At 74.0% G+C, this 94,918-nt stretch carries 78 protein-coding genes and 2 pseudogenes; 34 read left to right on the forward strand and 46 right to left on the reverse strand.

The genetic code is table 11. The features are described from left to right. Window positions 1-129: 129 nt before the first annotated feature. Entirely contained in the window at window positions 130-792 is a 663-nt protein-coding gene (locus ACIO5E_RS27765; protein WP_400672801.1) for an NADPH-dependent F420 reductase, read from the forward strand. Between the two features lie 36 nt (window positions 793-828). Here ACIO5E_RS27765 and galK read toward each other — a convergent pair whose 3' ends face one another. Both galK and galT read right to left on the reverse strand, forming a co-directional pair. After that, window positions 829-1,959 carry a galactokinase gene (gene galK, locus ACIO5E_RS27770; RefSeq protein WP_400672804.1) on the reverse strand — a complete coding sequence of 377 codons (1,131 nt, stop codon included), beginning with the start codon at window positions 1,957-1,959 and terminating at the stop codon, window positions 829-831. Then, the gene (gene galT, locus ACIO5E_RS27775; RefSeq protein WP_400672806.1) at window positions 1,956-3,098 is read right to left on the reverse strand and encodes a galactose-1-phosphate uridylyltransferase; all 1,143 of its coding nucleotides are present in this window, start codon (window positions 3,096-3,098) and stop codon (window positions 1,956-1,958) included. The genes galK and galT overlap by 4 nt, the downstream gene beginning before the upstream one ends. Window positions 3,099-3,252: 154 nt before the next feature. On the opposite strand from galT, the gene ACIO5E_RS27780 reads away from it, so the two are divergent. Next, window positions 3,253-4,083: a DeoR/GlpR family DNA-binding transcription regulator gene (locus tag ACIO5E_RS27780; protein WP_400672809.1), complete on the forward strand. Its 831-nt coding sequence runs from the start codon at window positions 3,253-3,255 to the stop codon at window positions 4,081-4,083. 13 nt (window positions 4,084-4,096) lie between these two features. Here the strand turns inward: ACIO5E_RS27780 and ACIO5E_RS27785 are convergent, their stop codons facing one another. From ACIO5E_RS27785 to ACIO5E_RS27805, 5 genes are all read right to left on the reverse strand, one after another. After that, window positions 4,097-5,140 (reverse strand): LacI family DNA-binding transcriptional regulator, encoded by a 1,044-nt coding sequence (locus ACIO5E_RS27785; RefSeq protein ID WP_400672810.1) that lies wholly within the window; start codon window positions 5,138-5,140, stop codon window positions 4,097-4,099. Window positions 5,141-5,255: 115 nt separating this feature from the next. After that, window positions 5,256-6,974, reverse strand: coding sequence for a glycoside hydrolase family 36 protein (locus ACIO5E_RS27790; RefSeq protein WP_400672813.1), 1,719 nt, complete (start codon window positions 6,972-6,974; stop codon window positions 5,256-5,258). A 2-nt stretch (window positions 6,975-6,976) separates the two neighbouring features. Next, window positions 6,977-7,804 (reverse strand): carbohydrate ABC transporter permease, encoded by an 828-nt coding sequence (locus ACIO5E_RS27795; RefSeq protein ID WP_400672816.1) that lies wholly within the window; start codon window positions 7,802-7,804, stop codon window positions 6,977-6,979. Further along, the gene (locus tag ACIO5E_RS27800) at window positions 7,801-8,736 is read right to left on the reverse strand and encodes a carbohydrate ABC transporter permease (protein ID WP_400672818.1); all 936 of its coding nucleotides are present in this window, start codon (window positions 8,734-8,736) and stop codon (window positions 7,801-7,803) included. The genes ACIO5E_RS27795 and ACIO5E_RS27800 overlap by 4 nt, the downstream gene beginning before the upstream one ends. Further along, complete coding sequence (locus tag ACIO5E_RS27805; protein ID WP_400672820.1) at window positions 8,733-10,076, reverse strand: ABC transporter substrate-binding protein; 1,344 nt, start codon at window positions 10,074-10,076, stop codon at window positions 8,733-8,735. Before ACIO5E_RS27805 ends, ACIO5E_RS27800 begins: the two co-directional genes overlap by 4 nt. A 395-nt stretch (window positions 10,077-10,471) precedes the next feature. On the opposite strand from ACIO5E_RS27805, the gene ACIO5E_RS27810 reads away from it, so the two are divergent. Beyond that, entirely contained in the window at window positions 10,472-11,734 is a 1,263-nt protein-coding gene (locus ACIO5E_RS27810) for a hypothetical protein (protein WP_400672821.1), read from the forward strand. 66 nt (window positions 11,735-11,800) lie between these two features. Here ACIO5E_RS27810 and ACIO5E_RS27815 read toward each other — a convergent pair whose 3' ends face one another. The 3 genes from ACIO5E_RS27815 to ACIO5E_RS27825 all read right to left on the reverse strand — a co-directional run bounded on the left by ACIO5E_RS27815 (window position 11,801) and on the right by ACIO5E_RS27825 (window position 15,711). Next, window positions 11,801-13,801: a transglycosylase domain-containing protein gene (locus tag ACIO5E_RS27815; protein ID WP_400672824.1), complete on the reverse strand. Its 2,001-nt coding sequence runs from the start codon at window positions 13,799-13,801 to the stop codon at window positions 11,801-11,803. A gap of 300 nt (window positions 13,802-14,101) precedes the next feature. Then, on the reverse strand, window positions 14,102-15,466 hold the full coding sequence (gene lysA / locus ACIO5E_RS27820) for a diaminopimelate decarboxylase (RefSeq protein WP_400672826.1): 1,365 nt from the start codon (window positions 15,464-15,466) through the stop codon (window positions 14,102-14,104). Between the two features lie 41 nt (window positions 15,467-15,507). Further along, on the reverse strand, window positions 15,508-15,711 hold the full coding sequence (locus tag ACIO5E_RS27825; RefSeq protein ID WP_400672828.1) for a hypothetical protein: 204 nt from the start codon (window positions 15,709-15,711) through the stop codon (window positions 15,508-15,510). Window positions 15,712-16,085: 374 nt separating this feature from the next. On the opposite strand from ACIO5E_RS27825, the gene kdpB reads away from it, so the two are divergent. Next, window positions 16,086-18,323, forward strand: coding sequence for a potassium-transporting ATPase subunit KdpB (kdpB, locus tag ACIO5E_RS27830; protein ID WP_400672830.1), 2,238 nt, complete (start codon window positions 16,086-16,088; stop codon window positions 18,321-18,323). Window positions 18,324-18,468: 145 nt separating this feature from the next. Beyond that, window positions 18,469-18,957, forward strand: a complete 489-nt coding sequence (locus ACIO5E_RS27835) for a universal stress protein (protein WP_400672832.1) — start codon at window positions 18,469-18,471, stop codon at window positions 18,955-18,957. Window positions 18,958-19,000: 43 nt separating this feature from the next. Here the strand turns inward: ACIO5E_RS27835 and ACIO5E_RS27840 are convergent, their stop codons facing one another. Genes ACIO5E_RS27840 through ACIO5E_RS27855 form a run of 4 tightly spaced genes read right to left on the reverse strand, consistent with a single transcriptional unit; the run spans window position 19,001 to window position 23,848 of the window. Then, window positions 19,001-20,467, reverse strand: coding sequence for an ABC transporter ATP-binding protein (locus tag ACIO5E_RS27840; protein ID WP_400672834.1), 1,467 nt, complete (start codon window positions 20,465-20,467; stop codon window positions 19,001-19,003). Beyond that, window positions 20,464-21,285, reverse strand: a complete 822-nt coding sequence (locus tag ACIO5E_RS27845) for an ABC transporter permease (protein ID WP_400672836.1) — start codon at window positions 21,283-21,285, stop codon at window positions 20,464-20,466. Before ACIO5E_RS27845 ends, ACIO5E_RS27840 begins: the two co-directional genes overlap by 4 nt. Further along, window positions 21,282-22,301 (reverse strand): ABC transporter permease, encoded by a 1,020-nt coding sequence (locus ACIO5E_RS27850; protein ID WP_400672993.1) that lies wholly within the window; start codon window positions 22,299-22,301, stop codon window positions 21,282-21,284. The genes ACIO5E_RS27845 and ACIO5E_RS27850 overlap by 4 nt, the downstream gene beginning before the upstream one ends. Next, the gene (locus ACIO5E_RS27855; protein WP_400672839.1) at window positions 22,286-23,848 is read right to left on the reverse strand and encodes an ABC transporter substrate-binding protein; all 1,563 of its coding nucleotides are present in this window, start codon (window positions 23,846-23,848) and stop codon (window positions 22,286-22,288) included. The genes ACIO5E_RS27850 and ACIO5E_RS27855 overlap by 16 nt, the downstream gene beginning before the upstream one ends. A 367-nt stretch (window positions 23,849-24,215) precedes the next feature. On the opposite strand from ACIO5E_RS27855, the gene ACIO5E_RS27860 reads away from it, so the two are divergent. From ACIO5E_RS27860 to ACIO5E_RS27885, 6 genes are all read left to right on the forward strand, one after another. Continuing rightward, complete coding sequence (locus ACIO5E_RS27860) at window positions 24,216-25,205, forward strand: TauD/TfdA family dioxygenase (RefSeq protein WP_400672840.1); 990 nt, start codon at window positions 24,216-24,218, stop codon at window positions 25,203-25,205. A gap of 56 nt (window positions 25,206-25,261) precedes the next feature. Beyond that, window positions 25,262-26,251 carry an ornithine cyclodeaminase family protein gene (locus ACIO5E_RS27865; RefSeq protein ID WP_400672842.1) on the forward strand — a complete coding sequence of 330 codons (990 nt, stop codon included), beginning with the start codon at window positions 25,262-25,264 and terminating at the stop codon, window positions 26,249-26,251. Continuing rightward, complete coding sequence (locus ACIO5E_RS27870) at window positions 26,242-27,579, forward strand: Y4yA family PLP-dependent enzyme (protein ID WP_400672845.1); 1,338 nt, start codon at window positions 26,242-26,244, stop codon at window positions 27,577-27,579. Before ACIO5E_RS27865 ends, ACIO5E_RS27870 begins: the two co-directional genes overlap by 10 nt. Window positions 27,580-27,659: 80 nt before the next feature. Then, complete coding sequence (locus tag ACIO5E_RS27875; protein WP_400672847.1) at window positions 27,660-28,688, forward strand: cysteine synthase family protein; 1,029 nt, start codon at window positions 27,660-27,662, stop codon at window positions 28,686-28,688. A gap of 8 nt (window positions 28,689-28,696) precedes the next feature. After that, the gene (locus ACIO5E_RS27880; RefSeq protein ID WP_400672849.1) at window positions 28,697-30,139 is read left to right on the forward strand and encodes an MATE family efflux transporter; all 1,443 of its coding nucleotides are present in this window, start codon (window positions 28,697-28,699) and stop codon (window positions 30,137-30,139) included. A 292-nt stretch (window positions 30,140-30,431) separates the two neighbouring features. Beyond that, window positions 30,432-31,529: a S1 family peptidase gene (locus ACIO5E_RS27885; RefSeq protein WP_400672851.1), complete on the forward strand. Its 1,098-nt coding sequence runs from the start codon at window positions 30,432-30,434 to the stop codon at window positions 31,527-31,529. 55 nt (window positions 31,530-31,584) lie between these two features. Here the strand turns inward: ACIO5E_RS27885 and ACIO5E_RS27890 are convergent, their stop codons facing one another. Together ACIO5E_RS27890 and ACIO5E_RS27895 are read right to left on the reverse strand one after the other, a co-directional pair. Continuing rightward, the gene (locus ACIO5E_RS27890; RefSeq protein ID WP_400672853.1) at window positions 31,585-32,760 is read right to left on the reverse strand and encodes an alpha/beta hydrolase; all 1,176 of its coding nucleotides are present in this window, start codon (window positions 32,758-32,760) and stop codon (window positions 31,585-31,587) included. Between the two features lie 69 nt (window positions 32,761-32,829). Further along, window positions 32,830-35,307, reverse strand: coding sequence for a xanthine dehydrogenase family protein molybdopterin-binding subunit (locus ACIO5E_RS27895; RefSeq protein WP_400672856.1), 2,478 nt, complete (start codon window positions 35,305-35,307; stop codon window positions 32,830-32,832). A 368-nt stretch (window positions 35,308-35,675) separates the two neighbouring features. Here ACIO5E_RS27895 and ACIO5E_RS27900 point away from each other — a divergent pair, with 368 nt between their 5' ends. Continuing rightward, window positions 35,676-36,155 carry a hypothetical protein gene (locus tag ACIO5E_RS27900; protein ID WP_400672858.1) on the forward strand — a complete coding sequence of 160 codons (480 nt, stop codon included), beginning with the start codon at window positions 35,676-35,678 and terminating at the stop codon, window positions 36,153-36,155. 59 nt (window positions 36,156-36,214) lie between these two features. Here the strand turns inward: ACIO5E_RS27900 and ACIO5E_RS27905 are convergent, their stop codons facing one another. From ACIO5E_RS27905 to ACIO5E_RS27920, 4 genes are all read right to left on the reverse strand, one after another. Further along, on the reverse strand, window positions 36,215-38,197 hold the full coding sequence (locus tag ACIO5E_RS27905) for an Ig domain-containing protein (RefSeq protein WP_400672860.1): 1,983 nt from the start codon (window positions 38,195-38,197) through the stop codon (window positions 36,215-36,217). A gap of 379 nt (window positions 38,198-38,576) precedes the next feature. Then, a complete protein-coding gene (locus tag ACIO5E_RS27910) occupies window positions 38,577-39,194 on the reverse strand; it encodes a hypothetical protein (RefSeq protein ID WP_400672863.1) in 618 nt (205 codons plus the stop codon). 137 nt (window positions 39,195-39,331) lie between these two features. Beyond that, the gene (locus ACIO5E_RS27915; protein ID WP_400672865.1) at window positions 39,332-39,802 is read right to left on the reverse strand and encodes a hypothetical protein; all 471 of its coding nucleotides are present in this window, start codon (window positions 39,800-39,802) and stop codon (window positions 39,332-39,334) included. A gap of 293 nt (window positions 39,803-40,095) precedes the next feature. Next, window positions 40,096-41,610 (reverse strand): purple acid phosphatase family protein, encoded by a 1,515-nt coding sequence (locus tag ACIO5E_RS27920; RefSeq protein ID WP_400672867.1) that lies wholly within the window; start codon window positions 41,608-41,610, stop codon window positions 40,096-40,098. A 301-nt stretch (window positions 41,611-41,911) separates the two neighbouring features. Here ACIO5E_RS27920 and ACIO5E_RS27925 point away from each other — a divergent pair, with 301 nt between their 5' ends. Further along, on the forward strand, window positions 41,912-42,979 hold the full coding sequence (locus tag ACIO5E_RS27925; RefSeq protein WP_400672870.1) for an NAD-dependent epimerase/dehydratase family protein: 1,068 nt from the start codon (window positions 41,912-41,914) through the stop codon (window positions 42,977-42,979). A gap of 63 nt (window positions 42,980-43,042) precedes the next feature. Beyond that, complete coding sequence (locus ACIO5E_RS27930) at window positions 43,043-44,614, forward strand: AMP-binding protein (protein ID WP_400672872.1); 1,572 nt, start codon at window positions 43,043-43,045, stop codon at window positions 44,612-44,614. Window positions 44,615-44,661: 47 nt separating this feature from the next. Here ACIO5E_RS27930 and ACIO5E_RS27935 read toward each other — a convergent pair whose 3' ends face one another. Together ACIO5E_RS27935 and ACIO5E_RS27940 are read right to left on the reverse strand one after the other, a co-directional pair. After that, window positions 44,662-45,819 (reverse strand): sensor histidine kinase, encoded by a 1,158-nt coding sequence (locus ACIO5E_RS27935; protein ID WP_400672874.1) that lies wholly within the window; start codon window positions 45,817-45,819, stop codon window positions 44,662-44,664. Beyond that, on the reverse strand, window positions 45,816-46,550 hold the full coding sequence (locus ACIO5E_RS27940; protein WP_400672995.1) for a response regulator transcription factor: 735 nt from the start codon (window positions 46,548-46,550) through the stop codon (window positions 45,816-45,818). Before ACIO5E_RS27940 ends, ACIO5E_RS27935 begins: the two co-directional genes overlap by 4 nt. A gap of 205 nt (window positions 46,551-46,755) precedes the next feature. Here ACIO5E_RS27940 and ACIO5E_RS27945 point away from each other — a divergent pair. The 3 genes and pseudogenes from ACIO5E_RS27945 to ACIO5E_RS27955 all read left to right on the forward strand — a co-directional run. Further along, window positions 46,756-47,466: pseudogene (locus ACIO5E_RS27945) on the forward strand (glycosyltransferase family 2 protein); the annotation flags it as partial. 102 nt (window positions 47,467-47,568) lie between these two features. Beyond that, window positions 47,569-48,096, forward strand: coding sequence for a DUF2064 domain-containing protein (locus ACIO5E_RS27950; RefSeq protein ID WP_400672997.1), 528 nt, complete (start codon window positions 47,569-47,571; stop codon window positions 48,094-48,096). Beyond that, window positions 48,093-48,782, forward strand: coding sequence for an SAM-dependent methyltransferase (locus tag ACIO5E_RS27955; RefSeq protein ID WP_400672875.1), 690 nt, complete (start codon window positions 48,093-48,095; stop codon window positions 48,780-48,782). Before ACIO5E_RS27950 ends, ACIO5E_RS27955 begins: the two co-directional genes overlap by 4 nt. A gap of 310 nt (window positions 48,783-49,092) precedes the next feature. Here ACIO5E_RS27955 and ACIO5E_RS27960 read toward each other — a convergent pair whose 3' ends face one another. Together ACIO5E_RS27960 and ACIO5E_RS27965 are read right to left on the reverse strand one after the other, a co-directional pair. Further along, window positions 49,093-49,701, reverse strand: coding sequence for a cytochrome b/b6 domain-containing protein (locus ACIO5E_RS27960; protein ID WP_400672877.1), 609 nt, complete (start codon window positions 49,699-49,701; stop codon window positions 49,093-49,095). Further along, entirely contained in the window at window positions 49,685-50,398 is a 714-nt protein-coding gene (locus ACIO5E_RS27965) for a molybdopterin-dependent oxidoreductase (protein WP_400672879.1), read from the reverse strand. The genes ACIO5E_RS27960 and ACIO5E_RS27965 overlap by 17 nt, the downstream gene beginning before the upstream one ends. A 239-nt stretch (window positions 50,399-50,637) precedes the next feature. Between ACIO5E_RS27965 and ACIO5E_RS27970 the strand changes: the two genes are divergently transcribed. The 3 genes from ACIO5E_RS27970 (at window position 50,638) to ACIO5E_RS27980 (ending at window position 55,099) form a co-directional block, all read left to right on the forward strand. Then, on the forward strand, window positions 50,638-51,135 hold the full coding sequence (locus tag ACIO5E_RS27970; protein WP_400672880.1) for a hypothetical protein: 498 nt from the start codon (window positions 50,638-50,640) through the stop codon (window positions 51,133-51,135). 286 nt (window positions 51,136-51,421) lie between these two features. Further along, window positions 51,422-52,642, forward strand: a complete 1,221-nt coding sequence (locus ACIO5E_RS27975; RefSeq protein WP_400672882.1) for a glycosyltransferase — start codon at window positions 51,422-51,424, stop codon at window positions 52,640-52,642. Window positions 52,643-52,696: 54 nt separating this feature from the next. Next, a complete protein-coding gene (locus tag ACIO5E_RS27980) occupies window positions 52,697-55,099 on the forward strand; it encodes a HelD family protein (RefSeq protein ID WP_400672884.1) in 2,403 nt (800 codons plus the stop codon). A 16-nt stretch (window positions 55,100-55,115) separates the two neighbouring features. On the opposite strand, the gene ACIO5E_RS27985 is transcribed toward ACIO5E_RS27980, so the two are convergent. Continuing rightward, window positions 55,116-56,477 (reverse strand): glycosyltransferase 87 family protein, encoded by a 1,362-nt coding sequence (locus tag ACIO5E_RS27985; RefSeq protein ID WP_400672886.1) that lies wholly within the window; start codon window positions 56,475-56,477, stop codon window positions 55,116-55,118. A 113-nt stretch (window positions 56,478-56,590) separates the two neighbouring features. On the opposite strand from ACIO5E_RS27985, the gene ACIO5E_RS27990 reads away from it, so the two are divergent. Next, the gene (locus ACIO5E_RS27990; protein WP_400672889.1) at window positions 56,591-57,694 is read left to right on the forward strand and encodes a molybdopterin-dependent oxidoreductase; all 1,104 of its coding nucleotides are present in this window, start codon (window positions 56,591-56,593) and stop codon (window positions 57,692-57,694) included. Continuing rightward, window positions 57,694-58,218, forward strand: a complete 525-nt coding sequence (locus tag ACIO5E_RS27995) for a hypothetical protein (protein ID WP_400672891.1) — start codon at window positions 57,694-57,696, stop codon at window positions 58,216-58,218. Before ACIO5E_RS27990 ends, ACIO5E_RS27995 begins: the two co-directional genes overlap by 1 nt. Here the strand turns inward: ACIO5E_RS27995 and ACIO5E_RS28000 are convergent. Continuing rightward, window positions 58,181-59,044 (reverse strand): S-methyl-5'-thioadenosine phosphorylase, encoded by an 864-nt coding sequence (locus ACIO5E_RS28000; RefSeq protein ID WP_400672893.1) that lies wholly within the window; start codon window positions 59,042-59,044, stop codon window positions 58,181-58,183. The genes ACIO5E_RS27995 and ACIO5E_RS28000 overlap by 38 nt on opposite strands. A gap of 251 nt (window positions 59,045-59,295) precedes the next feature. Here ACIO5E_RS28000 and ACIO5E_RS28005 point away from each other — a divergent pair, with 251 nt between their 5' ends. Next, complete coding sequence (locus tag ACIO5E_RS28005; protein ID WP_400672896.1) at window positions 59,296-59,988, forward strand: transglycosylase family protein; 693 nt, start codon at window positions 59,296-59,298, stop codon at window positions 59,986-59,988. A 95-nt stretch (window positions 59,989-60,083) separates the two neighbouring features. Here the strand turns inward: ACIO5E_RS28005 and ACIO5E_RS28010 are convergent, their stop codons facing one another. The 3 genes from ACIO5E_RS28010 to ACIO5E_RS28020 all read right to left on the reverse strand — a co-directional run bounded on the left by ACIO5E_RS28010 (window position 60,084) and on the right by ACIO5E_RS28020 (window position 64,392). Then, the gene (locus ACIO5E_RS28010) at window positions 60,084-61,895 is read right to left on the reverse strand and encodes an amino acid transporter (protein ID WP_400672999.1); all 1,812 of its coding nucleotides are present in this window, start codon (window positions 61,893-61,895) and stop codon (window positions 60,084-60,086) included. 405 nt (window positions 61,896-62,300) lie between these two features. Continuing rightward, a complete protein-coding gene (locus ACIO5E_RS28015; protein ID WP_400672899.1) occupies window positions 62,301-63,893 on the reverse strand; it encodes a multicopper oxidase family protein in 1,593 nt (530 codons plus the stop codon). A gap of 100 nt (window positions 63,894-63,993) precedes the next feature. Then, complete coding sequence (locus tag ACIO5E_RS28020; protein ID WP_400672902.1) at window positions 63,994-64,392, reverse strand: DUF6153 family protein; 399 nt, start codon at window positions 64,390-64,392, stop codon at window positions 63,994-63,996. 459 nt (window positions 64,393-64,851) lie between these two features. On the opposite strand from ACIO5E_RS28020, the gene ACIO5E_RS28025 reads away from it, so the two are divergent. After that, window positions 64,852-65,253 (forward strand): YccF domain-containing protein, encoded by a 402-nt coding sequence (locus tag ACIO5E_RS28025; RefSeq protein ID WP_400672904.1) that lies wholly within the window; start codon window positions 64,852-64,854, stop codon window positions 65,251-65,253. A gap of 93 nt (window positions 65,254-65,346) precedes the next feature. Here the strand turns inward: ACIO5E_RS28025 and ACIO5E_RS28030 are convergent, their stop codons facing one another. Further along, window positions 65,347-65,946: a TetR/AcrR family transcriptional regulator gene (locus ACIO5E_RS28030; protein WP_400672906.1), complete on the reverse strand. Its 600-nt coding sequence runs from the start codon at window positions 65,944-65,946 to the stop codon at window positions 65,347-65,349. 88 nt (window positions 65,947-66,034) lie between these two features. On the opposite strand from ACIO5E_RS28030, the gene ACIO5E_RS28035 reads away from it, so the two are divergent. Beyond that, window positions 66,035-66,730: an SDR family NAD(P)-dependent oxidoreductase gene (locus tag ACIO5E_RS28035; RefSeq protein WP_400672908.1), complete on the forward strand. Its 696-nt coding sequence runs from the start codon at window positions 66,035-66,037 to the stop codon at window positions 66,728-66,730. Window positions 66,731-66,810: 80 nt separating this feature from the next. Here the strand turns inward: ACIO5E_RS28035 and ACIO5E_RS28040 are convergent, their stop codons facing one another. After that, window positions 66,811-67,890: a YncE family protein gene (locus tag ACIO5E_RS28040; RefSeq protein ID WP_400672911.1), complete on the reverse strand. Its 1,080-nt coding sequence runs from the start codon at window positions 67,888-67,890 to the stop codon at window positions 66,811-66,813. Window positions 67,891-68,032: 142 nt separating this feature from the next. Here ACIO5E_RS28040 and ACIO5E_RS28045 point away from each other — a divergent pair, with 142 nt between their 5' ends. Further along, a complete protein-coding gene (locus ACIO5E_RS28045) occupies window positions 68,033-68,956 on the forward strand; it encodes a LysR family transcriptional regulator (protein WP_400672914.1) in 924 nt (307 codons plus the stop codon). A gap of 167 nt (window positions 68,957-69,123) precedes the next feature. Continuing rightward, the gene (locus tag ACIO5E_RS28050; protein WP_400672916.1) at window positions 69,124-70,128 is read left to right on the forward strand and encodes an alpha/beta fold hydrolase; all 1,005 of its coding nucleotides are present in this window, start codon (window positions 69,124-69,126) and stop codon (window positions 70,126-70,128) included. Window positions 70,129-70,198: 70 nt separating this feature from the next. Here the strand turns inward: ACIO5E_RS28050 and ACIO5E_RS28055 are convergent, their stop codons facing one another. The 8 genes from ACIO5E_RS28055 to ACIO5E_RS28090 all read right to left on the reverse strand — a co-directional run bounded on the left by ACIO5E_RS28055 (window position 70,199) and on the right by ACIO5E_RS28090 (window position 81,085). Then, on the reverse strand, window positions 70,199-70,507 hold the full coding sequence (locus ACIO5E_RS28055; RefSeq protein ID WP_400672919.1) for a hypothetical protein: 309 nt from the start codon (window positions 70,505-70,507) through the stop codon (window positions 70,199-70,201). Window positions 70,508-70,657: 150 nt separating this feature from the next. Continuing rightward, the gene (locus ACIO5E_RS28060; RefSeq protein ID WP_400673001.1) at window positions 70,658-72,280 is read right to left on the reverse strand and encodes an AMP-binding protein; all 1,623 of its coding nucleotides are present in this window, start codon (window positions 72,278-72,280) and stop codon (window positions 70,658-70,660) included. A 163-nt stretch (window positions 72,281-72,443) separates the two neighbouring features. After that, window positions 72,444-72,686, reverse strand: coding sequence for a chaplin (locus tag ACIO5E_RS28065; RefSeq protein WP_400672921.1), 243 nt, complete (start codon window positions 72,684-72,686; stop codon window positions 72,444-72,446). A gap of 92 nt (window positions 72,687-72,778) precedes the next feature. Continuing rightward, a complete protein-coding gene (locus ACIO5E_RS28070; RefSeq protein WP_400672923.1) occupies window positions 72,779-73,129 on the reverse strand; it encodes a hypothetical protein in 351 nt (116 codons plus the stop codon). After that, entirely contained in the window at window positions 73,126-75,693 is a 2,568-nt protein-coding gene (locus ACIO5E_RS28075) for an Hsp70 family protein (RefSeq protein WP_400672926.1), read from the reverse strand. The genes ACIO5E_RS28070 and ACIO5E_RS28075 overlap by 4 nt, the downstream gene beginning before the upstream one ends. Before the next feature lie 31 nt (window positions 75,694-75,724). Continuing rightward, the gene (locus ACIO5E_RS28080; protein WP_400672928.1) at window positions 75,725-76,459 is read right to left on the reverse strand and encodes a nucleotide exchange factor GrpE; all 735 of its coding nucleotides are present in this window, start codon (window positions 76,457-76,459) and stop codon (window positions 75,725-75,727) included. Continuing rightward, on the reverse strand, window positions 76,456-76,881 hold the full coding sequence (locus tag ACIO5E_RS28085) for a hypothetical protein (protein ID WP_400672930.1): 426 nt from the start codon (window positions 76,879-76,881) through the stop codon (window positions 76,456-76,458). Before ACIO5E_RS28085 ends, ACIO5E_RS28080 begins: the two co-directional genes overlap by 4 nt. A gap of 85 nt (window positions 76,882-76,966) precedes the next feature. Then, a complete protein-coding gene (locus ACIO5E_RS28090) occupies window positions 76,967-81,085 on the reverse strand; it encodes a hypothetical protein (protein ID WP_400672933.1) in 4,119 nt (1,372 codons plus the stop codon). A gap of 306 nt (window positions 81,086-81,391) precedes the next feature. Between ACIO5E_RS28090 and ACIO5E_RS28095 the strand changes: the two genes are divergently transcribed. Then, window positions 81,392-83,164, forward strand: a complete 1,773-nt coding sequence (locus ACIO5E_RS28095; RefSeq protein ID WP_400672935.1) for a serine/threonine protein kinase — start codon at window positions 81,392-81,394, stop codon at window positions 83,162-83,164. Between the two features lie 89 nt (window positions 83,165-83,253). Here the strand turns inward: ACIO5E_RS28095 and ACIO5E_RS28100 are convergent, their stop codons facing one another. The 3 genes from ACIO5E_RS28100 to metF all read right to left on the reverse strand — a co-directional run bounded on the left by ACIO5E_RS28100 (window position 83,254) and on the right by metF (window position 88,012). Next, entirely contained in the window at window positions 83,254-85,494 is a 2,241-nt protein-coding gene (locus tag ACIO5E_RS28100; RefSeq protein ID WP_400672938.1) for a heavy metal translocating P-type ATPase, read from the reverse strand. 210 nt (window positions 85,495-85,704) lie between these two features. Continuing rightward, complete coding sequence (locus ACIO5E_RS28105) at window positions 85,705-86,877, reverse strand: permease (protein ID WP_400672940.1); 1,173 nt, start codon at window positions 86,875-86,877, stop codon at window positions 85,705-85,707. A gap of 121 nt (window positions 86,878-86,998) precedes the next feature. Continuing rightward, entirely contained in the window at window positions 86,999-88,012 is a 1,014-nt protein-coding gene (metF, locus tag ACIO5E_RS28110; protein WP_400672943.1) for a methylenetetrahydrofolate reductase [NAD(P)H], read from the reverse strand. 250 nt (window positions 88,013-88,262) lie between these two features. On the opposite strand from metF, the gene ACIO5E_RS28115 reads away from it, so the two are divergent. Beyond that, a complete protein-coding gene (locus ACIO5E_RS28115) occupies window positions 88,263-88,589 on the forward strand; it encodes a heavy-metal-associated domain-containing protein (protein ID WP_400672945.1) in 327 nt (108 codons plus the stop codon). Window positions 88,590-88,747: 158 nt separating this feature from the next. Beyond that, complete coding sequence (locus tag ACIO5E_RS28120; protein WP_400672947.1) at window positions 88,748-89,029, forward strand: metal-sensitive transcriptional regulator; 282 nt, start codon at window positions 88,748-88,750, stop codon at window positions 89,027-89,029. 160 nt (window positions 89,030-89,189) lie between these two features. Here the strand turns inward: ACIO5E_RS28120 and ACIO5E_RS28125 are convergent, their stop codons facing one another. After that, the gene (locus ACIO5E_RS28125; protein ID WP_400672950.1) at window positions 89,190-89,810 is read right to left on the reverse strand and encodes a TetR/AcrR family transcriptional regulator; all 621 of its coding nucleotides are present in this window, start codon (window positions 89,808-89,810) and stop codon (window positions 89,190-89,192) included. 110 nt (window positions 89,811-89,920) lie between these two features. Here ACIO5E_RS28125 and ACIO5E_RS28130 point away from each other — a divergent pair, with 110 nt between their 5' ends. Continuing rightward, window positions 89,921-91,531, forward strand: a complete 1,611-nt coding sequence (locus tag ACIO5E_RS28130) for an FAD-dependent monooxygenase (protein ID WP_400672953.1) — start codon at window positions 89,921-89,923, stop codon at window positions 91,529-91,531. Between the two features lie 115 nt (window positions 91,532-91,646). Here ACIO5E_RS28130 and ACIO5E_RS28135 read toward each other — a convergent pair. Next, window positions 91,647-91,796: pseudogene (locus ACIO5E_RS28135) on the reverse strand (elongation factor Tu); the annotation flags it as partial. Between the two features lie 26 nt (window positions 91,797-91,822). After that, on the reverse strand, window positions 91,823-92,212 hold the full coding sequence (locus ACIO5E_RS28140) for a DUF4345 domain-containing protein (protein ID WP_400672956.1): 390 nt from the start codon (window positions 92,210-92,212) through the stop codon (window positions 91,823-91,825). Window positions 92,213-92,312: 100 nt separating this feature from the next. Between ACIO5E_RS28140 and ACIO5E_RS28145 the strand changes: the two genes are divergently transcribed. Next, on the forward strand, window positions 92,313-92,930 hold the full coding sequence (locus ACIO5E_RS28145; protein ID WP_400672959.1) for a TetR/AcrR family transcriptional regulator: 618 nt from the start codon (window positions 92,313-92,315) through the stop codon (window positions 92,928-92,930). A gap of 131 nt (window positions 92,931-93,061) precedes the next feature. Beyond that, window positions 93,062-94,303, forward strand: a complete 1,242-nt coding sequence (locus ACIO5E_RS28150) for a cytochrome P450 (protein WP_400672962.1) — start codon at window positions 93,062-93,064, stop codon at window positions 94,301-94,303. A gap of 243 nt (window positions 94,304-94,546) precedes the next feature. On the opposite strand, the gene ACIO5E_RS28155 is transcribed toward ACIO5E_RS28150, so the two are convergent. Continuing rightward, window positions 94,547-94,741 carry an LPXTG cell wall anchor domain-containing protein gene (locus ACIO5E_RS28155; protein ID WP_400673003.1) on the reverse strand — a complete coding sequence of 65 codons (195 nt, stop codon included), beginning with the start codon at window positions 94,739-94,741 and terminating at the stop codon, window positions 94,547-94,549. On the opposite strand from ACIO5E_RS28155, the gene ACIO5E_RS28160 reads away from it, so the two are divergent. Further along, window positions 94,656-94,918: hypothetical protein (locus tag ACIO5E_RS28160; protein ID WP_400673005.1), on the forward strand; the 263-nt coding region annotated here is incomplete at its 3' end. The genes ACIO5E_RS28155 and ACIO5E_RS28160 overlap by 86 nt on opposite strands.

A 94,918-nucleotide genomic window follows, 5' to 3' on the forward strand; every position in this document is an offset into this window, starting at 1 on the left:
CTGGGTCCGGCAGGACCACCCTGCGTCCGGAAAAGCCGCCGTGCCACCGGGAATCGGAGCGGCCACCGGACGGTTGGGCCAAGGCGACGGGCTTGACGACCATCCGGTACTCGCACGAGGGGATCTCCCATGAAGATCGGCATCATCGGCGCAGGCAACATCGGCGGCAACCTGACCCGGCGGCTGACGGCGCTCGGGCACCAGGTCTCGGTGGCCAACTCGCGCGGTCCGCAGTCACTGGCCGCGCTGGTCGAGGAGACGGGTGCGACGGCCGTGCCGGCCGCCGAGGCGGCGCGCGGGGCACAGGTCGTGGTGGTCACCGTGCCGCTGAAGAACGTGCCCGACCTGCCCGCCGGGCTGCTGGCCGGCGCGGCGGAGGGCGTCGCGGTGATCGACACCGGCAACTACTACCCGCAGCAGCGCGACGGCCGGATCGACGCGATCGAGGACGACGGGGTGACCGAGAGCCGCTGGACGGAGCAGCACCTCGGCCACCGGGTGGTGAAGGCCTTCAACGGCACCTACGCGCAGGACCTGCTGGAGCGCCCGCGCCCGGAGGGCGACCCGGAGCGGATCGCCGTGCCGGTGGCGTCGGACGACGAGGCGGCCAAGCGCGTGGTGCGGGCGCTGATCGACGAGTTGGGCTTCGACACGGTGGACGCGGGCGGGATCGACGAGTCCTGGCGCCAGCAGCCCGGCACGCCGGTGTACGGGCTGCGCGCCGGGGTGGCGGCCGTCACCCGGGCGCTCGCGGAGGCGTCTCCGGAGCGCCCGGCTGACCACCGGGCGTAAGGTCCTGGCCCCGGGCCGGCCAGAAGGCCCGTCCCCTCAGCCGATGCGGCGGGCACCCTCGGCCGGGACGGCGGTGAGGGTGCGCGGCGCGGCGTAGCCGGCGGCCCGGAACGCGGTGGTGACGGCGGCGGCGACGGTGTCGGCGGCCGGTGCGTCGACGAGGGCGATGACCGAGCCGCCGAAGCCGCCGCCGGTCATCCGGGCACCGTGGGCGCCGGCGGCGAGGGCGGCCTCGACCGCGAGGTCGGTCTCCGGGCAGGAGACCCGGTAGTCGTCGCGCAGCGAGGCGTGCCCGGCGGTGAGGATCGGGCCGAGCGCGGCGAGGTCGCCGGCGTCCAGGCGGGCCACGGCGGCCGTGACCCGCTCGTTCTCGGTGACCACATGCCGCACCAACGGCCTTAGCTGTTCCGGCAGTTGGGCCAGCGCGGCCGGCAGCGCAGCCGTCCCGAGGTCGCGCAGGGCGGGCAGCCCGAGCAGTGCGGCCGCCCGTTCGCAGCCGGCCCGCAGGGCGGCGTAGGCGCCGTCACCGAGGTCGTGCTTGACCCGGGTGTCGAGGACGAGCAGGGTGAGTCCGGCGCCGGCCAGGTCGATCGACACGTGACGCATCGCCAGGTCTCGGCTGTCCAGGTGCAGGGCGGCGCCGGCGCGGCAGCACATCGAGGCCATCTGGTCCATGATCCCGCAGGGGACGCCGACGAAGGCGTTCTCGGCCCGCTGCGCGATCAGGGCCAGTTCGGCCGCCGACAGCCCCAGCCCGTACAGGTCGTCGTACGCGACCGCGACGGCGCACTCCAGGGCGGCCGAGGAGGACAGCCCGGCGCCGCCGGGCACGTCGCTCTCCAGTCGGAACTCCGCTCCGCCGACCTCGTGCCCGGCCTCGCGCAGCGCCCACACCACGCCGGCCGGGAAGGCCGCCCAGCCGGGCACCGAGCCCGGGGCGAGGTCGGCGACCCGGAGTTCCGCGACCGTGTCGTCGCCCTGAGCCGACCAGAGCCGCAGCGCGCCGTCGTCGCGGCGCCGAGCCTGGGCACGGACGGCCTGCGGGAGGGCGATCGGCAGCACGAACCCGAGGTTGTAGTCGGTGTGTTCGCCGATCAGGTTGACCCGGCCGGGGGCGGCCCACTCCCCCTCGGGGGCGTGGCCGTACAGCTCCTCGAAGGTGTTCACAGGGCTACCTCTCGCAGCCGGCGGGCCGCATCCTCGGGGGTGACGTCGTTGACGAAGGCGTCCATGCCGGATTCGACCCCGGCCAGGAACTTCAGTTTGTCGGCGGTGCGCCGGATGGTGAACAGCTCCAGGTGGAGGGCGAGTTCGTCCTCCTGCCCGGCGGGCGCCTGGTGCCAGGCGGAGATGTAGGGGGTGCGGCCGCCGCCGAAGAGACGGTCGAAGCGCCGCAGCAACTCCAGGTAGAGGGCGGGGAATTCGGCGCGCTGCGGCTCGTCGAGGCCGGTCAGGTCGGGCACCCGGCGGTGCGGGTAGAGGTGCACCTCGTACGGCCAGCGGGCGGCGAAGGGGACGAAGGCCGTCCAGTGCTCGCCGGCGAGCACCACCCGGTCGCCGTGGGCGCGTTCGGCGGCGAGGAGGTCGTCGAAGAGGCTGCGGCCGGTGGCAGCGCGGTGTTCGACCGCGCGCGCGGCCATCCGGGCGGTGCGCGGGGTGGTGAACGGGAAGGCGTAGATCTGGCCGTGCGGGTGGGCGAGGGTGACGCCGATCTCGGCGCCGCGGTTCTCGAAGCAGTAGACCTGCCGGACGCCGGGGAGGGCGGAGAGTTCGGCGGTGCGGTCGGTCCACGCGTCGAGGACCAGGCGGGCCCGCTGTTCGTCGAGGTCGGCGAACGAGGCGTCGTGGTCGGCGGTGAAGCAGACCACCTCGCAGCGCCCGGTGCCGGGGCCTGCGGTCCACAGGCCGCCGTCCGGCTCGACGGGCGCACCGAACGCGCCGGGCACGCCGGGACCGTCCGCACCGAGCTCACCCGTACCGGCCAGCGAGGGGAAGCGGTTCTCGAAGACGGCCACCTGGTAGTCGTCGGCGGGGATCTCGCTGAGCCGGCCGTCCCGGGAGGGGCAGAGCGGACACTCCTCGGCGGGGGGCTGGTAGATGCGGGCCTGGCGGTGCGCGGCGACGGTGACCCAGGCTCCGGTGGCCGGGTCGAGCCGGACCTCGGAGCCGTGGGCCGGCGGGTCGAGCGGGCGCCGGTCGACGGCGTCCCGGGGGACGGCCTCGCCGCCGTCGTAGTAGATCAGCTGACGCCCGTCCGCGAGTGTGGTCACGGTCTTGGCGGTGGGCTGGGTCAGAGTCCCGGCCATGGCCTTCTTCCCTCTATCCGACATGAAACAACAATATCCAACATTATCCATCAGGCCTGGTTGTCCGGAAGGGGTCCGCGCCTGCCATGATGGCGGTGACCGCGGCCCGTGACCCGCGGCCCGTTGATCCACACCGACACCGAGGAGGCCCCCGATGACTGACAGCGCCCAACCGCTCGCCGGACAGCGCCGCGTGCTGATCCTGGAGCAGGTCCGCGCGCGCGGCGGGGTCCGGGTGACCGAGCTGGTCCGGGACCTCGGGGTGTCCGACATGACGATCCGCCGCGACCTGGACGCGCTGGCCCGCCGCGGGCTGGTGCACAAGGTGCACGGCGGGGCGGTGCGGATCGAGGCGGCCGCCAGCGGCGAGCCCGGGTTCGAGACCAAGGCCGGCTGGCAGCTGCTCGCCAAGGAGGCGATCGCCCGGGCGGCCGCCGCCCTGGTGCCGCCCGGCTCGGCGGTCGGGCTGGCGGCCGGGACGACCACCTTCGCGGTCGCCCGGCACCTGCGCGCCGTCGAGGGCCTCACCGTGGTCACCAACTCGCTGCGGATCGCGGAGCTGATGGAGGAACCCGACGAGGACGGCACGCCTGCCACCGCGACGGTGATCCGCACCGGCGGCGTACGTACGCCCTCGGACGCGCTGGTCGGCCCGGTGGCCGACCAGGCGATCCGCTCGCTGCACGTGAACGTGCTGGTCATGGGCTGCCACGGCCTCTCGGCCGAGACCGGGCTGACCACCCCGAACCTGGCCGAGGCGGAGACCAACCGGACCTTCCTGCAGTCCGCCCGCCGGGTGGTCGTGGTGGCCGACCACACCAAGTGGAACGCGGTCGGCCTGGCCTCCTTCGCCGCGCTGGAGCAGCTGGACGTCCTGGTCACCGACGACGCGCTGGCGACCGAACACCGGGCGGCGGCGGCCCGGCTGGTCGGCGAGCTGATCGTCGCGCCGTCCGGGGAGCCGGAGCAGGTGGTGCACCCGTAGGCCCGCCATCGGCTCACCCCGAGCTGGCCCGCACCACCAGCTCGGCGGGCAGCTCCAGCCCGGCCGCCGGCGGTGCCTCCCCCCGCACCTGGTCGAGCAGCCGCCCGACCAGCGCGGCGGCGATCGCCCGCAGCGGGAGCCGCACCGAGGTCAGCGCGGGGTGCAGATGGCGGCAGAGCGGCGTGTCGTGGAAGCCGGTGACCGCCACCCCGGCCGGCCCGACCACCAGCCCCTCCGCCCGGACCGCCTCGTAGACGTCCAGCGCCAGCAGGTCGCTCGCCGCCGCGAAGGCGGTCGGTCGCTCGGGCCCGCGCAACAGTTCCCGTACGGCCGCCACGTCCGGCCGCGCCGCCTCCACCGCGGACAGGCCGAGCCGGCCCGCCTCGGCGAGGAAGCCCGCCCGGCGGGCGGCCATCCAGGGCAGTTCCCCGGCGCGGCCGACGTACCCGATCCGGCGGTGGCCGAGCGCCGCGAGGTGGCGCACCACCACGGCCATCGCCGCGTCGTTGGCGATGTCCACCCAGTGCTGCGGCTCCCCCGGAGCGGTCCGTCCGAAGGTGACGAACGGCACCCCGACCCGGGCGACGTGCCCGATCCGGGGGTCGTCGTGCAGCACGTCCGCCAGGACCAGGCCGTCGACCTGACGGGCCGCCACCAGTTCGTCGATGGCCTCCCGAGGGTCCGCCGACCCCGGCCCGGCACCCCGCCCCCCGCCCTGTCCCGGACGGAAGAGCAGCACCCGCTGCCCCTGCGCCCCGGCCGCGTCGACCAGCGCCTCCAGGAAGCCGGCCATCAACGGGTTGGGATCGAAGGGGTCGTCCACCGGGGCGAGGTAGCCGATGGTGCGCCGGGCGCCGCTGCGCAGCGAGCGCGCCGACTGGTCGGGCTGGTAGCCGAGTTCTCGGATCGCCGCGGTCACCCGTGCCAGGGTGTCCGGCCGGACCCGCTGGGGGGCGTTGAGCGCGTTGGAGACGGTCTGCCGGGACACCCCGGCCGCGCGCGCGACCTCCTCGATGGTGGTGGCGCCGCGGCGCGGTCGGCGTGTTCCCTCGGGCATCGGAGACTCCCAGGACGGTGGCTCAGGCGGTCGATCTGTCGAACCGGCAGCGGTCTGTCGGGACGCCACCGGCCTGCCGGACGGCCACCGATCCGGCAGGCCGGTGGCCGTCCCGTCAGACCAGTGGACGGTGCAGGGTCAGCAGCCCGCCGCGCGGCACCGGGATGGCGTCCGCCCGGTCGAGCTCGACCTCGCCCTGCCGGACGATACGCCCTCGGGCGTCCTGCACGGTGGCCTGCACCGTCCCGCCACCGCCGGTCAGCCGGACGTCCGGGTCGACGTCGGCGTTGGCGACCAGCAGCGTGCGCCAGCCGTCCCCGGAGGCGTCCACCGGCAGCGCGGCGTAGCGCGCCACCACGACGGTGGCGCCGCCGTCGGCGGTGACCATCGGGTAGCCGAGGTCGGGCCGGGCCGGGCGCAGCTCGCCGAGCTGCAGGGTGTCGGCGTGCTCGCGGAAGACGCCGAGCCAGAAGGCGATCGCCGCGCGCTGCCCGGGGCTCTGCGCGGCGAGGTCGACGGAGATCTGCGGCACCGAGTACAGCACGTTGATCAGGTGGCAGGCGATCTGCTCCGGCGGCTCGGCCGGGTGCCACATCAGCATGTCCGCGTGGACCGGCACCGGCCCGGCGGCGAGTCGCACGTCGATCGTCCGCTGCCGGTTCTCCTGCGGGCTGAGCGGGCAGTCGGTCGCGCGGATCATGGTGACGTACGGCCACAGGCCGGGGCTGACGTACGGCTGGCGGTGCTCGATCATCGCCTCCGGATCGACCGCGGTGATCCGGCCGCGGATCGCGGCGAGCAGCCGCTCGACGCCCTCGTCGACGCTCTCGCAGTCCGCCTCGGGGCCGACCGGCGGCGCCTCCACCCGGGCGAACCAGTCGACGAAGTCGACCTTGAGCCCGTCCATGCCCCACTCCTCGACGGCGCGGGCGAGCCGGCCGGTCAGGAACTCACGGACCTCGGGGTAGCGCGGGTCGGCGACGATCGCGCCCATGTGCGCGGCGTCGGCGAGCGCGTACCGGCCGATCCGTTCGAAGGCGGCGCTGTCCTTGCCGATGAACGGCAGCGCGTACCAGAGCATGTACCGCACGCCGAGGTCGTGGACGCGCCGCACGTGGGCGGCGGTGTCGGGGAGCGAGACCGGCTCCCAGTCGCCGCAGTGCGCGTAGCCGCGGGTGCGGTCGGCGGTCATCCAGCCGTCGTCGACGATGATGACCTCCAGGCCGAGTTCCCTGCCGAGCGCGGCCTGGGTCTCGACACCCTCGGGCGTGATGTCCTGGTGCATCGAGTACCAGGTGGAGTAGGCGGGGCGGCGGGCGGCGGCGGGGACGTCGGCCTCGCGGCCGGTCCACCACCAGTCGGCGAGGCCGGCCAGGCAGCGGGCGAAGTGCCGGCGGGAGGTGTCGATGCGGACGGTGAGCCGGTCGGCGGCCTGGGCCCAGAACCGGAACTCGCCGGTCTCCTCCAGCACTCCGGCGCCGGCCAGCACGTCGGCGCGCTCGGCGGCGAAGGCACAGATCGCGACGTCGCCGGTGCCGATCAGGGCGGCGATCGGGGCGCCGTTGGCCAGACCGGTGCGGCGCGGGGCGCTCCAGACGGCGGGCAGCCAGCCGGTGCCGCGCGACTCGGGGGTCCAGAAGGAGGTGGCGTCGACGCACGGCACCCGCCACTCGATCCGGACGTCGCCCTTCCCCTCCGCGGTCACCTCGACGACGCCGTCGCCCACCGTACGGGCGGTCGCCGGGCCGCTGACCCGCAGGTCCAGGCCCTCGGCGTGCAGCGGGCGCAGGCCGCCGGCGGCGGTCGGGGCGTGCGGTTCCCAGATCTCGGCCATGCTCAGCCTTTCGTGGCGCCGGCCAGCAGGCCGGAGATGAACTGCCGTTGGAGGACCAGGAAGAGGACCATCATCGGCAGGGTGGACAGCGCGGTGCCGGAGAGGATCGCGCCGTAGTCGGTGGTGCTCTTGCTGCCGTACAGGGTGGCGAGGGCCACCGGCAGGGTGTGCATCCCGGGGCTGCGCAGCGCGATCAGCGGCCAGACGAACTGGTTCCAGGAGCCCAGGAACAGGAAGATCGACAGCGCTGCCAGCACCGGCCGCATGACCGGCACGACGACGCTCCACAGCACCCGGAACTCGCCCGCGCCGTCGACCCGGGCCGCGTCCAGCAACTCGTCCGGGAGGCTGGTGAGCGACTGGCGCATCAGGAACACCGCGAACGGCACGCACAGGCCCGGCAGGATGAGCGCCTGGTAGGAGTCGAGCAGGCCGAAGCTCATCATCATCTTGAACAGCGGGACCAGCATGACCTGTTCGGGCACCACGAGGGTGGACAGCAGCAGCCCGAAGAGCAGCGTCCGGCCCCGGAAGCGGAACTTGGCGAAGGCGTAGCCCGCGAGCAGGGCGACGACCAGCGCGCCGAGGGTCTGGATGCCCGCCACCAGCAGCGAGTTGCCGACCACGCGGAGCAGGCCGATCTTCTGCTCCAGACGGTCCAGGTTCTCGCCGAGGTGGCCGCCGGGCAGCAGCTTGGGCGGCCAGTCGAAGATCTCGGTGTCCTTGCGGGTGCAGGCGATCACCAGCCAGTAGAACGGGCCGACGGACAGGCCGGTGATGCCCGCCAGGAGGAAGGTCAGCGGCCAGCCGCGCAGCTTCTTGACGTTCATCTGTCGCGCTCTCCCATCAGGCGCATCTGGACCGCGCCGAGCACCGACACCAGCAGGGTGAGCGCGTAGGCGATGGCGGAGGCGTAGCCGAAGTCGAAGTACCGGAAGCCGTTCTGGTACAGGTACATGGAGACGGTGAGGCTCGCGTTGTCCGGGCCGCCGCCGGTGAGCACGTACGGCTCGTCGAAGAGCTGGAGCGTGCCGATGGTGGACAGCACGACGGTGAACAGCAGCACCGGGCGCAGCGCCGGGACGGTGATGGCGGTGAAGCGCCGGATCGGTCCGGCCCCGTCGACCATCGCGGCCTCGTACAGCTCCTTGGGGATGCCCTGCAGGCCGGCCAGATAGATGACCGCGTTGTAGCCGGTGTAGTGCCAGGTGAGCACCAGGACCACGGACATCCGGGCCCAGAACGGCTGCCCGAGCCAGTCGACGGTGGGCAGGCCGACGGCGTCCAGCAGCCAGTTGACCGCGCCGTGGTCGGTGTTGAGCAGGAAGGCGAACATCACGCCGGTGGCGACCAGGCCGGTGACGGCGGGCATGAAGACGCCGAGCCGCCACACGGCGCGCCAGCGGACCAGGACGGAGTTGATGCCGACGGCCATCAGCAGGGCCAGCCCGAGCATCAGCGGGACCTGCACCACGAGGATCTGGCCGGTGTTGCTCAGGGCCGTCCAGAACAGCGGGTCGTCCAGCAGGCGGCGGTAGTTGGCGAGGCCCGCGCTGTGGGTGGCGGCGCCGGAGCCGGTGGTGAACGACAGCAGCAGCGAGTCGATGATCGGGTACGCCTTGAACACCCCGAAGGTGATCAGGGCGGGGGCGAGGAGGAGGTAGGGCAGGGCGGTGCGGCGCAGCCGGGCCCGGCGGTACGCCCGCGCGGCGCGCTGCTTCGTCAGGTCCGCTTGGACGGCGGGTGCGGTGGCGGCGGTCATGCGATGCTGCGCCCGGTCTGCTGGGCGAGCTGCTTGGCGGCGTCCTGGAGGACGGCGGCCGGGTCGCCGCCCTTGAGGAAGACCTTGGTCTGGGCGTCGCCGGCGAGCTTGAGGGCTCGGGCGTAGTCGCCGGAGTAGTTGGTGGGGTCGCCGCCGTCGGTGGCGAGTTCGGCGAAGGTCTGCAGGACCGGCTGGCCGCCGTAGTAGGCGCTGGGCGCGGAGTACGTCGGGTCGGCGTAGGCCGCGGTGAGGGCGGGGAAGACGCCGCCGGCGGCGAACATGCCGTTCACCGAGGCGGGGCGGGTGAGCGCGTACTCGACGAACTTCCAGGCCGCCCGGCGGCGCGGGCTGGAGGCGGCGACGGCCAGGTGGGTGGAGTTGACCAGGGCGGTGCGCTTGCCGCCGGGGGTGACCGCCGGGGGCTTGGCGAGGCGCCAGTTGCCGCTCTGGTCGGGGAACTTGGCCTCCAGGTAGTGCGCGGCCCAGGCGGGCACCGGGGCGACCCCGAGCTTGCCGGCCTTCATCAGGGTGGCCCAGCCCTGGTCGCCGGGGGCGTCGGCGACCATCCCGGCGTCGTCCAGGCGCTTGACGACGGCCAGGGCGCGGACGCCGGGATCCGAACCGAGGGTGATCTTCCCCTGGAGGTCGAAGTAGAAGGCGCCCTGGAGCTGCATCAGGGACTGTACGAAGTCCAGGTCGGGGCTGGGGTTGGCGGCCTTGTTGATGCCGATCAGGGAGATGCCGGGGTTGGCGGCCTTGAAGCGGTCGGCGACGGCGATCAGGTCGTCCCAGGTGGCGAAGACGGTGGGGTCGATGCCGGCCTTGTCGAAGTAGTCCTTGCGGTAGAAGAAGCCGAGCGGGTTGACCTCCCAGGGCAGCGCGTAGGCGTGGCCGTCCTTGCCGCTGACGACGGGCCACAGGCCCTTGGCGAACTTGTCCCGGTGGGCGTCGGCGCCGTACGCCGAGAGGTCGGCCAGGCCGCCGGGGAACTTCTCCAGGTAGCCGGGCAGGTAGTCGCAGCCGATGTGCAGGACGTCGCCGAGGCCCTGGCCGCCGGCTGCCAGGCCCACGGTGATCTTGTCCCAGATGGCCGGGTTGCCGATGTCCTGGACGTCGACCTTGATCCCCGGGTTGTCCTTCTCGAACGCCGGGACGACCCCGCGCAGGGCGACGGCGGCCGCGGCCCAGGACCAGACGGTGATGGTGCCGGTGTCGGCGTCCCCGCCCGGGGCTCCCCCCGAACCGGAGTCGCCGCAGGCCGTGAGCGCGCCGCCGGCCGCCAGGGCCAGCAGACCCGCCCCTGAGGCGCGGAACAGATCGCGACGAGAAAGGTGTGACATTGCATTCCTCTCGGTGGGGTGGCGAGGGTCGGGGAGCGCGAGAAGGGGGGTGGTGAGGGCGGGAGCACTGAGAGCGGGGGGATGGCGAGCGCGAGGGGCGTCGTGCTGGTTTTGAACGTTCAAATACACAAAACAGACCGGAACCAAACAGGTTCGAACGGGCGGGTCACAGCAAACGCCCACCCTCCCCGCTTCGTCAAGACCCGGGCGCGGGGAGGGTGGGCTCCGAAACCGATCTGTTACCAGCCCGCGCGCCGACCACAGGGCGAAGATCCGCAGCAGTCATGGCAACCCCGCACCACCGAAGGAGCGTTAGGCGAAGACGACCAACAACGGACTGTAGGAACAACTTTCCGAACACCATCTGACCGGGTGTCGGAGAAAAGGAGGCAATGGTGCGGGCTGTTCGAGGCGTGGCCGTCCTGCTGGCGGTGGGGGTCGTCGCGGCCCTGGTCGCGGGAGACTCCGACGCGAAGGGCAGACCGACCGCCACCGACGCCGCTCCGTCGAGCCCCACGCCCGACCCGACCGACACGCCGCCCGCCAGCCCCAGCCCCGACCCCGTCCCCTCCCCCACGCCGACCTGGGACGGCCAGGTCAAGGTGCTCGGCGACGGCTCCACCTCCGAGACCGGCCCGCAGCCCAGGCAGGCCACGCCGGAGAAGCTGAAGCCCGGCGAGAAGCCGCCGCAGTTCGTGGTGTTCTCCTGGGACGGGGCACTGGAGGGCGACGACCACCTGTTCTCGCGCTTCCGCAAGCTGGGCGCGGAGAACAACGCCCAGATGACGTTCTTCCTCAGCGGCATCTACACCCTGCCCAAGTCCAAACGCACGCTCTACCACCCGCCGCAGCACGACGCCGGCGCCGCCTCCATCGACTTCGCCACCGACGCCCACATCAAGGACACCCTGGAGCAGCTGCGCCTGGCGTGGCAGGACGGGAACGAGATCGGCACCCACTTCAACGGGCACTTCTGCAACGCCAAGGGCGGCGGCGAGTGGAGCACCGAGGAGTGGAAGAGCGAGCTCGACCAGGCGATCTCCTTCGTCACCAACTGGAAGACCAACACCGGTTTCAAGAACCTGCCGCCGCTGCCCTTCGACTACACCAAGGAGCTGGTCGGCGGCCGCGCCCCCTGCCTGGAGGGCCAGAAGGCCCTGCTCCCGGCCGAGAAGGCGACGGGCTTCCGGTACGACGCCAGCTCGCCGGGCGAGTTCCAGGTCTGGCCCACCAAGAAGGGCGGCATCTGGAACTTCCCGCTCCAGCTGCTGCCCTACCCGGGCAAGTCGACCCAGGGCCTCTCGATGGACTTCAACTTCCTGGCCGGCCAGTCCGGGAACGACACCAAGGGCGACCCGAAGAAGTACGCCACCTGGGAGAAGGAGACCCGGGAGAGCTACCTCAGCGGCTTCGAACGGGTCTACAACGGCAGCCGGGCCCCGCTCTTCATCGGGAACCACTTCGAGACCTGGAACGGCGGCATCTACATGCAGGCCATCGAGGACGTGATGAAGAGCGTCTGCAACCGGGACGGCGTCCGCTGCGTCTCCTTCCGCCAGGTCGCCGACTGGCTGGACGCCCAGGACCCCAAGGTGCTCGACAAGCTGCGCAGCCTGGACCCCGGGCAGCCGGCCGACTGGTCACGACTGGTCAAGTGACCCGGTCCCGGCGGCCGCGGGGCCCGTGGTGTCACGGGCCCCGCGGCGGGCCGGACCTGCCCGGCCCTACGGCGTCTTCATGTACGAGGTCCAGATCCGGGTGGGCAGCGCGGAGTCCGGGGTGTCCGGGGCGGCGCCGCCCACCCCCTCCAGTGAGAGCAGCTTCATGTCCTTCAGGTCCGCCCGGAAGACCGTGACCGCCGTGGACACCTGCCCGTTGTAGCCGACGAACCACCCCGCCGTACGGTCCGCGGTGGTGCCGGGCTTCCCGGCGACGTCGGGGCCGGCCTCCGCCGCCGACGTGGCGCTGCCAGTGCGGACCGCGCCCTTGAGCGCCGCGTCCACCTCCGCCGCGACCGCCGGGGTCAGCGCCTGCGCGGCGGTCGGCAGGCGCAGGGCGAGCTGCTCGCCGTTCCGGGTGATCCCGAGGACCGAGTACGGGTCCGTGTGGCGGCCTCCCCCGGCGAAGGCGGCGTACGCGTCGGCGGTCCTGATCGCGCTCGGCATGGAGTTCCCGACCCCGAAGGCCGGCACCAACTCCCCCATAGTGGCCGGGAGCACGCCCAGGTCCACGGCGGTCTTCTGCACCTGCTCCAGGCCGACGTCCATGCCGAGCTGCATCATCGGCCCGTTGACGGACTGCTCCAGCGCGCTCCTCAGGGTGAGCGTGCCCCAGTCCCGCTTGCCGTCGTTGGCGGTCTTCACGATCTTCCCGTCACGCCCCCAGTACGGCCCCTCCGGGGTCATCACGTTCACCCCGTTGTCGCCGTCGTAGGTCGTGGTGGGCAGGACCGGGGTACGGCTGCCGCCCCGCTGGCGCTGCACGCCCTGGCCGAGGCCGGCGGCGTACACCAGCGGGGTGAAGGCCGAACCGACCGGCACCGAGGAGGTGTTGGCGTTGTCGAAGCCCTGCTTCAGGTAGTCGGGGCCGCCGTAGAGCGCGACGATCCGCCCGTCGAGGGACACCGACGCGGCGCCGACCCGCAGGAACCTGTCGGCCTCGCGGTTGCCGGGGTCGATCCCCTTGGTGGCGTCCTGCACCGCGGCGGCCAGGGCGTTGACCTTCGGCTTCTCGAAGGTGGTGTGGATCTGGTGGCCGCCGAGGTCGAACTGGGCCGCCGTGATGTCGCTGTGGCTCTCCACGTAGGTCCTGGCCATGTCCACCAGGTACCCGATCTGTCCGCTCAGCCCCGCCGACTTCGGCTGGGGCCTGGGCTCGGGGAACACCGTGTACTTGGCGCGCTCGGCGGCCGAGAGCTTGCCGGCCTTCACCATCCGGTCCAGGATCCAGGACCACCGGTCCTCGGCCCGCTGGTGGTTCTCCGCGCTGAGCGCCGGATCGAACTGCCCGGCCCCCTTCAACAGGGCCGCCAGGAGGGCCCCTTCACTCGGATCGAGCTGCGAGACGTCCTTGCCGTAGTACGCCGCCGCGGCACGTTCGATGCCGTAGCTGCCGCGCCCGAACCAACTGGTGTTCAGATAGCCTTCGAGGATCTCCTGCTTGCTCATCCGCTGGTCCAGCTTGATCGCGATGACCATCTCGCTGAGCTTGCGGGACATGTCCTGACGCTGGTTCAGATAGATGTTCTTGACGTACTGCTGGGTGATGGTCGAGCCGCCCTGGGTGTCACCGCCCGAAGCCATCTGGTAGACCGCGCGGCCGATGCCCGTGATCGAGATCCCCGGATCCGAGTAGAAGGTCTCGTTCTCGGCGGCCAGCACGGCCCACTGCACCGACTGCGGCACCCGGTCGAGCGGCACCTCCTGCCGGTTGGTCTGGCCGATCCGCGCCATCTCGGTGCCGTCCGCCCAGTAGTAGACGTTGTTCTGCTGGGTGGCGAAGGCGTTCAGGTCCTCCGGGACCTTGGTGGTCCGGTAGAACCAGGCCAGCCATCCCGCCAGCACCACCGCCCCCGTCCCCGCCACCAGGAGCAGCAGCCGCCAGGACGGAAGCCAACGGCGGACCCCGCGCCGCCCTCTGCGCGGGTAGTTGATCCACCGCGACGGACGCCATCGCCGACGTCCGGGCTTCTCGTCCTCGGCCCCGTCGCCTTGGTCAGCACACACAGTCCGGTCTCCGATTCGCTCGTGGGGACAGGTCCTCCGAACACTCAGACGCGATGGGGGCCGCATCACGGCAGACCGGAACGGGTGTGATCATGGTCATAAAGTCCGCGGCCCGCGACCTCAACCGAACGCCCTCGCAGAGCCGTTGACCCGGGCGCCGACACGTACGGCCGAAGGCGGGCGGTGGATCAGGCGGTGACGTGAACGACCGCGCGGATCGGGCGAACCGGGGTGTCGAGCCGGCGGGTGGTCAGTGCTGGGGGCCGGTGGCCGGGCGGAACGACGAACCGCCGCGCAGGCCTACCTCCCGACCTCGCGCAGGCGGAAGTCCTCCACCGTCTCGCGGCGGATCAGCAGCCGGGCCCGGCCGTCCTTCACCGCGGCCACGGCGGGGCGGCCGACGAGGTTGTAGCCCGACGCCATCGACAGCTGGTACGCCCCGGCCGCCGGGACGGCCAGCAGGTCGCCCGGCCGCAGGTCGGCGGGCAGGACGGCGTCGCGCACCAGCACGTCGCCGGCCTCGCAGTGGCGGCCCACCACGTCCACCCGGGCGGCGCCCGCCTCCGAGCGGCGGCCCACCAGCCGGACGCTGTACGGAGATCCGTACAGCGCCGGGCGCGGGTTGTCGCTCATCCCGCCGTCCACGGCGGCGAAGCAGTGGCCGTCCGCGGTGTGCTTCACCGACAGCACCCGGTACACCGCCACCGCGGCCGGCCCGGCCACCGCGCGGCCCGGCTCGACGATCAGGCGCGGCACCTCCAGGCCCGCCTCGGCGCAGCGCACCGCCAGCCGGTCGGTCACCCGCACCGCGAAGTCGGCGACGTCCAGCTCGGCGTCCCCCGGCAGGTAGCGGATGCCGTGGCCCCCGCCGAGGTCCAGCTCGGGCAGTTCCACGCCGTGCTGCGCCCGGATCTCCGCGAGCAGGCGCACCAGCGCGTCCACCGCCCGCAGGTACGGCTCCACCTCGGTGATCTGCGAGCCCAGGTGGCAGTGCAGACCGGCCAGTTCGAGCCCGGGCTGAGCCAGCACCCGGGCGATCGCGTCGGCCGCGTCCCCGCCCTCGATCGGGAAGCCGAACTTCTGTCCGCCCACGCCCGTCCGCACCGCCGCGTGGTGCCCGGCCGCGATCCCCGGCACCACCCGGACCAGCACCCGCTGCGGGGTGTCGGCGGCCACCAGCGCGGCCAGCCGGGCGATCTCGGCCGGGCCGTCGATCACGATCCGCCCCACCCGCAGCCGCCGGGCCAGCCGCAGCTCCTCCGGGGACTTGGCGTTGCCGTGCAGCAGGATCCGCTGCGCCGGGAAGCCCGCCGAGGCGGCCAGCCACAGCTCGCCGGAGGAGCACACGTCCAGGCCCAGCCCCTCCTCGGCCACCCAGTCGGCCATCGCGCTGCACAGGAAGGCCTTGGCCGCGTACAGCACCTCGGCGTGCGGCAGCGCCCGCCGGTAGGCCCGCGCGCGGCCCCGCACCTCGGCCTCGTCCAGGACGTACAGCGGGGTGCCGAACCGCTCGGCGGCCTCCGCCAGCCCCACCCCGCCGACCAGCACGTCTCCGCCGGGACCGGGCCGCGCCGAGGCCGGCCAGGGGCCGCCGAGCGCGTCGGCGGGGGCGGTCGAGGGGACGGTCGAGGGGACGGGGAAGGCCGGGGCGGTGAGCTGGGTCATGGCGGTACTCCAAGGGGGTGGGGCGGGGTGCAGGGGGCCGGTCAGTCCTCGAAATGCATCGCGATCCGGCAGTGCGCCGGGCGACCGCGGTCGTGGCCGACCGTGGCCGCGGGCGCAGGATGCGGCGGCTCGGCGCTGTCCTGGCGGTCCTGGCCGTCCTGGCGGTCCTGGCGGCCGGCGGCGGACACCAGGCGGACCAGGCGGCGCGTCGGCTGCTCGACGGCGGTGGCGATCGTGCTGCTCACGGGAGGCTCCTCGGGGCTCGGGCGGGCCGCCGTGGTGCGGCCCTCGATTCAGTGGATCCCCACCGGCCGCGGATCGCACCGGGCCTTGACGCGCGGCCTACGCGCCGCCGGGCATCCTTGACGCCTTCCTGACATCCGCCGCCGCCCGCCCGGCATCCACTGCCGCAGACCCTCGACCGAACGGCCGCTCGCACACCCGAACGGCCGATCCACTCGCGTGTCAGAGAGCTGTCAAGGACGCCCGCCCCGGCGCCAAGTCCGCGTCAAGAGGTGCGGGACGGGCAGGGATCCGATGGTGGGCTGTGCGCCGTCCCCGTCGCCACCGAGCACGCCGTCCCGCCGCTTCGGGGCGGCCCGGAAGGTCCCCCGAGACGATGCGCCGTTCGGCCCTCACCCCACCGGACACCACCACCGCCGCCCGAACCGACTGGTTCCGTCGCCCGGCACGGGTCCCCGAGCAGTCCCCGCACCACCGAGCGGACCGCCGACCGGACCACCGGTCCGACCAGCACCCGCACCACCACCCGAGCCACCGGCCGAGCGAGCCCGGCGGGCGGCGCCGGCTCATCACCCGCCGCCAGCTCGCCGAGGCCCTGCCCGCCGCCGTCCGCAAGCTCCACCCGCGCACCATGATGCGCAACCCGGTGATGCTCGTGGTGGAGACCGGCTCGGCGCTCACCACCCTCAGCGCGGTGATCCACCCGAGCGTCTTCGCCTGGGTGATCGGCTTCTGGCTCTGGCTGACCGTGCTGTTCGCCAACCTCGCCGAGGCCGTCGCCGAGAGCCGGGGCAAGGCGCAGGCCGAGTCGCTGCGCCGTGCCCAGGCCGGGACCACCGCCCGGCGGCTGCTGCACTGGCGGGTCGGCACCAGCGACCACCGCCACGAGGTCATCCCCGCCGAGCAGTTGATGCTGCACGACGTGGTGCTGGTGCCGGCCGGCGAGGTCGTGCCGCAGGACGGCGAGGTGGTCGAGGGCGTCGCCTCCGTCGACGAGTCGGCGATCACCGGGGAGTCCGCGCCGGTGATCCGCGAGTCCGGCGGCGACCGCACCGGTGTCACCGGCGGCACCAGGGTGCTCTCCGACCACCTGGTCGTGCGGGTCACCTCCCGGCCGGGGCAGAGCTTCGTCGACCGCATGATCGCCCTGGTGGAGGGGGCCGACCGGCAGAAGACCCCGAACGAGATCGCGCTCAACATCCTGCTCGCCTCGCTCACCATCGTCTTCCTGCTGTCCGTGGTCTCGCTCCAGCCGATGGCGATCTACGCGCACGCGCCGCAGACCACCGTCGTGCTGGTCGCCCTGATGATCGCGCTCATCCCGACCACCATCGGCGCGCTGCTGTCCGCGATCGGCATCGCCGGGATGGACCGCCTGGTGCAGCGCAACGTGGTCGCCCTGTCCGGCCGGGCGGTCGAGGCCGCCGGGGACGTCGACGTGCTGCTGCTCGACAAGACCGGCACCATCACCTACGGCAACCGCCGGGCCGTCGCACTGCACCCGCTGCCCGGCGCGAGCACCGAACAGCTCGCCGAGGCGGCCCAGTTGGCCTCGGTCGCGGACGAGACGCCGGAGGGCCGCTCACTCGTCGAGTTGACGAACCGTCAGTACTGGGTGCCGCCCCGCGCGCCCGGCGAACTCGGCGAGCAGCGGCCCGTCCCGTTCAGCGCGCACAGCCGGATGAGCGGCGTCGACCTCAGCTGGCCCGACGGGACGGGCTGCCTGATCCGCAAGGGTGCCGCCGGTGCCGTCGCCCGGTGGGTGGTGGAGTCCGGCGGGCGGATGCCGATGGAGGCCAAGCCGCTGGTGGACCGGATCGCCGAGGCCGGCGGCACCCCGCTGCTGGTCGCCGTCCACGACCGGCACGGCGCCCGCGCGCTCGGCGTGGTCGAGCTCAAGGACGTGGTGAAGGAGGGCATCGCCGAACGCTTCGCCGAGCTGCGGCGGATGGGCATCCGCACCGTCATGGTCACCGGCGACAACCCGCTCACCGCCCGCGCCATCGCCACCGAGGCCGGGGTCGACGACTTCCTCGCCGAGGCCACCCCCGAGGACAAGCTCGCCCACCTGCGGCGCGAGCAGGCCGCCGGGAACATGGTGGCGATGACCGGAGACGGCACCAACGACGCCCCCGCCCTCGCCCAGGCGGACGTCGGGGTGGCGATGAACTCCGGCACCCCGGCCGCCAAGGAGGCCGGCAACATGGTCGACCTCGACTCCAACCCGGCGAAGCTGATCGAGATCGTCCGGATCGGCAAGCAACTCCTGATCACCCGGGGCGCGTTGACCACCTTCTCGATCACCAACGACGTGGCGAAGTTCTTCGCGATCATCCCCGCGATGTTCGCCGGCTCCTACCCCGGCCTGCACCACCTCAACATCATGGAACTGCACAGCCCCACCTCGGCGATCGCCTCCGCGATCATCTTCAACGCGCTGATCATCATCGCGCTGATCCCGCTGGCCCTGCGCGGCGTCCGCTACCAGCCCGCCTCCGCCACCGACCTGCTCCGGCGCAACCTGCGGGTGTACGGACTGGGCGGGCTGGTCCTGCCGTTCCTCGGCATCAAGGCGATCGACCTGCTGATCCAGTTCGTGCCCGGGCTCGGCTGACCCGGCGGCTGTCAGGAGGCCGTCAAGAAGTCCGCGGCCGGCGTCATGGTGGTGTCAGCGGCGGTACGGACGAACCGGTTCCGGGGTTCACTGGAGTCATTCGAAGCTTGGGAGTACCGACCCGGAGAGACGGAGGCGAACGGCCATGACCGGGACCACCCGAGTGATCGTCGGCCTGAGCGGATCACTGAGCAGTCTGGCCGCCCTCTACCACGCCGTCGGCGAGGCGGCCCGCCACGAGGCCGTGCTGGTGCCCGTCGCCGCCTGGACCGCGAGCGAGCGGGACGGGCTGCGCCCGCTGTCCGAACTGGAGCACGCCGCCCGGCGGCGGCTGGACATCGCCTTCGAGCAGGCCTACGGAGGCTACCCGGCCGGCCTGGTCATCCACCCGCTGGTGGTCAACGCCGAGCCGGGGCCGGCCCTGGTCGGCGCCGTCACCGGGCCGGCGGACCTGCTGGTCCTCGGCGCCGCCACCCGCCGCCGCCTCGACCGGCTGCGGCACGGCTCGGTGGCCCGGCACTGCCGCCACCGCGCGAGCTGCCCGGTGGTCGAGGTGTCGCCCTCCGCGCTGCTGACCCGGCTCGAACTCCCCGCCCGCACCGGCGCCCCGCTGCCCCTGCTGGGACGGGTCTGACCCGCCGTCCGCCGGCCCACAGCCTGCCCGCCGGCTCGGCGCGTCACCTCACCCACGCCGAGCCGGCGGGCGCCATCGCGTCCGGAGCCGGCCCCAACTCGACGACCGCGTCCGCGTGTTCGCGCACCAGTGGCAGGTCGTGGCTGATCAGCGCCAAGGTCACCCCGTGCTCGGCGCGCAGCCGGCCCAGCAGGGCCATGATGCCCGCCGCCGTGTCGGCGTCCAGCGCCGAGGTCACCTCGTCGCACAGCAGCACGTCCGGTTCGGCCGCCAACGCCCGGGCGATGGCGACGCGTTGACGCTGGCCGCCGGACAGCTCGTGCGGGTGCCGGGCAGCCAGGTCGGCCGGAAGGTCGACGGCGGCCAGCAGTTCGGCGATCCGACCGGGGCACTGCTCGTGCGGGGTGGCGTGGTGCAACCGCAGCGGCCTGGTGAGGGTGGCGCCGACGGTGCGGGCCGGATTGAGCGCGCCGAGCGGGTTCTGCGGGACGAGCTGGACGCGGCGGCGCTGTTCGCGGGTGCGGGCGTGGTGCGAGCCGGCCAGCGGGGCGCCGTCCAGGGTGAGGGTGCCGCCGGTGGGCGGGTGGAGCCCGGCGAGGACGCGGACCAGGGTGGTCTTGCCCGCGCCGGAGGGGCCGGTGATGCCGGTGCAGCTGCCGGGCGCCAGGTGCAGGTCGACCCCGGCGAGGATCCGGCGCCGCCCGCGCCCGTACCCGACGTGGGCGTCGACGCCGAGCGCGGCCAGTCCGGCGGCGGCGCGGTCCGAGCCCGGTTCACCCGGTCCGGGCCGGGCGGTCCGTACGGCGGCCTGGGCGGCGGCCCGGACGGGGACGGCCCCGGGGCGGGCCGGGGCGAGGGCGAGCACCTCGTCGGCGCAGCGGGCGACGAAGGCGGCGTCGTGGCTGGAGAGCAGGACGGCGATGCCGTGCCGGCGGGCGAGTTCACGCAGCAGGTCGGCGATCTCGTCCCGCAGTCCGGGGTCGAGACCGGCGCTGGGCTCGTCGAGGAGCAGCAGGTCGGGGCGGCGGGCGAGGGCCCGGGCGAGGGCGACGCGGCGCTGCTGGCCGCCGGACAGGGCGGCCGGGCGGCGGCGTTCGAGCTGCTGGTCGGCGGGCAGCCGGACCTGGGCGAGCAGCTCGCGCAGCGCCTGCGGGCTGCGGTCGACGGCGGTCTCGGCGAGCAGCTTGGCGACCCGCATCCGGGGATTGAGGCCGGAGCCCGGGTCCTGGCCGAGGAAGGCGATCCGGTGGCGGCGCAGCCGGCGCAGCGGTTCGGGGGCGAGGTCGAGGACGTCCTGGCCGAGGACGGTGACCCGTCCGGTGGCGCGGGCGCCCGCGGGCAGGGCGCCCGCGAGGGCGTGCAGCAGGGTGGTCTTGCCCGCGCCGGAGGGGCCGGTGACGGCGTGCACCCGCCCGGGGCGCAGGTCGAGGCTGACCGGGGCGAGCAGCGGGGTGCCGTCCGTGAGGGCGACGGCGAGCCGGTCCACGCGGGCGGTGGGGGTGTCGGTCACAGCGCTGCCTCCGAGTCGGTCCGGGTGGGGGCCAGGGCGTCGGCGGCGAGGTTGACGCTGACCGCGAGCAGGCCGATGGCCAGGCACGGCGCGGCGACCGCCGACGGGTTGAGCAGGATCCCGGCGGAGTTCTCGCGGATCATCAGCGCCCAGTCGGCTTCGGGAGGCTGCGGCCCGAGCTGGAGGAAGGCGGCGACCGAGACGACGTACACGCCCTCGACGAAGCGCAGCCCGAACAGGGCGAGGACGGTGGCCCGCAGGTTGGGCAGGATCTCGCGGGTGACCAGGTACCAGAGCCGTTCGCCGCCGGCCGCGGCGGCCTCGACGTAGCCGGTGGCGGCGATCGGCGCGGCCGCGGCGGCGACCACCCGGACGGCGTAGGGGGTGCCGAGCACCACGGCCGCGGCGGCGACGGCCAGGCGGCCGCCGGCCGGCCAGGCGAGGGCGATCAGCATGATGCCGAGCACGGCGGGCAGCAGGATGGCGACGTCGGCGGTCCGTTCGACCCAGCGGCCGAGCCGCGGGCGCAGCACGGCGAGCACGCCCAGCACGGTGGCGGCGCCGGTGACCAGCACGGCGACGGCGAGCGCGGTGGCGATCAGCGGCGCGCCGCCGTGCAGCAGGCGGCTGAACACGTCGCGGCCGAGCTGGTCGCCGCCGAGCACGGCCTGGTCGTCCGGGGCCCCGTAGGGCGCGGTGAGCGGCAGGTCGACGGGGTGCGGGGCGAGCAGCGGCCCGGCGAGCGCGAGCAGGACCAGCAGCAGGGCGGGCAGGGCGCGGACCAGCACCCGGCGGCGCCGCTCGGGCAGGGTGCTCATCCGCGCACCCCCAGGACCCGCTCCCGGATCAGGTCGGCGGCGAGCAGCAGGACGCTGATGGCGGCCCCGGCCGCGGCGACCACGCCGGCCACCAGCGGAGTGTCCCGGTCGGCGATCGCCCCGGCGAGGACGGCACCGATCCCGGGGTAGTTGAACAGCGTCTCGACCACGACGGCGCCGCCGAGCAGCATGCCGGCCGAGGTGGCGGTGGCGACGGCGATGCCGGGCAGGGCGCCGGGCAGCAGGTGGTGGGTGAGGATGCGGTGGCGGGGCAGTCCGTCCAGGACGGCGGCCCGCACGTGCGGCAGCGCGGCCTGGTCGGCGAGGGCGCCGCGGACGATCCGGGTGTTCCAGCCGATCTGCGGGACGGCCAGGGCGAGGGCGGGCAGCACGATCATGTCCCAGGAGGCGGGTGCGCCGTCGGCGCCGGTGAGGGTGACTGCGGGCAGCCAGCCGGTCCACAGCGAGAAGACCAGCAACAGGCCGACGGAGAGCACGAATTCGGGCAGCGCGAAGGCGGCGGTGGCGAGTACCGCGATGGTCCGGTCGACGCGGCCGCCGGGGCGCAGCGCGGCCCAGCCGCCGAGGGCGAGGGCGCCGAGGACGCTGGCGGCGAGGGCGAGGCCGCCGAGCAGCAGGGTGTTGGGGAAGGGTCCGGCCAGCACGGAGGTGACCGGTTCGCCGTGGGCGGTGGTGCCGAGGTCGCCGGTGGGCAGGCCGGTCATCCAGTCCCAGAAGCGTTCCGGGAGTGGCCGGTCGAGCCCGAGGGCGGCGCGGCGGGCGGCCACCTCGGCGGCGCTCGCGCCGCGGTCGGAGGTGGCGCCGGCGGCGTCGCCGGGCAGCAGTTCGACGGCCGCGAAGACGGCGGCGAGCAGGACGGCGAGCAGGCCGATCCGGCGGGCGGCGAGCAGCCCGACCCGGCCGAGGCCGCCGAGCCGCCCCGCCGGGGACGCGGCGGCGCCCCCGGCGGGAGTGTGCGTGGGCGTCACCGAGGCGGTGGTCAACGCGCCAGCCAGGTCTTTTCGAGCTGGACGCGCCCGTAGCCGGGCAGCGTGGGCAGGCCCCGGACGGCGGAGCCGGCGAGATCGATGCCGTCGGCCATGCCCCAGAGCAGGTAGCCGGACCCGGCGTACTCGATCTCCTGGAGCTGGTGCAGCAGCTTGCCGCGCTCGGTGGCGTCGGCGGTGCCCATGGCCTTGCGGTAGGCCTCGTCGAAGGCGGGCTCGTTCCAGCCGGCCTCGTTCTGGCCGGCGTCGGAGAGCATGGTCTTGGAGGCGAAGAAGACCACCGAGTCGTTGGTGCCCCAGTAGCTGGTGTAGAGCTGGCCCTTGAGCCAGGTGGCGTCCCAGAACACCTTGGAGTCCTGCTTGACCACGTTGATCTTCACGCCGGCCTCGCGGACCTGGGTGGCGAAGAGGGTCGCGGACTCGGCGAGGCCGGCGATGTCCTCGGTGGTGATCAGGTCGTAGGTCCTGCCGGTGTCGAAGCCGGCCTCGGCGAGCAGCTGCCTGGCCTTGTCGAGGTCGCGCCTGCGCTGCGGGACGTCCTTGGCGTAGACCGGGTCGCCGGTGCCGAGGATGTCGTTGGCGACGGTGCCGTAGCCGGAGAGGACCTGCTTGACCATGGCGTCGCGGTCGACCGCCAGGCGCAGTGCCTCGCGGACCCGGGCGTCGGCGAACGGGCCGTCGGCGGTGCGCATGACGACGGGCATCGCCATGTCGTTGGGGCGACGCAGGATCTGGACGTCCTTGCGGGCCTCGGCGGTGCGGGCGGCGACGGCGCCGACGTTGGAGGCGACGTCGATCTGCCCGGCGAGCAGGGCGTTGGCCATCGCCTGGGGGCTCTCGAAGATGCGGACCTCGACGGCGTCCAGGGGCGGCTTGCCGCCGTACCACCGGTCGTTGCGGACGAGGCGGGCGTTGCCGTCGCGGTACCAGTCGAGCTTGAACGGGCCGGTGCCGGGGGCGCCGGCGAGGGCGTCGTCCTTGGTGTCCTTCTTGAGGACGAACGTGGTGAGCCGGGTGAGCAGCGGCAGTTCGGCGTTGGGGTAGTCGGAGACCAGGACGACGGTCCTGGCGTCCTCGGCCTGGATGCCCTCGGGCTGGATGCCGGGCAGTCGGCTCTTGCCGGAGGGGGTGTTGCGCAGGCGCTTGAGCGACCAGACGACGTCCTCGGCGGTGACGGGGGTGCCGTCGTGGAAGGTGGCGCCGTCGGCGATCGTGAACCGCCAGGTCCTGAGGTCCTCGGAGGGCTTCCAGGAAGCGGCGAGCCGGGGGGCGGTGTTGGTGGTGTCCCCGGGGATCGTCAGCGTGTCGTAGAGCAGGCTGATGATCAGGTAGTCGCTCTCGTTGGACTGGGTGCCGTGCGGATCCCGGGTGACGGCGGAGGCCCGGCCGAGCGCGCCGATCTTCAACGTGCCGCCGCTGCGGGGCTGTTCGCCCGCGGCGCCGGAGGACGGGGCGGTACTCCCGGCGCCGGGCTTGGCGCCGCCACAGGCGGCGAGCACCCCGGCGGCGCCGATTCCGGCGGTGGCCCACATCAGCTGTCGTCTGGTGACGCTCACGTCGTACGTCCTCGTTTCCGGGTGGAGCGGGGTTGAGCGGGGGGTTGAGCACGACGAGGCTGGAACAGCCCTGAAGCAGGCTCAAGCGAAAATGCTTAGGTTTGCCTATCCTAAAATCACAGCCCAGCGCAACCCACCTGCGCCGGAATGGCGCAAGGGCGCCCCGGCCCAGCCGTGATCCAACTCACGCCCGCACAACGGCAACTGAGCCCCACCCCCACTCCTCCGTACACGTACGCGATCACACCGCCACCGGAACTCCGCCGGACTCACTGGTAAGGATTGCCTTACCTAAGACCGGTTGTTAGGTTCTCGATCGTCGCCCGGCCGCCGACACCTGCCCACGCCACTCCTGGAAGGTGCCCCCGTGCCCGCCTGCCCCGCACCGGTCCGCCCGCTCGATGCCGCCGCCGTCGCCGAACTCACCGGCGCCGCCGACGCCCTGCTGGTCCGCCACGGCTCCGCCACCAGCCCCGGACTGCTCGCCGACCTGCCAACCGCGTGCGCCGCCCTCAGCCCCGCCCTGCGCCACACCCTGCGTCCCGTCGACACCGCCGACGGCCTGTTCGTCCTGCGCGGCCTGACCGTCGACGACGCCCGCCTCGGCCCCACCCCGGCCCACTGGTCGAAGGTCGAGGACGCCGGCGCCGGCTGGGACGTGGTGCTGCTGCTCGTCTCCACCCTGATGGGCACCCCGATCGCCTGGGACGGCCAGCAGGACGGCCGGTTCGTCCACAACATCGTGCCCTCGCCAGGCCACGAGGGCGAGCAGACCGGCGCCTCCAGCTCCGTCCTGCTCACTCCGCACACCGAGGACGCCTTCCACCCCGGCCGCGCACACCTCCTGCTGCTCTGCTGCCTGCGCAACCACGACCGGATCGCCACCACCGCAGCCAGCGTGCGCCTGACCGGGCTCGCCGAGTCGGACGTCGACCAACTCCGGCGCCCCGTCGCACCGATCCTGCCCGACGACGCGTACGAGCAGGCCCGGCACTACGGTGGCCGCCCCGCGCCGGTGCCCACGCTCTTCGACTCCCCCGAGGGTCTGACCATGCGCTACGACCCGGCCTACACGCCCCTGGACGGCACCGACCAGGCATGGCGCGAGGCGTACGGGCGCCTGGGCGAGGAACTGGCCCGCGTCTCCGTCGCGGTGAGCCTGGAGCCCGGGGACATCCTGGTCGTCGACAACGACATCGTGGTCCACGGCCGGGTGCCGTTCCGGGCCCGCTACGACGGCACCGACCGCTGGCTCAAGCGCGCCTCCGCCCGCGTCGAGGGGCGCCCCACCCGGCCCACCGCCGAGCACGACGAGCACGGCTACGGCCAGGCCGCCCTCACCGCCTGGGCCGTCTAGGCCGCCTGGGCCGTGAGCCCCGCCCCCACCACCACCCACCTCGAAAGGGCCCGCCCGTGGACCGCGACGACACCACCCTGCGCGTACTCTCCACCAGCGACCTCGCCGGCCTGGACATCACCCTCGCCGACGTCGTCGACACCGTCGAACAGGCCTACCGCACCCTCGCCGCCGGACTGTCCGACAACCCGCGCAAACTCACCGTCAAGCCCGCCGACGGCCACTCCGTCTCCTACGCCATGCTCGGCCGCGACGGCTCCCGCGACATCGTCGCCGTCAAGACCTCCTACAAACACGGCCTGCACGACAGCCGCGAACGCCAGCACTACTACACGACGCTGACCATCTACGACGACGTCACCGGCCTGCCGGTGGCGATGATGGACTGCTCCCGGATCGGTTCGCTGCGCACCCCGGCCGTCTCCGCCCTGCTGGCCCGCGAGTGCGCCGCGCCCGACCCGCGCACCGCGCTGGTGATCGGCACCGGCACCCAGGGCCGCCTCGCCCTGCCCTTCCTGCTCACCACCCTGCCCGGGCTGGAGCGCCTGCTGCTGTCCGGCACCCACCCCGACGGCATCGCCGCCGTCCGCGCCGAACTCGCCCGGCGCTTCCCCGACCGCGAGCTCGAACTGGTCACCGACCTGCGCAGCGCCGCCGCCGACGCCGACATCGTCGTCGCCACCGCCGGCGGCCACACCCCCGCCGCCGTCGAGGCCGAGTGGCTCAGGCCCGGCGCCGTGTCGATCCTCGTCGGCCACGGCCTCGCCCCCTCCACGCTGCACCGCGCGGACCGGGTGATCGCCACCAGCGAGGCCCAGATGCACGTCACCGGCACCGACATGGCCGACCCGGACGGCACGTTCCCGGCCGTCGACCTGGAGCTGCCCGCCGCCGTCTCCGGCGCCGCCACCGCCCGCACCAGCCCCGACCAGCGCATCTTCGCCTACAACAGCGGACTGGTCGTCACCGACATCGCGCTCGGCCACCGCTTCGCCCAGCTCGCCGCCGCCCAGCACCTCGGCACCGAGGTCGCCCTGTGGCGCTGAGCCTGCCCGCGCACCCCGACCCGCTCGCCGCCCGCCTGCACGCGAGCGGCCTGCTGCCCGAACTCGCCCACGGCCTCGGCGGCCCGTTCCACTACCTGCTGCCGGAACGCTTCGACGCCAACCTGGCGGCCTTCCGCACCGCCCTCACCGACGCGGGCGTCGACGGCCTCGTCTACTACGCCAAGAAGGCCAACAAGGCCGCCGTGTTCATGGACCGCTGCGCCGCGGCCGACGCGGGCGTCGACGTCGCCTCCCTCGGCGAACTGCGCGACGCCCTCGGCCACGGCGTGCGCGGCGAGGACCTCGTCGTCACCGGGCCCGCCAAGAACGACCGGCTCCTGTGCGTCGCCGCCCGGCAGGGCGCGCTGATCGCCGTCGACGCCCTCGACGAACTGGACCGCCTCCTCGCCCTCAACGGCGAGCGCCCCGTCCGGGTGCTGCTGCGCCGCCACCCGTCGGCCCAGCCGGGCAGCCGGTTCGGGCTCGACGAGGCGCAGTTGCACGAGGCGCTGGCGCGCTGCGTCGCGGCCGGGCCCACCGTCCGGATGGAGGGCTTCAGCTTCCACCTGTCCGGCTACGAGATCCGGCCGCGCGCCGACCTCGCCGGGGAGCTCGTCGAACTCTGCCTCAAGGCCAGGGCGTTGGGCCTCCAGGCCGACCGGATCAGCATCGGCGGCGGCTTTCCCGTCGACTACGTCCCCGCCGACGACTGGCACGCCTTCCTCGCCGAACAGGGGCCGGAGCACTACCACGCCCACAAGGCCTTCACCGCAGCCGACTTCTACCCCTACCACTCCCCCGTCGCCGGGGCGGACGCGCTGCGCTCGATCCTCGCCGCCCGCCCCGGCGGCACCGGCGCCACCCTCGCCGAACGGCTGCGGCAGTCCGGGGTGACGCTGTTGCTCGAACCCGGGCGCGCCCTGCTGGACCGCGCCGGCTCCTCCGTCTTCCGCGTCCAGGGCGTCAAGGACCGCGCCGGGTACGGCATCGTCACCGTCGACGGGACCAGCCTCAGCCTGTCCGAGCAGTGGTTCGCCAGCGAGTACCTGCCCGAGCCGCTGCTGCTGACCGCACGCGCCGACGCCGCGGCGGGGCCCTACCCGGCCTGCGTCGGCGGCGCCAGCTGTCTCGACTCCGACCTCCTGACCTGGCGCAAGATCGCCTTCCCCGCCCGCCCCCGCCCGGGCGACCTGCTCGTCTACCCCAACACCGCCGGCTACCAGATGGACTCCAACGAGTCCCCCTTCCACGAACTGCCGCTGCCGCCCAAGGTCGTCATCGACCATCCGGCGGACGGCCACCGGCCGCGCTGGCGCCTCGACCGCTGACCCCCGCCCACCCCGGCCCTGCTCACCGAGTCCCTACCTACCCCGTCCCCGCTCACACCGTCCCCGCGGAGTCCCACACCATGACCGACGCCCTCCACCGCCCCCCGGTGGTCAGCCGGATATCCGACCTCATCGGCTACACCCCGCTGTTCGAACTCGCCCGTTCCGACAACGGCGCCCGGCTGCTCCTCAAGCTGGAGATGTACAACCCCACCGGCAGCGCCAAGATCCGGATGGCCCGCCAGATGGTCCTCGACGCCGAGGAACGCGGCGAGCTGGGCCCGGGCGGGCACATCATCGAGTCCACCTCCGGCAACACCGGCCTCGGCCTCGCCGTCGTCGCCGCCGAACGCGGCTACCGCTTCACTGCCGTCGTCGACAACCACGCCGCCGCCGACAAGCTGCGCGGCATGAAGGCCATGGGCACCGATCTCGTCTACGTCGCCGAGGACGGCGGCGAGGAGCTCAACACCGCCGCCCGCGAGGAACTCGCCGAGGAGATGGCCCGCGGGCGGGAGAACACCGTCTTCACCGAACAGCACAACAACCCCGGCAACGCGGTGGGTTACCACGCCGTCGGCCGCGAGATCGCCCAGGCCCTCGACAACCGGGTGGACGTGCTGATCGGCGCCGTCGGCACCGGCGGCGGCCTGTGCGGCACCGCCCGGGAACTGAAGAAGACCGTCCCCGGCCTCGCCGTCATCGGCGTCGAGCCCAAGGGCTCCATCGCCTTCGGCCCGCCCGCCCACGACTACTACCAGTCCGGCACCGGCACCCCCGAAGGCGCCACCATCGGCCTCCTCGTCGACTACGACCTCATCGACGAGGGCGTCAAGGTCGGCGACGTCGAGGCCTTCGCCACCGCCCGCGTCGTCGCCCGCCGCACCGGCCTGCTGATCGGCGGCTCCGCCGGCGGGGTCGTCCACGAGGCTCTGACCCGCCTCGGCCAACTCCCGCCCGACGCGGTTATGGTCGCCTTCGTCAACGACGGAGGCGAGAAGTACCTGGACGCCGTCTTCAACGACGACTGGATGAACGCCCGTTCCCTGATCGACGGCGCCGTCGAAGCCGGCATCGACGAGACCCTCACCAAACTCCGCAGGAACTGAACTCCACCATGCAGCAGCTGACCACCCTGGCCCGCGACGGCCGCGCCCTGGCCGCGCTCGCCGTCCCCCTCGCCCTCACCCAACTCGCCCAGGTCGCCCTCACCACCACCGACACCATCATGATGGGCGTCCTCGGCACCGAGGCGCTCGCGGCCGGCGGCCTCGCCCTGGTCATCTTCAACCAGCTGCGCACCATGGGCGTGGGCCTCGTCACCTCCGTCGGCAACCAGGTCGCGGCCGCCGCCGCCCGCGCCGAGCAGGCCGACTCCGCTCGTGCCGAGCAGACCGACGGCGGAGTCGACGCCCAGCGCAGGGCCGACGACGAGGTCCGCGGCCTGGTCCGCGCCGCCCTGGCGGTCGCCACCCTCGCCGGGATCGCCGGCGCCGTCCTGATGGTCCTGATCGGCCAGGCCGCCACCCTGCTCGGTCAGGAGGCCGCCGTCGCCCACCGCACCCAGGGCATGCTCGCGGCGCTCGCCCCGGGTCTGCTGCCCTGCCTGTGGTTCCAGGCGATCCGTCAGTTCACCGTCGGCATGCGCCGCCCGCAGGCGCTGCTGCAGATCACCCTGGTGTCCGTCGCCGTCAACGCCGCGCTCAACTGGGCCTTCATCCACGGCAGCTGGAGCTTCCCGAAGCTGGGCCTGACCGGCATCGGAGTCGCCACCAGCTGCGTCCACCTGCTCTCCTTCCTCGCCCTCTACGGCTCCGCCCGCCGGGATCCGCTGCTCGGCCCGCTGCTCAGCCTGCGCGCCTGGCGGGCCGACCTGCCGACCGTCCGGCGCCTGCTCGGCCTCGGCACGCCGATCGCCGCCACCTACGGCTCCGAGGCCGGGTTCTTCTCCGTCACCGCCCTGCTCGCCGGCAGCTTCGGCGCCGCCGCACTGGCCGCGCACACCGCCGTCAACCAGCTGATCTACCTGGTGTTCCAGGTCGCGGTGGGGCTCTCGCACGCGGCCTCCATCAACGTCAGCCGGGAGCTGGCGCTGGGCGACTACCCGGCGGCCCGGCGCATCCGCGACACCGCGCTCGCCTGCGGGGCCGTCGTCATGACGGTGGTCGGGACGGTCTACCTGGCCCTGCCCGAGCTGGTGCTGCGGCCGTACTTCGACCCGTCCTCGGCCGCCGACCAGCAGGGGCTGGACATCGCCACCGGACTGCTGGGCGTCGTGGCCGTCCTGCAGTTCTTCGACTGCGCGCAGAACATCGGCGTCGGCCTGCTCCGCGGCCTCGACGACACCAGGAGCGGCTTCCGCATCACCCTGGTCGGCTACTGGCTCGTCGGCCTCCCCGCCGCCTGGCTGCTCGCCTACCCCCTCGGCGGCGACACCCGCGGCCTCTGGCTCGGCCTGCTGATCGGCCTCGCCACCACCGCCGTCCTGCTGCTGCGCCGCTACGGCCGGGCCCTCACCTCCCGGGCCACCGACACCCAGGAGCCCGTCCCTGCGATCTAGCCGGCGCAATCGTGTTCACCTGCATAGGCCACCACGGGCGTTCGGCCGTGCGCGGTCCGATTCGGCGCCAACTCATCTCTACATTCCTGTAGTTCTGCGCCAATGCTCCGCATGGCAGCAGTCAGGGGAACCGGGTGAGGCCACCTTCTTGTAGCGGCCCTTCGCCGGCGGGACACTCGGCTCAGCCGGTTGACATGCACCCGGCCAGCGTTCGGCCGCCGACCCGCGCCAGCGCGCGCCCCTTCCCGGCGGCTCCCCCCTCAGGCCCCAATCCCCCACTTCAGGAGCCGAGTTGAAGACACGACGGATCACCCCGACCCACACCCGCCGCACCGCACTCGCCGCTGCGGGCGTCACCGCCCTCACCGCCGCGCTGATCCTCCCGCAGGTCTCCGCGCAGGCCGCCCCGTCCGGGGCGGCCGTGCCGCGGACGTTCTCCACCACCTCCGCCGCCACGGCACGGCTCGCGAGCGACCTCACCGGGCAGCTCGGCGACAGCGGCAGCGCGGGCGCCTACGTCGACACCGACGGCAGGCTCGTCGTCAACGTCCTGGACGCGGCGGCCGGCGAGCGCGTCCGGCAGACGGGCGCGCAGCCGCGCACCGTCCGCCACTCGATGGCGGAACTGCTCGGCGCGCAGCAGGAGTTGCAGCGCACCGCGACCATACCGGGCACCGCCTGGTCGATCGACCCGCGCACCGACCAGGTGGCGGTCACGGCGGACCCCACCGTGACCGGCGCGGACCTGGAGCGACTGACGGCGGCGGTCGCGGCCCTCGGTGACACCGCCCGGCTGAACCGGTCGGCCGACCGCTTCAAGCCCCTCATCGCGGGCGGCGACGCGATCTGGGCCAGCGGCGCCCGCTGCTCGCTCGGCTTCAACGTCGTCAAGAACGGCCAGCCGTACTTCCTGACCGCGGGCCACTGCGGCGTGGCCTTCCGCAGCTGGTCGGACTCCCAGGGCGGCGGCCAGATCGGCTCGGTGACCAGCGCCACCTTCCCCGGGAACGACTACGCGCTGGTCAAGTACACCAGCGCCGTCGGGCACCCGAGCGCCGTCGACCTGTACGACGGCACCACGCAGTCGATCAGCGGCGCCGCCCAGGCGTTCGTCGGCCAGTCGGTCCAGCGCAGCGGATCCACCACCGGCGTCTACGGCGGCACCGTGACCGGCCTGAACGCCACCGTGAACTACCAGGAGGGCTCGGTCCGCGGGCTGATCGACACCGACGTCTGCGCCGAGCCCGGCGACAGCGGCGGTGCGCTGTTCTCCGGCGACCAGGCCGTCGGCCTGACCTCGGGCGGCAGCGGCGACTGCACCAGCGGCGGGGAGACCTTCTTCCAGCCGGTCACCGCCGCGCTGAGCCACTTCGGCGCGACGATCGGCTAGAAGCGGACCGGCCCCAGCCAGGCACGGACCGCCGATCCGGCCTGACCATCAGCGGTCAGGCCGGATCGGCCAGGTGCGAGCTCAGCCACCCGAGCGAGGGCGGGATCAGCCGGTTCCAGGTGGTGAAGTTGTGGCCGCCGGCATCGACGGTGGCCTGCGCGACGGTCAGCGGGGGGCGCGCGGCGGCGGCGAAGGCCTTCGAGTCGGCGTAGGTGCTGCCGTCCTCCTTGCTGTCGGCGAGCAGCACCGCCACCGCGGGGGCGGGCAGGTGGGCGAGCCGCCAGTTGAGGTCCGCCTCGTCGCGGCGCTGCTGGCTGCCGCCGAAGAGGTCACCCGTGGTGATGTCCTCCGCCGCCTTGAAGTAGCCGGACAGTGACACCACCGCCGAGTAGACCTGCGGGTGCACCATGCCGAGCTTCAACGCGCAGTAGCCGCCGGTGGAGTCGCCGATCGCCCCGAGGCTGTTCGGCCCGGTCGAGACCCGGTACGAGGCCCGGATGTCCTGCGGCACATCGGTGGTGAAGTACGTCTGCGCCTGCGGGCCGTTCGGGATGTCCTCGCACTCGCTGTCCCGGGGCATCGACGGGGAGGGCCGCATCAGCACCAGGACGGCCGGTTTCATCGTCCCGGTCCGGATGAGATCGAGCTCGGTGGCCGGGTAGCGCAGCTTGGTGACCAGGTTCGTGGCGTCTCCGGGAAAACCCGTCATGACGATGACGGCAGGGAAGCGCCGGCCCTCGAACCCCGGCTGGAAGTACTGCGGCGGCAGGTAGACGTACCCGTCCGTGGACAGGCCGGTGCTCGGGCCGGGGATGCGGACCCGGTCGATCCGGCCGATCCGGGCCGGATCGCGGCTCGCCGACCCCGCGCCGGTGATCTCGGCCGTCCCGAGCACCTGCACGCCGGGCGCCGGCCCGACCGGGGCTCCGGAAGCGCCCGGGGTGCCGGAAGCGCCCGCGCCCGGCGTGGCCGGCCCGCCCTGGATCACGGCCCGGCCGTGGTTGTGGCCCAGCAGGTCCGCCCAGCTGCTGTAGAACACGAAGTAGTCGTTGACGGCGAGCCCGAGGGCGACCAGCAGGGCGAGCTGGGTGACGGCGATGGTGCCGAGCCGCAGGAACATCGCGGGCCAGCTGCGGACGGCCAGCCGGGGCCAGACCCAGATCGTGCCGAGCACCGTGAACACCGCGAGCAGCCCCGCGAGCGCCAACAGCTTGTGACTGGTGAGTCCCATCCGTCCCGGCCTCCCCTACCACTGTGGACCACCGGCCGGGGCCGGCGCGCCCCGTACCCAGGGTAGCCATCAAGGGGCGGAGCGTCCTTCCCGCCGGTCGGCGAGGGCCTGCCAGACCTGGTCGCGCAGGAACGGCGGGTCGGTGAAGCGGACGCCGGTGGCGTCGCGCAGGGCGTTGGCGAAGGCGGGGGCGACCGGGTTGAACGGGCTCTCGCTCATCGACTTGGCGCCGAGCGGGCCGATCGCGTCCGAGGTGGTCGAGAAGTGCACCTCGGTGCGCGGGACGTCGGCGTACGCGGGGAGGCGGTAGCGGCGGAACGCGGCCGTGGTGACCTCGCCCCGGTCGTCCAGCAGCACCCGTTCGAACAGCGTCGCGCCGAGCGCTTGGGCGACGCCGCCCTCGACCTGCCCGCGGCACTGCATCGGGTTCATCACCCGCCCGGCGTCGGCGCCGTGCACGCTGCGCAGGATCCGGATCTCCCCGGTGTCCGGGTCGACGGCGAGGCGGAACCACTGCGAGTTGAACGCCACCGAGCGCGCCGAGCCGCCCCAGTGCCCGGTGCCCGCGAGGTCGACGCCGCGTTCGCGCGCCGCCGCGTACAGCTCCTTCAGCGGGACGATCCGCCCATCGCAGTCGACGGCCTCGGCGCCGAGCCGGACCAGGCTGCGCGGGGCCCGCGCGTACTCGGCGGCGAAGGCGGTCAGCCGCTCGGCGAGCGCGTTCGCGGCCCGCATCACCGCCTTGCCCGCGACCACCGTGCCCGCCGAGCCGAAGGCGCCGGTGTCGTGCCGGACCACGTCGGTGTCGGACTGGCGGATCGCGATCCGGTCGACGGTCGTGCCGAGTGCGCCCGCGGTGATCTGCTGGTGCACGGTGGTCGTCCCGTTGCCGAACTCGGCCGTGCCGACGGCGACGTCGTAGCCGCCGTCCTCCAGCAGGGCGACGGTGGCGTCGGCGAAGTGGCCGCCCGGCGGGCCGGTGGCGATCATCGCCATCGCGAAGCCCTGCCCGACCAGCCAGCCCTCGGGGGCGTCCGCCGCGCTGCGGTCGTTCGCGAGCGCGTCGCGGACCACCTGGAGGCACTGGTCGAGGCCGTAGCTGGCGATGTGCAGGTCCTCCTCCTCGCCGCCGGGGCTGAGCATGTGCTCGCCGGGGCCGATGACGTTGCGCTCCCGGAACTCCAGCGGGTCGATCCCCAGTCGGCGGGCCAGTTCGTCCATCGCCGACTCCACCGCGAAGGTGACCTGACCGAGCCCGTAGCCCCGAAAGGCCCCGGCGGGCACGGAGTTGGTGTACACCGAGTACGCGTCGACCCGCTTGTGCGACACCCGGTAGACGCCCATCGACTCGCCGACGCTGTGGAGCATCACCGCCGGGCCGTGGTTGCCGTACGCACCGGCGTTCGACACCACCCGGAACCGCAGCGCCGTGAGCGTGCCGTCCGCCTTCGCACCCGCCGTGACGGTGATCGTGAACGGGTGCCGGGTGGTGGCGCCGTAGAACTGCTCGGCCCGGGTGAACTCCAGCTTCACCGGCCGGTGCAGCCGCAGCGCCGCCAGCACCGCGATGTCTTCGGTCAGCACCTCCTGCTTGCCGCCGAACCCGCCGCCGACCCGGCCCGCCACCACCCGGACCTCCTCCTCCGGCAGGTCGTACAGGGCGCAGAGCGCGCGCCGGGTCAGGAACGGCACCTGGGTGCTGGAGCGCACCACCAGCCGCTCGCCGGCGCCGTCCTCGCGCTCCTCGAAGGAGACGACGCAACCGTGCGTCTCCAGGCTGGCGTGCTGCACCCGCTGGGTCCGGAAGGTCTCCTGGTACACCGCGTCGGCCTCGGCGAGGCCCTGCTCCACACTGCCGATCTCGCCGTGCACCTCGCCGCACACGTTGCTCTCCGGCCGGGCGATCCGGGCCTCCGGCCCCTTGGGGTGCAGCACCGGCGCGCCGGGCGCCATCGCCTCCTCCGGGTCCAGTACGTACGGGAGCCGCTCGTACTCCACGGCGGTCCGGCGGCAGCCCTCCTCGGCGGCGGCCTCGCGGTCGGCGACCACCGCGGCGACCCGCTGGCCGACGAAGCGGACCACGTCGTCCAGCACCCGGGTGTCGGCCGGGTCCTCGGTCGGGTGCTCGTGCCGGGCCGAGGAGTACAGCCGCTCGGGCGCGTCGTGGTGGGTGAACACCGCGTGCACGCCGGGCACGCGCAGGGCGGCCGAGGTGTCGATGGCGACGATCCGGGCGTGCGGGTGCGGGGAGCGCGGCAGCTTCATGTGCAGCAGCCCGGGCACCTCCACGTCGAAGGTGTAGCGGGCGGTGCCGGTGACCACCTGCGGCCCGGCGGGCGCGCCCAGGTTGCGGCCGACGGCGTGGCCGGGGTCGGGCTCCTCGGTGTGCCGGACGCCGCGGATCGCGTCCTCGATCGCCCGGCCGGAATCGTTCCTTCGGTACGGCGATTGAAGCCGCGGCGGCGGGCCGGGCGCGAGTGGGTCCGCACACCAGCCACCACCGCCCCGACCTGGTCGATCGTCCAGCGGCGGGGTCGGCTCACTCACCCGGTGCCCGCGTCCTGCCCTCGCCCGTCCGCGTCGCGCCCGCGCCGACTTCGACAAGCGTGTCGAAGTCGGCTTGGGGGCGGGGCTATGCTGTCCCGAGATCCGAGACCGAGCCCCCCTTGCCCCGTCGACGAACGCACCGGCACGGTGCGCCCGACCGGAAGGAGGCGAGACAGATGGACAGCAGCAGTCCGGGCCGCACCCGCCCCCACCTCCGCTCCCGCATGCCCCGGTCCGCCTCCGGCAGACGGTGAACACACCCGTCACCCAGGCGTTCTGACGTCGCGTCAGTTCCGTCGGCCCTGCCGCCACCGCCGTCCGCGTCCCCTTCACCCACCCCGGCGCCCCCGCCGAGGAAGAGGTACCCCATGACGACGTCCCGGCCCTACCCGCGCCCCGCCGAGGCCGCGGTGCTGCTCACCGTCCTCGCCCTCCTCATCGCCGAGGAGCTCGCCCTCGGCCTGGCCGAGGAGGAGGACCGCCCGGTCATCAACGCCATCCTGATCGGGGCCTCCGGCTCCGGCCTGCTGGCGGTCGGCGCGGTCCTCCTCGGCCGCTGGCTCGACACCCGCCGCCCGCTCCCGTTACCCCCGCCCGGCCCCAACGGCCGCGAGTACAGCGCCCACGCCCTGGCGGACTTCCCGATGGACGCCGTCCGCCCGCTCCTCCTCGCCCACCAGGCACCGCAGTTGGGCCAACTGTACTCCGCCTGGATGCTCGCCCGGGCCGGCCGCCCGGCCCCGTGGATCGCCCGCCGACTCGCCGTCCCCCTCGACGCCGCCCACCTCCTCGTCGACGCCGCCCGCGCCCGCACCACCACCCGACCGGGCCACCAGGCCGGCGACTGACACGGCGCCGGCCCCGGCACCGCGCGCTGCGGTGCCGGGGCCGGTGATCGTGCGGACGGTCAGCTCTCGCGGGCCGAGGCGTCGTCGATCAGGAACGCGGTGGTCGGGGTCGTACCGGCCTCGTGGGAGACGAGCTTGAGGCCGATGGTGGTGCCCCAGCCGACCTGTCCGATGATCGGACTGAGGTCCACCGACTGGTACTGGTAGCCGCTGGTCGGGTGCTGGCCGGTCCAGGTCTTCACCGTACCGATCGGCTGCCCGGTGTACTGGTTGATCGCCACCAGCGACAGCGTGTCGGGCGCGGTGGCGGAGGTGTTGGTCGACTCGACGTCCAGCCAGAAGGAGAAGCTCGCCGACCCGTAGCCCGGGTAGGTGTTCAGGTAGGTGGTGATGGAGTCGTCCGTCCCGGCGTCCTGGCCGAGCCAGGCGTACCAGGTGCCCGAGTGCGCCGCGTGCAGGCTCGACGGGGTGATGACGTTGTAACCCGACGGACTCCAGGAGTCCGTCATCACCGTGTGGTTGACGTTCGCCGAACCGTTCTCGAAGCCGGGGTTCGTGAGCTGCTCGATCGCACCGCAGCCCGGCTGACCGGTGGCGCTGACGTTCTCCCAGAAGCCGGTGGAGGCGGTCTTACCCGCGCCGTCCGTCGCCGTCACGGTGATCCGCTGGTAGCCGTTGGTCGCGGCGGCGGTGCCGGAGATCACCCCGCTGTGCGCGTCGATGGCCAGGCCCTGCGGCAGCCCGTTGGCGCCGTAGATGAGGGCCGAACCGCTGCTGGACACGCCCACCGCCGGGATCGACATCGGCCGCGCGGCCGTGTCCACCCGGTCGCACATCGTGCTCAGGGAGACCGGCGGACTGGCCACCACCGGGTCGGAACCCACGCACAGGTGGTCGGTGTTGGACCACAGGGTCTGCAACGGGAAGCTGCCCGTCGACAGGTTCTCGAAGAACAGCCCGCCGTTGGCGCCGTACGGGATCCAGGCGCACTTGTCGCCGATCTCCTGACCGGTGGCGTCGGTCCAACCGCCCGGGGTGTTCGGGTCGGTCACCGTCTCCGCGTACTCGTGGCCGCCGATGATCCCGTAGCCGTCCAGCCGGCCGCGCGGGGTGTTCTCGTTGAACCAGTTGGTGCCGCAGCCGGCCACGTCCGTCAGGTACGGCATGTTGGTGTAGGCGAGTTGGCCGTACGGCGAGCGCTGGAAGTCGTGCCAGGCGCAGTAGCCCAGTTCCTTCCACTTGTCCGGATCGGTGCCCTGCGGCGAGTCGATGACGTACTGGACGTTGCGGTTCTGCGCCTCGGTCAGGTTGCCGAAGTGCTTGGCGGCGGCCAGCGCCTCGGCCCCGATCTGCGGCTCGGTCGCGGCCTGCGGCGCGGGGGCGGCGTTGTCCACCCAGACACCCGCGAGCACGCTCCCCGCCTGCGGGTACGGGATGTGCGCGGACCCGGCCGGGCACTGGATGCTGCCGGCGGAGATGCCCTCGCAGTACTGGGTCAGGACGGCGCTCCAGTTGTCACCGGCGCTGCCGAGACCCTTGAAGAAGTCCTGCTGGTACGGGGCGGCCTGGTCCGGGTCGCCGGACGCCACGGTGTCGCCGGTCGAGTTCGTCGAGGAGGTGCCCCACTGGGAGCCCCACAGGACCAGGTAGACCTTGGGCGCGCCGATCACCACGCCGGTCGACTCCTGGCCGCCCTTGTAGGTGACCTGGAGGTCGTACTCGTTGGCGACCGAGCCGTCGCCGTCCTTGCCGGTGCCCGGGTCGGCACCGTCCACCAGCTGGGGGGTCTTCCCAGCGCCGGTGTTCGCGCCGGCGGCCGGCCCCGTCCTGGCGGCCTTGGCCCGGTGCGGGCCGGACTTCTGCGGGGTGGTGACGGTCTTCGGGGTGCCCGGCTGGACGGCCACGGTGGCGGTCTCCGGCGCATGGGGGTCGGCCACGGCGGACAGCGGACTGCTGAGCGCGGCGCCGGCCAGGGCGGCGGCGAGCGCCACCAGGGCGGTCCGTCGGCCGCGTTGGAACAGGCGGGATCGGAATCTGATCACGGGTCGGGTTCCGTCTCTCGTGACGTGGGGGAGGGATGCGCGTTGCGGCACGCACACGGAGCTGACTGATCGTCAACAGTGCTGTGGCGGGAGGACGGGGAGCCTGATCTCACCCCGGACCACTGTGCAATGCGCCATATGATATTTCACAGACCGTCGCACACAAGGCCCCGTGCGCGACGCGCGACAGCGCCACCCGCCCGCCGGCACGCCGCGCAGCCACACCCCGGCACCCCACCGCGCCCACGCCCGCCCAGCCCGATCGCCCCCGAACCGGCGCGGCCACCCCCGGCCCGCCAACTCCACGACCGGGCCGGGATTTTAACGGCTCCTTACCCGCTTCAACCCCGCCTTGGGACTCCGGCCGCCGGGGGCGCCGTCACACCCGCCGGCCGGCGCCCGCCTGCGCCAGCAGGAACGGCACCAGGCCGCGCTCCGCCAGCGCCGACCGCCAGGCGTCCCGCGCCAGCCCCAGCTCCCCCACGACGACCTCCCCGCCGGCCTCCGCGGACCGCGACCGCGACGCCGCCCCGAGCAGCCCCAGCCCGCCCACCAGCAGACTCACCGCCGCCACCCCGGCCGCCACCCACCCGGCGCCGACCAGCGCGTGCCCCAGCACGTCCCCGTCCTCCGCCAGCCCCAGTACGTACCCCAGCAGCAGGAAGATCGCGGCCGCCACCCCGGCGATGATCGGCACGATCACCCCGACCACGCCCCACCACCCCGACACCCGCTCCCGCCCCGGCTCGTCCACCGGCAACCGCGCCACCGCGTCCTGGTCCGCCCGCACGGCCACGTACCGCTCGTACTCCGGCGCGGCCGCCGCCAGCACGAACTCCGCGTTCTCCCGCGCGCACCGCCGCAACCGCTCCACCCCCCGCCCCTCGTCCCCCGCCGCCCGCAACGCCGCCAGCACTCGCGGCCCGGCCAGCGCCCTACCCAACTCCGTCTCGAAGTCGGCCCGATCCTGCTGCGGCAGTCGAAGCGGCCTGTCCATCAGATGCCCCCGTTCACTCTTCACCCAGTTCTACAGAACTGTAGAACATGAGAGCGTGCAGGAGCAGCCCCGTTCACCTGTGGGATCGGGAGGTCAGGGGGGTGCCCCGGGCCACGGCCCGGGCCGGCGGGGGCGCGTCAGGAGACGGTGAGCAGTACCCGCTGGGCGTCCGAGGAGGCGGGCGGGGTGGCGCCGAGGTTGGCGACCGTGGCGATCAGCACGGCGTCGGCGCCCGGGATCCAGTTGACCGTCTTGGACTGGACGATGAGTTGGCGCGTCTGCTGCGCGCCGTCGCAGATCACGTCCGCCTCGGCCGTCCGGCTGGAACCGAAGGCGACGCTGGAGGAGTCCTCCGGGTCCCGCTGCTCCACCGAGACGGTGAGCGACCGGGACTCGCCGGCGACCCCGCAGAGGTAGCCGACGTTCACCCGGACCCGGCCGGGGACCCTCGGGTCGATCCGGACCTCACCGAGGGCGATGGCCGTGACGGGCGCCGAGGCCGTTTCCGGGGCCGGGCCGGGATCCGGGCCGGGATCGGCGGCCAGGGCGGGCGCCGTGAGGCCGCTGAGGACCGAAGTGAGAGCCGTCGCTATGATCCACCGCTGCACTGCCGACCTCCCGGAACTGCGGACGTGTTGCGGCCGACGCTAACCGCCCCGCCGGTGGCCCGCGCGCCGAGCAGTCCACCCGTCGCACGGACGGCCCGGCCCGGCGCCGCCAACGGCCCAACGACCCGACGGCCGCCTCGCCAATCGGCCCGTCGAGCTCCAGGTGATCACACCGGCGGAACAGGCCCCGCATGATCGTTCCCCAACCGCGCCTGGCCCCGCCCGAACGTGAAGGGGCCCGCACCCGAAGGGGCCCGTCGCGCAACCGGCGCGGCGGGCCCCGAAGGAGCGGATTACCGGCGGCCGGCAGCCAGCTCGGCGTCCTCGTTCTCGTCCTCGCCCTGGTCGTCGCCCCAGCCGTCGCTGCGGTCGCGGTAGAGGGTGAAGCGGTCGAACAGGACCGGGGTCGGGAAGGGGTTGGCGGCGGTCGCGGAGGGCGAGTGGTAGTAGCTGACCGTGATGGTGGTGCGGCCGCCGGGGACGTGGCCCGGGTCGACGTCGAAGACCGCGACGCCGTACGGGAAGTCGGTGTCGGGGTCGGTGACCGCGGACCAGTGGGCCTTCTCCTTGGCGTCCGGGTCGGCCTTGAAGGTGAGCCGCTGGGTGCGGACGGAGGCCTCGCGGACGCCGTCCGCGTCGGCCGGCAGGTAGACGTCGTCGTGCCCGGCGGTGCCGCCGCCACCGAGGATCAGGTGGACGGTGCCCTGCGAGGTGTCGATCTGCCGCAGGTCGTCGTCGGCGACGGCCGGGGTGAGCAGCCCGCCCGGTTCGGTGCCGCGGACGGGGTGGGTGCGCTCGTAGTCGTGGTCGTGGCCGGCCAGGACGAGGTCCACGGAGTAGCGGTCGAGCAGCGGCAGCAGCTTCTCCCGGACACCCATGTCACCGCCGTGACTGGCGGCGGAGGAGGACATCGCGAACTGGTGCAGGTTGACGACGATCCAGTCGACCTCGCCACCCTGCCGGGCATGCGACAACGTGCGCTCCAGCCAACGGAGCTGGGCCCCCTCGCTGTAGTCGTTGAGGTAGATCGACCGGCCGGTGGCCGGGTCGAGGCTGGCGTCGTCCTCGACCGCGATCTCGTTGCCGTCCAGGCTCACGAAGAGCACCGAACCGACCTGGAAGCCGTACCAGTTGCCGCAGTAGTCGCGCGTCCCGTTGTCGGGCAGCTCGAAGCGGGTCAGGTAGGAGGCATACCCGAGGTCCCCGCCGCCGGCCTCGACCTCGTGGTTGCCGGGCGCGGGCATCCACGGGCGGTGGGCGGCCGACGTGGCGAGGTTGTTCAGGAAGGCGTTCCAACACTGCGGCTGGAGCTGCGGGTTGTTGTTGGCGTACGCGAGGTCGCCGTTGAGCAGGTGGAACAGCGGCGCGAACTGCTCCACCTGGCGGACGGCGGCGGCACCGTGGATCGAGGACTTGCTGAACACGTTGTCGCCGGTGCCCAGGTCGCCGAAGCTGGTGAAGCGGAACGCGGCCCGGCCGCGCGCGGGCGCGGTGCGGAAGGTGCCGCGCACCGCGTCGGCGCCGTCGTGCAGCACCTCGTACACGTACGTGGTGTCCGGCCGCAGGCCGTCCAGGCGGACGTGGTGGGTGTACGTCTCGACCTTGTTGAGCCCGTCGACGTAGCTGCGCGTCGCGGCGTCCACGGTGTGCCCGGCGCCACCGCGCGGGGTGCCGACCCGGACCCGGGGACGGCGCACACTGCCCGCTGTCGCCCAGGAGACCGTCATCTCCCGGGACGGCTCGTTGCCCCACTGCAGGTGGATCTGCTCCGGGCCGGGGGTGCCGGCCAGCGCCGGCTGCGTCCACAACAGGGTGGACGCGGGCAGTGCGGCGAGCGCGCCAGCCGCCGTACCCGTCCGAAGGACCGTTCTACGCGAAGGATGTGCCGAAGGATGTGCCACTGCCGCCTCCTGGGCTCAGAGAAACGCCCTGGAGAGTCCCAGCCGGACCGGACGGCCGAGCCACGGGCGAAAGTGCGTTCGGCGAACGGAAGTTGAACGCTGGCCCACCCTGGGCGAGGCGATCACACTGACCCGGACGGATTACCGAACCCTGACGCTCCGCCCACCTGCACCCGTACCGGGCCCGGGCGCGGCTAGCGTCGGCGACATGGAGATTCTGGTCACCGGCGGCGCCGGGTTCATCGGGTCGGCCGTGGTCCGCGCGCTGGTCGCGGCCGGGCACGGGGTACGGGTGCTGGACGCGCTGCTGCCCGCCGTCCACCCCTCCGGTCGGGCTCCCGACCTGCCCGCCGGCGTCGTCTTCCGGCACGGGGACGTCCGCGACGCCGAGGCCGTACGGCGGGCGCTCACCGGGGTGGACGCGGTCTGCCACCAGGCCGCGATGGTCGGCCTCGGGCTCGACCTCGACGACGCCCCCGCCTACGCCGGCTGCAACGACCTCGGCACCGCCGTCCTGCTCGCCGCCATGGCCCGCACCGGCGTCCGCCGACTCGCCCTGGCCGGCTCGATGGTGGTGTACGGGGAGGGCCGCTACCGCTGCCCGGCGCACGGCGACGTCGCCCCGGGCCCGCGCCGCCCGGCCGACCTGGACACCGGCCGCTTCGAGCCACCCTGCCCGGTGTGCGGCCACGCCCTGAGCCCCCACCTGGTCACCGAGGACGCCCCGGCCGATCCGCGCAACGTGTACGCGGCCACCAAACTCGCCCAGGAGCACCTGGCGTCCGCCTGGGCCCGCGCCTGCCAGGGCACCGTCCTGACGCTCCGCTACCACAACGTGTACGGCCCGGGCATGCCGCGCGACACCCCGTACGCGGGGGTCGCCTCGCTGTTCCGCTCGGCGCTGGCCCGGGGCGAGGCCCCCCGGGTGTTCGAGGACGGCGGCCAGCGCCGCGACTTCGTCCACGTCGAGGACGTCGCCGCCGCCAACCTGGCCGCCCTGACCGCCCTCGACGCCTGCCCGCCGGGCGGCTCCCGCGCCTACAACGTGGGCAGCGGCGAGGTCCGGACGGTCGGCGAGATGGCCGAGGCGCTGGCGGGGGCGTACGGCGGCCCGGCGCCACTGGTGACCGGCGAGTACCGGCTCGGCGACGTCCGGCACGTCACCGCCGACTCCTCCCGGCTGCGCGCCGAACTCGGCTGGCGCCCGCGGGTGCCGTTCCACACCGGGATGGCCGAGTTCGCCGCCGTTCCGATGCGGGTCGGGCACCACGACTGATGCCCCGTCCGATCTGGCCGGAACTCCCCGGTGGAGAGCGGAGGATGGGGTTAGCCTGTCGATATGGTTGCAGACTACAAGGAAGAAGTGGCCGTGAACGACCAGGAATTCGTCAGCACACCCGCCCTGATCCTCCGGTCCCTCTCCGCCGACCCCGGCCGACCGGCCGTCATCACCCCCGACGGCGTCGAGATCACCGCCGGCGACTTCGCCGCCGCGAGCTACCGTCTCGCCCACGAGCTCGTCGCCCGGGGCGTCACCCGCGGGGACACCGTCACCCTGCTCACCGGCAACACCGCCGAGGCGCTGAGCGCCCGCTACGCGGCGGGCCTCGCAGGTGCGCGGGTGGTCAACCTGTACGAGGGCATGAGCACCCCGGTCCTGGCCGAGATCGTGGCGAGCGTCGACACCACCGTTCTCCTCGTGGACGCCGAACGGTTCGCGGGAGCCGCCGAGTTGCTGCCCCTGATCGACGTGCCGACGGTCCTCCGCCTCGGCCCCGGCCCGGCGGCCGTCGGCGAGGACGTGATCGCCGCCTCCGCGCACCGCCCCGCCGAACCGCCCGCCGTCCGGATCGGCCCGGACGACGACCTCGGCATCCGCCACACCGGCGGCACCACCGGAATCCCGAAGGGCATCGTCAGCCGGCACGGCACCTACCGCGGCGTCTTCGACGTCCCGTTCGGCCGCGGCGGCAGCACCGACGAGCCGCCCCGCTTCCTCGCCGCCACCTCGCTCGCCCACCTCGCCGGGATCTACTCCGACCTGACGCTCCACCACGGCGGCACGGTGGTCCTCCAGCGCACCTTCGACCCCGGCGAGGTCCTGGCCGCCGTCGAGCGCGAGCGGATCACCGCCCTCTGGGTACTGCCACCGCTGCTCTACCAGCTGCTCGACCACCCGGCGATCGGCCGCACCGACCTGTCCAGCCTGCGGCAGATCTGGTACGGGGGCTGCGCCGCCTCACCGACCCGGATCCGGGAGGCGCTCAAGGTGTTCGGGCCGGTCCTGGTGGGCGTCTACGGGATGTCCGAGGCCCAGCTCATCTCCCTCCTCGGCCCGGAGGAGCACGACCGGATCGCCCAGGGCGGCCAGGTCCCGGTCGGCCGCCCCTTCCCGGGTGTCGAGGTGGAGATCCGCGCCGAGGACGGCACCGCGCTGCCCGCCGGAGAACAGGGCGCGGTCCACATCCGCTCGGCCGGCCTCATGGCCGGCTACTGGAAGCGGCCCGACCTGACCGCCGAGGTGCTGCGCGACGGCTGGCTGCACACCGGCGACGTCGGCCACCTCGACGCGGACGGCTACCTCTACCTGTCCGACCGGGTCAAGGACCTGATCATCGTGGTCGGCGGGCACGTCTACCCCTCCGAGGTGGAGGACCTGCTCCTCACCCACCCGGCGATCGCCCGCTGCGCGGTCTTCGGCGTGCGCGACGCGCAGGAGGCGGAGCACGTCCACGTCGCCGTCGTTCCCGCTCCGGGGCAGCAGCCCGAGCTGGCGGACATCCAGGCGTTCGTCACGGCCCGCAAGGGACGGATCTACGCGCCGGAGGCCCTGCACCTGGTGGCCGAGATCCCGCTGACGTCGGTCGGCAAGCCGGACAAGAAGCGGCTGCGCGCGGCCGTGGCCGAGTAGGCCGGACACACCACACCCGGAGCCGGCGGCTTCCTCAACCTCAAGCCCTAGCGGGCCTCGGCCCGAGGCGCCGGCAGGGTGATCTCGAAGCAGCAGCCCCCGTCGACGTTGTGCACCCGGGCCCGCCCGGCGTGCGCCTCGACGATGCCGCGCACGATGGCCAGGCCGAGCCCGGCGCCGCTCTCCCCCGGCTCGCCGGCCACCCGGCCGTCGTCGCGGCGCGGGGTGCGGGCGACGCCGCCGCGCCAGCCGGTCTCGAACACCCGGGGCAGGTCCTGGTCCGGAATGCCGCCGCAGCCGTCGGTCACCGACAGCACCACCTCGTCTGCCTCCCGCCGGGCGGCCACCGCCACCACGCCGTCCTCGGGGGTCGAGCGGATCGCGTTGACCAGCAGGTTGCCGAGCACCCGGGTGATCTCCTGGCTGTCCACCTCCACCGGCTCCGCCGCCACCTGCCGCCCCTCCAGCCGGACGCCACGCCGCCTGGCCAGCGGGTACGCCCCGGCCAACGCGTCGTCCACCAGGTCGTACACCGACACCCGGGTGAGCGAGAGGGAGAGCGCCCCGGCCTGGATCCGGGAGAGCTCGAACAGGTCGTCCACCATCCCGGTCAGCCGCTCGACCTCGGCGCGGATCCGCACCAGGTAGCGCTCGGGCTCCTCGGCGACTCCGTCCTCCAGCGCCTCGGCCATCGCCCGCAGGCCGGCCAACGGGGTGCGCAGGTCGTGCGAGATCCACGCGATCAGCTCCCGGCGGGAGTGTTCCAGGGCCTGCTCGCGCGCCCTGGACTCCGCCAGCCTGGCGCTGGTGGCGGCCAACTCCTCGCTCAGCGACGCCAGTTCGGCGCCGAGCGGGTGGACCGGCGCGGTGAACCCGGCGTCGCTGCCGACCGTCCGGGCCGCCTCGGCCAGCGCCCGGCTGCCGGCCACCACCTGGCGGCCGAGCAGCGCGGCGGTGACCAGCGAGACGACCGCGGCCATGCCGAGCACCGTGATGACCACGCCGAGGTCGTGGGTGGACAGGAACATCGCCTGCGCCACCGCGAACGTCCCGGAGGTCACCGCGAGGACGGTCACGGCCGCCACGCAGAACAGCGACAGGGCGACCGAGCGGCGGCGCAGCAGCCGGATCGCCACCCAGCCGAGCAGGCCCGCCCCGCCCGCGCCGAGGGCGGCGAACAGGGCGATCAGCAACAGGTCCTTCACGCCGCACCGCCCTGCGGGCGGGCCGGGTCGTAGCGGTAGCCGACGCCCCAGACGGTGCTGATCAGGGCAGGCGCGGCCGGGTCGTCCTCGATCTTCTCGCGCAGCCGCCGCACGTGGACGGTGACGGTGGAGAGATCGCCGAAGTCCCAGCCCCAGACGCGCTGCATCAGGTCCTGCCGGGAGAACACCGTGCCGGGATGCCGGAGCAGGAATGCCAGCAGGTCGAATTCCCTGAGGGTGAGGGCGAGTTCACGCGCGCCCCGGTGGGCCCGGCGGGCCTTCGGGTCGAGCGTGACGTCCCCCGAGCGCAGCGCCCCGCCGGCCTCCGCCGTGCCGTCCACCGCGCCGCCCGCCATCGTGGCCGCTCCGGCCCGGGCGCGGCGCAGCACCGACTGCACCCGCAGCACCAGCTCGCGCGGGCTGAACGGCTTGGTGACGTAGTCGTCCGCACCCAGCTCCAGGCCGAGGATCCGGTCCGCCTCGTCGCCCCTGGCGGTGAGCAGCACCACCGGCAGCGCGGCGCCCTCGGCGGAGGCCCGCAGCCGGCGCAGCACCTCCAGGCCGTCCAGGCCGGGCAGCATGAGGTCCAGGACCAGCAGGTCGGGGCGGGTGCGCTCGGCGAGGTCGAGTCCGCGCGCGCCGTCGGCGGCCCGGTCCACGTGGTACCCGGCGCGGGCGAGGTAGCCGGCGACGACCTCGGAGACGGTCGGGTCGTCGTCGACCACCAGGATGTGCGGGGTGTCGTTCACCTCGCCGAGGATAAGAGGTCGTGGCGGCGGGTGCGGGCCGGACGGGCGCGCGTTCGAGTTCCGTAACATCCGCCGGGCCTGCTCCGCCGGACCGTGATCCGCCGGACGGGTCAGCCGCCGCGACGTCCGACTTCCGTAAGGCTGCGTCGCCACCGCAGGCCGCCCGGCCGCGGTTAGCGTGGCCCGCGTGACCTCACCCACCTCCACCGTTGCAGCCGTCGACGTCGTGCTGCCCTGCCTCGACGAGGCCGCCGCGCTGCCCTGGGTACTGGGGCGGATCCCGGACGGCTGGCGGGCGATCGTCGTCGACAACGGCTCCCGGGACGGCTCCGCCGACCTCGCCCGCTCCCTGGGCGCGACCGTGGTCGAGGAGCCCCGGCGCGGGTTCGGCGCCGCCTGCCACGCCGGGCTGCGCGCCGCCACCGCCGACCTGGTCTGCTTCCTGGACTGCGACGGCTCCCTCGACCCCGCCCAACTCCCCCGGGTCACCGGCCCGGTGCTGACCGGCGCCGCCGACCTGGTGCTCGGACGCCGCCGCCCGGCCACCGCCGGGGCCTGGCCGCTGCACGCCCGCCTCGCCAACACCGTCCTGGCCCGCCGGCTGCGCGCCCGCACCGGCGCGGCCCTGCACGACCTCGGCCCGATGCGGGCCGCCCGCCGGGAGCACCTGCTGGCCCTGGGCCTCGGCGACCGGCGCTCCGGCTACCCGCTGGAGATGGTGCTGGCGGCCTCGGCCGCCGGTCTGCGGATCGCCGAGACGCCCGTCGACTACCTGCCGCGCGCGGGCCGCTCCAAGGTCACCGGCACCCTGCGCGGCACCCGCCAGGCCGTCCGCGACATGCGGACCGTGCTGGCCGCGCCCCCGCCGACCCTGCTGGTGATCGCCAAGGCGCCCGTCCCCGGCCGGGTGAAGACCCGGCTCACCCCGCCCTGCACGCCCGAACAGGCCGCCGCCCTGGCCGCGGCCGCCCTCGCCGACACCCTGCACACCCTGGGCGCGATGCCGGCCGGGCGCCGCCTGCTCGTCCTGGAGGGCGAGCCGGCCGGTCGGCCGCCCGCCGACTGGGAGGTCGTCGCGCAGAGCGGCGGCGGGCTGGACGAACGGCTGGCCGCCGCCTTCGCCCACGCGGCCCGGGTGGCCCCGGACGCGCCGGCGCTGCTGGTCGGGATGGACACCCCGCAGCTGAGCGCCGCCGCCCTGGCCGAACCGCTGTCGGCCGCCCGGCGGGCGGGCGTGGACGCCTGGTACGGCCCGGCGGCGGACGGCGGCTTCTGGGCCCTGGGCCTGGCCCGGCCGACGGCCGACCTGGCCGCGCGCCTGTTGCACGGAGTACCGATGTCCACCCCGGGAACCGGCGCGGCCCTGCTCGAACGCCTCACCGCAGCGAACTTGACGACCCGTCAGCTTCCATCGCTCATTGACGTGGACACCATCGAGGACGCCCACCGAGTCGCCGCCGAGGCGCCGGGCAGCCGCTTCGCCGCACGACTGAGGCACCTCGACCTCAGCCCGGAGGTGGCGAGTTGACGATCACCGCACCCCGGGTCGGCGACCCCCGCCCGGCCTCCGGTTGGGGGGACCGGGATCCCTATGCCGAGGCCGTCCGCACCGGGCACGGCCCGCTCTGGCTGCGCCACGAGGACGGCCGCCGGCATCGGCTGGACATCGAACGCTGGTGCGGCCCGGCGGCCGGCGCGGACCACAGCCTGCTGCTGCGCTGCACCCACCTGGCCGCGCCCGTCCTCGACCTCGGCTGCGGCCCCGGACGGCTGGTCGCCGCGCTGGTCGCGCTCGGCGTCCCGGCCCTGGGAGTCGACGTGACCGGGGCGGCCGTCGCCCGCACGGTCGGGCTGGGCGGCCCGGCGCTCTGCCGCTCGGTCTTCGACCGGCTGCCCGCCGAAGGCCGCTGGGGCGCCGCGCTGCTCGCCGACGGCAACCTCGGCATCGGCGGCGACCCGGACGCACTGCTCCGGCGGGGCGCCGAACTCATCGCGCCGGACGGGCTGTTGCTGGTCGAGGTGGAGCCGGTGGAGGTGGACGAGCGGGTCACCGTCCAGGTCGAGGGCCCGGACGGCCGGCTCGGGGCGCGCTTCCCCTGGGCCCGGCTCGGTACGGCCGCCGCCCTGCGGCGGGCCCGCGCCGCCGCCGGACTGGTCGAGGCGGAGCGCTGGACCTCGCACGGCCGCCACTTCCTCGCGATGCGCAAGCGGTGAAGCACCAGCGGTGAAGCACCAGCAGCGAAGCACCAACGGTGCGGCACCCGCAGCGATGCGCACCAGGTGAGGCGCGAGCGCCCAGGAGCCCGCGGCGAGGCCCAGGCGAGACCCACCAGCCCAGGCACGGAATGAAGTTGGCGCCGGGGTCCAAGGAGCCTTGCAGGATGCCGATCGTGCACCACGCGTGCGGCTGTCGCCCAACCGCCTCTTGGCCCCACGGTCAGGGGTGCCCCGGCGGCACCCTTAGAGGCGTCCCGGCCGAGCCTGCCACATGCCCCGGGCTGCGACAAGACGTCCGGCCCACCCCCTACTCCGGGCCCATCGACCGCCACTGCGGGTGCTCGCGCTCGGCCCACCGGCGATCCACCCACCCGGTCCGCATCCCGAGCCGCGCCTCCGGGTCCCGCCAGGCCATCCGGACGTGCCCGACCACCACCACGGCGATGCCGGCGGCCAGCCAGTCGTGCACGAAGGTCGCCCCGACCCGCCAGGCGGGCGGGGTGAGGCCGGTCAGCCACATGAGCAGCCCGGTGCCGACGATCACCAGCATCGTCCCGAGCGTCCACTGCGCGTACAGCTTCTGCCCGGCGTTGAACTTGCCCGCCGGCCGGCCCGTCGATCTCGTCCGGATCGCGCGCAGCCACTGCCGGTCCGCCGGGGTGAAGCGGCTCAGCCGGGCGGCGTCCGCCCGCAGCGCCCGCGAGGCGAGCCCGAGCAGCAGCGGTACGGGCAGCGCCAGGCCGCACCACACGTGCACCGTCACCACCAGCGGCCGGTCGCCGACCAGTTCGGCGAGCGGGGCGAGGTAGAGGCAGGCGGCCGTGGCCAGGCAGACGCCCATCAGCACGGCGGTCGTCCGGTGCACCCAGCGCTCGGCGAGGGTGAAGCGGTGGCGGAGTTCAGCTCGTCGGCGCATCGCCACGTCCGTTCGACCGGCCGACCCAGGCGTCGACGTCGTACCCGTTGCGCTCCCAGTAGCCCGGCTCCACCGAGCCGGTCACGGTGATCCCGGAGAGCCACTTGGCGGACTTGTAGAAGTACATCGGCGCGACGTACAGCCGCACCGGGCCGCCATGGGTGTGGGAGATCGGGTCGTCCTGCATCCTGAGCGCGACCAGCACGTCATCGCGCCGGGCCTGGTCGAGGGTGAGGCTCTCGGTGTACTCGCCGTCGAAGCAACTGAACCGGACGGCCGTGGCGCCCGGCCGCACCCCGGCAGCATCCAGCAGATGGGCGAGCGGCACCCCCTCGAACGGGGTGTTCGGCACCCGCCATCCGGTGACGCACTGCACGTCCCGCACCAGCCGCCGCTGCGGCATCGCCTGCAGGTCCGCCAGGCGGTGCGTCGTCGGGCGGTCCACCAGGCCGTCCACCGTGAGCGTGTAGCTGTTCGCATCCCGCGCCGGGACCGAGGAGACCACCGAGTAGTACCGGAACCCGTTGTTCCCCGGCAGCAGCCCGCTCAGCCCGCTCGGATCCCGCTCGGCCAGCCCCGACTCGACCCGCTGCAGGTACGGCCCGGCCGCGACCCCGACCGCGCCGAGCCCGAGCAGCCCGAGCACCACCCGCCGCCCCACCGGCGTGCCCCGGCCCTCTTCGTCTGTTCCGTCCACACCCCGATTGCACCAGCCCGGAGCCGGGAGGACGAGGCCCGGCCCCGATACGTCAGCCTTTCGTCATCTCTCCGGCGTCGTCCCTCGCGCCCGGGCAGCACCGGATCGCGTTCCGGTCACGGTCGTCGGAACATCCCACCCGAGCACGGCCCGCGCCCACTAGGGTGCGACACGTCCCCGCCGCTACGCCCCCTCGGCCGACCCGACAGCCGAGGCCCTACCGATCGGATCGGTGCCCCGTGACCGTGCCCCTGCGTCAACTACGGCCTGCCACCCGCACGAAGGCCCTGCTCAGCCGACTCGTCCGTACGGTCGCGACGGTCGCGCTGTTCGCGGCCGCCCTCACCGGCACGGCGGCCGGAACGGCCACCGCCGCCCCGGCCGCGCCCGCGGCGGCGGCCTCGGTGGGCGGATGGACCTGCCCCGGCACGCCCGTGCCCCCGGGGTACGTCATCACCATGTTCAACAGCGGCGGCTGCAACGGACACGGTTCCTGGTTCCAGGCACCCGCCCAGGACCGGCTGTGGACCTGTTCGGGCTCGCCGATCGTCTCCGGATACGTCCTGACGAACTACAACCCCCAGGGCTGCAGCGGTGTCGGCGCCTGGTTCCACGAGCTGGTCCGCAACGGCATCTGGACCTGCCCGTACTCGCCGATCCCGGCCGGCTACCGCAGCACCACCTATGACGCCCGCGGCTGCAACGGCCTCGGCGCCTGGCTCACCATACGCGCCTGACCCCCGGAACATCGCGCGGGCCCCGGCCGAAACCCCGGCCGGGGCCCGCGCGTTGCCCTGTGTCCGGCGACGCCGTCGCCGTGCTCCGACGGTACCGACGAGACCGTGCGGCGCGTCGCCGCTTCGCGAAGAGGTTGTCCGTGACACCGGACGAGAAGGGCGCAGGAGGACAACCCTCTCCCGGCCACTTCTAACGTATAGCGCACGGGGGGGCTTGCGGCAAGGCCCTGGTGGTGGCGCAGAATCATCGGCCCAGGCCGGAATCCGCTGAAACGGAAGTCACTGAATGCGTGTGCTGTTGTCGACGTACGGATCGCGCGGGGACCTCGAACCGCTGGTGGGGCTCGCGGCGCGGTTGCGCGAGCTCGGCACGGAGGTTCGGGTGTGCGCGCCGCCGGACGAGGACTTCGCGCAGCGGCTGGCCGGTGTCGGCGTGCCGCTGGTGCCGGTCGGCCGGTCGGCGCGCGCGCTGACGAAGGCGGCTCCGCCGTCGTCGTCCATGCCCGAGCGCGCGGCGGCGTTGATCGCCGCCCAGTTCGAGGCGGTCGCCGCGGCGGCCGAGGGCTGTGACGCCCTGGTGGCGACCGGCATGATGCCCGCTGCGGCCGGGGCGCTGTCGGTGGCCGAGAAGCTGGGCATCCCCTCCGTGTCCGTGACCTTCCAGCAGCTCACCCTGCCGTCGCCGCACCGCCGGCCGCTGGAGTACGCGGGTCGGCCGTTCCCGCCGGAGGTGACCGACAACCGGGTGCTGTGGGACTTGGACGCCGAGAGCATCAACGCGCTGTTCGGTGCGGCGCTCAACACCAACCGGGCCTCGGCCGGTATGCCGCCGGTGGACGACGTCCGCGACTACGTCATCGGCGACCGGCCGTGGCTGGCGACCGACCCGGTCCTGGACCCGTGGCGGGAGACGCCGGACCTCGACGTCGTCCAGACCGGCGCGTGGGTCGCGCCCGACACCCGCCCCCTCCCGCCCGGGCTGGAGGCGTTCCTGGCCGCCGGCGCCCCGCCGGTGTACGCGGGATTCGGCAGCATGCCGATGCACGCCGCGGCGGACGCCGCCCAGGTGGCCGTCGAGGCGATCCGGGCACAGGGGCGCCGCGCGGTCGTGCTGCGCGGCTGGGCCGGCCTGGACCCGCGCGACGAGCGGGACGACTGCTTCGTGGTCGGCGAGGTCAACCAGCAGGCGCTGTTCGGCCGGGTGGCCGCCGTCGTGCACCACGGCGGAGCGGGCACCACGACGACGGCGACCCGGTCCGGCGCGCCCCAGGTCGTGGTGCCCCAGGCGGCGGACCAGCCGTACTGGGCGGGCCGGGTGGCCGACCTGGGCATCGGCGCGGCGCACGACGGCCCGACGCCGACCGTCGAGTCCCTGTCGGCCGCGCTCAGGACGGCCCTGGCCGCCGAGACCCGGGATCGAGCGGCCGCCGTGGCCGCCACGATCCGCCACGACGGGACGACGACGGCCGCGAGGCTCCTGCTCGACGCGGTCGGCCGAGGCCGGTAGCGGGCTCCCGCGCCCGTGTGAACCACCCGAGATCCAGAACCGATGGAGTCAGCCTTGCCCCTCTCCCCCACCTCACCGTCCTCGTCCTCGTCCTCGCCCTCGCCCGCGCTCGACTCCGCCGCCACCGCCGGCTGGCGGGCCGAGGAACTGCGCGCGGAGAACGAGTACGTCGGCAAGCTGTACGACCGCCTCGAAGCCCAGCGCGAACTCGCGACGACCCGGCTGCGCGAGGTCCACCTCCGGGACAAGGGCGGAACGGCCCAGTCCCGCATGGAGCGCGACACCCTGGAGATCCACCACACCCGGCGGCTGGCCGAACTGCACGCCGCCGAGTACGGGCTCTGCTTCGGCCGGATCGAGAGCGCCGACGGCGAGCGGCAGTACATCGGCCGGATCGCCCTGTCGGACGAGGACCACGAGCCGGTCCTCACCGACTGGCGGGCGTCGGCCGCGGAGCCGTTCTACCGGGCGACGCCCGCCGCGCCCGGCGTGGTGGTGGGGCGCCGCCACCTGCGGGCCAAGGGCCGGACCGTCGTCGACTTCGACGACGACGCCTTCGGCGTGGGCTCCCCGCAGGGCCGGGACGGCGCCGAACTCAGCGGGGAGGGCGCCCTGCTCGCCTCGCTGACGGCGGCCCGGACCGGGCGGATGGGCGACATCGTCTCCACCATCCAGGCCGAGCAGGACCGGATCATCCGCTCCGCGCTCAGCGGCGTGCTGGTGGTGCAGGGCGGTCCGGGCACCGGCAAGACCGTGGTCGCCCTGCACCGCGCCGCGTACCTGCTCTACACCCACCGCGACCGGCTGGCCAAGCGCGGTGTGCTGGTCATCGGGCCGAACACGACCTTCCTGCGCTACATCGACCAGGTGCTCCCCGCGCTCGGCGAGAGCGAGGTCGTGCTGAGCAGCATCGGCGCGCTCTACCCGGGCGTGACCGGGACGGACACGGAGACGCCCGAGGCCGCCGCCGTCAAGGGCGACGCCCGGATGGCGCGGGTCCTCGCCACCGCGCTGGAGGGCCTGCGGCAGCTGCCGGAGACGTCCTGGACCATCACCGTGGGCCGGACATCGCCCTACCACGTGGAGCTCCTGATCGGCCGGGCACTCTGCGAGCGGGCCCACGCCGCCGCGCACCGGAGCGGCAAGCCCCACAACGCGGCCCGCGCCGAGCTGGTCGAGCGGCTCTCCTCGGAGCTGGCCCTGCGGATCGCCCGGGACCGGGGCGGGGACATGGACCTGGACGACGTCGCGGACCTCGCCGACGCGCTCGTCGGCGAGCCCGAGTTCCAGGCCCTGGCCGAGCGGCTGTGGCCGCTGCTGAGCCCGGAGCGGCTGCTCACGGCCCTGTACGGCTCCCCGGAGCTGCTGGCCACGGCGATGCCGGACTTCTCCGAGGCCGAGCGCGCCGCACTCCTGCGCACGCAGCCGGACCCGGATCGGCAGGCCGCCCCCCGGACGACCGACGGGACGACCGGCCCCACCGCCGACGGGACGACCGACGGGATCACCGGCTGGACCACCGACGACGTTCCGCTGCTCGACGAGGCCGCCGAACTGCTCGGCCCGCTCCCCGGCGGCGCCGTCGCCCGCCGGGCCGACGCCGCCGAGGCCGCGGAGCTGGAGTTCGCGAAGCTCGTCCTCGACGACTTCGGCGTGGGGCTGGTCGAGATGGACGCGCAGATGCTGGCGCGGCAGTACCGCGGCGAGGAGTCGCTCCGCCCGCTGGCCGAGCGCGCGACCGAGGACCGGACCTGGGGCTTCGGGCACGTGATCGTGGACGAGGCCCAGGAACTGTCCCCCATGGCCTGGCGGCTGCTGGCCCGCCGCTGCCCCGGTCGTTCCATGACGATCGTCGGCGACCTGGCGCAGACCGGCGCACCGGCCGGGCTGAGCTCCTGGGGCGAGGCGCTCGACGAGTACACCGCGGGGCGCTGGCGCACGGTGGAACTCACCATCAACTACCGCACCCCGGCCGAGATCATGGCGGTCACCGAGGGAGTCCTGCGGGCGGTCGACCCGGCGCTCACCGCCCCCACCGCGGTGCGCAGCGGCGGCATCCGCCCGTGGAGCCTGCGGGTGCCCGAGGAGGGCCGGGGAGCGGCGCTGCGCGACGCCGTCGAGCAGGAGCTCGCGGCGCTGGACGGCGGCCGGATGGCGGTCATCCACGCCCCGCACCCGCCGGCCGAACTGCTCGACGCGCTGGCCGGGTTGGCGGGCGTCGCCGCCTTCACCGACGGTCCGTCGGCGCTGGACTCGCCGGTCGTCCTGCTGACGGCCGCCCAGGCCAAGGGGCTTGAGTTCGACGTGGCCCTCGTCGTGGAGCCCGCGGAGATCCTCGCGGCGCACACCCACGGCGCGAACGACCTCTATGTGGCCCTCACCCGCGCGACGAGGAGCCTCGGGGTCGTCCACAGCGGGGAGCTGCCGGAGATGCTGACCGGCCTCGACCCGCGCTGACCCGGCCGGGGCGCCGCTACCCCTCGGCGTAGGTCGGCACCCTGCCGCGCACCCGCCGTCCCGCCTGGCCGCGCAGCAGGGAGCCGACCGTGACGCACACCAACGCGGCACCGTAGGCGGCCTGTTGGGCCTCCATGCCGCCCGCCAGGTAGAGGTACTGGGCGGCGGCCGGGACGGCGAGCCACTCCCAGCGGCCACTGAGCCCGACCAGGGCCACCACCAGCAGGCCGTACCACGGGTAGGCGGGCGCCACGACGAGCAGCGCCGTGCCGGTGACGAGCAGCGCGCCGTCCCAGGGGCGGGCCGGGTCCCCGCGCCGGAGCACCCACAGGGCCACGGCGGCCAGCGCCGCCCCGGCGGCCCACGGCAGCAGCGCGTCCGGCAGGAGGAGGGCGAGCAGCCCGAAGCGGTCGAGGTGCCCCTGCTCGTACCCCTCCTCCTTCAGGTAGCCGGGCAGGTAGCCGAGCACCCCGGTGCCGGAGGCGGCGAGGTACGGCAGGTAGGCGAGGGCGAACGCCCCGAGCGCCGCGCCCAGCAGCAGGGCGCTCTCCCGTACGGACCGGCGGGACAGCGCCCCCGGCAGGGCCAGCCCGGGGATCAGCTTGACCGCCACCGCCGCGCCGAGCAGCGCGCCCGCGCCCGTCACCCGCCGCCGCGCCGCGCATCCGAGCCCCGCGACCAGCAGCAGTGCCCCCAGCGTGTCCACGTGCGCGTCGTTGACCGACCACACCGCCACGCCCGGGCACCACCCCCACAGCGCGGCCCGCCGGCTGCCCCGCCCGACCACGAGCAGCGCCCCCGTCGTCGCCACCGCGAGCAGCGCGCCGGCGGCCTGTACACCGCGCACGCCTCCCCCGAAGGGGTGCGGGGCGAGGAACCAGGCCTCCGCGACCGGCGGGTAGATGGTGTGCACGGCGGGCCGGTTGATGCGGGTGCAGTCCCCGGCCGCCGTGCGCCGCTCGTCCCAGTCCGCGCAGGCGCCGTCCGCCGGCCAGAGGTCGGCGGAGCGCAGCCGGGCGAGCGCCGGGTCGTCCGGGGTGTGCGCGTACGGGGAGATGCCGGCGGCCTGGACGCGGCCGTCCCAGACGTAGCGGTAGGCGTCGTCGCTGGTGCGCGGCGGGGCGAGCAGCCCGACGGCGGCGACGGCGATGCTCCCGGCCAGGACCAGGGGCACGACCTGACGCCCGCTCACCCGCCGCAGCGCCAGCAGGGCGAGCGCGAACAGGAGTGCGTCCGCGGTGTACCAGGCGTAGAGCGGAGCGCGGTGGCCGAGCGTGCCGCCGCCGGTGACGGTGAGGGCGAGCGCGGCGACCAGGGCGGCGAGTGCGAGCAGGCAGCGCAGCAGCGGGGCACGGAGGGGGTGGAGAGGGGTGGGCACGCGCTCACCCTGCCACCGGAGCACGGCGCCCGGCCGCACCGGCGTGGCGTCGTTCGGATTCCGTAAGCACGTCGCGGCACCGCGAAGCGCCGGCCCGGCGGTTCCATGAACACGTGACTCCGAACTTCCTTCCGCAATTCCGCTCACCGCTGCACGAGCCCCGCACGGCCGTGGTGCTCGGCCGCTGGTTGGGTGCGGCGCTGCTGGTGTGCTTCCTGACCGGGCTGGTCAGCCACGCCCTGCAGGACCCACCCGGCCGGCTGACCCCGTACCTGCAGAGCCGCCCGGTGAACGGCTACCGGGTCACCCAGGGACTGCACGTGATCAGCGGCCTGGCCGCCGTGCCGCTGCTCGGGGCGAAGCTGTGGACGGTCTACCCCCGGCTGTTCGAGTGGCCGCCGGTGCGCAACGCGGCGCACGCGCTGGAACGGCTAGGGATCTTCGTGCTCGTCGCGACGATGCTGACGGAGCTGTTCACCGGGCTGCTCGACACCCTGCAGTGGTACCCGTGGCCGTTCCCGTTCCGCCAGACGCACTTCTGGCTGGGCTGGCTGGCGACCGGCGGCCTGCTCGTCCACGCCGCGGCCAAGGGCCCGCTGATCGTGCGGCACTGGCGTCGCCCGGCGGCCGGGCTGCCGCAGCGGCGGGCGTTCCTGGCCGCCGTGACGGCCGCGGTCGGCGCGGTCACGCTCACCACGGCCGGGCGGACCGTCCCCTTCCTGCGTCGGCTGGACCTGCTCGCCGCGCGCCGCCCCGACATCGGCCCGCAGGGGCTGCCGGTCAACCGGACCGCCGCACAGGCCGGGACGGTCACCGTGCCCGCCGACTGGCAGCTCCGGGTGGACGGCCCGCATCCGTACCGGCTGTCCCTCCCCGAGCTGCACCAACTCCCGCAGTACGAGGTCGAGTTGCCGATCGCCTGCGTGGAGGGCTGGAGCGCCTCGGCGCGCTGGACCGGGGTCCGGGTCGCCGATCTGCTGGTGCGGGCCGGCGCCCCGGCCGGCTCGGGCCTGCGGGTCACCTCGCTGGAGGTCGAGGGCCCCTACCGGGTGACGCAGATGCCCGCCGAGTACGCCGTCGACCCGCTCACGCTGCTCGCCCTGCGGGTGAACGGCGAGGTGCTGGCGGCGGACCACGGCTTCCCGGCGCGGATCATCGCGCCCAACCGGCCGGGTGTGCTGCAGACCAAGTGGGTCGCGCGTCTGGAGGTGATCTGATGTCCCGGTGGCTGCGCGCGGTCCTGCTGCTCGGCGGGCTCGCCCTGATCGGCTACGGCCTGGCCGGGCTGCTCACCGACTCCTACATCACCGATCCGTGGGGCGTGCTGGTCTGGGCGGTGGGCGCGGTGCTGCTGCACGACGGGTTCTGGGTGCCGCTGGTCTGCCTGGTCGGTGCGGCCCTGGCGCGGGGGTGGGTGCTGCGCGGCTGGCTGGTCGTCGCGGCGGCGGTGAGCGCGGTCGCGCTGCCGGCGGTGCTGCGGGACGGCGAGAACCACGGCAACACCTCCGCCCTGCCACTGCCGTACCTGCGCAACTGGCTGCTGGTGCTGGCCGTCACCGCCGGGCCGGCGCTGCTGTTCACGCTGGCCCGGCGGTGGCGGCACCGGCCGAGGGACGGGCACCCGGCGGGCGGCCGCCCAGGGGCCGGGCGGCCGGGGGTCGGGCGACCGGGGGTCGGGCGACCGGGGGTCGGGCGACCGGGGCTCAGGCGCCCGACGAAACGCCCGGCAGACCCGTCGTGAGCCCGTCCAGGGCGTGCGAGCAGACGCAGTCCCGGGCGACGGGCAGGCTCTCCAGCGCCTTGAACAGCACGGTGCGCAGCCGGTCGACGTTCCCGGCGAAGACCTCCAGCACCTCCGTGTGGGTGACGCCCTCGCCGCTCTCCACGCCCGCGTCGAGGTCGGTGACCAGCGCCAACGAGGTGTAGCAGAGCCCGAGTTCGCGGGCCAGAACGGCCTCCGGGTGGCCGGTCATGCCGACCACCGACCAGCCGTTCGCGCTGAACCAGCGGGACTCGGCGCGGGTGGAGAAGCGCGGGCCCTCGATCACCACCAGGGTGCCGCCGTCGACCGGTTCCCAGGCCACGTCCCGGGCGGCGTCCAGCGCGGACAGCCGCCCGGCCGGGCAGTACGGGTCGGCCATCGAGACGTGCACCACCTCCGGCAGCGCGCCGTCCGGCAGCAGCAGGCCGTCGTAGTAGGTCTGCACCCGGCCGGAGGTGCGGTCGACGAACTGGTCCGGCACCAGCAGCGTGCCGGGCCCGTACTCCGGGCGCAGCCCGCCGACGGCGCACGGCGCGAGCACCTGGCGCACCCCCAGGGTGTGCAGCGCCCACAGGTTGGCCCGGTAGTTGATCCGGTGCGGCGGCAGGCCGTGGCCGCGCCCGTGCCGGGGGAGGAAGGCGACCCGGCGGCCGGCCACCTCGCCCAGGAACACCGCGTCGCTGGGCGGCCCGTACGGCGTGTCGACGCGCAGTTCGGACACGTCGTCGAGCAGTGCGTAGAGCCCTGAGCCACCGATCACGCCCAGTTCGGCGCGCTGAGCGCCGGCTCCCTGATCGATCGTCATCGTTCGTACCCTTCCTCGGAGACGTCCCGGCCACTGTAGGAGCCGCCGGGCCCGCAGCGGCGACGCCCGGCCTTACGGTTCCGGAACGGCGGGCGGGGCCGGACGGCCGCGGGCCACCCGGGTGGCCCGCGGCGGCCATGCGGGTGACCTTTCGGACGTGTCGGCGGTGGTGCGCCCCACCCGGCGTGCGTCGGTGGGTGTGCGCCGCCTCCGGGCGGTGCACGCTCTGTTCCCGAATCTGAGAGCCGCCCATGCCTGCCACCGCCCGTCTACGCCGCCTCGTCCCCGCCGCCGCCCTGTGCGTGCTCACCGTGGCCCTCGCCGCCCCCGCGGCCCAGGCCGCGCCCCCGGGTCGCGCCACCGGTTCCGACCCCGGTGGGGGGCCCGACGGCGGGAGGTACGACTGGGACCGCGTGGCGGCCTGCGAGAGCAGCGGCAACTGGCGCGTCAACAGCGGCAACGGCTACTTCGGCGGCCTCCAGTTCGACGCCCCCACCTGGCGCGACAACGGCGGGCTCGCCTACGCCCCGCGCCCCGACCTCGCCAGCCGCGAGGAGCAGATCGCGGTGGCCCGGCACCTCGCCGGGCGGCGCGGCCTCTCCCCCTGGCCGGTCTGCGGCGCCCGCGCCGCCCGCGGCCACGACCGGGACCACAGCCACGACCGGGACCACAGTCACGACCGGGACCGGGACCGGGACCACGGCCACGACCACGGCCGCGGCCACGACCGGGACATCGCCCTGCCGCCGCCGGCCGCGCCCGCGACCACCAGCGGGGGCGCCGACGGCGAGTGGACGGTCCGCGAGAACGACACCCTCGCCGACCTCGCCGACACCCTGCGCGTCCCCGGCGGCTGGCCCGCCCTCTACGCGCTCAACCGCGACGCCATCGGCGACGACCCGGACCTCATCCAGCCGGGTGCGGTCCTGCGCCTGCCGTCCTGAACCACCCGCGCCGCCCGCTCAGAACGCCGCCAGGCCCGTCCGATCCGTTGCGATCGGGCGGGCCTGGCGGCACTGGGCGAGCGGTACGGCGGGGGTCAGCCGACGTGGACGCGCGGACGACGGCTGCGGTCGGGTTCGGCCTCCCGCAGCACCTCGCGGGTGACCGGGGCCACCTCGCCCTGGCCGAACAGGAAGAACCGCAGGAACTGGGCGAAGGGGTTGCCCTCGGTCCACTCGAAGTAGAGGTGCGGCTGCTGCCCGGTGCGGTCCCGGATGGTGAGGGCCAGCGCGGCGAGCGCGTTCGGGATGCTGGAGCTCTCCAGCGTCAGCACCCGGTAACGGCCGTGCAGCACCTCACCGCGCACGGTCAGCTCGGCCTCGAAGTCGGACGCGTCGCGGACGGTGACCTCGACGAAGACCAGGTCGTCCTCACCGGGAATGTCGTTGTCGGCGCGGATCTGGCGGATCTTGTCGCGGTACTCGGCGACGTCCCGGTTGGTCGGCTCGTTGGCGATCAGCCGCAGCGGGCGGTGCGCGTAGTCCCTGACGAACCGTTCCGCCACGTCGTCCAGCACCACGTCGGTGACGCGCAGTTCGAAGGCCCGCTTGAGCCGGGAGAGCAGCGACACCAGGATGATGCCCGCGATGAAGCAGGCGCCGATCTTGACGCCGTCCGGGCGCTCGGCGACGTTCAGCACGGTGGTGTAGAGGAAGATCGCCGCGATGATCGCGAAGGCCGTGGTCCAACCGCGCTGCTTGGCCTTGTACGCGGCGATGGTCACCGCGATGGCGGCCGAGCTGATCAGCACCAGCACACCCGTGGCGTACGCACCGCCCTGGGCGTCCACGTCCGCGTCGAACAGCCAGGTCACCAGGAAGCCGATCAGGGTCAGCACGATGACCATCGGCCGCACCGCGCGCGCCCAGTGCGGCGCCATCCCGTACCGGGGCAGGTAGCGCGGCAGCAGGTTGAGCATGCCCGCCATCGCCGAGGCGCCGGCGAACCACAGGATCGCGATCGTGGACAGGTCGTAGACACTGCCGAACCCGCCGCCCAGGTACTGGTGGGCGAGGTAGGCCAGCGCACGGCCGTTGGCGTCGCCGCCGGGCTTGAACTGGTCCGCCGGGATCAGCAGCGTGGTGATGAAGCTGGTGGTGATCAGGAAGCAGCTCATGATCACGGCCGCGATGGTCAGCAGCTTGCGGGTGCCGCGGATCCGGCCGGTGGGGTTGGCCTCGGTGTCGTCCGGGTCGCCCTGGATGTGGGGCATGACGGCCACACCGGTCTCGAAGCCGGACAGGCCCAGGGCCAGCTTGGGGAAGACGACGAGCGCGACGCCCACCATGATGACCGGGTTGCCGTGCTGGGCGGTGAGGGCACTGGTCCAGTCGGTGACCACGTGCGGCGCCTGGATGATCTTCCAGATGCCGACGGCGACGACCACGACGTTGAGCGTCAGGTAGACGGCGACCAGCGCGACGGCCAGGCCGATGGCCTCGCTGAAGCCCTTGAGGAAGACCGCTCCGAGCAGCGCGACCAGGATCAGGGTGATCAGGACCTGCTTGCCGCCCAGCACCCCGGTCAGGTGCGGGTTCTCCACCAGGTGGGCGCTGGCATCGGCAGCGGAGAGGGTGATGGTGATCAGGAAGTCGGTGGCCGCGAAGCCCAGCAGCGCCAGGACGAACAGCTTGCCCTTCCAGAACGACAGCAGCCGCTCCAGCATCGCGATCGAGCCCTCACCGCGCGGACTCTCCTGCGCGACCCGCCGGTACACCGGCAGCGCACCCAGCAGCGTCACGATCACCAGCACGATCGTCGCGATCGGCGACAGCACACCCGCCGCCAACGCCGCGATACCCGGCTGGTAGCCGAGCGTGGAGAAGTAGTCGAGGCCGGTCAGGCACATCACCCGCCACCAGCGCTGACCCTGGTGCGCACCGTGCGCACCCTTCGCCCCGGCGTCCCCCGACTCCACGCCCTCGGCGCCCTCCGCACCGGCGGGCTTGGCCGCCGACACGTCCTCCAGCAACCAGCCGCGCAACCGTATTCGCGCCGACGACGGTTCCGCCGCCGTCGCGTCCGTCGAACCCGACGAAACCACCTTGCACCTCTTGTTTAAAGACCCCGTAAAAGCGCCGTCGGGCGACGGCAGTGCGACAGGCTATGCGACCGGCGTTAAGGACGCGTCATCGCCCCGCGTTAAGAAAACGTCATTGCTCCGCAGGTCGCGGCGGGTGGCACGGCGGGCGGGAGCGGAGGCCGGGTGCCGGGCCGGGGTGCGGCCCGGCCCGGCACCTCAGGGCCTCCGGGGTCAGGCCTGGTAGCCGAGGACCGTCATCATGCCCGTCTCCGCGTGGTAGACGTTGTGGCAATGCACCATCCACAGGCCCGGGTTGTCGGCGTCGAAGTCGACGGCCAGGGTCGCGCCCGGCAGCACGATCGCGGTGTCCTTGCGCGGCCCGTCACCGGCCAGCGCGAACGTGTGGCCGTGCAGGTGGACGGGGTGCCACATGCTCGTGCTGTTGCGGAACTCCAGCCGCACCCGCTCCCCCGCCGCCACCGGGTAGCGCTGCGCCGGGTCGTACCTGCGGCCGTTGAACGCCCAGTCGGCCTTCGCCATGCCGCCGGTGAGCTCCAGTGGCACCGTCCGGTCCGGCGCCTTGGCGGGCAGCCGCACGCCCGGGTCGGCCTTGAGCTGAGCCGCGCCGAGCAGCCTGCCGTCCAGCTCGGCCGGGCGCACCGAGGCGTCCGGCGCGGCGCCGCCGCCGGTGCGCAGCAGGGCCAGTGCGGTGGCGTTCTTGCCCTCGGCGAGCGCGGTCAGCGGGAACACGCCGTCCTTGACGGTGACCAGGACGTCGTAGCGCTCGCCCATGCCGAGCAACAGCGCCTGGGTGGTGGCCTGCTCGACCGGGAAACCGTCGGTGTGGGTGACGGTCAGCTCGTGGCCGCCGAGCGCGACCCGGTAGGCGGTGTCGCCGCCCGCGTTGATCAACCGGATCCGGACCCGGTCGCCGGGCTTGGCGGTGAAGGTCTCGGGTGCGGTCGCGAGGCGGCCGTTGACCAGGTGGAACGGGTGACCGACGTCGCCCGCGTCGCCGCCGAGCAGGGCGCTGCGGGCGCCCATCAGCATCCGGGACGGGCCGGCGGCACCGCTCGGGGTGCCGGCGCCGGCCATGCCCGGCATCCCGGACCTGTCGTGGCCCATCGCGGAATGGTCCATCGCGGAGTGGTCCATCCCGCCCATGCCCCGGGCGAGTTCGGCGAGGACGGCGTCCGGGGTACTGCCGTCGACGCCGTCCAGCCAGTCGTCCAGGACGACGACCCACTCCTTGTCGTAGCGCAGCGGCTCCTTCGGGTCCTCGACGATCAACGGCGCGTACAGGCCGCGGTCCTGCTGGACGCCGGAGTGCGGATGGAACCAGTACGTGCCCGGGTGGGCGAGCGCGAAGCGGTGGTCGAAGGAGGCCCCGGCCTTGACGGCGGCCTGGGTCACGCCCGGCACGCCGTCCATGTCGTTGCGCAGCGCGAGGCCGTGCCAGTGCAGCGAGGTGGGCTGCGGCAGGTGGTTGGCGAGGCTGACGGCGAGCGTCTCGCCGACGGTGGCGCGCACCTCCTGGCCGGGCAGCCGGTCGCCGTACGCCCAGCTGCGGACGGTGCGGCCGCCGAGGTCGAGGGTGGTCTCGGTGGCGGTGAGCGCGACCTTGCGCTCCGGACCGGGAGTGCGCCGCGCCTCGGCGGCGGCGACCTCGGGGCCGCCGGGGGCGACGAAGCCGCCCGGGGTGGTGGGGGCGGCCCCCCGGTGGTCCATGCCCTTCATGGGATCGGCGGAGCAGGCGGCGAGCAGACCGGTGCCGGCGGCGGCGAGCGCCGCGCCGAGCACGGTGCGACGGGTGGGTGTGCGCATGACGGAGTGCACCTCGTGCGGTGGGTGTGGGTGAGCAGGACGTCGCGACGGCCGTCCCGTGTCCGCGCCGGGGCGCGGACGGGGGACGGCGGGCGCGCGCCTACTGACGCAGCACCGACAGCCGGGTGAGGAGTATCCGCCCGCCTTCGGGCGGGGGCAGCGCGCGAACGGCCCGCAGCAGCCGGGCCCTGACCTCGGCGGCGGCATCGCCGCTGTGGCGCAGCAGGGGGCCCGCGACCAGGAGCAGCAGCGTCCAGCCGGCGAGGACGGCGAGGCAGACCGCCATCGGGTCCATGCCGTCGGCCGCCGCCGTGTGCACCATCTCCTCGGCACCCGCCAGCTGACCGGCACTCACGGCGTGCCGAGCCGGCCCGTGGTCCGTTCCGTGCCCGCCCGCGGTCGGATGGCCGAGCGTATGCATCGTCACGACGCCGAACAGCAGCGCGGCGAGCAGGAGCAGTCGCAGGGCCCGGGGGACCGCCGGACGCGGCTCCACCATGGTCCACCTCCCGACCGATCCCGTCACCACGTACCCCCATAGGGTATCCCGAGCCGCAACCCCGGGCCACGCCGGGGAGGGCCGGGCGCGCCATGCCCTCCCGACCGCCGGAGATCAAAAGGCCGGGCGGCAGGTCGTGAATCGACGGCGACGACCATTCCGCCCCTGAACGGCCGCGTCTGCTCACCCCGGGAATGGCCGGCTACACCGCGAACGGCATCATCGGCACGCCTCGCCCAGCACCGTCGCGAAGGGAAAGGCAACACTCGACAACCTGTCCGAGCCGGCCGCCGCCCGCCCTGCTCTCCTCATCGGGAGCTGCGCCGCCGAACCGCCCCCGACCAGGCACCCCGACCCGGACGGCACCCTGAGGAACGTCCCCTAAGGGAGTAGACGCGGGTGCGGCCGGGCATGGCAAAGACGTAGCTGCAGGCCGCCAAACGTGAGAAGGTACCATCCATGACGGTGCTCAAATTCGTTCTCAATGTCATTTGGCTGCTTTTCTGCGGTATCTGGATGGCAATTGCTTATACAGTTGCAGGAATTATCTGCTGCCTGCTCGTCATTACCATTCCATTTGGCATCGCCTCTTTCCGGATCGCCGGGTTCATCCTCTGGCCGTTCGGCCGGACCACGGTGGAGAAGCCGGGCGCCGGGGCGGCGTCGTGCATCGGGAACGTCATCTGGCTGATCTTCGCCGGGTGGTGGCTGGCGATCGCGCACCTGGTCACCAGCATCCCGCTGTTCCTGTCGATCATCGGCATCCCCTTCGGCTGGGCCAACCTCAAGATGATCCCGATCTCGCTGATGCCGCTCGGCCGCGAGGTCGTTCCCACCGACCAGGCCTGGGGCGCCCGCTAACTTCCGTGCACACCGACGGCCGGCGAGGGGAGAAACCCTCGCCGGCCGTCGTCGTCCGTACGGCTCGCGCCGACCTCGGCGTCGAGCGGGCGCTCAATTCGGGCGGGGCCTGAGCAGGTCGTCGACCAGGGTGTCCACCAGCTCGCGGGAGATCGTCGACCCGGCCAGGGCGCCATAGACGATCGGGCCGACAAGGGCGTCGATCACGGAGTCGAGACCGAGTGCGGGCGCGATCTCGCCGGCGTCGATCGCGTGCGCGAGCAGGTCGCGTTCCTGGCCACGGCGTGGAACGAGATAGCGCTCGTGGAAGCGCCTGGCCGTGTCCGGGTCGTGCTGCGCCTGGGCGAGGAGCGCGAGCAGGACCTTGCCGGCAGGGTCGTCGGCGAGGAACTGCGCGAAGCCGTGCAGGTAGCCGCGGATGCTCTCCGCCGTGGGCTTCCCGGTCGGGACGGGAAGGTGCTTGTCACTGTCCTCGATGAGCGTGTCGAGGAGGATCTCGACCTTCGAGGGCCACCAGCGGTAGATGGTCTGCTTGGCGACGCCGGCGCGACGCGCTATCGCCTCGACGGTCAGGGCGCCGAAGCCGTGCTCGACGAGCAGATCGTCAGCGGCATGCAGCACGGCCAGACGTGCGACCTCGTCGCGTCGGCTGCCGGAGTGCGGCCTGCGGGGCTGGGATCTCGTGGCGGGCATGCGAAACACAGTACCCGTCAGCGGTTCCGTGTGATTGTCTAGACGCAACGGCTCGTCTAGACAAAGTTCCCACCCCCTAGGAGTTCATGTGTCCACCACGACCGACCGCCGAGCGCTGGTCATCGGTGCCTCTCGCGGGCTGGGGCTCGTCCTCGCCGACGAGCTCGCTCGACGCCACTGGCACGTCATCGCCACGGCCCGCCGGGGCGGCGGCGAGCTGCACGCTCGTGCCGATGCCTGGAAGGGACGACTGGAGGTCGAGTCACTGGAGATGACGAGCTCCGAACAGTTGGCCGCTCTGCGCGAGCGCCTGGACGGCCGTCGACTCGACCTGCTCTTCGTCAACGCCGCGATCAACCTGGACAACCAGCCCATCGGCGAGGTCCCGACCGACGTGTTCACCGAGGTCATGGTCACCAACGCGTTGAGTCCGCTGCGCGTCCTCGAAGCCCTTCGTGGACTCGTCGTGCCCGGTGGAACCGTCGCGGTCATGTCCTCCTCGCAGGGCAGCATTTCGCGGAACACCGAGGGCGGCTACGAGCTCTACCGGGCCAGCAAGTCCGCGCTCAACCAGCTGATGCGCAGTTACGCCGCCCGCCACGCCGGCGACGGACAGACCAAGCTGCTCATCGACCCCGGCCACAACCGGACCGAGCTCGGCGGACCGGACGCACCACTCGCGCCCGAGGAGAGCATCCCGGCCGTCGTCGACGTCCTCGAAGCGCAGGCCGGCGCCCCCGGCCTGCAGTTCCTGGATCTCCACGGCGAGACCGTCCCGTGGTAGGGCTCCAGGTCTGAGCACCGGAGGACGGCCTCGCGCCGGCGGAGGGGCTCCGGCGCGAGGCCGCGGGGTGGGCGCGGGGATCAGGACGGGCGGGGGATGTAGGCGAGGCCGTGGGCGCCGCCTTCGCCGCGCTTGGCGATGTCCAGTCGACCGAGGCCCTGGAAGGTCTCCAGGTCGACGATGTCGACGGTGGAGGAGACGAGGTTGGACACATAGGCCAGCCGGCCGTCGGGGGACGAGGTGATGGTCAACGGGAAGAGCCCCACGTCGAGTTGGCCGAGACGCCGACGGGTGTCGGCCGCGAAGACGGTGAGCCGCCCGGGCATCTGGCGGCCGAGCCCGGACGCCGGGTCGGGGGCCGTCCGCACCTCGCCGACGAGCAGCTTTCCGGTGGACGTCAGGTGCACCGGCAGGACGATGTCCCGGGTGGGCAGGGTGTCGACGACGGCCGCCGTCCTGGCGTCGACGACCCGGATCCCGGTGACCGGTCGGTCGTGGTCGGGGGCATCGGCGTCGGAGGCGGAGGAGCCGGCGTAGGGCGCGGCGACGAAGGCGTGGGTGCCGTCGGCGGAGACGTCGAGCCCTTCGCTGCCCGGCACCTCGACCTTCGCGGTGAGGACGCCCCGTTCGAGGTCGACGATCGAGACGAACGGCGCCTCCTTGTTGGTGGCGTAGCCGATCCGCCCGGCCGGGTCGATGGCGAACCAGTGCGGGCCGGGCGCGTCGGTGTCGATCCGGCCGATCGGCCGGCGGGTCTCGGTGTCGATGACCACGACGCCGCCGGGGCGGTCCGCCGAGCCCTCCACGCTGACGTAGAGGCGGCGGCGTGCCGCGTCCAACGCCAGTCCGTGCGGCCCGTGTTCGGGGGCGAGGTCGACGACCTCGACGATCCGGCGGGTGTCGGGGTCGATGACGGTCAGTTCGGTGCGGCGGCCGGTGTTCGCGTTGTAGTAGCCGGAGTGGTAGGCCGTGGCGCACCACAGCAGGCGCTGGGTCGGGTCGAAGCACAACTCGTGCGGCTCGGCGAGGACTTCGAGAGTGCCGAGGTGCCGGTCGGAGGCCGCGTCGAAGAAGGAGACGGTCGGCCCGGTCTGGCTGACGACGGCGAGGACGTCGCCTTCCCGGCCGGCGCGGGGCGGATCGAGGGGGGACTGCTGCACAGCGGACTCCTTGCCCGGGATGTGGTGGTTGCCGCGCGATCTGCGGGCAGTTCCACTCTCCGCGCACGACGGTGCCGCAGCAATGCAAGGATTGGCAGGAGATCCTTGCCTCAGACGCAAAACTGCAGCTCAGGAGCCACCCATGGACCTCAACCTGCTACGCGTCCTGGACGCCCTGCTCCAGGAGAACAGCGTGACCCGCGCCGCCGAGCTGCTCGGCACCTCCCCCGCGGCGGTCAGCCGCAGCCTGGCCCGGCTCCGCCGTGCCGTCGGCGACCCGCTGCTGGTCCGCGCGGGCCAAGGACTGGTGCCGACCCCGCGCGCCGTCGAACTCCGGGACGAGGTCGGCGCGTTGCTGCGCGGCTGCGACAACGTCCTGCGGCCGGGGGCCGGTTTCGACGCCGTGCACCTCCAGCGCACCTTCACCGTCCAGGCCGCCGATCTGCTGCTGGTCGGGCTGGCCGGGACGTTGACGGAGCGGATCCACGCCGAGGCCCCGCACGTGGATGTGGTCTTCCTGCCGGAGGCCATGGAGGGCGGCCCAGCGCTGCGGCAGGGTTGGGTCGACGTCGAACTGGGCGTCCTCGGACACCTGGACCCGGAGATCCGGACCCGGCCGCTCACCCGGATGCCGCTGGTCGGCGTCGCGCGCGGCGGCCATCCGCTCTTCGACCGGCGGATCACCGCCCGCCGGTTCGCCGCGGCCGACCACATCGGCGTCTCCCGGCTCGGCAAGCGGCTCGGACCGATCGACACCGCGCTCGCCGAGCTGGGGCTGCGGCGCCGGGTCGCGGCCGTCGTCCCCAGCCACACCAGCGCGATGATGCTCGCCCGGGACACCGACCTGATCGCGCTCAGCCTGGCCGACTGGCTGCCCGACACGATCGCCGCCCTGGGCCTGCGCACCTTCCCGATCCCCCTCGACCTGGTGCCGCTCGATCTCGGCATGGCCTGGCACCCCCGCAACGCGGCCGACCCGGCACACCGCTGGTTCCGCGAACACCTGGCGGCGGCCGTCCTCGACCCGTCGAGGCCCGCCCGAGGCGCGGGGGACCCGGAACGGTAGTCCGGCGTTTTGCCGAAACGGCAAAGTTGCTCGCCTGCCGCGCGGGCCGTCCCACACGATCGACGGGAGGCCGGGGCGCCACGGATGAGCACCACGCGAGGAGACCGGCGCGGCGAGCAGCACGCGGCGAGACCGGCGCACGGCAGACCGACAGTTCGGGAGGACGCATGACACGGCACGACACGGAGCCCAGGCACCGGCTGGTCCCCACGCCCGGGGGCAGGATCCACCTGGTGGAGCAGGGCAGCGGGCCGCTGGTGCTGCTGGTGCACGGCTTCCCGGAGTCCTGGTACTCCTGGCGCCACCAGCTCCCGGCGCTCGCCGCGGCGGGCTACCGCGCGGTAGCGCTCGACGTCCGCGGCTACGGCCGCTCCTCCCGGCCCGCCGCCCCCGAGGCCTACCGGATGCTCGACCTGGTCGAGGACAACGCCGCGGTGGTGCGCGCCCTGGTCCGGGAACAGGGCCGGGGCGAGGACGAGGAACGGGCGGTGGTGGTCGGTCACGACTGGGGCGCGACGATCGCCGCCAACAGCGCGCTGCTCCGGCCGGAGGTGTTCCGCGCGGTGGGCCTGCTCAGCGTCCCCTACACGCCGCGGGGCGGTCCCCGGCCCGGCGAGGTCTTCGCCGCGATGGGCGGTGCCGAGGAGTTCTACGTGTCCTACTTCCAGGAGCCGGGCCGGGCGGAGGCCGAGATCGAACCCGACGTCCGCGGCTGGCTCGCGGGCTTCTACGCCGCGCTGTCCGCCGACACCATGCCCGGGCCCGACGCGCCCGACCCGCACTTCGTCCGCCGGGGCGGCACGTTGCGCGAGCGCTTCCCCACCGGTCCGCTGCCCGGCTGGCTCGACGAGCGCGACCTCGACGTCTATGCCGGGGAGTTCGAGCGCACCGGCCTGACCGGTGCGCTGAACCGCTACCGGAACATGGACCGGGACTGGGCGGACCTCGCCGCCTTCGACGGCGCCCCCATCACCCAGCCCGCCCTGTTCCTCGGCGGCACCCGGGACGCCTCCACCACCTGGCTGGCCGACGCGATCGAGGCCTACCCCGTCACCCTCCCGGGCCTGCTCTCCTCCCATCTCCTCGACGGCTGCGGTCACTGGATCCAGCAGGAGCGCCCCGCCGAGGTCAACCGACTGCTCATCGACTGGCTGGACGCACTGCCCCGCTGACCAGCACCACCGGGCCACGGGCCGCCCGCTCCGGCCTGCCCGCCCTCCCGCCGAACGCCGGGGGGGCGGGCTACGGGGCGCAGTTGGCGTTCAGGCTGTGGATGTCGGCCCGGAGCTTGACGGTGCCGGAACCGTTGTAGGGGTGGGCGTCGACGAAGCGCTGGGCGTCGTCGCGCACGCCCTGCCAGTCGGTGTGGCTGCTCGGGGCACCGGCGTTCGCCAGGTCGGTGCGGGTCTGGGCGACGGCCTGGCCGCAGGTGGTCGCGGGGAGGGCGGTGGCGGCGATGGCCGGGGTCACCGGGGAGGCGAGGGCCAGGAGGGCCAGGACGGCGAGGACGGAGTCCGCGGCGAGGCCGAGGCCGAAGGTGCGAGTGGTCATGCCAGGACTGTGCGCCGACCACCTGTACCCCCATTCCCGCGCGGGACGTCTTCCACCCGCGCGGGCGAGCGCGTGCCGGGGGCGTGCGCCGTAGGGCTTGGCTCACCGTTCCCGCCGCGCGCCGATGCGACGCGAATGGTGGGACAAGCCCTACAGCCCGAGGATGCGCGCGGCCGCCTCCCGCATCTCTACCTTGCGGACCTTGCCGGTGACGGTCATCGGGAACTCCTCGGCCACGTGCACGTAGCGCGGGATCTTCACGTGGGCGAGGCGGCCGGTGCAGTAGGCGCGGACGGCCTCGGCGGTGAGCGGCTCGGCACCCTCGCGCATCCGGACCCAGGCCATCAGCTCCTCGCCGTACCTGGCGTCGGGCACGCCGACGACCTGCACGTCGAGGATGTCGGGGTGGGTGTGGAGGAACTCCTCGATCTCGCGCGGGTAGAGGTTCTCGCCGCCGCGGATGACCATGTCCTTGATCCGTCCGGTGATGGCGAGGTAGCCGTCCTCGTCCATGACGGCGAGATCACCGGTGTGCATCCAGCGCGCGGCGTCGACGGCCTCGGCGGTGCGCTCGGGCTCGCCCCAGTAGCCGAGCATCACCGAGTAGCCGCGGGTGCAGAGTTCGCCGGGCTCGCCGCGCGGGACGGTACTGCCGGTGGCCGGGTCGACCACCTTGACCTCCAGGTGCGGGCCGACCCGGCCGACGGTGGACACCCGGCGGTCGACCGAGTCGTCGGCGCGGGTCTGGGTGGAGACGGGCGAGGTCTCGGTCATGCCGTAGCAGATGGCCACCTCGGCCATGCCCATCCGGCCCATGACGTCCTTCATCACCTCGGCCGGGCAGGGCGCGCCCGCCATGATGCCGGTGCGCAGGCTGCTGAGGTCGTAGCGCGCGAAGTCGGGGTCGGCGAGTTCGGCGATGAACATGGTGGGCACCCCGTACAGCGAGGTGCAGCGCTCGGCGGCGACGGCGGCCAGGGTGGCGCCCGGCTCGAAGGAGGGGGCGGGGATCACCGTGCAGGCGCCGTGCGAGGTGGCGGCGAGGTTTCCCATCACCATGCCGAAGCAGTGGTAGAAGGGCACCGGGACGCAGATCCGGTCCTGCTCGGTGTACCTGAGCAACTCGCCGACGAAGTAACCGTTGTTGAGGATGTTGTGGTGCGACAGCGTCGCACCCTTGGGGAAGCCGGTGGTGCCGGAGGTGTACTGGATGTTGATCGGGTCGTCGGGCGACAACTCCCGCTCGCGCTCGGCGAGACGGGCCGGGTCGGCGCCGCGCCCGGCGGCGAGCAGCGCCTCCCAGCCCGGACCGCCGAGCAGCACCACCCGGTCCAACTCCGGGCAGCGGGGCCGCACTTCCCGGATCATCCCGGCGTAGTCGGAGGTCTTGAAGCGCTCGGCCGCGACCAGCAGCCGGACTCCGGCCTGGTTCAGCACGTACTCCAACTCGTGCGAGCGGTAAGCCGGGTTGACGGTGACCAGGATCGCGCCGAGCTTGGCGGTGGCGTACTGGGTGAGCGTCCACTCGGCGCAGTTGGGCGCCCAGATGCCGACCCGGTCGCCCTTGGCGAGCCCGAGGTCGAGCAGGCCGAGGACCAGCGCCTCGACGTCGGCGGCGAGTTCGGCGTACGTCCAGCGGCGGGCGGTGGCCCGGTCGACCAGGGCGTCCCGCTCGGGGAAGGCGCGCACCGCGCGGTCGAGGTTCTCCCCGATGGTGTCGCCGAGCAGCGGGACGTCCGAGGCGCCGGAGGAGTAGCTGCGCGGGGTCGGCATGATCGGCACGGTGTGACTCCTGGGTGGGCGTGCGGGTCGGGGACCATGGTCGCGGTCCCGCGCCCGCGCCGCCACCCCCGAACGGGGGTGCGGACACGACTCTGGGGCCGCCCGTCGGGTTCGACGGACGGCCCCAGCAGTCGGATCAGCCCCAGCAGTCGGGTCAGTGGTTGATGCAGGTGGTGTGGCCCAAGCTCGGGTTGAGGATGCTGATGATGCCGACCGAGTTGCCGCAGACGTTGGCCTCGAAGTTGATCGGGATCTGGATCTGGTTGCCGGAGAGCACACCGGGGGAACCGAAGGCGAGACCGTTCGCGGTCGCGTCGCCCGCGGCAGCGGTGCCGGCACCGGCCAGGACGGTCACAGCGGCGAGCGCGGTGGCGGCGAGGGTGGTACGAAGACGCATTGCGTCACTCCTTGTGAGGGTGGCGAACTTCCATGTGACGATCACACTCGCACCGATCGAACTCGACGGCAGGCCGGAAACGTCCGAATTGGTCACTCAGAGGGCGTGTCGCCCTCCCGCTCCCCGACCGCGGCCCCGCAGGACCCGGACACGCTCAGTGATTCCAGCAGGTCCCGGGCCGGTTCAAGCCCCGGTTCGGCCGCCACCGCGCGGTGCAGCAAGCCGAGCGCGAACGCCCCGTCGCCGGCCGCCAGCGCGTCCAGCGCCCGGTTGTAGTCGATCCGAGCGGCGTAACGCAGCCGGACCAGCGCGGCCAGGTCCTCCCGGCAGGACGGGCAGCGCAGGCCCTGCGGGTCCGCCGGGACGGCGCACTGCGGGCAGAGCACCTTGATCGGAGGCACGTCGGCAGCCGGCCCGCCGATCGGAGTCACGTCGGAGCTCATCGCGGACCGGCCTCCTCGGGGCGGACGGGGCCGAGCGACTCCGCGAGCGGCTCACTGCCCAGCTCCCGCTGCGCCTGCGCGTACAGCGCCAGCAGGGCCGAGCTGTGCTGGTTGGCGGCCTCCATGTTGGCCGACTCCACCGCCTCGTCCAGCCCGCGCAGCTCGGCCATGATCCGCTGCGCCAGCGCCGGCGAGACCATGTTCTGGTTGACGTAGACGTTGCACATGGTGAGCATCCGGAAGGTGTGCCCGAGCGAGTCGCACAGCTCGTCGGCCCGCTGGGCGGCGCGCATCGCGCCCTCCCAGTCGGCCGCCTCGCGGCGCAGCCGCAGCTCGGCGGCCACCGACCGCAGCCGGTCGAGGTCGCTCGGGTCGAGGTGCTTCTCGCAGTAGTGGAGGAACAGGCTCAGGTACGCCTCCGAGCCTCGGACCCAGCGCTGCGCCTTGAGCTGGCGCTGGGCCCGCTCCAGCGCCTCGTCCACCGACTGGCCACGGGTCTGGCCGGCGGCCAGGTCGTCCAGGCTGTCCATGAGCCGCTGCGCCTCGCGCATCTCGGCCTCGGTGAGCTCGCCGCCCCAGCGGTCGGTGAAGGTCTCGATCTGCCGCTGCTGCTCCTCGACCTGGACCTTGAGCTCGGGGTCGAGGGTGACGCGCTCCAGCTTGACGGTCTTCTCGCCGCCGCCCTGGATCCGCACCGACAGGGTGATGGTGCGGTCCCGGTCGAGACCGAAGGACACCTCCACCGGGGTGCGGCCGCCGAGTCCGGCGGGCAGGCGCAGGGTCAGGTGGCCGATCAGCTCGTTCTGCTGGGCGATCTCGTGCTCGCCCTCGTAGACCGCGATCTCCAGCCGCTGGCGGCCGCTGCCGGAGACCACGAACTCGCGGCTGACCGGCGAACCGGTCGGGTAGCTGGTGTTCTTGGGGATGATGACGGCCAGCCGGCCGTCGTTGAGCTCGATGCCGAGGTTCTTCGGGGTGATGTCGAACGGGTTGGTGACCTGCATCAGCTCGCCGCAGCCCTGGCAGACCTCGCTGCCGGGCGGGTTGACCACGCCGCAGGCGGCGCAGCGCAGGCCGACGTCCTCGGCGGCGGTCGAGGCCACCCTGGTCCGGCCGGGGGCGGCGGAGTTGAGCGCCTCGCCGCACAGCTCGCAGGCGGTGACGCCGGGGGCGGCCGGGGTGCCGCAGCGCGGGCAGTTGTCGCTGCGCACGACGGTGGCCGCCTGGGACTGTGCCGGGATGCCCGCCCCGGTGGCCGAAGCACCCGCCTCCTGGCCGCACTTGGGGCAGGTCGCGGCCTCGGCGTCGACCGGGAGGTGGCAGCCGGTGCAGGAGACCCGGGGCCCGCCGAGCAGCGAGGTGGCGCAGTTGGCGCAGTTGGAGGCGGAGAGGTCGCCGGGGGCCCGGCACTCGGGGCACTCCACCTCGCCGACCAGCGCGGACTGTACGGCCGCGCCGAGCGCCACGCACTGCATCGGGTTGACGCCGCGCCGGATCCGGCGCGGCCCGAAGACCTCGCCGAGCCGCCGGGCCACCAGCGGGATCGCGGTGGAGCCGCCGACCAGCACCACCTCGTCGATGTCCCCGACGGTGAGGTTGGCCTGCATGATGGCCTTGTGGGTCAGCTCGATGGTGCGCTCGATCCGGGCCTCGATCAGCTCCTCGAAGCGGGCCCGCTCGAACTCCGTCTCCAGCACCAGCTGGCCGGCGCCGAGGCCGGGCAGGATCACCTCGGAGGCCTCCTGGTGGGAGAGCTCGATCTTGATGGTCTCGGCGGTGGAGGCGATCTTCGGCCGGTCCCGCAGGTCGGGCTGGTAGTCGGCGCCGTACTCCTCCCGGATGTCCTCCAGCAGCGCGGTGGTGATCGCGCGGTCGAAGTCGTCGCCGCCGAGCAGGTTGTCGCCCTCGATGCCGAGCACCGAGACCGAGCCGGGCACCAGCAGCAGGATGGAGATGTCGAAGGTGCCGCCGCCGAGGTCGTAGACCAGGACGGTCCGGCCCTCGTCGCCGGCCTCGGAGGTGATCCCGTAGGCGAGCGCGGCGGCGGTCGGCTCGTTGATGATCCGCAGCACGTGCAGGCCGGCCATCCGGCCCGCCTCCTGGGTGGCCGCGACCTGCCGCTCGCCGAAGTACGCCGGGACGGTGATGACGGCCCGGTGGAAGGGCTCGCCGAAGCGCTGCTCGGCGTCCTCCTTCAGGCGGTGCAGGATGATCGCGGAGATCTCGATCGGGGTGTAGGAGCGGCCGTTGAACCAGACGTTCACGTCGCCGTCGGTACCCGCCGTGACCTTGTAGTCGACCTCCTTGAGGGCGGCCTGGACCTGCGGGTCCTTGAACTTGCGGCCCATGAAGCGCTTGACCGAGCGGATCACGTTGGCGCCGTCGATGGCGACCCGGCTGCGCGCGGTCGAGCCGACCAGCAGCTCGCCCTTGCGGCCGCTGCCGACCACGGAGGGCGTGGCCTCCTGGTTCTGCCGGTTGAAGATGATCTCCGGCTCGCCCCGGCGCAGGTGGGCCACCACGGAGTTGGTGGTTCCCAGGTCGATGCCGAGTGTGCGGTACATGTCGTTCCCCTCTTGCCCCTCGTGGTCCTGACTACTTCTTCCGCTTGCGCCGGCCGCCCGTGGCCGCGCCCTTCCGGCGGGCCCGGGGCGGGGCCGTCGTGGCCCGGGCGGGGTTCACCGGCGCGGCGGCTTCGGGTTCGGGTTCGGGCTCCGGTGGCACGGCCTCGGACTCGGGTGCCGGTTCGGGCCCGGGCTCCCCCGGCCGGTCCGGCGCCGCCCCCGACTCGGGCTCCGGGGCGAGCGCGCGCTCGACGTCCTCGGCGAACACCGACTCCGGTTCCGGGACGGGCGCGGCGACCACGACCTGGGCCCGGCGCAGCACCTCCTCCCCCCAGAAGAACCCGGTGACCACCGTCTGCACGACCGTCTCCGGCGCCACCCCGAACCGCGGTTCGGTGCCGACGATCTCGGTCAGCGCCGGGTCCGCCGCCAGGCCCTCCAGTCGCATCGGGCGCACCCCCGCCTTGGCGAGCCGTCCGAGCAGCCGCCGGCGGGTGGCCTCGATCCCGGCGCCGCGCCCGAGCAGCACCAGTTCGCGGTCCAGGCCGAGCGCGGCGAGGGCGTCGTCCACCTCGACCAAGATGCCCAGCAGGTCCCGCTGGGTGGACCGGGCGGTCTGCGCCTCATCGGCCCGTAGGCGCTGCAACAGGGAGGCCCGGTAGAGCAGTTGGCTGAACGCCTGGTCGAGGTCGACCTCCAGGGCGCGCTGCGGGATCTCCAGCGGCTGGTGGCCCTCGGAGGAGGGGGCGGGCGGTGCGTCGGTCATTCCGGTACCTCGATCTGCGGCAGCACGGACAGGTCGGCGGCGTAGCGGGCGGGGATGGGCGGTTCGGGATCGGCGCCGCCGGGGGCGGGTTCGGCGAAGTCGGCCGCCGACTCGGCCCGGTGCAGCGCCAGCAGGGAGGCGGCGGGCGGCAGCGGCGGGCGTTCGATGACCAGCAGCGGCTCGGCGAGAGCGGGCGCCAGCAGGTCGGCCGCCTGGTCGACGGGCTCCGGCGGCAGCGGTCGCTGGAGGTCCGACTCCAGCCGCCGGTCCGGGTTTCGCAGCAGTGCGGCGGCGTCCTGGATCTGCTGGCGGGTGTACCGGCCCGCCCGCATCGCCGGGCCGACGGCGAGGTTGATCTCGCGCACGCCGGCCGTGAGCGCAACGCCCAGGACCTCGTACGGCGACGGTTCGTGCAGTGGCATGGCGGGCGGCTTCTCTCCTCACGGCTGACGGTTACTCAGGGATGGCGCAGGACCTACGACGACGGCGACCGCTCGGCGGTTGCGGTCAGCGGAGCGCGTTGATCCTCCGCTGCAGGGCGCGCAGGTCGCGGTCGTCCGGATTGTGCTCGACGGCCTGGCGGATCAGCTGGCGGGCCTCCCTGAACTGGCGCAGGTTGGCCCGGTTGACGGCGTAGGAGCTGTAGACGACGCCGAGTTCGATGTGCAGCTTGGTGACGTCCTCCGGCGTGCGGGCCAGGTTGAGCGCCTCCTCCAGCAGCCGGGTCGCCTCGGGGTAGCGGTGGGCCTCGTAGTGGCCGATGGCCTCGCCGCGCCAGACACTGACCATCAGGCGGCGGATGTCGGGCGAGTCGTCGTAGGCCCTGGCCTTCTGCAGCATGGCGGCCTGGGTCGTGAACGGACGGTCCTGCAGGTTGTCCAGCATGTGGTTGGCGAGCATCACGGCGACCCGGCGCGGGGCCTCCTGCTCGACGTCGCCGTCCCACTCCGGGTCGGCCCGCAGGGCGTCCGCCATCCGGCCGACGGCGAGGGCCCGGTGGTCGGCGAAGGCGGCGGAGCGGGCGAGGTGGCGGAGCACGAAGGCGAGGCCGTGCCGGTGGTCCGGGTCCGGGTTGAGCGTGATCAGTTCCCGCCACGCCTCGGCGGCCTCCTCCAGCTCCGCGTCGGTGGCGTCGGGGCGGCTGAGCTGGCTGGCCCGGTTGCCGAGGGCGGCCTCCAGGAAGTGCCGGGCGGTCGGCTCGTCGGGGGCGAGTTCGAGGCTCTTGCGCAGCAGGACCAGGGCGCGGGGGTAGTCCTTGTCCTCGTTGTTGATCTTGCGGGCCCACTGGGCGTAGGTGGCGCCGAGGTCGCCGCGCACCTCGGGGTGGTCGGGGGCCAGCGCGAGGGCCTTCTCCAGGAGTTCGGTGGCGCCCGCCTGGTCGTCGTCGCTGCTCTTGAGCAGGGCGCGGGCGGCTCGTACGCCGGATTCGGCGGCGATCGCGGGCGCGTCGGCGGGCAGTACGGTGCCGGGCACGGTGCGGGCCCGGGTGAGGCAGTCCAGGGCCTCGCGCCAGTCCTGGTTGCGGTGGTGCTCGCGGGCCTGGCTGACCAGGCTCTCGCCGAGCAGGCCCTGCCAGCCCGCGCCGCGTTCGGCCTCGGGCACCGCGTCCAGGGCGCCGACGGCTGCGGCCTGGCGGCCCTGGAGGAGCAGGTAGCGCTGCGGGCCGAGGTCACCGAACAGGCCGAGGGCCCGGGTCAGCGGGTGCCCGTCGGGGCTCTCCGGCCGCCGCCAGGCCCGCACCGCCTCGTCGAACCCGGCGGCCCAGCCGGCGAGTTCGGGCTCCTGGCGGAGCAGCCGGTCGAGGGCGGGGCCGAGCGCCAGGCGCCGGGCCGGGCGGCCGGACAGGGTGATCCGGACGTCCTCCCGGGCGAAGGCGTCCGCGCAGTGCGCCTCCATGCCGAGGAGCAGCGTCCAGGCGGTGACCTCGTCGCCGCTGCGGCCGGCGGCCCGGTCCAGCGCGCGCAGGTCCTCACGGAGGCGGTCGGTGAGCGCGCTGCGGGCGGCGGACATCCGCGGCGGTTCGACCGGGCGGCCGGTGATCCGGGCGGACTCCGCCCACAGGTCGGGCTGGTGCAGGGCGGCGACCAGGCAGCCGAGCGTCCAGGCCCAGATCCGCTCGTCGGGCGCCGCCTCCTCCTGGGTGGAGACGGCCAGCCGGTAGCCGGCCAGGCCGAGGGCGTGCAGCAGCCGGGGGTGGGCCGGGTCCTTGAGCAGCAGCGCGTGGTAGCCGTTCCAGGCTTCGCGGTGGCGGCCCTCGACGGCGTGCTGGTGGGCCTCGTGCTCGGCGAGCAGGACGAGCGCGGCGGCGGCCTGCGGGTGGCCCGGGGCGAGGGTGAGCACCCGGCGCAGGTCGCCGGCCGCGCGGCCGGGCTCCCCGGCGTCCAGGGCGGCGCCGGCCCGGCGGAGCAGGACGGCGCCGCGCGCGGCGCTGTGGTCCTCCGGCAGGTCGGCCAGGGCCTCGTCCAGCCGGCCGAGTTCGGCGCGCAGCAGGGCGAGGTCCAGCCGTACGGGCGCGGCGGCGGGGCTGTCGCCGAGCGCCTGCGCCCAGGCGGCGAGGACGGGCTCGGCCTGTTCGGGCACCCCGGCCCGGCGGGCGCAGTCCAGGACGGCGCGCAGTGCGGGCGCGGCGCAGCGCACGCAGCGCGGCGAGGCGGCGTCGGCGGGGCGGTGCAGGTGGGCGGCGCAGGCCTCCCGGCCGCAGCCGGCGCAGGCGTCGGTGGCGGGGCCCGCGCAGACCCCGCACTCGGCGGTCCCGGGAAGCGGCTGCGGTGACTCGGGGGCGGTACCGGCGGTCAGGAAGTGGCGGTACCAGTCCAGCGCGGTGGCCCAGTTGCCGGCCCGTTCGGCGAGCAGCGCCCGCAGCCGGGCCAGGGCGGGGTCGCCGGCCGGGTCGGGCGCGAGCGGGGCGAGCAGGGCGATGGTCTGGACCGGACGGCCGGTCAGCAGGGCGACGGCGGCCAGGTGGTAGCGGTCGCGCGGCCCGGTGGCGGGGTCGAGCAGGGTCGCCGGCGGTTCCGTCGAGCCCTCGGCCAGGGCGAGCGCGGCGCGCAGCCGGGCCTGCCGGTGGGTGACGGCGCCGGGCAGGGAGTCGGCGAGGGCGAGGGCGGCGGCGGCCCGCTCGCGCGGTTCGGGGTGGTCGCGGCCGGTGACCAGCAGGTGCGCGGCCTCGCGCAGGGCGGCCTCGCGCAGCGCGGCCCGGTAGCCGGGGGCGGCCGGGTGGTCGGCGGCGGCCTGCTGCCAGAGCTCCCGGGCGGCCACCGGGTCGGCGGCCAGCCGGGTGCGGGCGAGCCGGTCGCGGGCCAGAGCGAGCCGCTCGCGCAGTTCCTCGTCGTGCAGCGGCTCCCAGCGGGCCAGGGCGCCGGCCGGGTCGCCGGTACGGGCCAGGGCGAGACCGTGGTGGAAGGCGGCGATCCGGGCCCAGCGGGAGTCCGGTTCGGTGTCGGCCTCGGCGCCGAGGACGGGCTCGGCCTCGGCCGCCTCGCCGGCGGCGAGCAGGGCCGCGCCGAGCCGGACCCGGGCGGGGCGCCAGTCGGGGGCCAGGCCCAGGCCGGTGCGGTAGTCGGCGGCCGCCTCGGCGGGGCGCGCGGCCCGCTCGTGCACCAGGGCGAGGCCGAACCGGGCCGGGGCGAAGGAGGGTTGGACGGTCAGGGCGGCGGTGAACTGCTCCCGGGCCTGGTCGTCGGCCCCGAGCAGCAGGGCGAGCCGGCCGAGGGCGTAGCGGGGGCGGGGGTCGCCGGGGGTCTCGGTGGCGGCGGCCGCGAGGTCGGCCCACGCGGCGTCGGTGGCGCCGAGCCGCTGCCGGGCCAGGCCGCGGAAGAGCAGGCTGTCGGTGCGCAGCGCCGGGCCGCGCACCCACGGCGAGGGCTCGCCGGGGCCGCGCCGCAACGCCTCGTCGAAGGCGGCGACGGCGGGTTCGTCCCGGTGCAGGGTGAACAGCTGGGCGCCCCAGCGGAACCAGAGCTCGCCGCTGCCGCCGGGCGCGGCCGCGGCGAGCAGGGCCTCGGCCTCGGCGGCGCGGTCGGTGCCGCACAGCAGGGCGGAGCGGGCCAGCACCGGCCAGTCCCGGCCGGGCAGCGCGGCCAGGGTTCGGGTGGTGGCGCTCTCGCGCTGCTCGGGGGTGCCCTCGCGGCAGAGCCGCTGCAGCCAGTCCACGGCGCGGGCTGCCGCCGCGGCCTCCTCGCCGGGTTCGGCGCCGTCGGCGACGGCCTGGAGGAAGGCGAGCAGCGGCCCGAGGTCGCCGTCCGGGGCGGATATCCGCTCCTCGGCGAGGTGGCGCAGGCTCCACCGGGGTACCTGCCGGGCCGGGGCCGCGAGCAGCGGGAAGGCCTCGCGGTGCAGGGCGAGGGTGGACTGCCGGTCGCCGGTGGGGATGGTGGCCTCGGCCTGGCCGAGCAGGGCGAGACCGCGCTGTGGACCCAGCTCCGCGGGGCCGGCGGCGAGTCGTCGGGCGAGGCGCGCGTACCGGCGCCGGGCCTGCGGGGCCTTGCCGGCGGCGAGCCGTTCGGCCGCCGCGGCCAACGCCTTGGCCACCGCCTCGGTGTCCAGGGCCTGTCGGCGGCGGACCAGTACGACGGCTGCCGCACCGGCCAGTGCCACCACGATCAGCAGCACCGCGAGCTGCGCCATGCAGCGTCCCCCTGTGCGTTGAGTTCGCCCCCGCCATGATCAACAAGCTTCGGACGATCATGAGTTGACGTCGTGTCGTGATGTTGCTCGGGCGCCCATCAGAATAGGCCCTCGACCGGTCAGACGAACAGAAAGGAGCACTATCCTGGGCAGCGCACGGGAAACAGCACGCAGGAAGCAAGGCGTACGAGGCCACTCGCACGAAGCAGCACGTACGAAGCAGCACAGCAGCGCGTCAGGACCGGCCCAGCGTCGGTGACAAGCCAACAGGGGTCAGTCGGGGGTTGTGTGTCCGAGTCGCGTTGGGTGCCCGGGCTCCGGTTCGGACCGGAGTTCGACCCCGAGCAGTACGAACTCCTGGAATTCCACCACCGGGGCGGCGAGGCCGAGGTGTGGCGGGCGGTGCGGACCGGCCACAGCGGGCTCAAGGAGCTGGTCGCCGCGAAGATCATGCTGGAGCGCGACCCCTCCGAAGTACGGCGCTGGCTCGGGCGTTGGGACGACGTCTCGCACAATGCCCACCGCCTGGGCGTGACCGACCTGGTGGTGCCCAGCTTCCTGCTCGGACCCTCCCCGCACCGGCCCGGCGCCGCGCCCTCCGGCGGGCTGCTCGGCTACCAGATCTCGCCCTGGGTCGAGGGCGTGCCGCTGCACACCTGGGGCCGCACCCAGCGCGGCGGGCCGGCGGCGGTGGCCGAGGTGCTGGCCCGACTCTGCCGGATCGTCGACGAGCTGCACCGCAAGCGCTGGGTGCACCGGGACATCTCCCCCGCCAACGTCCTGGTGGACGCGCAGGGCCAGGTCAAGCTGATCGACCTGACCTTCCTGGCCCCGCTCGACCACACCCTCACCGTCGCGGTGTTCACCCCCGGGCACGTCCCGCCGGAGGCCGAGCAGGTCGGCGGCTTCCCGACCACCGCCAAGGACCTGTTCGCGGTCGGCACCCTCGCCCGCGCCCTGCTGCTGCCCGACCACGGCCGGCTCGACCACCGGCTGGCCGCCGAGCAGGCCCGCGCCGAACTGCTGGCCGCCGGCTACGGCGAGGAGCTGGCGCGCTGGGCCTGCGAGCCGCTGGCCCGCGACCCGGACCGCCGCCCCTCCCCGCTCGGCCCGTGGGTGGCGCGCGGCCGCGAACTCCTGCGCTCCCACCGGCCGGTGGCGCGCACCGCTGGCCTGGCCGTACTGCCCGACCGGGCCGGCCGGCCGCTGCTGGTCACCGGCGGCGCCGACGGCACGGCACTGGCCGGCCCCGGGCACGGCGGGCAGCGCCTGCCGGCCGGTCAGGGGCCCGGCGCGGTCCGGGAGCTGGTGGCCGGCTGGGCCGGGCACGCGGGCGAGCTGGTGGTCTGCGCCGAGGACCGCGGCGGCACGCTCTGGGTCGGCACCGCGGCCGGCTGGTGGGAGGCCGCGCGCGGGGTCAGCGGGCTCGCGGGGGCGGTCAACTCCGCCGGGGAGATGACGGTCTGGACGGCGGCCGGCGGCGCGCTGCGCTCCTACCGCTGGGCGCCCGGCCTCACCCTCACCGGCCAGGAGCTGCCCGGCTGCCCGGCCGACCGGGTGCTCGCCGCGCTGGAAGAGCGGGCCGGGTCCTGGCTGGTCCTGGTCGAGCACCGCGAGCGGGTACTGAGCTGGCGGCCGGGCACGGCCGATCGCCCCGTCCCGCTGGGGCCGCCCGGCGCGCTGCGCGCCGGGGCGCTGGCCCGTACCTCCGCCGGTCCGCAGGCCGCCACGCTGCGGCCGGACGGCTCCGTCCAGTTGCACACCCTCGGCACGGCCGGCCCGGCGCCCGAGATCGGCGACGGCGAACCCTCCCTCGGCATCGCGATGGCCGGCCACCGAGGCGGCCCGACCGTGGCGCTGGCCGGCGCGGGCGGCGTCCGGCTGCGGCTGCCGGCCGGCGGCGCCTCCCGGCGGCCGCGCTGGTGGCGGCCGACGCTGCGCCCGGCCACCCGGGTCGCGCTCGCGATGGGCGAGGACTGGCGGCTGTGCCTGGCCGCGGTGGTGGAGGGCGAGTTGCAGTGCTGGCAGGAGGACGCGGCGTACCGGTGGCAGGCGGTGGGGCTGCCCGAGCAGGGCTGACGTGACGCCGAGGCCCTGGAACCGGGTTCGGTTCCAGGGCCTCGGGGTGTCGGCGCGGGCTCAGCGGATACGGCTCACGGGGTGGCGGCTCAGCGGAAGCGGCGCAGCCGCAGGCTGTTGCCGACCACGAAGACCGAGGAGAAGGCCATCGCGGCCCCCGCGATCATCGGGTTGAGCATCCCGGCCGCGGCCAGCGGCAGGGCGGCGACGTTGTAGCCGAACGCCCAGAACAGGTTGCCCTTGATGGTGGCCAGGGTGCGGCGGGAGAGCCGGATCGCGTCGGCCGCCGCCAGCAGGTCGCCGCGGACCAGGGTGAGGTCGCCCGCCTCGATCGCGGCGTCGGTGCCGGTGCCCATCGCCAGGCCCAGGTCGGCCTGGGCGAGCGCGGCCGCGTCGTTGACGCCGTCGCCGACCATCGCCACGACCCTGCCCTCGGCCTGCAGCCGCTTGACGGTGTCGACCTTGTCCTGCGGCATGACCTCGGCGATCACGTCCTCCGGGGCGATGCCGACCTCGGCCGCGACGGCCTCGGCGACCAGCCGGTTGTCGCCGGTCAGCAGCACCGGGGTCAGGCCCAGGCCGCGCAGCCGGGCGATCGCCTCGGCGCTGGTCGGCCTGACCGCGTCCGCCACCTCCAGGACGGCCCGGGCCTCGCCGTCCCAGCCCACCGCGATCGCGGTGCGGCCGGCCGCCTCGGCGGTGCGCTTGGCCTCGGCCAGGCCCTGCGGCAGGTACTGCGACCAGTCGTTCAGCAGCGCCTCCCGGCCGGCGATCACCGCGTGGCCGTCCACCACGCCCTGGACGCCCAGGCCCGGCACGTTCTCGAAGCCCTCGACGGCGGGCAGTTCGCCGGCCTTGGCGGCGGCGGTGGCGATCGCCCGGGCGATCGGATGCTCGGAGGCGTGCTCCAGGGCGCCCGCCAGGCGCAGCACCTCGGCCTCGACCACGCCCTCGGCGGTGTGCACGGCGAGCAGGGTCATCTGGCCGGTGGTGACGGTGCCGGTCTTGTCCAGGACGATGGTGTCGACCTTGCGGGTGGACTCCAGGACCTCCGGGCCCTTGATCAGGACGCCCAGCTGGGCGCCGCGGCCGGTGCCGACCATGAGCGCGGTCGGGGTGGCCAGGCCCAGGGCGCACGGGCAGGCGATGATCAGCACGGCCACGGCGGCGGTGAAGGCGGCGGTCCAGCCCTCGCCGGTGCCCAGCCAGTAGCCGAGGGTGGCCACCGCCAGGATGATCACGATCGGGACGAAGACGGCGGAGATCCGGTCCGCGAGGCGCTGCGCGGCGGCCTTGCCGTTCTGCGCGTCCTCGACCAGCCGGGCCATCCGGGACAGCTGGGTGTCCGCGCCGACCCGGGTCGCCTCGACGACCAGGCGGCCGCCCGCGTTGACGGTGGCGCCGGTGACGCCGTCGCCGACGGAGACCTCCACCGGAACGGACTCCCCGGTGAGCATCGACGCGTCCACCGCCGAGGCGCCCTCGACCACCACACCGTCGGTGGCGATCTTCTCGCCCGGCCGCACCACGAACCGGTCGCCCACGGCCAGGTCCCCGATCGGGATCCGGACCTCGGCGCCGCCGCGCAGCACGGTGACGTCCTTGGCGCCCAGTTCCAGCAGGGCCTTGAGCGCGGCCCCCGCGGTCCGCTTGGAGCGGGCCTCGAAGTAGCGGCCGGCCAGGATGAAGGCGGTGACGCCGGCCGCCGCCTCCAGGTAGATGTTCGACGAGCCGTCGCTGCGGGCGATGGTCAGCTCGAAGCCGTGCCGCATGCCCGGCATCCCGGCGTCGCCGAGGAACAGGGCCCACAGGGACCAGAGGAACGCGGCGCCGGTGCCGAGCGAGACCAGGGTGTCCATGGTGGCGGCGCCGTGCCGGGCGTTGGTGAACGCGGCCTTGTGGAACGGCCAGGCGGCGTACGTGACCACGGGCGCGGCCAGCACCAGGGACAGCCACTGCCAGTTGTCGAACTGCAGGGCCGGCACCATCGCCATCGCGATCACCGGCACCGCGAGCGCGACCGCCGTGAACAGCCGCTGGCGCAGCGGGACCAGTTCGTCGGGCGGCTCGCCCTGCCCGGCCGGGGCGTCGGCGACCGGCGGCTTCGGCAGCGCGGCGGTGTAGCCGGTGGCCTCGACGGTGGCGATCAGGTCGGCGACGTCGACGCCCTCGTCGAAGGCGACCTTGGCCTTCTCGGTGGCGTAGTTGACGCTCGCCGAGACGCCGTCCATCCGGTTCAGCTTCTTCTCGATCCGGGCCGCGCACGAGGCGCAGGTCATGCCGCCGATCGAGAGTTCCACCTCGGTGGAGGCGGGTGCCTGGGTGGTCATCGTTGCTCCTCGTGACAGTCGTCGTGCAAGGCGTGCGGAGGGTGTCCGCGGGTCCACGCCGTCGTGCTCGGCGCCATACCCAGGAGGGGTATCCTGCGGCGCCGAGTTCATTTATACCCCCTAGGGGTATCCAGGGCAAGCGTCGACGACGACCCGGGCCCTGCGGCCACACGGCGCCGGGCGATCCCCGGCGAGTCGCCCGGCGCCGCGTCAGTGGTGGCCGTTCCCGTGTCCGTCCGCGGCGGCGGCAGCGTCGGGCGAACCGCCCATCATGCGGAGCATGGAGCGGCCGCCGGTGCGGAGGAAGCGGGCGAGGAGGGCCGCGGCGAGGAGCAGGAAGGCGAGGTTCAGCCAGGTGGTGTAGTTCCACTCGATGCCCGACATCGGGATCTCGGCATCGCGCTGGTCGGGGATCAGCCCGAGGCCGCCGAAGAGGAGCTCGACGACGTAGCCGGCCACCACCATGGCCGTGTAGAAGGTGCCGAGCAGGAAGAGGGCCGTGCGGCGGCCGTAGTACTTCCGGTAGATGTTCAGGATCGGCAGGATCAGCAGGTCCGCGAAGATGAACGCGACGACCCCGCCGAAGCTGATCCCACCCTTCCACAGCACCACGGCGAGCGGCACGTTGCCGATCGAGCAGACGAAGGACGCGATCGCCACCAGCGGACCGATCAGCGGGCCCCACAGCTTGCCGGCCAGCGGGTGGTCGGCGAAGAAGAAGGCCTGCCAGAAGGAGTCCGGCACCCAGGCGGCGATGGCACCGGCGATGAGCAGCCCGAGGACGAGGTCCTTGAGGATCGCCGCCCACTCCATCACGAACACGTGCGAGACGGACGTGACGCCCTGCCGGGACAGCAGCCGGCGGGCGAAGGAGCCCTCCCCGGCGACGGACATGTCCATCGCCGCGTGGCCCTCCATCGAGCCGGCTCGGCCGCGGCCGGCCTGTTCGCGGGCCTCGCGGAGCAGTCCGTCGCGCAGCAGGAGCCGGAAGAGCAGGGCGAGGACGAGGATCATCACCGGACCGCCGATGAACTCGGCCGCCGTGAACTGCCAGCCCAGCAACAGGGCCAGGATGACGCCGAGTTCGACGACCAGGTTGGTCGAGGCGATCTCGAAGGCCATCGCGGCGGTGAAGTTCGCGCCCTTGCGGAACAGCGAGCGGGCGAGGGCGACGGCCGCGTACGAGCAGGAGGAGGAGGCCGCGCCGAGCAGGGCGGCCACGGCGAGGGTGCGGGGGCGGTCGTCGCCGAGCAGCCGGACGACGGTGGACTTGCGGACGACGGCCTGGACGACGGCGGAGAGCAGGAAGCCGAGGATCAGCGCCCAGGTGATCTCCCAGGTCATCGATCCGGCGATGGACAGTGCGTGCAGGATCGCGTGCATGGTGGGTCCGCCTTCCCTGGTGCCACGGGTTCGCCAGCGCCGAGGACCATATACCCATACGGGGTATGAACCTACCGCGCCCCGCCGCGGCCGGACGCTCCCCCGCCAGGCCCGCCCTCCGTCAGGCCCGGCCGCCGATCAGCGGCCGGGCCGCCGCCGTCGCGACGGCCTGCGACGCGGGGACGGCCGGCCGGGACGGGGACGGGCGCGGGACGGGTCGCGGCCCGGAGCGGTCCAGCCCGAGGTTGCGGTGGATCTCCAGGGCGGCGGTGGAGCGGTTCAGCGTGATGAAGTGCAGGCCGGGCACGCCCTCCTGGAGCAGCTGCTCGGCCATCCGGGTGGCGTGGTCCACGCCGATGCGGTGGGCCGCCGCCCGGTCCCCGCGGGCCGCCTCCAGCCGTGCCGCCAGGCCCACCGGGAAGGAGGCACCGCCGAGTTCGGCGAAGCGGGCGATCTGGCGGACGTCGGTGGCCGGCATGATCTCCGGGATGACCGGGGTGTCGCAGCCGGCCTCGGCGAGCCGGTCGCGCAGCCGCAGGTAGTGCTCGACCTCGAAGAACATCTGGGTGACGGCGTAGTCGGCGCCGGCCCGGCACTTGGCCACGAAGTGCCGGATGTCGTCCGCCCAGTCCGCCGAGCGCGGGTGGCGCTCCGGGAAGGCCGCCACCCCGACCGTGAACCCGCCGCAGCCCTTGACCAGTTCGACCAGCTCGGCGGCGTGCCGCAGGCCCCGGGGATGCGGCACCCAGACGCCGTTCGGGTTACCGGGCGGGTCGCCGCGCAGGGCGAGGACGTCACGGATCCCGACGTCCGCATAGCGCCGCAGGACGGCCTGGAGCTCGGCGGTGGAGTGGCCGACGGCGGTGAGGTGGGCCACCGGCCGCAGGGTGGTCTGGGCGGCGATCCGCTCGGTGGTCTCGATGGTGCGGTCGCGCGAGGAGCCGCCCGCGCCGTAGGTGACGGAGACGAAGGTCGGCGCGACCGCCTCCACCCGCCGGATCGCGGCCCACAGCGCGCGCTCGCCGGCGTCGTCCTTGGCGGGGAAGAACTCGAAGGAGTACGTCCGTTCGCCGGCCGCCAGGATCTCGCGCAGGCCGCGCGGGCCACGTGCTCCGGAGCGGGTGGTGTGGTCCATGGGGTGTCACCTCGGGTGGTGGGGTCGGTCGCCGGTCAGGGCCGGCCACCCGGGACGCGGGCGGCCGCGTCCACCCTGTCCGGAAGGGCGCACGAGAGCGCCACAAGGGCTGGTTGACGATCGGTCGAGGCCGTCCGGAGGTGTTCGGATTCGGGTCCATGATTACCCTAGGGGGGTATGGTATGTTCTCAGGCGAAGCAGCCGACCGCACCTGCGGCCGGCGCCGGGCACTGACGACAGGAGCACCCCCATGACCGAGACCGCCGTCACCGTCGAGTCCGCCGCCGCCACCGAGACCGCCACCTCCTGCTGCGGCTCGTGCGGCACCGGCGCCACCGCGGCCCCCGACACCGGGGCCGCCGGGCGGGCCGCCTTCCAGGTGAAGGGCATGACCTGCGGCCACTGCGTCACCTCGGTGACCGCCGAGCTGAAGAAGATCGACGGCATCACCGCCGTCGCCGTGGACCTCGCCACCGGCACGGTCACCGTCGACAGCACCCTGCCGCTCGCCGACAGCGCCGTCGCCGCCGCCATCGACGAGGCCGGCTACGACCTGGTCGGCCGCCTCGACGGCTGACCGGCCGCCCGACCACCCGCCTGACCCCCCATCGGCCCGGACGGCTCCGCCCGTCCGGGCCGAAAGCCCGCCCGGCGCACCCCGGTAGAGTGGGAAACCCCCGCCCGGAGGCGCCGCGCCCCGGGCCTCCCCGGACCGCGCAGGAACCGGAGTCGGCCATGGCCAGCCACAGCCCCCACAAGGACGACTTCCGCAAGCGGCTGCGCCGCATCGAGGGCCAGATCCGCGGCCTGCAGCGCATGGTCGAACAGGACACCTACTGCATCGACGTCCTCACCCAGGTCTCCGCCGCCAGCCGCGCCCTCCAGTCCTTCGCCCTCCGGCTGCTCGACGAGCACATCGAGTGCTGCGTCCGCGACGCCGTCGCCGAGGGCGGCCAGCAGGCCGGCACCCGGGTCAGGGAAGCCAACCAGGCCATCGCCCGCCTCGTCCGCTCCTGACCGGACGCCGAAAGTCCCTGACGACCGCTTAGGGCGTGTCCGGCCCTGGACCGACCGGCACAGGGTGAGCGGCGTCAGGAGCCGTCGGCTACGGGGTGGGGGTATACGCGCGGGGCTCCGGGTCAGGCCGGATGTACGGGGTGGGGGTATGCCCCGCTGCTCAGCCCGCGGACGGCGCCCTCAGCAGCGGAAGGACGATGTCGTCGAGGATCTCGTCAACGACGTGGTCGGGCGGGACGCCCCCGCCGAGCAGGAAGGACTCGCGCAGCAGGTCGAGCGGGAGGGAGCAGGTGCGCGGGGTCAGCCGCGCGGGGTTGATCTCACCCCGGCCGGCGGCCCGGCGCAGCATCGCCGTCAGGCCGTCCACCGGGCCCCGCAGGGCCAGTCCGCGGAAGTGCTCGCGCAGTTCGGGGTCGCGCATCAGGTCGATCAGGAGGCCGTGCACGGCGTCCGACGGCAGATCGTCGAAGCGGTGCAGCAGGCTGCGCAGGAAGAGCGCCAGGTCGGCCCGCAACTCGCCGGTGTCGGGCGGCTCCTGGTAGTCGGGGGCGTTGCGGTCGAGGGCGGCGATCACCAGTGCGGCGCGGTTGGACCAGCGGCGGTAGAGCACCGGCTTGCTGGTCCGGGCGCGGGCGGCGACGCCGTCCATGGTGAGCCGGTCGTAGCCGTGTTCGGCGAGTTCGGCCCAGACGGCGTCGAGGATCGCCCGCTCCAGTTCGTCACCGCGCCGACGCGAGGCCTTGGCGCCCGCCGGTCCGTCTTCCGCTGCTCTGCCGGTCATCACCGAGTGCCGCACCAGATTCTCGTAGATACGTTGCGTTTCTTATTGGGGCGAGTCTACAGTCGAGAGCAAGAAACGCGACGTATCTTATTGCGGGGAGGGGACCCATCATGAGCACTGCCCGTACGACCGACGTCCTCGTGGTCGGCGCCGGCCCGGTCGGCCTGACGCTCGCCCTCGGGCTGGCCCGCGCGGGGGTCGACTGCCGGATCATCGAACGGGATCCGGAGTTCCGCGACCGCGGCGTCCGCGGCAAGGGCGTCAACCCCCGGACGCTGGAGGTGTTCGACGACCTCGGTGTGGTCGACGAGATCCTCGCCCGCGGCGACGTCAACCTCAAGGTCCGCAGCTACGAGGGCGACCGGCTCGTCCAGGAGGTCGACCCGGGGCCCGCCAACGCCCCCACCACCGACCGCCCGTACGCCGGCATGCTGCTGCTCGCCCAGCACCAGACCGAGGCCGTGCTGCGCGACCGGCTCGCCCACCACGGCGTCACGGTCGAGCCGGCCACCGAACTCCTCGACTACACCCAGGACGCGGACGGCGTCCTCGCCACCGTCCGGCGCGGGGAGCGCACCGAGGCCGGCCCGGGCGGGACCGTCCGCAGCGGGGAGCGCACCGAACGGATCGGCGCCCGCTACCTGGTCGGCTGCGACGGCGGCCGCAGCACCGTCCGCAAGCGCGCCGGCATCCCGTTCCTCGGCGAGACCTGGGAGGAGGAGCGGTTCCTGATGGCCACGATGCGCATCGACGGGTTCGACCCGGACTGCATGCACGTCTGGAACCACCCGCAACTCGGCGTCGGTGCCCTGGTGTTGGTCCCGCTGCGCCAGGACGAGACCTGGGCCTTCCACGCCGCCGTCAGCCCGGACGAGCACGGCCGGCTGCCCGCCCCCACCCTGGACACCTTCCAGCGGCTGTTCGCCGAACGGGCCGGCCTGCCCGGCGTCCGGCTGCACGAGCCGACCTGGTCCACCGTCTGGCGGCCGACCGTCCGCCTGGTCGAGCGCTACCGCGACGGCCGAGTCCTCCTCGCCGGGGACTCCGCCCACTGCCAGTCCGCGGCCGGCGGCCAGGGCATGAACACCGGCATCCAGGACGCGCACAACCTGGGCTGGAAACTGGCGGCCGTGCTGCAGGGCGCCCCCGAGCGGCTCCTCGACAGCTACCAGGCCGAGCGGCTGCCGGTCGCCCGCGCCACCCTCGCCGCCTCCTCCACCCAGCACCGGGCGCTGTTCAGCAACGGCAGCGGGGGCCAGGCCCTGGCCGACCAGTTCCTCAGCCTGACCAACTCGGCCGGCGGCGACCTCACCGGACTGTCCGTCCACTACCGGGGCGGGCCGCTCGGCCGCGACCTCGACGACGCCACCGGCATCCGCGCCGGGGACCGCGCGCCGGACTCCCCCTGCCACACCGCCGACGGCACCCCCACCCGCCTGTTCGACCTCCTCCGCGGCCCGCACGCCACCCTGCTGACCTTCGGCGAGCACCCCGCCCTGGCATCCCTGCCCGAACTCCCGGGCGTGCGCCGGGCCGACGTCCTCGACCCCGACGGCCACGCCCGCCGCGCCTACGGGATCAGCGGGGACGCCCTCGTACTGGTCCGCCCGGACGGCCACGTCTGGCTCACCGCGGGCACGGCCGACCCGGCCGCACTCATCGCCCACCTGCGCACCTACGGGGTCGGCTCCGACGCGGCGGCCCTGCCCTGCCCGTCCTGAGGAGGCCCGTCCGCGAGCGACGGCCGACCCGCCACGCCGCCAGGTCGTCCGAGAACGCCGGCTCCCGGTGTTCTCGGCCGACCTGCCTCCCTCTCCCCGTGTTCGACTCCGGCGCCTACTTGGTGATCCTGGTGACCTGTCCGGCGCCGACCGTGCGGCCGCCCTCGCGGATGGTGAAGCGCAGGCCCTCCTCCATCGCGATCGGCTGGATGAGGGTGACGCTCATCTCCGCGTCGTCGCCGGGCATGACCATCTCCAGGCCCTCGCCGCCACCTCCCGGTCCACTCGGGCTCACCCGCGCCGGAAGGCCCGTTCGTCCGCGCTCGCGAGAGCGAAGTACACCGGCGGGAGGGCGAGTTCGATCACCATCAGCACCACCTGGAACCCGTGCGGCCACCCCGCCGCGGCGATCGACAGCACCCGGCCGAGCCCGCCCAGCAGGAACACCGCCGTCAGCCACCGCACCGCCCGGGCCGGCACCGGCGTCTGCCGAACCTCCCACAGCCAGGCCGCCCCGTAGCCGGCGAAGATCGCGCCCATGAACCGGCCGAAGCTGTCGATCGTCGGGCCGGCGTCCTCCGCACCCGGGATCGCCCTGTTCCCCAGCAGTACGTGGTAGAACCCGATCGCCACACAGGCGATCCCCATCGTCCACGCGAGCACCCGCAGAGTCCTGGCCATGACCCACCCCTCCGCCCGTCCGGCGCCGCCGGACGCTGGTTGACACGTGTCTACTAAGCTAGCGCCCACTGGTAGACACGTGTCAAGTAGCCTTCCCCGCATGCCAGTCCACGAACGACGCCGCCGCCTCTCCCCCGCCGCCCGCCGCGCCCAACTGCTCTCCGTCGGCGCCCGGCTCTTCGCCGCCCGCCCGTACGAGGAGGTGCTGATGGAGGAGGTCGCCGAGCAGGCCGGCGTCTCGCGCGCCCTGCTCTACCGCCACTTCCCCGGCAAGCACGACCTGTTCGCCGCCGTCTACCGGCAGGCCGCCGACGAACTGCTCGCCAAGTCCCGCTTCGACCCGGACGACACCCTGATCGAGCAACTCGTCGAGGGCATGGACGCCCACCTGGACTACTTCATCGCCAACCGGCACGCCGTCCTCGCCGCCAACCGCGTCCTGGCGGGCGACCCGGTGATCCAGACGATCATCACCAACGAGCTCGACGCCCTCCGCGCCCGCCTGATCGGGGTGCTCCCGTTCGCGAACGAGGCCGCCCGGCGGGCGGGGTCGCAGATCCTGCGCAGCTGGCTGGTCTTCGTCCGGGTACTGGTCGTCGACTGGCTCACCGAGGAGACCTGCACCCGCGAGGAGTTGCGCGACGTCTGCATCGGCGCCGTCCTGGGCGCTCTCCGGCCGCTCCTGCCCGCCGATCCGGCGCCCGACCGGCTTGGATGAGCCCCTACCGGGAACGGTGGAATCGCTACCATCGGAAGCAACGGGAAAAGCATCAGAAGCGTCCAATTCCCCATGAAAATACGATAGTTGGATTCCCACTCCATGCCGGACCACCGACCCCGAAGGGCCTCATGTCCACCGCCGTACCCGCTCTCCCCCCGTTGCATCGACTCCCCGTCACCCCCGTCCAGGCGCCGCACCCCACCACCCTCCCCGACGGCACCCCCGCGTGGCTGGTCACCCGCTACCACGACGTCCGGCAGACCCTCACCGACCCCCGTTTCACCCGCGGCGACCTGCACACCGTCGGCACCCCCGGCGGCGGCGCCGACGTGGCCAGCAACCCGGCGTCGATGTTCAACCAGGACGGCCCCGCCCACCGCCGACTGCGCAGCACCGTCCAGCGGGCCTTCACCGCCCGCGCCATCGTCGGCTGGCAACCCTGGGTCGCGGAGAGCGTCCAGCAGGCCGTCGACGCCCTCGCGGCCGACGGCGCCCCCACCGACCTCGTCGCCGGGTTCACCCGGCCGGTGCCCTTCGCGGTCACCAGCCGCCTGATGGGGCTCGACGGGGACGGCCCGGACCGCCTCGACGAACAACGGCTCCGTCGCTGGACCCGCGCCGTCCTCGCCGACGGGACCCCGGACGGCGGCGACCCGGACGCTCTCGGCCCGGACGCTCTCGGCCCGGGTGACGAACTGTCGGACGACCCCGCCGACGCCCTCGCCGAATACGCCGCCTACACCGCCGAACTGATCGCCCGCCGACGCCGCGCCCCCGGCGAGGACCTCGTCAGCCGCCTCGTCCAGGCCGCCGACCAGGACGGCGGTGTCCCCGAGGAATCACTCGTCCACCTGGTCTGCGGACTCACCGCGAGCGGCAACGAGAGCGTCACCGGCGCCCTCGGCAACGCCCTCGTCTACCTGCTCGGCGAACGCCCCGACCACTGGCCCCGCCTCGCCGACCCCGACACCACCGAACACGTCACCGAACGCCTCCTCCACTTCATCCCGCTCGGCGACGACGAGGCCACCACCCGCCGTGCCACCCACCCGGTCGACCTCGGCGGTGTCCGCATCCCCGCCGGCGCCGTCCTCGCCATCAGCCTCGGCAGCGCCAACCGTGACCCCGCGGTCTTCCCCGACGGCCTCGACGCCGACCTCGACCACCCGCTGCCCGCCCCGACTCTCGCCTTCAGTGCCGGCCCGCACTACTGCCTCGGCGCCTGGCGGATGCGCCTCGAAATGCGCGAATCCCTCCGCCGCCTCGCCATCGCCCTCCCCCACCTCCACCTCACCACCCCCGTCGACCGGCTCACCTGGCAACTCGGCACCACCACCCGCAGCCCCGCCCACCTACCGGCCGCCTGGTAGCCCCCGCACCGGCCCTCTCGCCGGAAGGGCCGTAGGGCTCGTCCTCACCCCCCCCACCGCCCGCCGGGAGCGCGAGCGTGGCGGCGGCGGGGGGGCCGGCGCGGCGGTGCCCCAGCGTCGGCGCGCAGCCGGGGGTCTGCGGACGGGCCTCAGCGCGCGGTGTGGAGCTCCGGTCCGAACGCGAGGGCGGGCCCGCGGCAGCCTGCGCCGCGAACCCGCCCGCCCCGACTCAGGCCGGCGTGCCTACTGGTGTCGGGCCCTGCGCCTGCGCGCGACCACGACCAGCACACCGCCGACGCCCACCAGCGCCGCCCCGCCGACAACTCCCAGCGGCAGTAGGGAGGTTGCGCCGGTGCTGGGCAGCCGGCCGCCGGGCGAGGGTGACGGGCTCACCGTCGCCGGGCTCGGCGACTCCGGCGTGACCGGCCCCGGCGGCACGGTTCGCTCCGGCGCGCTCGGCGAGTTCGCCGGGCCCGACGGACTCTGCGGGACCGACGGGCTGGACGGGCTCGTCGGGGTTGGCGACGGGGTGGGCAGGAGTCGGTTGACCGCCGTCACCGAGACGCCGTCCGTGAGGTTGTCCGGAGTCAGGACCAGCGGGCCGAACACCGTGGT

The organism is Kitasatospora sp. NPDC087314 (assembly GCF_044744365.1).
In the GTDB taxonomy this organism is placed as follows: Bacteria; Actinomycetota; Actinomycetes; order Streptomycetales; family Streptomycetaceae; genus Kitasatospora.

What these genes read in the sequence shown, in the direction of transcription:
- ACIO5E_RS27765 (WP_400672801.1), top strand. Translation starts at nt 130, where the DNA reads ATGAAGATCGGCATCATCGGCGCAGGCAACATCGGCGGCAACCTGACC.
- galT (WP_400672806.1), bottom strand. Translation starts at nt 3,098, where the DNA reads ATGGCCGGGACTCTGACCCAGCCCACCGCCAAGACCGTGACCACACTC.
- ACIO5E_RS27780 (WP_400672809.1), top strand. Translation starts at nt 3,253, where the DNA reads ATGACTGACAGCGCCCAACCGCTCGCCGGACAGCGCCGCGTGCTGATC.
- ACIO5E_RS27785 (WP_400672810.1), bottom strand. Translation starts at nt 5,140, where the DNA reads ATGCCCGAGGGAACACGCCGACCGCGCCGCGGCGCCACCACCATCGAG.
- ACIO5E_RS27790 (WP_400672813.1), bottom strand. Translation starts at nt 6,974, where the DNA reads ATGGCCGAGATCTGGGAACCGCACGCCCCGACCGCCGCCGGCGGCCTG.
- ACIO5E_RS27795 (WP_400672816.1), bottom strand. Translation starts at nt 7,804, where the DNA reads ATGAACGTCAAGAAGCTGCGCGGCTGGCCGCTGACCTTCCTCCTGGCG.
- ACIO5E_RS27800 (WP_400672818.1), bottom strand. Translation starts at nt 8,736, where the DNA reads ATGACCGCCGCCACCGCACCCGCCGTCCAAGCGGACCTGACGAAGCAG.
- ACIO5E_RS27805 (WP_400672820.1), bottom strand. Translation starts at nt 10,076, where the DNA reads ATGTCACACCTTTCTCGTCGCGATCTGTTCCGCGCCTCAGGGGCGGGT.
- lysA (WP_400672826.1), bottom strand. Translation starts at nt 15,466, where the DNA reads ATGACCCAGCTCACCGCCCCGGCCTTCCCCGTCCCCTCGACCGTCCCC.
- kdpB (WP_400672830.1), top strand. Translation starts at nt 16,086, where the DNA reads ATGCGCCGTTCGGCCCTCACCCCACCGGACACCACCACCGCCGCCCGA.
- ACIO5E_RS27835 (WP_400672832.1), top strand. Translation starts at nt 18,469, where the DNA reads ATGACCGGGACCACCCGAGTGATCGTCGGCCTGAGCGGATCACTGAGC.
- ACIO5E_RS27845 (WP_400672836.1), bottom strand. Translation starts at nt 21,285, where the DNA reads ATGAGCACCCTGCCCGAGCGGCGCCGCCGGGTGCTGGTCCGCGCCCTG.
- ACIO5E_RS27875 (WP_400672847.1), top strand. Translation starts at nt 27,660, where the DNA reads ATGACCGACGCCCTCCACCGCCCCCCGGTGGTCAGCCGGATATCCGAC.
- ACIO5E_RS27880 (WP_400672849.1), top strand. Translation starts at nt 28,697, where the DNA reads ATGCAGCAGCTGACCACCCTGGCCCGCGACGGCCGCGCCCTGGCCGCG.
- ACIO5E_RS27890 (WP_400672853.1), bottom strand. Translation starts at nt 32,760, where the DNA reads ATGGGACTCACCAGTCACAAGCTGTTGGCGCTCGCGGGGCTGCTCGCG.
- ACIO5E_RS27900 (WP_400672858.1), top strand. Translation starts at nt 35,676, where the DNA reads ATGACGACGTCCCGGCCCTACCCGCGCCCCGCCGAGGCCGCGGTGCTG.
- ACIO5E_RS27910 (WP_400672863.1), bottom strand. Translation starts at nt 39,194, where the DNA reads ATGGACAGGCCGCTTCGACTGCCGCAGCAGGATCGGGCCGACTTCGAG.
- ACIO5E_RS27925 (WP_400672870.1), top strand. Translation starts at nt 41,912, where the DNA reads ATGGAGATTCTGGTCACCGGCGGCGCCGGGTTCATCGGGTCGGCCGTG.
- ACIO5E_RS27930 (WP_400672872.1), top strand. Translation starts at nt 43,043, where the DNA reads ATGGTTGCAGACTACAAGGAAGAAGTGGCCGTGAACGACCAGGAATTC.
- ACIO5E_RS27950 (WP_400672997.1), top strand. Translation starts at nt 47,569, where the DNA reads ATGCCGGCCGGGCGCCGCCTGCTCGTCCTGGAGGGCGAGCCGGCCGGT.
- ACIO5E_RS27960 (WP_400672877.1), bottom strand. Translation starts at nt 49,701, where the DNA reads ATGCGCCGACGAGCTGAACTCCGCCACCGCTTCACCCTCGCCGAGCGC.
- ACIO5E_RS27975 (WP_400672882.1), top strand. Translation starts at nt 51,422, where the DNA reads ATGCGTGTGCTGTTGTCGACGTACGGATCGCGCGGGGACCTCGAACCG.
- ACIO5E_RS27995 (WP_400672891.1), top strand. Translation starts at nt 57,694, where the DNA reads ATGTCCCGGTGGCTGCGCGCGGTCCTGCTGCTCGGCGGGCTCGCCCTG.
- ACIO5E_RS28000 (WP_400672893.1), bottom strand. Translation starts at nt 59,044, where the DNA reads ATGACGATCGATCAGGGAGCCGGCGCTCAGCGCGCCGAACTGGGCGTG.
- ACIO5E_RS28005 (WP_400672896.1), top strand. Translation starts at nt 59,296, where the DNA reads ATGCCTGCCACCGCCCGTCTACGCCGCCTCGTCCCCGCCGCCGCCCTG.
- ACIO5E_RS28010 (WP_400672999.1), bottom strand. Translation starts at nt 61,895, where the DNA reads ATGTGCCTGACCGGCCTCGACTACTTCTCCACGCTCGGCTACCAGCCG.
- ACIO5E_RS28015 (WP_400672899.1), bottom strand. Translation starts at nt 63,893, where the DNA reads ATGCGCACACCCACCCGTCGCACCGTGCTCGGCGCGGCGCTCGCCGCC.
- ACIO5E_RS28020 (WP_400672902.1), bottom strand. Translation starts at nt 64,392, where the DNA reads ATGGTGGAGCCGCGTCCGGCGGTCCCCCGGGCCCTGCGACTGCTCCTG.
- ACIO5E_RS28025 (WP_400672904.1), top strand. Translation starts at nt 64,852, where the DNA reads ATGACGGTGCTCAAATTCGTTCTCAATGTCATTTGGCTGCTTTTCTGC.
- ACIO5E_RS28030 (WP_400672906.1), bottom strand. Translation starts at nt 65,946, where the DNA reads ATGCCCGCCACGAGATCCCAGCCCCGCAGGCCGCACTCCGGCAGCCGA.
- ACIO5E_RS28045 (WP_400672914.1), top strand. Translation starts at nt 68,033, where the DNA reads ATGGACCTCAACCTGCTACGCGTCCTGGACGCCCTGCTCCAGGAGAAC.
- ACIO5E_RS28050 (WP_400672916.1), top strand. Translation starts at nt 69,124, where the DNA reads ATGACACGGCACGACACGGAGCCCAGGCACCGGCTGGTCCCCACGCCC.
- ACIO5E_RS28055 (WP_400672919.1), bottom strand. Translation starts at nt 70,507, where the DNA reads ATGACCACTCGCACCTTCGGCCTCGGCCTCGCCGCGGACTCCGTCCTC.
- ACIO5E_RS28060 (WP_400673001.1), bottom strand. Translation starts at nt 72,280, where the DNA reads ATGCCGACCCCGCGCAGCTACTCCTCCGGCGCCTCGGACGTCCCGCTG.
- ACIO5E_RS28065 (WP_400672921.1), bottom strand. Translation starts at nt 72,686, where the DNA reads ATGCGTCTTCGTACCACCCTCGCCGCCACCGCGCTCGCCGCTGTGACC.
- ACIO5E_RS28070 (WP_400672923.1), bottom strand. Translation starts at nt 73,129, where the DNA reads ATGAGCTCCGACGTGACTCCGATCGGCGGGCCGGCTGCCGACGTGCCT.
- ACIO5E_RS28075 (WP_400672926.1), bottom strand. Translation starts at nt 75,693, where the DNA reads ATGTACCGCACACTCGGCATCGACCTGGGAACCACCAACTCCGTGGTG.
- ACIO5E_RS28080 (WP_400672928.1), bottom strand. Translation starts at nt 76,459, where the DNA reads ATGACCGACGCACCGCCCGCCCCCTCCTCCGAGGGCCACCAGCCGCTG.
- ACIO5E_RS28085 (WP_400672930.1), bottom strand. Translation starts at nt 76,881, where the DNA reads ATGCCACTGCACGAACCGTCGCCGTACGAGGTCCTGGGCGTTGCGCTC.
- ACIO5E_RS28090 (WP_400672933.1), bottom strand. Translation starts at nt 81,085, where the DNA reads ATGGCGCAGCTCGCGGTGCTGCTGATCGTGGTGGCACTGGCCGGTGCG.
- ACIO5E_RS28100 (WP_400672938.1), bottom strand. Translation starts at nt 85,494, where the DNA reads ATGACCACCCAGGCACCCGCCTCCACCGAGGTGGAACTCTCGATCGGC.
- ACIO5E_RS28105 (WP_400672940.1), bottom strand. Translation starts at nt 86,877, where the DNA reads ATGCACGCGATCCTGCACGCACTGTCCATCGCCGGATCGATGACCTGG.
- metF (WP_400672943.1), bottom strand. Translation starts at nt 88,012, where the DNA reads ATGGACCACACCACCCGCTCCGGAGCACGTGGCCCGCGCGGCCTGCGC.
- ACIO5E_RS28115 (WP_400672945.1), top strand. Translation starts at nt 88,263, where the DNA reads ATGACCGAGACCGCCGTCACCGTCGAGTCCGCCGCCGCCACCGAGACC.
- ACIO5E_RS28120 (WP_400672947.1), top strand. Translation starts at nt 88,748, where the DNA reads ATGGCCAGCCACAGCCCCCACAAGGACGACTTCCGCAAGCGGCTGCGC.
- ACIO5E_RS28125 (WP_400672950.1), bottom strand. Translation starts at nt 89,810, where the DNA reads ATGACCGGCAGAGCAGCGGAAGACGGACCGGCGGGCGCCAAGGCCTCG.
- ACIO5E_RS28130 (WP_400672953.1), top strand. Translation starts at nt 89,921, where the DNA reads ATGAGCACTGCCCGTACGACCGACGTCCTCGTGGTCGGCGCCGGCCCG.
- ACIO5E_RS28140 (WP_400672956.1), bottom strand. Translation starts at nt 92,212, where the DNA reads ATGGCCAGGACTCTGCGGGTGCTCGCGTGGACGATGGGGATCGCCTGT.
- ACIO5E_RS28145 (WP_400672959.1), top strand. Translation starts at nt 92,313, where the DNA reads ATGCCAGTCCACGAACGACGCCGCCGCCTCTCCCCCGCCGCCCGCCGC.
- ACIO5E_RS28150 (WP_400672962.1), top strand. Translation starts at nt 93,062, where the DNA reads ATGTCCACCGCCGTACCCGCTCTCCCCCCGTTGCATCGACTCCCCGTC.